Here is a 115,343-nt window from a genome sequence, read left to right on the forward strand (position 1 = left end):
GATACGTTTCCTAGAGTATTCATCTATAGCTGTAATTTGGTAGTATTTAATGCCATTAGTATTAAATAGCAAGCACTCATTAGGTACATATTTAATATCAACTTGAACTTTTTCACCTGGATATGTAACCACATCAGGCTTCCACTTGCTTTTATAATATTGTTTAGATTCCTTTGTCTTAGGCATATGCCTGCGTATTTGACAGCACATCGATCCATAGGAGCGAGTATATCCGCGCTTCTTAGCTTCCGTATATACTTGTGCCAACCCTTCATGCCTAAATTTCGAGTATACACGCTTAATTAGGGATAACTCATCTGTTGTATGTTGATTTGGATGTGAGTGAGGTCTACGGCTCTTTAAGCGTAAGGATTCAATCGTTCTATCATAGCGTTTTACCCAACGTTGTACTTGTTGTCTACTTGTATGATACCGTCTAGCTGCTTCAGCATTGTTTTTATGTTTAATAGCATATTCACAAATTAGTTTACGAAAACGTAATTCTTCAGTTATAATAGATGACATAAGAAGGCCTCTCCTTTGAAATAATGATTCGGTTTAGCAACTTTCATTATAACAGAGAGCCTTCTTATTTTTTTATTTTTTTGTCACAAATGTATTATACCCTTACATTTCGTTAAAAAAGCGATTTTACATCGAAAGACGTCTGCGCCTAGGAGCATCAATATCTTCTATTGCTGCTGATCTGCAACGGTCTAGAACGATTATTTATTATGAAATAAAGCGTGGTACGGTCGACCAGATAAAGAAAGATAAACTAGTCAGCCTATATTTTTCCGAAACAGGACAACTAGCATATGAAAAAGCAGAGCAGGATCCTTTTCTCGTCTAAAAATTAATAACGCTAGGGAATTTCTAGAATGAGCAAAACATAAAATTTAAGGGCTTTATAAATTCTCTATTGATGCTTGTGTAGGTGTAGCATGTAAGGAGAAGCTATTTACATCAGATATGATGGTATGTACAAAAACATTGTATAACTACGTGCATGAAGGTATCTTTCTACCTACCCTTGACCCTCCTTGTATAGTCAAGCGAAAACAAACCAAGTACATGCAACGTACTCGTAAAAGTAATCTGGGGTTAAGCATTGATAATCGTAGCCCAGTCTACTTTGCTCATCCTAATTCACCTTGGCAAAGAGGTACAAATGAACGTCACAATGAACTGTTAATACGATTTATACCAAAGGGCACAGCGTTGAGTGATCTTTCTGTAGAAAGGCTGAAAGTTACACACAACTGAATAAATCAATTACCACGAAAAATCCTTGGATACAAAACACCAGGGGAAATGTTCATGGAAGAAATATCGAAGCTATTATGCTAAGTTTCTTTTAAGATGTTAAATTATTTATATCAAAGTGTTCAATTTCTACTTGCAATTTAAGAAAATTTTCACATTTGACCTACTGTTGCAAGGAACGTCTAAAATCTCAGCCGCAGATTCAACCAGCCATTCATCATTTGACATTTTCAAAAAACTGAATATAGTCTGCCCAACATTAAAGTTTTTTATTACCATATCAACCCCACTATGAACATTCCGATATGCCACTATCTTTAATGGATTGCTCACGGGTTAGACATTTATCAATGTAAGCTATCCTCCTGCCCCTTCTATCATACTCAATTCTATTCTACTATTCTCAATTTCTTTTGTTTTTAACTCAAGAATCTCGTTTAACTTTATATCCATTTCAATTTCCTCTGCTAATCGTTATAATTCAACTTTATACAATAGATTCACATCTTTATTATTATCTTTTGGCTTAATAGTTGATAATATTTTATTTTCCACTTCTGGAGACCAATATATTTTTAACTGTGATTTTGCTCTTGTAATAGCCGTATAGAAAATATTATGTGTTATCATTTCATCAACTTCGTTTGTAATTACTATTTTTACTGAATTATATTCTAACCCTTGAGCTTTATGAATTGATACCGCATATGAAACTTGAAAGGGAACAATTGTTCTTAAATCAAAATCATCCGCATCGGTATTCTTATTTTTATACACACTAAATCTGATTACTGAGTTATTAGCTTCTTCATAAACATCATGTTCTAACAATTCAAATTCTCCATCAATTACATCCATACCATTAATAACTTTATCAAGTTCCACATCAAATTCTATTCTCTCGTCTGCATTACCATCCGAAAAAATCGATACGTTTAAAATTCGTCCCTTCATATTATTATAAATTACAGGACTAAATCTATCTGAGTCATGAAATAATATTGGATCACCAACTTTAAATGTTTGTATTCCCCATAAAACAGATTTAGATCGATTGCTTTCTTGTAAAAATCGATTAATGTTGTTAATTCCATACAATCCATCATAATTCAAACATAAGATAATCTCATCTTTATTAGATGCTTGAAAAACAGAGTCATCTAATTTATTTGAATATTTTTGTTTAGTGAGTAACTCTAATACGTTATCATCCATTTTTCTTACTCTATTCCATAATTCTAGTAATTTAGAATCATTACTTCTATAAGGTTTTGTTAATTCTGATAATGATGTTTCAGGAATAAATTGTCGTGCAATATTAAACCAATTTCCAAATCTTATTGATTCAATCTGGTAAGTATCTCCTACCAAAATCAAAAGTTTAAATGTTGCTTTTTCAAGCAATTTTCTCATGTCTGAATTACTAACTGTACTGCATTCATCAATTATCAAAATATCATATTCAGTCGATATTCTATTATTTAAAATAAATTTTTTTATTGTCATAAACTCACAGTTGGAAGCATTTACTTTTCTTTTTAGATTATCAATCGCTGGATTTGTTTGAGCTAGAAACAATTTATCTTTATCCGAAAAGAAGTATGACACATGATTGATTAATGTTGATTTTCCAGTGCCAGCTGCACCATATAATATTGCAACAGTAGAATTAGCAAACATATTTTTAATTACTTCTTTTTTTTCTTCGCAATCCACTCCATTATTTTCTTCATTAAGCCATGCACTTGCAGAATTTGTATAATTAGAAATCCCTTGTTCAGATAATTTTTCCAATCTATCAATAATAAATCTACAGTCTTTAACATATTTTTGTATGAATATTTGTCCTTTATCTATTTTTAATTCATTACTAGGTCTATGACCATACCACAATTTTTCATTATAATCGTCTATTAATTTTTTTATAGTCTCACCGGATTCATCAATATCTTTTAAACTTGTAAATAAATCACCATTACACTCTGTATTATTTTTCACGCATCTTGCAAGCAACTCTGATTTATGTTCATCTGCTTCAAAACAATTAATCAAAATATTAAATGGAGGATTATGTTTTATTGGAGAAAAAGTGAATGGAATACTATCAAACGGTATTACTCCGTTTTTTAAGAATAAATTTGAAAGCTTTGAGTTTGCTACTGCTTCATATTGATTTTTAATAATAGTATTATTCATAGTAAATAAAAGATATCTAAGAATATTTTTCCCATTACTGTCACTATTGATTATCTCTCTACAAGTATCTAGCACATTAAAAAAATTTGTAACTTTAGCTCTACCTGTTAATTGTTCCTTAATCAAATTATATTCCATTTTCTTTAATGATACAATATCTAAAAGATTCAACTTAGATTTTGTCATAAATGAACAAAGAGCCATTCTCTCTGAATAACCACCTTGGGTTTGCTTTCCTTCAACTAACTTCATGAAATTTTTAAACTCGCATTCTCGAATTGAAATTTGCCATCCAACTATTATTAAAATAGGCATTTTGTGTTCCATTATTTCAATGCTTGTATTAATAAAATTCATTTTAGACGCATAATTTGACTCTATTGGTATTTTTGTAAATGCAATAACTCTATCTGTCTTACTACTATAATCATTAGCCGGTGAAAAAGTCACTTCGTAATAAATGCTTTTATTCATAAAGAAAGGTTTTATCTTATGAATGTAAAATCTATCAGCATTTTCTGAAATTATACACTTATATTTGTCAACTTCATTTGCAATTTTTTGATAATACTCCATGAGTTTAGGATCCATATTTAGTGGAAATTTTTCTAAATTATGAAGTAAATTCAAACTATAGTCTTTACTCATTATAGTTCTTATTATAAAAAGATATTCATAGTATTTCAGCATCAACCTTTCTGAATTTTCTTCAGTAGGCTTATAATGAGACACTACAATTAGCAACATTTTATGAAAATTTTTTAGCAACTTATATTTTCCAGTACTAAAAATATATCTTATAGCGTTTTGAATATTATCGTATGTAACTTCCAAATTTCTACCATTATCATATATTTTAAACATTATATGCTCTACATAATGTCTCAAGTCTGATAATACATCTTGTGATACCGCGCCTCTTGAATCCCTACTTATGTTATCAATATGTCTACAAATAGCATCATCTAAATTATATATTTCCGAATCAATTTTACTTAACAATTAACTCCCCCCCAATCCATATCTAAAACATTTATAATCGCAACTATATCTTCTATTTATTATATCAAATATATCCAAACTATAGTCATACTTTCAAAAAAAGCAGGTAAATTTTACTCTACCTACGCCTTCATCTTAAAACTATCTAAAGTCTTTCAGCAATTCTCTTAACTTGTCCAATATCTTATTTCTTCTCTTTATGAGAGCTGGATGAGATTTTTTCGTATCAGCCAATTAGCGAATAGTTTCATCATTGAAATAAAGTCTATCAATAATTCCTCTTTCTTCATTATTTAATTTTGATAGTGCATCTCGTACTACCTCTATCATCATTTGTATCTGAACAATCTTATCTACATCGAATCCTTCATCAACTATGCTATCTTCAAAATTTCCAGCATGATCAAAAGAAGAAAATAAAAGCAGATGATTTTTTCGATCTATCTTCTTCAAGTAACTCTCGTGATTTTTTCTCGCCAATAGACTTTATAAATCTCTTCACTAACTTTGATCTTCTTTCCTTTTACAAACAAGAAATATTCTTTATTCATTTTTCGTCCTCCTTTTCGTTTCAAAATCTTGTTTGAAAGCAAAAAGGATGACTACAGCATGATGACACACCGAGTCCCATCAAATAAGAAAAATCTATTATTTCAATGCATTTAAAATTCAAGTTTTTTTGATAATTATAAGTATCAAAAAGGTCTATGAATTTTTCTAAATGAATAATGGCTCTATACTAAATGTTGGCGACTGCTCTTATATGAGTAGCCCCAACATTTAGTATAGAGCCTAAAAAAACTACTAAATTTCACAAAAAGCGGATAACTCAATCTGAACTATCCGCCTATTTACTTGGTGATCCAGGAGGGATAGCGGCAAGCTTAGACCTTTAGGAGCCATAGGCGACGCGAAGGTCTTAGCGATAGCATCCCTGCCACACAAAAAGGATCCTACATCAAGTAGAATCCTTAGTACTGGTGATCCAGGAGGGATTCGAACCCCCGACCCACGGCTTAGAAGGCCGTTGCTCTATCCAACTGAGCTACTGAACCATATGTAATTACAATCATATCCAATTACCCATACATAATAAAATAACCCATCACATAGACATTGTCTCTGTATGGGAGCGTATTGAATACAATCACATGTATAAGTGGAGCGGGTGAAGGGAATCGAACCCTCGCAACCAGCTTGGAAGGCTGGGGCTCTACCATTGAGCTACACCCGCACATAAGAAAATGGTCGGAGCAGCAGGATTCGAACCTGCGACCCCCTGGTCCCAAGCCAGGTGCGCTACCAAACTGCGCTATGCCCCGATATCTTCTATCCATAGTAGTGATTCATCTTAACTGTCCTTGGGAAACACTGTTTCACTACCGTTTGCTACTTGCTGTAACAACAAATATATAATATCATATCCATCACATCTATGCAAGTATTTTTTTATAATTTATTTAACTTTTTTCTAACCGTACATGGCAAGCGAAAATGGAACACGGCACTCCCTACTCACTGTACCAAGATTCCATATATAACTAAGAGAAACGGCTGCGTTAGTATTCCAGCGCCCCGTTTCTCTTGCATTTATTCTTTTTCACTTTCAGTAAAGAAAATTTGTATGCTTTGTTTTCCATCCGCATGGACAGAGTCCTTAATATGTACCGTTAGTTGCTCCTCATTTGTTCTACCAACAGAATCTCCATCTTTTACCTGCTTATCAGATGTCAAGATATAATCCGCCACACTTAGGATATAGTTCCAAGCTTTCTCTGGATCCCATGGACAATGAAGTAACTCCACATTTAATTGGTTGAACAGTTCCATACCGCTCGTAGATAAGGAGATAGTGCCATCCTCTTCAAAATCCATATCTACCCATATTATATTCGCCATAGGCAACATATCATCTCGCAAGGTTTCCGTTTCTTCATGAAATTTGTCAGCTTCATATAGCACGCCATTCGTGTACACCGCACTAGCTCCCTCTTGCTCTGTAGCCACTGAAAGTAGCTTGGCTAGCAACATACCTTCTTCCAAAGGATTACCAGGACCTTCTACAATACTGATCGCCACATGGTACGTATGTCGTCTTCCTACCTCTACAGCAGATTCCCAAAGGTAATTTCTCATGCCACCTTGTTCTACCGCCTGTAGTGGCATAGGAAAGGAGAATGGGGCAACTACTACTTTATAGCCATCAATCACTAAGAAATGAGCTTCTTCCATGTCATCTTCTTCTACTGAATCCACATCCACTGTCGCAATAGCAGCTCGAACTTTCATCCCTTCTGGACTGGTAATCGAATCAATATCCCATCTTGCTAGCAAGTCCTTCTTAAATCGATTCACATCAAATGCTGTATCTTCCAGCAAGACCATCCCCATGAAACCACGTTTACCTATCATAGGTCCCATATCGCCTATACTATCTAAGATCCTTTCAGATAAATTCCGCATAGCTTCAAACAAGAGTTGGTTTTCCGCACTTTGTACATCCATGGTATCTACATCCAAACTCATAGTTTTTTCCATAATAGATTGAATCAGATAATCTCCAGATCCATTAGAAGCTTCTTTCATTAGCAATAACAATACATTACTAAAAGATGGCCCTAGCAATGTCAACGTTTTCGTTTCACCGTCAAAGTATAATACTTGTCCTACTGTACCAGATTTGGTTGGGTTAAAGTCAAGGTATAACCTGGATGCACTTTCCCCTTCACCAGTCGCCGCAAACAAGCATAAATCCCAGCTAGCAGGGGTAGCACGCACTTGTGATGGTCTATCCGTAGGACCCTGAATATCTAGTTTTCTTGTACTCAATCCCTCCCGATCAAATGTTAACATTTGACGAGCCGACAATAAATAAAATTGTTTATTATCATGGATAAATAATGGAAATGTTACATGCAAAGAAGTATATTCTTTTTGGTATGTTCCATTTTCCACATTCAGCAAGAAACTAAGCCCTTCTGGTGTCTTAGGATATCGCTTTAATAGGTGCATCCATTCTTGCGGTGATATCCCTTTCCATTCACCTTGAATGACGTTCCATACATCGGGAACTAACCCACGATACACGCGAGATATATCTGACATATACCGTTCATGAATGGTCAACCCTGAATCGATGACATCAATGGTTGCACCTACCCCTAAGTCACTCCTACGAAGATAGGTTTTGATCACTTCCACCGCTAACTCTTTATCTGCTACATAATACACAAATCTTGCCATTCCCTTAGGAATATCGATACATGTTGTACTTACAATACTATTTTCTTCCAATGCCGCTGTAATTTTAGCATCCAATCGTTTGAATTTTTTTGTATCCCCTAAGGAAGCATCCAGCATCACATGTACATGATGCAAATTGCCTAATTCTGCAATGACCTTTCCATTTTGATACAACTTGGCACCATAAGGAATCCCTAATTCATCCAAGGAGATAAGCATTTCCTCTACTAACTCAGAACCTTCATCCATAGAAAACCGAACTACACAATGGTCAATCTCACCATTCTCTTTATATACCGATTCCCCCTCATGAACCTCTCCTACATCCGCCAACTTATGTTCTATCAATATTTCTAAAGAACCTCGACAAGATTCATCAAATTGAGCTGGAATATATAGTTCATATTGCATCCGTTTCTTATTGTCTGCTGTCATATCTCTTAGATCTCCACTTTCAATCACCAATACTTACTACCAGTACAACTCATGTGGTGTCTCTCTGTTACAATTCACTCACTCCAAGAGAGTCACAGAAATCGGCAGGGATTGTAAAATTTCTTTTGCCAATTCACGTGTTGATTCTGTAGTACGAACCATACACAATCCTTCCGCATTCACCGTTGTCATGACCCCTACGTATTCATAGCCTTCTAAAATCCGATTCACATAATTTGTATATGTCCGGTCAATTTGAAAGTACACATACTCTGGATCATACACAATCTCTTGTTCTTGCATCTTGGTCCTCCCCTATGTCGTAAGGAATTATTTTTGTTTCGTTTCACGACGCATCATGGAATATTCCTCCAATGGCGTATCGATGTACAAACGCAATTTCATTTGTGCATGTTTTGCCACATCAATGTCATTGCCATCTTCATCAGTGATACGTGTAATCACATGTTTTACCAATGGTCCATGAGGTTGGCAAAACTCTACTTCTTCCCCTACTTTAAAGTTGTTACGTTGTTCCATGTAGGCATAGCCTTCTTCTGCATTGTATCCTTCTACTAATCCAATGAAATCATGGGTTTGTGTATTGGAAGATTTACCATAGTTTTGCGCTTCTTCCCCTGGTTTTTCCATGGCGAAGGCCTCTGTGTATGGACGGTGAGAGATTTTTTCTAATTCTGCATACCATTCATCACGTACATACCAGTCATCTCCTTCTTCTAGGAATTTATCGATGGCTTCACGGTATACTTTGGATACAGTAGCTGCATAGTGTACAGACTTCATGCGACCTTCAATTTTTAAACTATCTACACCCGCTTTATAGAGCTCAGGGATATATTTTAATAGACATAGATCTTTAGAGTTAAAGATATATGTACCATGTTCATCTTCTTCAATTGGATAGTATTCGCCAGGGCGGTTTTCTTCTACTAAATTATATTTCCAACGGCATGCCTGCGTGCAAGCCCCACGATTTGCATCACGATTTGTCATGTAATTACTCAACAAACAACGACCAGAGTAGGAAATACACATAGCTCCATGTACGAAGGCTTCAATTTCTACATCTGCTTTCTCACGCATGGTTTTGATATCTTCAATGCTGACTTCACGAGCTACTACTACACGAGCAGCCCCTTGTTCTTTCCAGAACTCTGTAGTCAAATAGTTCGTGGTATTTGCTTGTGTACTCACATGCAATTCTAAGCCTGGAGCCACACGCTTTGCCAACAAGAAAATACCCAAGTCCGCTACGATAATTGCATCAACCTTGATACTTTCCAAAAATTGTAAATACTCTTCTAAGCCAGTTAAATCTTCATTATGCGGAATAATGTTACAAGTGACATAGATTTTTTTACCATGGCTGTGTACAAATTCTACAGCCTCTTTCAATTGATCATTGTCAAAGTTAGAGCTAGCTGCGCGTAAGCCAAAGGCACGGCCTGCACAATATACGGCATCTGCACCATAGCGGATAGCCATTTTTAATTTATCCATATTACCAGCAGGAGCTAGTAATTCCATATGTCGTTTAGTCATGAATCTTTCCTTTCCATATACTTACACTCATACCATCTCCCATAGGGTAGATAGTAGTATTATAATATTCTTTTTGTTCTACATAGGTTAAATACGCTTGCAAGCGTTTCACAATTGTTTTAAAGCGACGAGGTGGTTCTTTATCTCCCCGCACATAACCACGGAATAAGACATTATCCGCTAATACCACAGCCCTTTCTGCTAATTGGGGTTCAATAAGTTCCAACTGTTTTAAGTACTGACCTTTAGGGCCATCTAAAAACACTAAATCAAAGGGACCTTCTAGGCCTTCGAGCAATTCTGTAGCATCTCCTTTTAATAGAGTGATTTTCTCTGCATAGTCTGATTGCGAAATGAAATGGCTAGCCATCCCATGGCGTACATCATCTAATTCCATAGTGATAAGCTGTCCCTCTTTGTCCATATGCTTTGCCAGTAACAGCGAAGAGTATCCAATAGCAGTGCCCACTTCTAAGACTCGCTTTGGTTTATATAAACTGATTAAGTCTTCAAAGAGTTCTACTTCTGACTCTCGTAAAATTGGCACATCATGCAAAAGCGCATAAATACGTTGTTCATTTAAAATATCTTTAATTTTCATAAATTTGATCCACTATTTTCAAATGTTCATCATAAGTTTTTGTAAAATGATGATGTCCTTCTTTGTCAGCCACAAAGAATAAATACTCAGTTGGTGGCGCATACAAAACTGCCTCCATAGATTTGATGCCTGGGTTTGCAATAGGTCCTGGTGGTAATCCTTTATGAAGGTATGTATTGTACGGACTTTCCAATTTTGTATCCTCAATACTAATCAAGGGCTTAGGATACCCCAAAATATATTGAATACTAGCGCATGATTCTAAGGGCATACCAGTTTTTAAGCGTTGACGAAAAACTGCGGCAATGATTGGTCTATCTTCATCAAACTTCGCTTCTTTTTCCACCAAGGATGCTAAGGTAATAAATTCAAATATGGTCATTCCTTGCGCTTCAATATCTTGGCGCATTTTTGGTGTTAATTGGCGATTCATTTCGTCCGCCATGATGGCCATCACATCTTCTGCTTTGCTACCTACAGGAATTTCATAGGTGCTAGGGAATAGAAATCCTTCCACTCGATAGGTAACAGGCTTCGTTCCCACCATATACTCATAAGGTGTATAGGTCTTTCCTTTTTCCATGAATGCATACTGAGTATCGATGCCTTGCTCTTCAATGCGCTTACCAATTTCACCAATGGTAAATCCTTCTGGAATGGTAAGTTTCACCGTTTGTAATCTACCTTGTTGGAGCAAGCCAATAATCTCACTTAAACTAGAATGGTGTGGAATCTGATAGTATCCATGTTGTAACTTATCCATGGTTCCCGTTAAGCGTAGAGCACCACGGAACACAGCAGGTGACGTAATCAGTCCTCTTTCATAGAGTACATCCCCAATCTGTGCACCAGTTTGATTCTCACTGATAACAACTGTTTCTACATCTTCCTTTGAACCACCAGTCCAAGGAATATAATATATACCTGCTAAGATTCCAAGCAAAATTACGATTAGAATTGCTACACATCTATAGATATAGTTTGCATATTGTTTCATAGCACACTCCTTTTTCAACGAATACTATATTATACCATTTTAGCAGTATATATAGCAATTTTTCTATATAGTATAGGTCAATCTATCATCGATACACTCACCTAGACCATATATCGTAACGCCTTTAGGTACAATACTTTTTTACCTAGCATGTATGTAATCCATCTTCTCTTATACAGAAAAGGCTGTAACCATACTGTCTTTCGACAGTCTGTTACAGCCTTGACTAACGATTAGTCCATTTCTTCGTATAATTTAATGACTGCATCGAATTCTTCATCAGTAGGAGCTACGTAAACTTGTTCTCCTTCTTCTTCATCAATACGCGCAATAATCACTTCTGGTTCATCATGTTCAGTGTCTTCTTCTGGAGGAAGAGATACTAAAATCGCAAATGCTTTTCCATCATGTTGAATTAGCATTTCTTCTTCATAATACATTTCTTCTCCATTTTCGTCTTCAATGACAATCACAGATACTTCACCTTCATAACCTTGTTCGATCATGGTAACCTCCTTATGAACGACTATCTAAATAGCCTTGTAAAATGACAACTGCTGCCATTTTATCAATGACTTCTTTCCGTTTTTTACGACTTACATCAGCAGCAATTAAAGATTTTTCTGCCATCACTGTAGATAGACGTTCATCCCAAAATACAACTGGCGTGGAGATGACTTCTTGCATCTTTTCCACAAAGGCTTCCGTTTTTTCAGCCCGTTCTCCTTTGGTGCCATTCATATTTTTTGGCATGCCTACCACAATAGTGTCTACCTCATATTCACGGATTAACTCCGCAATGCGCTGAAAGTCTTTTTCATGAGATGTGCGGCGAATAGTTTCGATGCCTTGCGCTGTAATATACAGCGCATCACTGCATGCTACGCCTATGGTCCGACTTCCCACATCTAGTGCCATAATTCGCATTATAATTGTTTCGCTTTCACATATTCTTTCACAAGTTCTTCAATAAGCTCATCTCGTTCAATGCTACGAATATCACTACGAGCATTATTATAACTTGTAATATACGTTGGATCTCCAGAAATGAGATATCCTGTGATTTGACTAATTGGGTTATACCCTTTTTCCGCCAAGGCTTGGAACACATGTTGGAATACTTCTTCTGGTGTCAACGGTGTTGTTTGTACCGGTTTAATCACCATTGTTTTATCTGAAAGATTCATATAATCCCTCCTTATCATGAGTTTTCTAGTGAAAATCTCATCTATGAGTAAACTTATCCAACCATGGATTGGATTGCCTCTTTACCTGCTGCTAAGGCTTGGTCCATCGCTGCTGGATCTTTACCACCAGCTTGTGCCATATCTGGACGACCACCGCCATTACCACCAGCTGCTTGAGCCGCTGCTTTTACGATGTTACCGCAGTGGATACCTTTGCCAACTACGTCCTTTGTAGCCATGCAAACGAAATTCACTTTATCGCCACCAGCTGCACCTAATAATACTACGCCAGAGCCAATTTTATCACGAACCATATCCGCCATGTCACGCAATTCGCCCATATCAGATACTGGTACGGAGGCTACTACTGCTGTTACATCACCTACTGTAAATTGACCTGCTAAGACACCATCAAGGTTACCGCTGTTCAATTCTTTTTTCACTTGATCTAGCTCACGTTCTACAGCTTTTGCATGGTCTAATACTTGTTGTACTTTACCTACTACTTCTTGTGGTTTTCCTTTCACAAGAGAAGCTACTGCTTTTAACGTTTGTTCTTCTTGTTGTGCTAACACAAGTGCTGCTTTACCTGTCACCGCTTCGATACGGCGTACGCCAGAACCAATACCACCTTCGGAAGTGATACGGAATTGACCGATGAAACCAGTATTTTCTACGTGAGAACCGCCACACAATTCGATGGAGAATTCTGGCACAGATACAACTCGTACTTCGGAACCATATTTTTCACCGAACAACGCCATAGCGCCTTTCGCTTTTGCCGCATCAATGGACATAGTTTCTACTTCCAATGTGGAAGCACGAAGAATTTGTTCATTTACCATGTTCGTAATAGTTTGTAATTCTTCTGCTGTTACTGGAGAGAAATGTGTAAAGTCAAAGCGCAAGTAATCAGGCGTTACTAAGGAACCTGCTTGGTTAACATGCGTGCCCAATACGGAGCGCAATGCAGCATGCAATAAATGCGTTGCTGTATGGTTACGAGCCATATGTTGACGACGTTCTACATCTACTTCAAAAGTGACTTCATCATTCACAGAAATGCTACCTTCTACCACTGTACCTACATGGTAGGTAGTGCCTTCTGGTAATTTCTTAGCCGTATGTACTTCTACTTTACCCAATGGGCCTACGATGAAACCAGTGTCACCTAATTGTCCGCCTCCTTCTGCGTGGAATGGAGTCGTTTTTACGATAATAGTTACATCCTGTCCATCTTCAGCACGTTCAATGGCTTTTGCCCCTTCACCGATTAATAATACTGTGGATGCTGTGGCACTTTCATCGTCAGAAATATGTTCACCAGATAAATGGGTAATATCTGGAGTAGCTACTTTTGCGTCTACGTCTTCACGAGCTTCACGAGCACGAGTACGTTGTTCATTCATAGCACTTTCAAAACCAGCTTGGTCGATAGTGAAACCAGCTTCAGAAGCGATTTCTTCTGTCAATTCCCAAGGGAATCCGTAAGTATCATACAATTTGAATACGTCTTGACCTGGTACTGTCGTAGCACCCTCAGCTTTCAATGTATCCAATAATTGGCTCAACATGTCTAGGCCAGATGCCAATGTTTGGTTAAAACGTTCTTCTTCGTTCGCCACCACTCGTTTTACGAAGTCTTGTTTCTCCACGATATTCGTGATAGCTCCGCCCAAGATATCTACAACGATATCTACTAATGGTACCAAAAATGGTCCTTGAATACCTAATAGACGACCATGACGAACAGCACGGCGCAATATACGGCGAAGCACATAGCCACGGCCTTCATTAGATGGTAATACACCATCTGCAATCAATGCCACAATAGCACGAATATGGTCGGCAATAACTTTCAAAGAAACATCTGTATTCGCATCTGTATGATACGTAACACCTGCTTTTTTCGCTGTAGCCTCAATGATTGGGAAAATCAAATCTGTTTCAAAGTTGCTTTCTTTATTTTGTAGTACAGATGCCAAACGCTCTAAACCAGCGCCAGTATCGATGTTTTTCTTAGCCAATGGTTCGTACGTACCTTCTGCGGTACGGTTAAATTGCGTGAACACAAGGTTCCAAATTTCAAGGAAACGATCACAATCACAACCTGGCGCACAGTTTGGATCGTCGCAACCACGTTCCGGTCCTAAGTCGTAGAATATTTCACTATCTGGACCACATGGACCTTCGCCAATTTCCCAGAAATTATCTTCCAAACGACTGATATGGTCTTCTGGTAAGCCAATTTCATTATGCCAAGTGTCATACGCTTCTTGATCATCCGGATATACAGTGACATATAATTTTTCTTTATCTAATTTGATGACTTCTGTTAAGAATTCCCATGCCCAATGGATGGCTTCTTTTTTGAAATAATCACCAAAAGAGAAGTTTCCCAACATTTCAAAGAATGTATGGTGACGTGCTGTACGTCCTACGTTTTCAATATCCCCTGTACGAATTGACTTTTGGCTTGTCGTAATTCGTGTGCAAGGTGGTACTAATTTACCTGTAAAAAATGGTTTCAAAGGCGCCATACCAGCACCGATTAATAACAAAGATGGGTCGTTATCTGGAACAAGAGAATAACTCTCTTGCTTTAAATGTCCTTTACTTTCAAAAAAATTCAAATACGCTTGGCGTAATTCATTTCCTGTCATGGTTTCCCTCCTAAAATTGTCTATTGCCTTTATTATACCACAGATTTTGATGAAAGTATGCATTTAGGTGAGGTCATTGACGTATACACACTATTGCTATATTAGTTATATCGTTGTTTCATCTCCCTAAGCCACATACCTAGATTTTGATTAAAGTTAAGTTTATGAACGTAAGCTTTCCGTCCGAAAGGTTCTATTGCACGCTCAAAGTTAATAGCGTTATCCAGTTCTTCCTTATTCGGAATAATTTTAGGCTCTTTTAAAGAATATTTATCATACACCTTTTTTAAGACCACAAAATTTACTCCATGCTTCATCGCATAGTCATGTATCTCCATATCCCGTTTTTGGTCTTTCCATGCATAAAAGGCATCTAACTTTTCTTGGGAACTTAATTGACTATACTTTTGGTATTCTGTATATATAAATTCTCGCAATAACTTAGCTTCTTCATAATGTCCCAAATTACTAAATTCTTCTATTTTTGCCTCAATTATATCTGGTATTCCCCCATCAACTGTCTTCTTAATAAGGCTTAAGATATACGATGCATCAATATCTTGTACTCCTACTATAGTACTCTCTCCTTCTAATGGTCTGATAGGAACTTCCTCATCCTCATCATGGTCACTAGGGAATAAATTTTTATAAGCACCAACATACCGCTTCCAACTCTCTTCACTAATTCCGAAGGCTTCTGAATTCCATTCATAGGCATAATATTGCTTAACAAACCTCAGTTGTTTTCTAGCATTCTTATAGGCTACTTTGAAAGTTCCCTTCAGCCTATCATCATTACAGAGCGCACCCCATCGTGTAGGGTCTTTTAGCACTGTTTTCAAGGCTATCATAGCTGTATGTAATTGTCGCACGGCCTCATCATAATAGGGCATAATCACAGAACTACTTTCACCACCACTACCATATAACTTTAAAGCCTCATTCACATTATATTCCGAGATTCGAGGAAACTTAAAGTTAATTACACTACCAAAATCTTTGTATTCTCCATAGATTCTATTCGTTCTGGAATAAGCTTGAATTAACTTCTGTAACTCTAATTCTCTATCTACATATAAAGTATTTAAATACTTCGAGTCATACCCAGTCAGCAATCGTTCCGCTACAATAATTAAATCAATGTTTTTAGGATTTCTACCGCTACCTCCTCTAGTCCCTCGTTCTGTGAGATCATCATAATAGACTGATTCATCGTAACTCGCATCATTTATATTAAAACTAATTCCAGCAAAAGTTGCATAATCTTCATAAGCTTTAGCGATGAACTCTTGCTCTTCTAAAAACTCCTTTTGATTTTCTTTTGCAGGACTAAAAGTAACTGCTATATTTAATTCAGCATTCTTTTCCTGTAATTGTTTTTTAAACTCTAAATAATAGGCAATGGCGCGCTTTTTCTCTGCTACAGTTAAGATAGCATTAAATAGTTTTTCATGTGACTGCTTTTTCCAGTTTTGTATGATATCAGATACAACACGAGGAATATGCATTTCATCTTGATAAATCAAAATTTTTCTATCTTTAGCCTCAGTTTCAACTTTTAGTTCATCCCAGTTGTTAACCAATTGTTTTATTTTTTCATGAGAGAATTCTTCCGATTCCAATAGTATCTCTTCAAGGACCTTTTCCCTTAAAGAATCATAAGTTTTAAACTCCCCAGTATTAATATATTCTACGTGAAAGCCCAACACATTATTGTCTGCAATAGCTTCATCTATAGTATATTCATGTAAACAAGGTCCAAATAAGTGCTCTGTTGTTCGTATTCTTTTATTATTATCACCTATTTTACCAAGTACCTTACTTTCATCAAACAGAGGTGTTCCCGTAAAGCCAAAAAACAAACTATTTTTCTTAAAATAGCTCATTATGCTACCCATCATATCTCCCATAGTTGTTCGATGGGCTTCATCAACAATAAATACAAAATGTTTATCCCCCAAGGAATTATCTTGATTCTCTTGCAATAATTTTATTAGGTTGTGTAGCTTAAAGATTGTGGTAACGATGATTTTACTTAATTTTGACTCTAATAATTTTTTTATGTCATCGCTATGCTGTGTTTCATCTACATTGATTCCTTCATACATAGCAAAGGCCTTAAAACGATCTATCGTCCGAGTATCTAGCTCTTTCCTATCCACTAAAAATATAACTTTATCATACCCAGATTGGGTTGATAAAAACTGTGCAGTTTTGAATGCTGTTACTGTTTTACCAGAACCAGTGGTATGCCATATATAGCCACCATTACCTTTATATTTCCCATTAGCTTTATCAATAGCAACCTTCCTAATAGCTTGTAATGCATAGACTTGATAAGGTCTCATCAACATATGTCGTTGATCTTCTGCTAATTTTGCATTATCAATAATAACAAAATCTCCCACCATTTGATGAGCCATGGGAATCATCAAAAAGTTATCTACAATATCTTCCCATGAAGTCATTTTTTCATTGCACTTGCCATATGCGCTTTTTCCATCATATGACCAATTAAACAGAAAGCTTAGATTAAATGCATCTACCGATTTTGGTGTGGCAAAATACTGCGTATTCACTTCACTCATAACAATCATCATTTGAGAAAATGCCATAAAATTATTTACAAATTCATTCTTTGCATAATATCTTTGAAATTGATAGAATGCTTCTTCTATAGATTGATCACTTCGTTTTTGTTCAATATTGATTAATGGCAATCCATTGATGAGTAGAACTATATCAAATCGATGGTCTTCTGTATGTCCCCATACTTCTCTAGCAATTTTGTAACTAGAATCACCGCCACTAACCTCTTCTTTTTTAAAGATTGTCAACGTTATTTTATGGGTTCCTGGTCTATCACTTGCATCACGTATAATCCCATCTATTTTCCCTTTTCCCGCTTCTGCAGAAAGCAGTTTTGCTGCTTCAAAACTATTAGAGATTTGATTAACCCTCGTCATCACTTGTTTGAACTCGTTATCTGTTAAAGGAACACCCTCTAATTTATCTGCATTAAGGCGATTTAACTCTTGTCTCCAATTATTAATTAAATCATCCACCGTCACTCTTCTTTTATTACCATTTAATTCTTCTGGCGCTTCCCACTTGTACTGTTCCATCCGCTTCACAAAATTTTCTTGGAACACCCTTTCCGAACAACTTTTTTCTCTTCGAGCCATAATTATCTCCCTGTTAACATACATTTATACTTTCAATCATAACAATAACAAATTATACCTATTTAACTTCATATTATAGAATAAATATATCTCTAGGCCACTTTTCTAAAAGGAGTTATTATGATTACTCACCATAAAGAAGAACTTTTTTGTGATTATTACGAAAAATGGATTATCACATATAAAGAAGGAGCCATTCGAGAAGTAACTTTAAAAAAATATCACATTACATTATATTGGTTGCGCACTTTAATTCCAACATTACAAGTTTGTGAGATGACACGTACTGCCTATCAACAATTATTAAATGCATTTGCTCAATCTCATGAACGCCAAACAACGATGGACTTTCATCATCAACTGAAAGCTGCTATTCTTGATGCCGTTGACGATGGCTACATTGATCGTGACCCTACAAGAAAAGCAATTATCAAAGGTAAAACACCTCGTCCTAAAAAAATCAAATATCTAAATCAATTCGAATTACATACTTTATTATCAAACCTCAATCTCGAAGATTCATTAAATTGGGACTGGCTTATTTTATTAATTGCGAAAACTGGGATTCGATTTTCAGAAGCACTAGGTATTACGCCAGAAGACTTTGACTTTTCACACCAAACCCTTCACATTAATAAAACTTGGGATTACAAAGAAAATACTGGCTTTCAACCAACAAAAAATGCATCATCCGTTAGAAAAGTCCAATTAGATTGGTATACCATTATGCAATTCTCTGAATTAATTAAGGGGTTACCAACTGATAAACCTATTTTTGTTCATGGACGAGTATTTAATTCAACCGTCAATGATATCCTTGCTCGACACTGCAAACAATTGGAACTTCCTATCATTTCTATTCACGGGTTACGACACACACATGCATCACTTCTCTTATTTGCAGGAGTTTCCATCGCAAGCGTTGCTAGAAGATTAGGTCATGCCAGCATTAATACAACACAAAAAACGTATTTACACATCATCCAAGAACTAGAAAATAGAGATATCGATATTGTAATGCGTTCTCTATCAAGTTTAACCTAGATTATCACTGGCCTAGAGATTTCTTTATCTAACTAAGGTAGTCATCATACATACTATATATGCCACTATATTTCATTATCAAAGTCTTCACTTATGCTGATGAAGGGTGATGGCATCGTCTAATTTCTCAAAAAAACTAGAAATCTCTTTTTGTTCATTAAGCGTCGGAAATACTAAGTTGACTTCCTGTAAATCGGAATTATGCAAATGAACTACTGACTTTCCTTGAGCTCTTTTACTCAATTCTTTTTGCTGTTCTCCATTTGAGATTGTTAATGCTAAAAATGTTGGATTTAATAATTCCTTAACCCTTATTACATTTAAATCACCACCAATAATAATTCCCTGATTTTCAATGACCGCAGCACGAGAAATATCTTCTGCAGTCTCACCGGATGCTGGAACTATTACTTCACCACCTTGACTAATAACAGAATTATCTTTTAGTTCAACAAATGTATCTACTTTATTTATAGTAGTTTCATAATTTGTATAAAGACGACCATATAGAATAATTGGTTGTCCATCTGATACTAGATCTGATTTAGAATAGCCATTACCTTTCGAGAATGTAGCTACTTCCCCCAACTTACGCTGTTCCCAAGCATTTTTCTTTCTAATAAATAACTACATATATTTATCATCTACCATAAGAATTGCGTTTATTATTTATCATAAAGAATAGTAAGAGTTTATATTACTTTTCACCAAGATGAGGAATTTTTATAAATGTAACTCTTTTTATTATAAAATATGCATAAAATAAATATTCATCCTTATGCTGACCTTACACAAATAATTCCCCTAAATATGCTTCTTTCAAATTTTTCAATTTATTTAACTTACGCTGATGAAGGGTGATGAGGTTGTCAAGCTTTTTAAAAAAGTCTCCTATACTATCTTGTTCTTTATACTCAGTATAGGGAATATACAAGTCAGATATTATTTTTTTATTCAATCCGCCTCTTGTCCCATCACCTGATGACTCTTTTCGTAATTCATCATATCGACTATCAAGGTTTTGAAATACAAACTCCGTATTGAATACACTATCTAACTCTATAGCCGCTATTGATTGATTTGTTGTCAAATCTATTCCATTAATAGCAACTGTCCCTCTAGTTTTTCCTTGACCCGCTAATGCAATTAAAATTGAGTTCTTCTTGACCCATCTTGCACTAGATTGTTCTAATCCCAATTTAGAGATCTTATCATCTGTTTTAGAAATCCTTTTTTTATTGATTTCGCCAGATGACATCCATGGTATCTCTTTAGGACTCCAATATTCCAATATTCTTGTGCTAGGAGTCCCCCCTGTAATTATAACTGAGCATTGCCCCAACTTACGCTGTTCCCAATCTTCTTTAAATTCTTTAAATCGTCTTTTAGGCTTACACTGCTTTCCATCAGGAAATAATTCTTCTAGATACGCTTTTTTCAAGTTTTCTAATTTATTTAACTTACGCTGATGAAGGGTGATGAGGTTGTCAACCTGAGTAAAAAACTTTCCAATATTTTTTTGCTCTTCTATATTGGGAACATTGATTTCAGTTTCTAGTATATTCTTATTATAAAGCCGTTTTATTGTGCTACCCTCTAATCCAGCCCACTGAACTCTACTATAAAACTGTAGTAAGAATCCATTATCTAAAGCTCCTTTGTGATTTAACCATACTATATTGGAATCTTGGAAATATGCCTTTTCTCCATGATAGACCACAGTTCTTCCAATACTTCCAGATGCAGAGATCAGTATATCTCCCTCTTTTGGATGTGAATACTTTTGAGTATATTCATTATACAATTCTTCTGAAATATAAGAATCGGCTTTTCCACCGAAAGTACCAATCTTGTAAAACGGTATCTCTCCTTCCGCAGTAGTTTGCTCTTTATATATTCTTTTATCCATTTCTACTTTGGCTACTTCCCCCAACTTACGCTGTTCCCAAGATGGCGTATTTAAAAACTCTTTAAAACGACGTTTCGGTAGTTTTTTTTCATCACTCATTCTATCACCACCAAATCTTGTAATAAAGTTTCTAAACTTTCTTCTAGACGAGCAATTTCTTCATCCATATCATGTAAGGTATCTTCATAACGTTCTCTTAACATGGTAATAACACCTATCTCAGATTGAATCGTATTTTTTAATATCTTTGTAAATACTCCTTCTACACCATCAAACCATTTACAATATACGAGATGTTCAATTTCTTCATTTGTTAATTCGCTAAATTTATTAGATACTAGCATATTTAGTTCTACTTTAGCTTCTTTATATTTTTTATCTATAGATGATTTTTGTTTTAATATTGCCTCAGTTTCTTTTAGCAATACATACTCTTCACTATTTTTTTCATAGTTTTTCAACTCACTTGTTATGTTTTTCTTTACAAACTTCCGTTTTGCTTCTCCTGACACCTCTTTTTCAAGGCATTCATATAGTACGTCATACTCAAACGTTCCTTCCTCTAGGGCTTTATCGATAGCTTCATTTAATATATCTATGTTCATATCCATCTGAGATTTAATAGAAGTTAAACGTTCTCTTTCAGCGCTAAATAATTTTTCAGATAGTAACACATTAGGAATCACTTCTCCTATCCAACCTTCTTGAGCCATATATGTTTTTTTATTCTTTGTTTTTTTCACCATGTTAGGCTTAGTTAATTTTGCACCTTCATAGAATCCTTTTTCTAGTATAAATTCTAAGTCATGCATCAACGTTCCCTTCCATAATTCAGCAATGATTTGATAGCCTTCATAGGGATCTACAACACCTATGCATTTTAGTAACTCTTTCATATCATAAAGCATGGTTTCTTTCACATGTATTAAATTTTTATCGCTGTTAATATGTAATAATTGCTTCCACCATTTTTGAATATATTCTTGTAGGCTATCATGCAAATTATTAAATAAGGCTTGAACCTTTTTATTTTCAAAAATGTCTCGACTTATTTCTTCTGTAGATTTCGTAAAATCAATATAACCATCTCTAATTTCTTTATAAGAACTTTCTAATGTGTCTTTTGCTAATTGATTTAACAATGTTAATCCTTCAAGATTTTTATGTGGGATCCCTCCATATAAATGAGCTTCTACATCTTGCGGAACATCCTTATTCACATCTTCTACATATCTTGGAATATTAAGATTATATTCATTCTTTTTAATTTCATCTATAGTAGTTACATGACTATATCCTGCTATCTCAGTTTTATAGACGTAGGCATCAACAATTTTTGCAATATCTTTTTCTTGCAAAACATTATTCTTCCCTACTTTTACAAAGTTTTTAGATGCATCGATAATTTGTATTGGCTCTCCTAATGTGCGATTTTTCTTCAAGATGATAATACAAACTGGAATTCCTGTATTTGTAAATAAATTTCCTGGTAGTCCAATAATTGCATCTATTTGATTTTTATCTACTAACCGCTTACGAATCTCAGCCTCTGTACCGCCTCTGAACAATACCCCATGCGGCAAAACAATGGCCATCGTACCTTTTTGCCCCAAATGATATAACCCATGCATTAAATAAGCAAAGTCACCTTTTGAGCTAGGTGGTAAAACGCCAAAATCAGCAAATCTAGGGTCATTTACTTTCAAAGGGATATCTTCTCTAGAATTCCATTTTTTATCAGAATACGGTGGATTCATAACAACAATATCGAACTGAACCCCCTCATTAGGTCTTTCAGGATCTTCTGGCCAATCTTGTGCTAAGGTGTTACCGTTTTTGATTGTCATTTTTTCAGGACGAATACCATGTAATAACAGGTTCATACGTGTTAAATTGTATGTCTCAGTGTTAAATTCCTGTCCATAATAGTGCAAATCATCTTGCACCTCACGATTCAAATGTTTACGAACCGTCAACAATAACGAGGCTGACCCTACTGTAGGGTCATAAATAGATGGATTAGATTTATGAAACTCTGTAGACTTTGCCACAATTTGTGCCATGACCTCACTAACTTGTCTTGGTGTATAGAACTCGCCTGCTTTTTTTCCTGCATCCGAGGCAAACATACCTATTAAGTATTCATAAGTATCTCCTAATACATCCCCATTTTGTAGGCTAATCATATCTAAATCAGAAAATAAAGAGATTAAACTCTTAATATTTTTACTTCGCTTATTTAAATCCTCGCCTAACGCTGTATTGCTTACGTCAATAATTGATGATGCAAATAACCCTTTAAAGTCATTTACATCTTTTGTGCCTACAATTAATCTTTCAAATTCACTTAGACTATTGCTTACATCATCCACTTCAAAGGTATTATCTTCAATTTTTTGTAACCAACTTTGGTACAAACAGTTTGGCTGAATTACATAGCCTAAGGTAGTTTTGATATTTTCTATAAATATATCTTTATATTCATCATTTTCAAAACAGGCTGTGTATTCTTCTACTACCTTTTCTTGTGCTACTTCACCCAATTCTGCAAATTTTCTAAAATAGTCTAATGTTCTATCACTTAAAAATTTATAGAACATTAACCCTAACATATAATCTTTATATTTACTTGCATCCATTGAGCCGCGTAATTCATTTGCGCCTTCCCACAATATACGCTTTATTTCTTCCGATGTTTTCATTTTTATACTCCTTACGAAACTATTTCAGTATATATTCAGTATAGCATATAAGCAGCCTTACAGGCTGCTTATGTAAAGTTTATATATATTTGTTACCTACACTTAAACAAATTTACCAAAAACGTAATGACATAGAGTCCAATAGCTGTCAGCACAATGGTCCCCCCTGGTGCAAAGTCCAACCAAAAGGCGCTGCACAGTCCGCCGATGACGGATATTACAGAATAGACGGTAGCAATACCCCAAGTTTCTTTGAAGCCCCGTTTCCATAAATGAGCAGATGCAACAGGAACTATCATCAACGCACTGATCAATAGAATCCCTACTACGGTCATCCCCATGACAACTACAAGGGCTGTTAAGATGGCAAAAATCATATTCACACGATTCACATTGATACCTACAGTGCGAGCAATTTCCTCGTCAAAGGAGGTAAGCATTAAGGAGTGATACACAAATTTCATGATAATACCCACTACGACAGCTACCACACCGATACCATAAATATCTGTCATGGTTACCGTCAAGATACTACCAAATAAAAAGTTCAATAGTCCAGTGCTAGGCATTTTTACCATTGTAGAAAATACGATAGCCAGAGCTAAGCCTGCATAAAAGAATAATGCCATTATCATATCTGCGTATTGTTTTTGGTAGCGACGCACGAGTTCTATGCCCATGGCAGAAAGAACGGTCAATATAACAGCACCTAATGGAGGGTATACTTTCAGTAAAGATGCCCCCGTCACACCAGCAAAGGCAATATGTCCTAATCCATCACCGAGCATAGATTGCCGTTTAATGACAATGAACATACCAATTAGGGGGCACATGAGAGCCACGATGAGGCCCGCTAAAAAGGCACGTTGCATAAATGTATAGGATAAAATATCCATCTTAACCTCCTAAATGCCATGCTAAACGAGAGCCTTGATGACTTTCCATAAAGCCTTTACAAGGTCCATAGTAACAAGCATGTCCATCCACACATAAAATTGTATCTGCTACTTCCATAGCTTCTGTCACATCATGAGTGACCATAATAACAGTGATGTTTTCTTCTTTTAAAGATCGCAACACTTCGTATATTTTTTTGCTTGTTTCAAAGTCGATACCACTGGTTGGCTCATCTAGCAAAATATAGTTCGGTTTCCGTGCTAAGGCCTGTGCTAACATGACACGTTGTTGTTGACCACCGCTGAGTTCTCCAATACGGCGTTTCAAAAAATCTTGCATGCCCACCAATTCCAAAGCATCCAAGATGCGTCCTTTTCTATCTTCCTTCGGTACGTGAAATAAAGCGAGTCCCACTACCTCTTCTACGGTAGCTGGAAATTGGGCTGCATTCTTGTTATAAATTTGTGGCACTAAGTGAATGAGTCCTTTCATTTGTGCTTCTTTCGGACTAATGCCGTCTAAACAAAGATGTCCAGCTGTCGGTTCTAATAGTCCTGCTACCATACGAAGCCAGGTGGTTTTTCCAGATCCATTAGGTCCCACCACCAGTACAAACTCACCTTTGGGAATAGTGATTGTCATATTATGGATAACCGTCTGAGATCCATAGGAAAATTGTACATCTTGTATGTGAATGCCTGCGTGCGTCATAGTTAACTCCTTTATGTTTCTAGTTATCGCATATATGGCAAAAGCTGTAATGACATCATCATTACAGCTTGTGTATTATAGTACGCGTTTTGCCCCTACATAGCGTGGTCCCCAGTAGCTATCATCAATATCTGCTACGGCTACACCACTGCTAGATGTGGCACTGATGAATTGTCCATCGCCGATGTAAATACCAGAATGGGAAATCCCTGGTTCATAGGTTTCAAAGAACACTAAATCACCCGGTTGTAGATTACTTTTCTCTACTTTTTTACCCACTGTGTACTGTTCGTCAGCTTGACGTGGTAAATCGTAACCAATTTTTTGGAATACATAGCGAATATATCCCGAACAATCAAACCCTGCTGGTGTAGTGCCTCCAAATTTATAAGGCACTCCCGTAAACGTATTAGCATAGGTCAAAATCTCTTTCACATTGCCAGATATAGGTTGATGTCCAATCTCTAAGCCTTTATATGTTTTGCCTTTCTTTTTGAAAGTCAGCCCTTGTGGGGCAGAGCTTTTGTCTTTTTTATGCTTTAACGTAGATGTGATAGCTGTGGATTCTCTATTTGGATCAATATGGGCTAATAATTTAGCATCTTTTTCAGAAATTTCTTTTTTCTTTGACACTGTATTAGTTGTGGCTGGCAGTGGTTTACCCATCAACTTTTTATAGGTCACTGCTCCCAATATTCCGTCCACTGTTAATCCATTATCTTTTTGGAACAATCTAACAGCCCACTTTGTGTTTGCATCATATTCGCTAGTTTCCCTAGCTTTATAACCAGCAGCGATGAGTTTCTTTTGAATACCAAGAATTTCATTGCCTGTATCACCATATTGGTAAGCTCCTTGTACACTAGTACCTAAAAAACCTACTAATAGAGCGACTGCCAGGTATTGTTTCTTTTTACTCGTCATAGGACTCCTCTCTTATATACTATTATTTGTCTTGTATGTGACAGTTTATGGCGTCTTTCACCCAATATAACGGTCGTTGTTTGACTTCTTCAAAAATTCGTCCCACATATTCTCCGATGATACCAATGCCTACCAATTGTACGCCACCTAGGAAGAAGATAGCCACCCCTAAGGTAGACCAACCACTGATAACATTGTCAGAGAAGAAGTGAACAAACAATATGTGTCCGATCATAATCAGGCTTAATAGTCCGCATAGCAAGCCGATATATAAGGCTAAACGCAAAGGTACTCTAGAAAATGCTGTAATGCCGTCTAAAGCAAAGCGCATCATTTTTTTTACACTAAATTTAGAAGTCCCTGCAAAGCGTGGGGGTGCCACGAAGTGAAATTCATGTTGTACGAATCCCAAGTCGCCTACAATGCCCCGCAAAAATCTACCATGTTCACGGAAGTTTTTCAATGTTTCTAAGGATTTTCGATTCATCAAACGAAAATCGGAACCACCTTCCACGATAGGAACATTGGCTAATTTATTAAGCACTTTGTAATAGTATTTCGAGGTAAAAGCTTTTGCCCAACTAGCATCTTCTGTGGAATCGCGAATGGTACGTACTACATCTGCACCTGCTTCCCAATGTTTGACTATTTCTGGAATCAATTCTGGTGGATGTTGCATATCTCCATCCATAGTGATTACCGCATCACCTTGGGCGTAATCTAATCCACAGGTCAAGGCTAATTGATGACCGAAGTTTCTTGCCAATAACAGCACTTTTACTTTTGGATCTTGATTACCAATATATCGTAGCATGCCTGCACTATCATCACTGGACCCATCATCGACGAAAATAATTTCATGGTCATAGTCAAGTGTTTGCAATACATCTTTGACTGTAGTATAAAATTTTTGAATATTATCTTCCTCATTAAATACGGGAACAACAATTGACAGTAACATAGCTCCTCCTTATGATCTTTACCTATCTATTTTACAGGATTGAGACTTGTTTTGCAAACTCCATGAAATCAGACATAATAGCTACGCCAGTGAAAGAATGTTGCAAACACGTTTGGTAATTGTGCTCGTGGATACCTCCCAAAGCAATACCTTGTACTTGTGGGTAATGAGTCTGAATTTGTTTCAACAGCTCCTTTCCCCTCTTAACGCCAATGCCAGGGTGTCCTGTTTTGCATGGTGTGGGAAAGATGGGACTGATTAAGACGTACTCCAAATTAGGGATTCCTAGGGAGGCTAACAACTTGATGTCATCTTCGTTGTGGACGGTACTCCACATAGTTATGTCCTGAAAATGTTGTTGCAAGGTAATCCATAGTTCTTCTTGTTCAGATTTCCAATGTCGTATTAGATTAGTGGGCATATGTATTCGTTTCGCTTTTGCCAAAACTACTCCTAATTGTTCTCGATTCGTAATAACCTTGCCATGGTATACCACGGTACTACCTATGGTATCGCAGAGTTGGAGATACTCCTCAAAGGGTAAATCAGTATCACGGCACAGGGTATACAGACTACTGTGATTTCTCATCCAGTTGTCTGGTTCAGCACTATCTGCCCTTGCACCAGGCAATTTAGTACTATGAAGATTCGCTTTTACTGTAGATCTATATGCTCTACGTATATTATACGGTAAACTACTTTCTTCTGTATGATTAATACAATGCTTGCCATACTTTTGTAGTCTTTCTATCCCTCTAGACAGTGCTGCACCATATGTTACTAAACTTATGTCATCTTTCAGTAGCTGGCGATTTGTAATCAACACTAAGGTATCTATAGATGGGTTATTTTTCTTCATAGAGCACATCGATATAATCACTCATCACCACTTGCATTCCTAAGGCTTTCACATCTTCCATGGCTTCTGCTACAGTTCTACTGTCAGCAATTTCAAATTGTGCATCCCCTTCTTCTTGTTTCTTTTCTTCTGAGGAATGTTCACCAATGCCTGTGCTGACACCTGCTGAAAGTTTCGTCGCTGCTAATGGTAGGACCCCGTTACGGAACCTGGCTGTTTCTCTAGTGGAAATCGTAATATTTGCATAGGGTAGGAATAAGCGATATGCCAAGATGACTTGCAATAATTGAGCTTCTCCTACGTCCCCTGCATTGATGGTATCATCATTGACGATAGGCCGCAGGCGTGGACAGGAAATACTAATTTCTCCATGAGGATACGCACGTTGTAGCATATGGGCATGCAAAGCAGTGGCAAAGGCATCTTTTCTGAAATCATCCAATCCCAATAAGGCTGCTAACCCTACTCCACGCATTCCTCCTCGTAAAGCTCGTTCTTGCGTTTCAAGTCGATAGGGAAATACGCTTTTATTTCCTAACAAATGTAATGTTTTATAGTTTTCCCAATTATAGGTTTCTTGGAATACGGTCACATAATCACAACCGCATTCTCGTAGGTACGCATAATCGTCTACATTGGCAGGGTAAATTTCTACGCCTACTACTTTGAAATATTTTTTTGCTAATTCACAGGCACGCCCAATGTAAGAAATAGGGCTATGACGTTCACTTTCCCCAGTCAAAATTAAAATATCCTGTAATCCTGTTTTGGCAATATTTTTTAACTCTTCTTCAATACCTGCTTCATCTAACTTCGCCCGATGGATCTGATTTTTACAGTTGAAGCCACAATACACGCATAGGTTATCGCAATAGTTTGAAATATATAACGGTGTAAATAAATACACAGAATTGCCAAAGTATCGTGTTCGTACGGCCTTTGCTTTTTCCGCTAGTTCTTCCAAAAATGGTTCTGCTGCAGGAGATAATAAAATTTTCAATCCTTCTACATCAATGGTATCTTCTTGCAATACACGGCGCACATCATCTGCTGTGTATCGATCGTATGTATATTGCTCACGTTCTCGCAATACCGTTTCTAAAATGGGACTTTCAATTTGATCCATGTGGGGGCGATACTTCCAACATGGATCATCTATATGGTATCTGGTGGTACTAGACATGGCTATTCCTTTCCTATTATCTCAAAAATCCAGTCAACGGAGATGAAGCGCTACCACCGGTTTCAAGAGTAGGCCCTAATTTTGACAAATATGCCAACCGTCCTGCTTGGATGGCTAAACCAAATGCTTTCGCCATACCTCGAATATGACCCGCAGAAGCTACGGCTGTATTTGCCATGATCGCAGCTACGCCCATTTCCATAGCTTCTGCTGCTTGGGATGGAGCACCAATACCAGCATCTACAATGATAGGCAAATCAATTTCATTCACTAAAATTTTGATAAATTCCTTTGTCTGCAATCCACGATTAGATCCAATTGGCGCCGCTAAAGGCATCACCGCAGCGGCTCCAGCATTCACCAAATCACGAGCCACTTCTAAGTCTGGATACATGTATGGCATAACGATGAATCCTTCTTTTGCTAATATTTCTGTAGCCTTAATGGTCTCCCCATTATGTGGCAATAAATATTTTGAATCTTTCATAATTTCTACTTTTACAAAATCTCCACAACCTGTAGCTCGGGATAATCTTGCTATACGCACCGCTTCTTCAGCATCTCGAGCGCCACTCGTATTAGGGATTAAGATAGTATCCTTTGGGATAGCATCTAGGATATTTTCCACTTCTCCACCTACCGCACGACGTAGGGCTAAGGTAATCATTTCTGCACCCGCTTCTTCTAGGACAGCCTCGATTAAGTCGATAGAAAATTTTCCAGACCCCAAGATAAATCGAGAATGTAATGTATGTCCCCCTAAGGTCCATGTATCTTGTGTTTCCATATCTTTTACTGAACGTGTCATAGGTTCCTCCTTAATCAATATCTTCTCCGTGTAATAATTGAATGACGGCATTTGCCATATGTCCGGCGCACACCATGACACGAGCCGCAGTAATTTTTCCGATAGAATCGATATCACTCACACCATCACCACATAGATACCAACGATGGTGTCTCCGTTCACGGCGGATACCATTACTATCCCCCCAACCTGCCATACCGGAACAGCCAACTAATAAAGGCTCTGCAGGATGGGTCAAAATCACTTCTGTCATCCACGCTTTTGTGACAGCCTTGTCCACTGCTTCTACGACCATGTCATAGCCATCGATTAATTCAGATAATCTTTCTGGTGTAAGGCATTCATTATGAACGATGACTTCACAGTTTGGATTCATCCGATTGAGATGGCCTTTCATAGCCCCTACTTTTAAAACTCCTACATCATTCACCTCATAATATTGACGACCTAAGTTACTTTCATCCACAACGTCGAAGTCTACGATTTCTAACTGACCAATTCCAGCACGGCACAATGCCACTGCCACATGAGAACCAACACCGCCTACACCGATGAGCAGAACTTTTTTATCTTGTAAAGATACCATTTAGCCACCTCCTACAAAGGTTACTACTTCCATTGTGTCTGCAGGACTCACACGAGTCGATTCCCAGTCTGCTTTAGAAAGAATCTTCCCATTATATTCCACTACGATGCGATCCATTCGAAACGCTAAGGCTGCCAGTACTTCTTGCACTGTTTGCCCCTCATAATGATAGGTTGCTCCATTTACTTTCATCATATCCTCCTAACTATAGCGTATGCTATATACCTATTTCAAACTAGTATCATACCAATTATCCGTCATGGCTCCTTCACCACATACTAGTATAAAAAAACAGCACGAAAAACCATACCCGCGGTGGTATGCCCCTTCATGCTGTAGCACTCTATCGTCTCACTATTCTGTTCCACTTGTGCATCCATTTCGATGTACCTCTATTCTGTACCTCTATACGATATACCATCCTATGAAAGACACAAAAAAAGGACATCCTGTTGGATGTCCTCAGTATGACGAATCAAACTTATCCTACGTTGGCATTATCCAAATCAGGTTATGGGTCAAAACTTTCGTTTACTCTCAGCCATTAGGCTCCCCAAAGTTCTCTTTCAGTATACGCTGATACGACTCAATTTGCAAGCCGAAGTATCAACAATTTTTATCGTCTCCGTGCAGACACAGAGGCATAATTTTTAATCACAACGATAGGTGTCATTTGGCTATCATTGCCAAATGGATTATCGATTAAAATTTGCGCAATTTGCTGCGGTTTCAATCCACGACTATGCCCTAAGATAGCCGCTCGTTTTAAATCATTCACGTCCGCTACACAAGCTCCATAGGCTCCTGTGGCTTTCATGATAGCATCGGCTACTGCATGTGGTTGTTTTGGTCCATATACAATGCATTTATCAAACGGAGGCATAGTCCCTGTCACATCATCTGTTAAGGATGCGGTCCGTGCCATTTGATAGAACACGCCAGATTTTTTAAACACTTTAGCTACGGCTCCACAGAGGAAGGCAAACATCATTTTCCATTCCCCTTCTTTATCCATAGCTGCTTGCATACCATACACAGATGCCATAGATCCATCCGGATGAATAAAGCGATTTAAAAATTTAGCTTGCCAAGATACTTTTAAATCTTCTGGTCGTGTAAACTCCCCTTGCGTGATAGCCACGACGGATTCTGCTACGCACACAATATCTTCTGGTCCAATATAAGGGCCTGCAAATTCTACGATAGCCTCAACGATATCATCTTTGTTCGTTAAAATGCGCGTAGGGATTGGTAAAAGTTCTAATTCAGCCATGATATACCTCCTATTTACGCATTGCTACTTCTAACTCTTCTGCAGTTAGAGTAATTCTAGTTTTTGAAATACGGTATGCCTCACGGCCTACTACTTGATGGTAGATATCGATAGGCATGTCCGGGAATCCCACTAAGTCTTTACGAATGTTACCACTATTAGCCGTCATCACTAGACGCAAACGAATGGTACTTCCTTGTCGTTGCTTATAGACTAACGCTTCCCAATAACCATCATGACGTTCTGCCTTTGCATCGGTTAACCACGATTGAATTCGCACATTGTCAAATTGTTCTTGTGGTAATAAATGACGAGGGAACATATCCATGATGGTTCCGTATTGTTTGCCTCTGTTCACGAATGGAATATCCGTAGATAACACTACTTGATCAAAACTAATGTCTTCTACCACAAATGGAGTGCGACGTTTCACCATGATCACAATGTCTTCATTGCCTTGGCGCCATGCAAATATGCGGTAGGCAATATAAATGATAGCAATGATACAGGCTATCCACACTAGGGTATCTATTAATGTGTAAATATACATAATTCCTCCTATAGAGTAATGAGCTTAGCTTCTAAGCTAGTATCCTTGAAAATATCTTGTACGATAGACGTTACTCGATCCGCATGGCTAGTAACACAAACTTGTATAGAGCCTTTCCTACCTGATGTCTGCTCCAAATCTTCTCCGTACAAAATAGCTCCTACAGCATCAGATGTTTCCCACGCAGGGTCTACAAAGCAAATTTGTTCTTTAGCCAACTCACGCAATATGGGTTCTACTAAAGGATAGTGGGTACATCCTAAAATGGCCACTTCCACATTTGCCTCTACCAAAGGCTGTACATATTCTTTTGCACAATGTCGTAAAACTGCATCATCTAAATGACCTTCTTCAATACAGGCCGCCAAATCTTTACAGCCTTGTTCTACCACTTTCACATGAGGTTTTAAGCTATGTACCGCATCCATATGTTTATGACTATTAATAGTCGCGACGGTAGCCATAATGCCTAAAGGTCCTTTACGTTTCTGTTTGACTTTGATACGCAGAGCATCATGAATCCCCTGGGCCATCCCCACAATAGGTACATCAAATTGTTTGGATAGTTTGTCCAAGGCTACCACAGAAAATGTATTGCATGCGATCACTATAAATTTCACTGGTTGGGCCACTAAAAACTCTGCAATTTTCGTAGCAATGCCTTCAATTTCCTCAATCGGCCTATTGCCTACTGGATTGTTTGCACTATCTCCAACATAAATAAAATCTTCTTCCGGAAATTCTTGTGCTAGCACAGATAATACAGACAATCCACCGATTCCAGAGTCGAATACTCCAATAGGTAATTCCTTCTGTATGGGCGTCATTCCCTACTCCTCCTCTGCTACGGCTTTCATGGGTTTAAAAAATACATCTGGCAAGCGAATAATTTTACCTGTTTCTTTAGCAGTAAACACATTTTGTGTTTCCCCTGTGCAGATCAATGCATTATCACTGTCACGGATAATCCGATATGTGAAAGTACATTGAGCCCGCGACAAAGAGGCTACTGTTAATTCCACCCGCAATACATCATCAAAGCGTGCCACTTCCTTATACTCACAGCTCACTTTTGTAATAGGAAAGACGATGCCCTCTTGCATCATGTCCCATAGACTAATACCACAGCGGCGAAAATATTCAATTCTCCCCATTTCAAACCACCGTAAATGATTCGTATGATGGGCAATCTCCATCATATCCGTTTCATAAAATCGGACACGTAAAGATGTAGAAATCATCGTATACTACCTTTCCTATGCAATAAGAGGCTCCAAAGAGCCCCTTTACTGATTAATCAATTGATCCGATAGGCACAAATTTTTGTGCTTTTTCCTTATGGGAAGCCTTAATATAGCGATTCGCTACTTTCATAGCAATTGCTAATACTGCCACATCATCCACCCAGCCAAGACCTGGTACGCTATCTGGGATAAAATCAATAGGCAATATCAAGTATCCTAAAGCGCCTGCAATAACGGCCTTTACAAATGCTGGTGTATCTGCATCACGTAAACAATAATATAACATAACAGCTTTTCGTGCAAACATAATATTACGACCCATGCGATTCACAGTAGACATAAAGGCATCAGATGTAAAGGTTTTTCCATACTTAAGGATTTGTAAGATATTCATAGTTATAACCTCTCTGATTATTGTTTGAACTTGTCTTTTGCTTGTTCTGCTAAGTCAATGGCTTTTTCTTTTGTTTGTTCTGCCAATTCTACTGCTGTTTCCTTCACAACTTCCGCTTTTTCACGAATGTCTTGCACCGCTTCTTGTGCGTGATCAATCGCTTTGGCTGTCAATTCAGAAGCTTTTTCTTCTACTTGCTGTAATGTCGGCTCTACCACCTCTTTTACCTGTTGAAGTTTTGGTTCTACCTTTTCTTTTACTTGTTGTAATTTTGGTTCTACCACTTCTTTTACATCTTGCATAACAGCTGTGGCTTTTTCCACCACTGGTTCTACTTTAGTTTGTAAAGAATCATTTAATGTTTGTCGCACCGTATCTGCTTTTTCATAAGCGGCTTTTGTATATACGCTTGCTTTAGATGCTGATGTACCTGCTACGGCACCAGTTAAAGATAATGCTTCAGTTGCTAAAATTTTAAGTAAAGAGCCTACGCCTTTTGCAGCATGACGAGCATTATCTAGTAATTCTTCATTACCACTTTTCTCTAATGTGTCTTTCACCGTAGCTGCCAAGATGGATACGGCTCCTACTGCTAGATCTTTTACAGCACTTACATTAGCCAACAAATCAGCTCCAACAAAAGAACCTGCAAAGCCTTTGGCACTTGCTAAGTAATCATTACCAGACACCTGTACATCATCTAAGAAATCTACAGTTTCATTACCCAACGGCTTATCCCGAAGTGGTGTATTCGCCAATGTGATAACTGTTTCTTTATTATGTTCATAAATATCTACTAAACGTTGACGATATTCTTCATAGTTCGGACATGCTGGCATACCATCTTCAATCCATTTTGCAGCCATTTTACCAACACCATAGGTAATAGCCGCTGCCACCGGAACGCGAAGAATCACTGTTGGTACGACTGTACATACTAACGCTGCTACAGCACTACCACCAAGACCGACTAAAAATCCAGTCACCCCTTCTTTAGCAGGGCATACACCATATACTTGAGCAATGCGTGATACCATGTACACATCATTAGCCAATAAACCTACATAATTAAATTTTGGTAATGCCGCGATACCAGCTGCACGAGCTGCTGCCCAACGGCAAATCATTTCTACTTCTTCTTGTACATTCGTTGCTTGAGGAAGTGTTGCATTATTGTATTCCAACTGCTCCATATTTGTCTCCTATACTGACCACAAAACATTAAGTGTAAATGTACTTATTACCCTTATTGTATCAAATTTCTCAATGAATTACCAACTTGTTAGTCCACCGTCTACAGTCCAAGCTGCACCCGTCACGAAAGATGCTTTCTCACTAATAAGAAAAGCAATGACTTCGCCTACTTCTCGCGGTTGAGCAATCCGTCCTAATGGATAGTGTAAAGCCATTTCTTCCTTAGCTTTCACAATATCACCCGATGGTTCATTGGCTAATTGTTTTGCCACTAATGAAGTGTCTACATCACCAGGACATACACAATTAACGCGAACACGATGAGGCGCCATTTCTAAGGACAGTGATTTCGTAAAACTCACTACAGCCCCTTTGGATGCTCCGTACACAGTGCACGCCACATTACCTTGTAGTCCTGCATCACTTGATATAGTCACAATACTACCATGCACTTGTTTCAAGTACGGTGCTGCGGCTTGGCATAAAAAGACAGTACCTTTTACATTCGTTCCAAACATCTCATCAAAGTTTTGCTCATCCACATCTTCCAATAGTCGTTCTTCATAATACCCAGCTGCCGTTACTAAGGCATTTAAATTGCCAAACAAACGAATCGTATCTTCCACAATACGACGGCAATTCATAACCTTACTTACATCTCCTTGCACAAATCGTACTTTCGAGGAAATACGGCGCAATTTTACCACCGCTTCTTGTCCATCCCATTCATTGCGGCCGTTAATCACCACACACCAGCCTTGCTTTAACAACAATTCTGCCGTAGCAAAGCCTATGCCCGATGTGCCGCCGCTAATTAATGCTACTTGATTATCACTAAATTTTTGCATAGTTACTCCTACTATATAATCCCCTGTGAAAGTAAATAGTCATAGGACAATTTCATTAACATTGTCAGAGACATAGCGATAAACAAAAATCTCACTAGTCCTGCGCCTTTCACCATGGCTAACTTTGATCCCGCAGTAGCGCCAATAATTTGTCCCGCTGCAACTGCTAAACCATAGCCATAGTTCACTTGATCCATATAGATGAACACCATCAAGGACCCAAAGTTACTCACTGTATTTAGTACTTTGGCATTTCCTGATGCGCCTAAAAAATCATAACCCATAAACAAGAAATAGAATATTAAAAACACCCCTGTGCCAGGTCCAAGAAATCCATCATATAAGCCGATAACAATAGCCACTGCTACATAAGCAAGTAATTTCCATCCTGATTTACGTTCCACTTGTGCTATGGTACCCCAATCTTTTTTGGTAAGCACCACAATGAACACTGCCAACAATAATACAATAATAAGGGGTTTTAAAAATGTGCCTGGCACATAGACTGCTATATAGGCGCCTACCATAGAGATAAGCAGAGTGAATGGCATGATCCATTTCACGAATGTCCAATCTACCAATTTGTTTCTGGCGAAGTTAATCATTGCTGTGCCAGATCCAAAGACACTAGATAATTTATTGGTCCCTAAGCACATAGCCACCGGCATATTCGTCAGCATCAAAGCGGGTAACGAAATCAACCCACCTCCACCTACAATGGAATCAATAAACCCCGCTAGGGCTCCTGCAAAAAATAGTATGATACCTATGAGTAAATCACCTTCCATAGTGTGAGCCCTCCTCTCTTATATACATCACTTTGATGTCTTATTGTATCTTCTAGTCCTCAATACGAGGCAAAATTTTATTATATCCATCGGCACCATAATTTAAGCACCGTTTCACACGGCTTATGGTCGCCGTACTAGCTCCTGTTAATTCTACAATTTGCTCATACCCTGTACCTGCTTTCAATAATCGTGCCACTTCTAAGCGTTGAGAGATAGATTTTAATTCTCCAATGGTACAAATATCTTCAAAAAATTCATAACATTCTTCTAGTGTTTCCAACGACAAGACTGCCCGAAATAACTGGTCATGCATTGGATTCTTAAGTTTTTGATTCAACCTTCTACTCCTTCATAATTCTATTCAGAATGTACTTTATTTCACTACCATTATACCATAGGAAATATCATACATATATCATTAATTCATTGTTCTTGTACAAAAAAATAGAGGTTAGTTGATACTCGTATATCAACTAACCTCTGTTGTATAATTGTTTGCTGATCCTTTTCACTTAGAACGCTGGGATAATAGATCCTTTGAATTCTTCTTGAATGAATTTACGTACTGGTTCAGATTGGTAAATGGACAATAATTTTTTATATGTTTCATTATTTACATCTTCTGTGCGAACAGCAATTACATTAGCATATGGAGAATCTGTGCTTTCCACTACAACAGCATCTTTTTGTGGGTTCAAACCTGCTGGAATTGCATAGTTTGTATTCACTGCTGCTACATCAACATCATTTAGGGAACGAGCAATTTGTGCCGCTTCTAATTCACGAATATCAATGTTTTTAGGATTGCTTGTAATATCTGCTACGGAAGATTTTACAGTGCCACCGTCTTTTAATGTAATCAAACCTGCTTGTTGTAATAATAACAAGGCACGACCACCATTGGTAGGATCGTTAGGAATCGCTACAGTAGCGCCATTTGGTACATCTTTTAAATCTTTATATTTGTTAGAGTAAATTGCCATTGGTAACAAAATAGTTTTGCCGATAGATTGAATTTTCAAGCCTTTATCTTTTACTGTGTTATCCAAGAATGGTTGATGTTGGAAAGAGTTCACATTCAATTCTTTTTGATCTAAGGCAATATTCGGTTGAATATAATCGCTGAACTCAACGATTTCGATGTTCAATCCTTGTTTTGCTGCTTCACCTTTTACAAATTCCATAACTTTTGCATGAGGACCTGCTGTTACACCTACTTTGATCGGTGCATCTGCTGTTGGTTTCGCTTCTTCTTTACCGCATCCTGCTAATAGTAACACTAAAGATGTAATGGCTAATAAGCCGACTAAAATACGCTTCATAGTATCTCCTTTATTTTTTATTCACTTTACGGGATAAATAGTCACCTACACTTTGGATGACTTGTACTAATACAATTAAGATGATGATAGTGGCTAACATCACATCTCCTTGGAAACGTTGGTATCCATAGCGAATCGCAATATCCCCAAGACCGCCACCACCGATAGCACCTGCCATAGCAGAATAGCTAATTAAGTTAACGATTAAGACTGTAATATTATCGATTAATGTTGGTAACGCTTCTGGCAACAACACTTTCCAAATAATCTGCAATGGTGTAGCCCCCATGGATTGAGCTGCCTCGATAACACCTCCATTCACTTCTTTGATCGCTGTTTCTACCAAACGAGCCAAGAATGGAATGGCTGCTAAGGTCAATGGCACGCAAGCTGCAGTCGTACCAATAGATGTACCTGCCACTAATCGAGTAAATGGAATGATGGCTACCATCAAAATGATGAAAGGAATGGAACGTGTGGCATTTACAATAGCACCTAGCACTTTATTCACCGCTTCATTTTGCATGATATGACCACGGCTGGTGATGACTAAAATTACGCCCAAAGGAACCCCTAATAGAACGGCTACTACAGTAGAAATCACCGTCATTTGTACAGTTTCTAAGAAACCTTGTAGCAATAAATTAATGATTTGCTGTGACATAACCGATCACCTCGCTTCCAATTGGTAAATTATGTAAGTAGTCGATAGCCGCTTCTGATTTAGCACGCTCCCCTTTTAATTCTACAATCAAATGACCAAAGCTCATATCTTGAATATAATCTACACCGCCAAACAAGATACTTACATCTGTATCAAATTTACGAATAATGCTTGCCACTACAGGTTCATCTGTTACATTGCCTTTGAAAGTCAATCGTACAATCGGATTGGCTCCTTCTACCCAAGTTTCATTCAATGTTAAATGAGCAATGGCATCTTCTGGCAAGTCATGACGGATGATGGCAGACACGAATTCTTTCGTTGTAGCTTGTTTTGGTTCTGTAAATACATCCACTACAGGACCTTCTTCAATAATCGTACCACCTTCAATAACAGCTACACGATCACAAATCTCTTTAATAACATTCATTTCATGAGTAATCAAGACAATGGTCAAGTTTAATCGACGATTGATATCTTTCAACAAGGCTAAAATAGATTTTGTTGTTTGTGGGTCAAGAGCTGACGTAGCTTCATCGCATAATAACACTTTTGGATTGCTGGCTAAGGCACGGGCAATACCAACACGTTGTTTTTGACCACCGGATAATTGAGACGGATAGTTGTCTAAACGATCCGACAGTTTCACGATGTCTAGAATTGGTAAAATACGTTCTCTAATTTCTTCTTTTGACAATCCTTGCAATTCCAATGGAAATGCTACATTGTCGTACACTGTGCGGGATGAAAGTAAATTAAAGTGTTGGAAAATCATACCAATGTGTTTACGTTCTTCACGTAATTCTACTGTGTTCAACTTCGTTAAATCTACACCGTCCACAATAACGGATCCAGATGTAGGACGTTCCAACATATTGATACAACGAATCAAGGTAGATTTACCGGCCCCAGATTGACCAATAACGCCAAAAATTTCGCCTTCTTCTATAGATACATTAATTTCTTTCAAGGCTTCCACGCGGACAGCACCTTCATAGACTTTTCGAATCTGTTTAAGTTCTATCATGAAATCCTCTCCTTTTCAAACTAAATAAAAAAGAGCCCTCAGTAACCTAAGAGCTCTTGGGTATGCATAAATTGTACAATGTGAGTAGACAGACTGTCAATAATTCCCACTATACTACTTGCCTATCGTCTTTTATAACTTAAATCTATAACTCCATATTTAGAGGTGCTTACTCTTTATAACAAACGTGCTCCCTCCTAGGTAGGGGCCCCTATGTTAACTCACTATATACTTATTATATAATGATGAAATACACTCCCTTACATACAATTCACATACTAGCTAGTCTTGTTTCTGTAGCTTAATACCACCACGTTTTGCAATAAAAGCAGCCAAGAAAATGCCGCAACTACCAGTAATCAGCTGTGGCCAGCCCATGCTGAACAAGATGCCTTTTTGCATTGCTTCAGGAATGCCCGGCATCAACTGGAATAAAGCCAAGAATAGTCCATAAAGAACTACACTCTTTACAATGGCCCCTGTAATTGCTGTCATCCATACACGTTTTGTTCCTAATACCTTTACAGTAATTGCATATGCCATGCTACCAATAGCCACCACAGGTACAAATAAAGGTATGGTCAACATACCTTGTAAAAATGCCATGAGAGGCGTTACACAAGCTACAACGAATCCACTCCACAAACCATAGCGCCAGGTAGCCAATGCCGTACAAGCACCTACGATGGAGCCTACTAAAAATTGCACTAAACCGTGCATAGGAATAATCATGCGAAGAAATCCTTGGCTTAGCAAAGCAATAGCTAAGAGCAAGGCACTTCCTGTTATCGTTTTGACTGACATTATGCTAACCCTTCTTCCATTAAATGTTGTAATTGTTCAGCTAATACTTTTGCAGCTTTACCTGGTTTACCATCACCTACAGGTTCACGATTTAAGGTGGTAATCGGAATAATGCCACCAATGGTATCGGTGAAGAAGATTTCGTCTGCATCTTTTAGGAAAGCTTCATCAAATTCACGCTCAATAATCGTAATTCCTGCTGTTGGTGCTACACGAGTTACCACTAACTGACGGGTGATACCCTTTAAAATATGATGGTTGGCTGGATGCGTATAACACACACCATCTTTCATCACAAATACATTAGATGTAGCCCCTTCTGTAACGATGCCATCACGCACTAAAATAGCTGTATAAGCACCTTTTTTCTCGGCTTTTGTTTGTGCCAAAATATTAGGAATTAAGTTTAGTGTTTTGATGTCTACACGAGCCCACCGTTCATCAGGCAAGGTAATGGCTTTTACACCTTCTTGCAAGGCCCCTAAATCCGTTGTAATCGGTTTAATAAACATATACATTTGCGGTTCTAATTTAGAACGCTCAAACGCATGATGACGTGGTGTTACCCCTCGAGTAATCTGTAAGTAAATATATCCATCAGTAATTTCACTTTGTTCAATCATGATTTCATGCAACTCTTGCAACTCATCAGGAGGCATGCGCACAGGAATGTCCATTTCACGCATCGAACGATACAAGCGATCTTGATGATAGGAAAAGGCAAAAGCGCGACCATTATACACCCGCACTACCTCGTATACACCATCACCAAAACAATATCCTCTATCATCAAGACTAACCACCTTGGCGCCAGACTCTACCATCTCGCCATTAAAATATGTTAATTCTTTCATAGTAACACCTCATAGTATACATACGAATCAAGTATTATCTTCATTATAGTACAGACAAGTATAAAATTCTACACCTTTTACATCAAATCTCCTGTAGAAGCAAACAATCTACCACTAACGCAAACTAAGCAACGCGCAAGTTTGCAAATAACGTCCCTCCACCTGAGGAACGCGTTTACGAGTAGCAGCCTTGTGGCGTTCCTTATTACCTAAATCATACAAACGCAAGAAGACCGTAACATACCCCTGAACAAACATAACCACTGTATAGTTTGAGAAGGGGTGTGTTACGGTCTTCCATTTACCTTATTTAATTACGAACGCCACAGGCTACATAGCAAAACAAGTGACGATACATTATGAAATACCGTTTGAGAGGGGTATGTCGTGCTCTTCCCTTTGCTTATTAAGTTACAAACGCCACAGGCTGCATAGTGTTACAAGAAATGACTTACTTGCCTAATACATAAGCCCGTACTTGTTTCGGCAATGTTTCTAATCCTTTTGTCACTCCAAAAGATAAGATGACTGCGCTCACATACATAAGCACGACTGTCGTTGTTGTATATCCTAATCCGCCGATTTGCAAAACTTTATCTAACAGAATCAACATAAATGGATGCACCAAATAAATACCATAGGACGCATTTCCCAATTCTGTCCAAAAGGTTTCCACTATGTCACTCATAGATGACACGGTGAACGCCCACACAAAAAAGATACAACCCATACCTGTATACACCAATCCTTGTGGACTTAGCTGATGCACTGTATAAATGGCCTCTAATCGAGTATATCCCCACTCTGCCATTACATAGTAATAGGAGCCTAACATAGCCACTAAGGATAAAATAAATCCAACCGTGATGCCGAAACCGTGGGAGTCAATCCATTCCAACATTGTATCAAAGCGTTCTGCTAATATCCCCCCTAATAGGAAAATCCATATATAAAATCCTACAAAATAATTGAGGCGCATGCTAAAGATATACTGCAACCATTCTTGCGAAAATTGTACAGAACCTGCCATATAAGAGGACCAATAATTCACTGCCATTTGCGCAAAAAACAATATAGTCATCAGCACTATGGGGGCTTTCAGTATAGACCGCAGGGCCCATCGCCAAAGTGGCATCAAAGCGTAAAACCAAAGAAGTATAACTAGAAAATACAGATGATACATGCCATTTCCAAAAAGTAGAGTCAACCCTAACACATGTGGCATCAGTCCCCATGCGTTATGAGCTAATACCGCATTGTAGGCCGTATATAGGATAGTCCACACAATATAGGGATAGAGCACCACCTGCGTGCGACGGCGCAAAAAGTCAGAATAAGAAAAATCATCCTCCACCGATGTATGATAGAACAACCCGAAGGCAGACAAGAAGAAAAAGGCAGGCACTGTAAAGCGAGACACAATTTCTAACAGTCCTAATAGATGTATATTAATCGTAGGGTTCGCTAATGCATAGGACCCTACATGGATACCGATCACACCTAACATACATAGTCCCCGCATATAGGTAATGGCCGGTATAGCTGGTTTTCTCATAATTCCTCCAAAAAAGAGGGGCTACGCCCCTCTCTCCTTGTATTGTATTACCTTATTGAGCCTTTTGTTTTGCTTTTGCAGCTGCTGCGTCTGCTTTTGCTTTATTAGCTCTCGCCTCTGCTTCCGCTTTTGCTTTTGCCTCAGCCTCTGCTTTAGCTCTTGCTTCTGCTTCACGGCGTAAACGCAACTCTTTTTGTAACGGAGCTACAGGTTCACGATACACGGTAATATCTGTTTCGAACAATCGTCCCCATGGGAATCGAGCGGATACAGTGCGTGGATCCAATTTTAAATAAGTCGCCGCAAAGTCTTGCACTCGCTCACCCATATAACTTTCCAAAGTTTCATTTAAGGTTCCTGTATATTTCACATTATCTGTACGAATGGAATCTTGCATACGATACACATCTTTACGAATATTTGCTTGGTATGCCCAATTATCCAAATATTGTTGTGTCAACATATTTCGATGACTTTGATCATCCATATGCACTCCTAAAATACCCTGTGCTATGGCATAGCCAATAGTATTACTTGCCGTATTCCATCCATTATAAGCACTAACTTTATACAGTAAATCCCGTTGATACAATCCATAGACCAATGTATTATCCGATCCATTGGAATAGGCAATATCTGCAATACTAACAGGTACTCCTTGATTCATAGCTGCTTGAATATGGTCTAAAAATTCATTGGTACTTCTAGAAATCATAGGGAAGTTTTCAAAAGCTTCTGACTCACCTGTCACTGTACCTAATGGCGTATTTACTGCTAGTAACACAGATGGTTTTCCTTTAGTTTTCATCTTGCCACCTACGGCCACTACATGTTCAGCAATTGTTTTTTCTACTTTTTGGTCCTCATAATGTGGTACTGTCTCACCACCACCACCTAATGGATAAATAACCTCAAATGTCGGTGTCAAGTGATTGCGATCCACATGGTCACGAGCGATTAATAACAATCCTAATTGATCTGCTCCTGGGAAACTACCATATTGCGTAGGGGAAAGTCCTTTACTATATTTTTGTAAATAACGACCTTCCATAGCCGATTGAGATAAACTACTAGTATCGTCATGACCTAATGCAAAATATTTAAATACACCTTTTTTAGTGATATCAATTAATTGACGATTAATTTCCATATTTTTTTGACGACGATGGAACCAGTCCTGTAAAAATTCCACTGGCACCGTAGCTTGCAACATGAACAACTCTTTTTGTTCATCTGCCGTCAATTTTTGACTGTCCAATTTATCTTGTAAAGCAGCAATACGGAAAATAGTCGGGCCATATTGATCATAATAGGCTGGCTCCACACCGCCACCACTAGCACGAGGAGAGCGCATCACCGTACCAAATGCATACATTGGTATATTAGGATATTTTTTGTGCAAATCTTCAATATGATGTACTCGATATTCCAAAGTATGTAAATCTAAATTGTGTTTTCTAGAATCTACAAGGCCTCCATAGATTAAGGAGTCTGTACTTAACACAAGCACATCTGCTTTACTAATATTCTCATCAACCCATTTCCAAATCGCTTCTGCATTTCCTTGAAAGTTACGACCTGAAATGTAATATTGAGGTGGTGTTAACACCGTATATCCTGCATCTTGAGCCGTAGCCACCGTATAAGCCAAACTCACTGGGCGGTCATCTTGTGGTACATAGAGTACTGTCGTAGCCTCTGCAGTGATCGCATGGCTCAATACCGCAGTTGCCACCGCTGTAGCCATAATCGCAAACTTATGTCGCCATTGTTGTTTTCTCATGTTTTATATATCTCCTATTTTATAGTATTCTTTGCTTATTATCTTGATTAGTCATATGTAAATTATCGATGAATCCGATCAATACGCGGCAGATTCCAATGATACTCAATGGCTATCATGCGAATGATAAAAACGATAAGGAATGTCACATAGGATGCCACTATTTGATGTCCTATAGCATACACTACGAAGTAGGCAATCCCACCTAATAAAGCTGGCAAGGCATACACTTCTTCTTTCAACACACTCGGCGTGCGATGTGCTAAAATATCTCGGATAATACCGCCACCCACAGCTGTAATTCCACCTAACACAACGGTGAGCACCAAGTTAGTTGGATCTGTAGCTATCCCAATAGTCGCTCCTGTCACTGTAAACGAAGCCAAACCTAAAGCATCTGCTATCAGATACACTTTCGTCGCACCTTTACCTTCAATATAACGATTCCAGCCATAACGATACATGATAAACATGATCCCAACCGTAATTAACGTGATAGAAATATATAAGCCCGTTTGCAAAGATGTGGGCGGTATGCGTCCTACCATAACATCTCGTACAATCCCACCTCCAATAGCAGTTACCAGCGCCAAAATCAGTATACCAAAAATATCCATACGCCGTTGAATCCCCAAAAGTGCGCCAGAAATCGCAAAGGCAATTGTTCCAATAATGTCAAATAATAACCATAAAAAATCCATACAAAGCCTCCTCATACGGAATTATTGTACCATTCTTTTGAGCAAGATACTAGACATTTTATAAAGCGAAAAGGACGGTTGTATCCGCCCTTTTTTATTACCCTCATGATGAGGAATTTTACACTCTATTCCAGAGTTATATAGTATCTTGCCACAAAATACAATGATATAACAATAAAAGCGTCTATGCAGTGCATAAACGCTTTTAAACCTTGGCGGAGGATTAGGGATACACCCTATAAACCCGCTTATCTCCTAGCTTTTCCACTTTCCACCCCCTACAGGGGGCAAGATAGGGGGCAAAACTACTATGTATAATCACCTCATAAACAAGGCTATCAGCTGTACGGCTTTTAGTCTTGTTTTTCTTTTTTCTGACTATTTACGGCTATGATCTCAAAAAATAACGCTCTTATTTCGCCTGTACGGGGCTTTTCCATAGTCGCCCTATAGTTTATACCTAGACTATTATAACCACACAATAACGGCGAATATTCGCACACATTCAAGCCTAAAATATGGTATACTTTATGTATCCTCATTTCATCATGAAAGGGGGTGACTTTCATGTTTGAGGAGTTTTACACACAAGTAGGCAACTTTCTAGCCCCTGTAATTCAAGGTATCATGATTTATGTTATTTCTCACATATTGATTGAGATCTTCAAAAACAGAAAATAAGAAAGACAAAAAGGACGGCTTGCACCCGTCCTTTTTTGTTACCCTCATGATGAGGAGTTTTACACTTTATGCCACAATTATATACCATCTTGCCACAAAATACAAGAATTGCTTTTATGCATGCATATAAAGGTTATATATAATTGAGTATATACACTCTAATGTAAATCCTATTACATCAATTATACCAATAATAACCAATAATTTATAGCTAAGGCTCATAGCCCTAAACTCTTTGAATCGTTTTTCTTTCATCAAATTTACCTTTTATCCGATTTTTCAATATTACTGTTCTATCTTTTATTTCTTGTAGCTGTATCACAATTTCACCAATTTTCACGATACAACAAGATAACAAGAAAATAGCCATAAATACTTTTTTTGTTTCCTTTTTCATCTGCTACCTCCTACACAAATTCATAAGGGTTAGGAATTACAATATTTTTACAGTTGACCCAATGCGTAAAGATGGGAATATACTTCTTGTTTTTTCTGCTGTTTATCTTCCCTAAAAATATGCATATATCAAGTATATAAGCCCTAGTTTCGATAATGCATATATCAGCTTTAATACTTAGTTTCCCTATTAATTGGTCGCCAAATTGATCAAGAATAGAATACATCTGATCGTGCTTTTTGTATAACAGGTTTAATTCTTCTTTTACTTGTTCTACATCCACTAAGCGATTTGATATATCTTTATGCTTTCCGCCTGTTACATGAATAGGTAGAGCATGATTTTGTGGTGCATATCCTTGATTATATACTTCTAACTCGCCTTGTAAATCATGGATTTTTTGGCCAATACGCCTAAAACCTTTTAATATCAATAGCATTGAATCATACGTATACATCATTACCCCTATCATATACAAGAAAAAGGGGGAATTACTCCCCCTGATCCTTATACAGTCTTTTGTAAATAGATTGCTTTCTTTTTGTTCTCTAGTACAAAAGCGTCATACACAATACGCCCCTCGATTAAATGACCATTGATAAACGGAGGGTTCTCATGAATCATAAAATCTGCTAGCTTAGTAACGCCTACTGTTGCACTAGGATGTACCATAGCAAAACCGAATTTTTCAGGTAAACGGCTAGTTGGTACTTTTATCACCGTTGCACCGTCTAGGTTACTTAATACCCCTTTTAAACGCATATCTTGGCCTACTTCGGTATTTAATACAATATCTTTAGATTGTTTCAAGATAGAGTATGTATCAGGTGTTACCACCAATACACGGCCGTTATCAGGCACTAACGCATTATCTAGTGCATTTGTGGCCTTGATAATTTCAGAAAAGATATTTTCAGGGGTTAAAGTAACAGGCTCAGGCGTTGTACCGGCTCCTTTTAAAATTTGGTCTAGCATGTACGTTTCAATTTCAGGAATGATTACCTGTCGTTGCTGTCTTGCTAATGCAGAACTAGCCTCTAATTGCTGTACGGTTTCGTCTTGGTCTAACTTATCAATAACGAATGTAAAGGATCTATCCTTACGCAATGTAAAGGTTTCTGTTGTTGCTTCTAAGTCAACGATATTGCCATACAAGCTATTAATCTGTAATCGTCCATTATTGACTTGTTTTTCTACTCGTTCGCCTGTTTCTGATTTTGTTCTTGCGTAATCAGTCATTTCTACAGTACCTACTTTGTAGATATTGACTGTTTTTGCTCCGTCAAAATCAAAATCACGGTTAGTTAATAAGTCAATACGTGACTCTTTTGTAAATAATTCGTCTACATATGGTGCGAATTTTGTTGCTAATTGAATAGCCATTGTTGTTACCTCATTTCATAACAAGGTACTACTACAAGCCCATACCCTTTCGTATTGGGTCTTCTGCTAGTGATTGCTTATGTTCGGAATCGCTAAGATAAATTGATCTAGGCTCGCCCGGTGTAACACCTGTTGGCCCTAGTCTTGTATGTGTACCTTGTAATGCTTTCTTTAATGATAAAATACTAGTTTCTAATTCTTCGGTATTACTGAACTTTAAAATATCGTACATTTCCTCACTAAAATGATGTGATTTTAAAAGTTCCGTACCTTTTATACGCAGTTCCTGTTGTCGCAGTTCCTCCGCTTTTGCTTGATAGTCCTTTTCATACCGTTCTTTTTCACGGCCTAAGCGGTCTGATACGATTTTGTTTACTTCATCTTGCGTAAAAGTTTTTTCTTGTTGATCCATGTTTTCCATGTAAAGTACCTCTTTTCTAAAAATAAGAGTAAATAAACACATAACAAAAAGGCGTGAGATAGTGTAAACGGAGGTATACACTTTCCCACGCCATATGCTTACATATATTGAGATACGCCACAAGGTCTTTAACACCAATTTTACAATATATGCGGTACTTGTTATGTTATCTATATTATACCACAAATAGCATAAAATAGCTACTTTTTAGGCTGTAAATACACATCATATGACCCATTTTGATTAGGTCGTACTTTCAATGAATGCATATAGAATTTTTCTCGAATCTGCTTTAGAATTACATCAATTTCTTTCAACTGTTCCTTGTTATCTATCTTCCAATGTAGTTTCATTTATCACCTTTTTTACAATTTAACCACGCTTCAACCACGCTTTAAATCATTTTTTATCTTTTTTTGCTTTCCTTTCGGATAAATCAAAATAATAGCTATCCTCTCTAAATTTTTGCATAGAATGAAAACACCCTAACTCATAACATCTTGACATTAAGTAATTAAATTCATCAATATCACAATCTTTGATACCTTTTTCAAGCAATCTTGCCCTTACTACCGTCAGTAACGCTTCTTTTTCCTTAAATTGCAATTTAAACTCATGTTTCATATAATAAACCTCCATTTAATACGGCTAATTTCAACGCTAAGGGGCTTATAGTGACTCCCTAGTAGATTACACCTAGAAAGCCACTAACTCACCCTATAGGCCTATTTTTTAAAGGCCATCGCAACACATTCCTCTAAATCTGTTAGCAAGTATTCAGTTACAGTCGCTAAAATAACGTGCGTACCTGTAATATCTTGATTGTTGTTACAGTCAATACCAACGTATAATAACTCTCTGATATTTTCGATTTTTGTTGCTAGTTGATTTTCTTTAGTCAAAGGCTTTACATCTTCTGCATTCATTATAAATAAACCTCCTTGTCCCTGTAATATGTGCTATTACAAACCATCAGGCTCAGTATCCCAATCAATTTGCTTTTTTATTTTATGCACTTTTTCATCTTCAATGCTCCACTTATAAGCTAATGCTTGCCAATCTGTTACACCTTGCCACCCTTTCGCTTGATAGTGATAGTAGAATTTAAGAGGATCAATACATAAATCATTTACCTTTACAAATTCTTTCACTTCTTCTAACACGGGTGCGTGTTTTGTTTGTGGTGAGTTATCTCCTAAAATCTCAAGCAGTAATTGGCGTACCTGTTCCCTTGCTTCTTTGTTGTTCCTGATAAAACTTGTAAATTCTTTTAAAACATTTTCTTTCATATAATCCCCTGTTGATTAATGACCACTAAATATAAAGTTATACACATATTCACCCTCTCCTTGGGTATCCTCTCCTCTCTTCTGAATCTCACTCTCTTCTGAATCTCTTCTTATCTAAATCTTTTCTTATCTCTTCTATTCTTATTCTCTTCTATTCTCATCTATTAGTTACATAATGTGACACCCTTGTTACATCTCCGTTACATATTCGTTACATCTCCGTTACATATTCGTTACATGGTCATTGTGTTGCTAATTTCTTATTATATTCTCTTGCTCTAAATGCCTGTTGTCGTTCTGCATTAGTCTCAGGACCAGTTATATCCTTAAACTCTTCTATATTCAACACCTCTTTATTATCTCCAATAGTTGCAAGATTAGTGTTGATCATAAATAATATAGTTTTCTCTACTAGCTCTTTATCTTCGCCAATTGAATCGGCTATTTCCTCGGCTATTGAATCGCCCACTTCCTCATAGTAGATGAATCCATTCCATTTAAGGCTATGTAAAACAATTTTCAAATAAATAACAAGCATTGTTTCACCGTGTTCTTGTTTTCTTAGTTTCCTCATTTTTAAAGATGTGAAATGATTTTCATGTAATCTAACCCATCTATAAACCTGTTTTCCACGTTCTATAGCCTCTTTTATACGTTCCTGTTTGGTTTTCTTTTTCTTCGGTGTAGCCATTTCCTCTACAGCTTGTACTGTTTCCTCTTGATCATCCTGTAAAGATACTTCATTTTCTGCTTGCTGTTCTAACATCTTCGCTTGTTGATTTAATTTTTTTCGTTGTTCTTCTAACTCCTTATAGTGGCTTTCACCTAGTACAGGAATTGTATATTTTTCTTCCATTAATTACCTATTTCCTCCTATAAATATTATGTATTGGCAATATCTAATAAACCATGTAAAATAATAGTATAGTCCCCTGAATCATTGTGTTTGAATTTGCCTGTATAGGCGTTATAGGGCGACATTCGACCGTTGCAGTAATTGGCATTACTGTAGCGGTTTTTTCTGTATCTAGCATTATTGCCCCCTTTCATTTAAAAACTTTTCAAAGTCTACTAGCTTTACAAGCGGTTTTCTTTCACCGCCATCAATAAAGCTATCTTTATACTTGCTAATCTGTTTCATTTCACGCATTCGCCGTGTAACAGTGGTAGCACTCATAGAATAATGTTGAATGATATAAGAGGGCTGTACGTATATAGGCTTATCATGTTTACGATCATATACCGCTAATACAAGCCCCCTATTACTTAATAACTTTTGAATCTCTTCGACTGATTGCATATATTACCCCTTTTTATTACCTATTTGAGCCGTTAAGGCTCTTTTTATATATTCCTAATGGTTTTATATCTAATCTACTGTAATACCTGTCCAAAGGTCTTTACAGTCCTTTTTATTCATGTACACGACTTGACCATTAAAAATACATTTCACTAACTGACCGCTTGTATATACACGATCAACATTAATAACCCCGGTACAAGGTAGTGAGTTCTTTTCTTTCATAGTGTTTACCTCTTGTTTGTTAAATATTTGTTGAATATATGTATAAATGTTGAGAATTTACCTTAATACAGTAGCATTCTATACGCATTCCCCCTTTATAAATATTTAGAAATGTTAATACTTTTTGATCGTCCCTCTTAATGCTGTAGGTGATTATATGAGGTTTGTTAAGCATTAAGAAAAGAATAATTCATCAATAGTTAGTTGTAATCCTAAACGGCTGTTGAGTACGTTTTGGATTGCTTGCATTTCATCAGCTGTAAAGGGTACTTTACCTACTTCTTTTGAACCGTAGCCTTGAGCCGTAGAAACGCCAATTACATTGGCCATATCTTTTTGAGTCATTCCACACATTTTGCGATAGCCAATTAATTTATTGTACTTCTTCACTTTATCACCTCTTTTCATGTGTAAATATATCTTTACAGTTGTAATTATATCATTCCATCTATAACTTGTAAACACCTTTTTACAAATGGAATTATGTGATAAAATAAAACAGAGGTGATTATATGATTTTAAATAATTTTAAAACTATTTTAGGGGCTAAGCGTCTTACAATATCAAAGGTATCAAAAGACACAAAAATATCTAGACCTACACTAACTAGTATTTATTACAATGATAATCAAAGTATTTCTATGAATATACTCAATACTTTATGTATGTATCTAAACTGCTCTACTAGTGAATTTTTTTCATATATTCCATTTGATATTACATTCACTATTAATCCAAACGAAAGCATTACAACAGATTCTGACTTCTTTTACAATGAGGGGGATAAAGAGTTTATCTCACATCTCAGTGTTATTGGCCAAATCGATATAGAAAAAGGGACAAAAACAACAATTCCATTTAAAGGTGATTTCTATAACAGGGGTGGTTATGATATTAACTTAATGATTACACTCTCAACAAATAAAGAATCTTATGATAGTATTGCACCATATATATTTTTAGAACATATAGAAAATGAGATTATCAATGAATTAGACAATTTGTATAATGAGATATCAAACGATATAGATACATTCAGTAAATCTTTTGAAATATCTTCAGTCGATATAGGTTTTCAAGAGTAAAAGCATTAGCCCCTTTCACAATGAAAGGCGGTATCTGTTATGTGGATTGAGGAACACCACACCAAAAAAGGTATCAAGTATAAATACTTTGAACGATATAAAGACCCTGTAACGGGCAATAATAAACGTGTATCCGTGACTATGGAGAGTAACAGCCCTCAAGCTACTAAGTTAGCTACACGGCTTTTACATGAAAAGATTACAAAGGCTATAGATCAGGCACAAGAAAAGGCCACCCGTGAAAATACAGTGTACTTTCAACAAGTGGCCAATGAGTGGCGACAATTTAAGGCGTTATCATGCAAGCTATCCACTGATAGCAATAACCGCCTAACCGTCAATAAATTATGTGAGTATATACAGGATACACCATTACACGATGTAAAGGCAATCACTATAGAGGAATTGGCACATACGATGTACCACGTACAGGGGCTTTCTTACGATTACACATGTAAAGTAATTACCACGGTAAAGAGTATCTATAGATATGCTAAGAAAAAATGCTATATAGAGGATATTAGGCACATTGAGGATATCGAACTCATAAAAAAGCCTATGACTATGCAAGAATTGGATAAAAAACAGTCTAAGTTTTTAGACCGTGAGGAATTAAAAACGGTACTCCTTGCCTTGCATAGTATCAGCCCTCGTATATCCTTACTCATGGAATTTATGAGCCTAACAGGCCTACGAATTGGCGAACTGCTCGCCTTGCGTGTATGTGACTACGATAAAGCCAATAAGAGGGTACACATTAACGGTACTATATCACAATATAGGCAAGGGCAAGCCCCTAGCCGTGGCACTCCTAAGAATATCTATAGTGTACGGTATGTATCCTTGAATGACCGTTGTATTAGTATCATTGAAAAGCTGTTACTAGAGAATAAAAGGCTCGCATGGGATAACAGTTACAACGATCAGGGCTACATATTCACAAATAAAAAAGGCAATCCTTACGAACCCCAATACATCAATAAGATGTTACGCAAGATACATATTGAGGGCAAGCACCTAACCACGCATATTTTTAGGCACACGCATATTAGTATGCTAACAGAATTAGGCGTACCATTAAAAGCTATCATGCAAAGGGTAGGCCATAATGACCCTAAAACCACACTAAGCGTATATAGTCATGTGACCGAATCCATGCAAGATGAAATAATAAAAAAGCTAAATGCTATCTAGTTTTTCACTTTTCGTGTATTTGTCATATTCTATAGAATTTTTAGGCAACAAAAAAAGCCCCCTTATTTTTAGGGGGCTTGATAGGGGGCAAACGGGTAAAAAAAAGTGGTCTATACACTTATAAGCAAGAATCAGAAAAGCCCTGTAGAATTGCATTTTATAGCACTTTTCTATTTCTGTTTATAAGCATATACACCCTTTAAACCTTGGCGGAGAGAGAGGGATTTGAACCCTCGGTACGGTATCACCGCACACATGATTTCCAATCATGCTCCTTAAGCCGCTCGGACACCTCTCCAAGTGAATACTTAACTATTATAAACCACTAAATATATTCCGTCAAGCACTTTTTTCTCCCCTGCAGAGGAACGCAGTTGTGCGTAGTAGCCTTGTGGCTACCCTTACTAGCTAATTTGCATAAACCCTAGAAGAGTGCGACCCCTCCGTGAGGAACACCATGTCGCGTAGAACGTCCCGTGGCACTGTAATTACCTAAATAGCACAAACACTAGAAAAGCGCCGCATGTTCCGAAACAAACCTAACCACTGTATCAGTTTGTGGAGGAATGCCATTAGGTGTAGTAGCCTTGTGGCATTTTTTACACCTAAATCACAAAAATGCAAGAAGAGCACGGTGTACCCCCATCCCGTGAGGAACGCCATGTCGCGTAGAACGTTCCGTGGCACTGTAATTACCTAAATAGCACAAACGCTAGAAAAGCGCCGCATGTTCCGGAACAAACCTAACCACTGTATCAGTTTGTGGAGGAATGTGCGGCGATTTTCCCTTACACTAACAATAAAGAGCCACGGACAGAATAGCAACACAAGAGACGATTTAGCGAGGCAAGTACCCCAAATGCTGCAGCAATATTTTGACTCCAATCAGAATCAATATAACTCCTCCTGCCATTTCGGCTCTTTCACGAAATGCTTTCATCATATGATATCCACTAAATATGCCCACGAGACATACCAAGAAGGTAATCACCCCTATGGTGAGCGATGTAAAATATATATCCACATGCAATAGTGCAATGGTAACCCCTACAGCTAAAGCATCGATGCTAGTGGCAATGGACAACGCTAACATCTCTTTCCAATCCACGGAAGATGTATCCTCTTCCTCATCGCTAAAAGAGGCACGAATCATATTAATACCCAAATAGCCTAAAGTAATGAAAATAACCCAATGGTCCCACTCATCAAAATTCTGCGAAAATTGAGCTCCTACAGCTGCCCCTATGATCGGCATTAAGCACTGGAATGCACCAAACAAGAATGCCAACGTGATTTTTTTCATCTTTGGATCTGCTTTCATCTGCGATGATTTACAAATAGAAACCGCAAAAGCATCCATAGCAAGACCTATCGATAAAATTAATATTTCAAGGTATGACACAAGTCCCTCCTGCAAATAACAATAAAAGTGCTTGGCAATCCCAAGCACTTTTTCTTAAAAACATTACATTTCATATAGAGAACTGTAATTGTTTTTAGTACTAATTTTATTATTATACATCACCTAAGGCTAATAGGGAATAGGCTTCTAATCCCATTGTGGTATCATTTTCAATCTGTATAGTTCGTTGCAACTCTGCACGTAACGATTCCAATACTTGTTTTGTAAAGAATTGCCCCACATCTGGATGCACCACAATGGATACATCCGTTTTTAATCGACCAAATCGATACAATTCCCGCAGACGTCGTAAGATTTGCAAATACACAGTTTCTCCTTTTAGTACATGTCCAGTCCCACCACAACTGGAACAAGTATCAAAGAGGATAGATGGAATACTTTGGCGCTCCCGTTTCCGTGTCAACTCCAACAATCCTAAGGAAGTAATACCACATACGACGGTTTTAATAGGATCCTTTTTCACTAAGTGGTTCATCAACTGTACTAGTTCTTCCATATCCTGTTTAGGCATATCTATAAAATCGCAAATGATGATTCCTCCAAGATTTCGCAATCGCAATTGTCTGGCAATCATATGGGCCGCTTCTTGATTCACTCGTTTTGCCACCTGTCCCACTTGTTCATTCTTACCACTGTAATGAGCAGAGTTTACATCAATCACAGTGAGTGCCTCTGTTTGATCAATCTGTAAGGAGCCACCAGAGGGTAGATCAATGCGATGATTTAAAAGAGCATCAATTTGTTCTTCAATACCATGTGTTTTAAAAATATCTTCCTTCTGATTCCAAAAGCTGACTTCTACAGGCTTACCAAACCGTCCTGCTCCTAATAATTGTTGCAACTCTTCATAAGCAGCTACATCATCCACCATAATAAAACCTACCGTAGGTCCTACATAGTCTCGGATCACACGATACCATAAGTTGGCGTCTCCATAGATTTCCGTTCCATTCTGTGCTACCTTATAGCGCTTTTGCAAGTGTTCCCAAGTCTGATGTAAATAGGCCATATCACGAGCAATTTCTTCTTCACTAGCCCCCATAGCTGCGGTGCGCAAAATAAATCCTACACCTCGCTCTAAATAAGGTTGTGCCATATCTTTCAAAGACTGACGCAACTCTGGGTCTGTAATCTTTTTAGAAATATGAATCTGTTGATCTTGTGGCAATAATACCATATAGTGACCAGCCAAACTAACATCAGTAGTGACACGAGCGCTTTTTCCCAGCATGGCGTCCTTCACAACTTGAACTAATAAGACTTCCCCTACATGTACTTTTTTCTGTTTCCCTTGTTCTTGTAGGTTTAGGTACACATTTTGACCGATGCCAATGTCGAGGAAAGCTGCACTCATGCCAGGTAGAACATTTTTCACTACCCCTTTATACATATGATTTACGCGATTCGATAGCTGTGGTCGTTCATATATAATTTGTTGTAAATCCCCTGTCTCATCCACAATGGCAAGACGGGTTTCCTCTTTCATCACATTGGCATATAATCGATTCATAGTCTCTCCTTATTCCACTTCTAGAGGCGTAATACAAGCCCCATCCGTTTCAATCAAAATCGCTTCACGGTGAATAGAATAACTATCTGTTACGGGCCAACCGTATTGCTCTTTACCCAATTTCCACATATCCCCTGGCTTCATAGTCCCTTCTGGATATACGCCAATAGCCATACGAATTGTTACCATATCTCCGTCTACCGTTGCTACCAAGGGTTCTTTAATGAAATGTTTCACATCAATCATTCTTGTTTTCTTCGGTGTTACTTTTTCATATAATACTTCATTTGCACTATTAAAAGGTTCCAGCAACTGTTCCCAATTTGCGCGTTCTACAGCCGGGCCTGTCACCTCATAGACAGCATAATTGCATATGGCCATCATTTTTTTCACTTTATCCGGCATGAATCGTCCATCCAAGACTTCTAAGCCTTTTGGCGCTGATTGTGAAAGTCGGCTCATCAATTCTTCTAATGACCCTTCTTCTAACACATCCATATCACAATATTCAGCACTAGCCGTAATACCCAAGGCAAGGGCAGAGGAAAAACTAATCTTCATATGTGGATTAAATCCCTCAGAATAAGCCATTTTAATCCCACTACGACGAATCATACGCTCTATGGCGGAGGCATAATCTAAATGGGATAAAAAGCGAAGTTCTTCTCCCTTATGTAAGGCCAAACGTAACTTTCTCAACACGTCCACCCTCCTTATAATCAATAATTGGTGTGCCTAGCTCTGGACAAGCATTACAGCCATTACATGGCTTACGACGGCAATCCCACGTCAACGTGCCTTCTACAGCACGCTCCCATTCACGTTGTAAAAAGGCTTTACTTACGGTGTCATCAATATGTTCCCAAGGCAATGCCTCTTCAAAGCTACGTTCACGGCGAGCATAATAATCTGGATCAATATTCGTATCTTTGAAAGCCTGCATCCAGGTATCGTATTTAAAATACTCTGTCCAGCCATCAAATTTACAGCCATGTTTCCATGCCTCTATGACGGATAGCGCTAATCGTCTATCTCCACGAGCAAAGATAGCCTCTAAATACCCCGTATGTCCATCATGATAATGATAGGAAATATTCCGATTGTTGATAAGAGATTTTAAATATCTCTGTTTACGATGAATTTCCTCTACATCTTGTTGACCATACCATTGGTAAGGGGAGTGTGTTTTCGGTACGAAGAAAGAACAACTCACTGTCACCTTGCCATTGCGTTTGCCTGTAATATCTCGGTGCAAATCTAATACTTTATAAGCTAAGTCAGCAATGCCTGCTACGTCTTCATCGGTTTCCGTCGGTAAGCCCATCATGAAATAAAGTTTTACTGTATTCCATCCAGACTTAAAAGCATTTTCACAGGCTGCCATTAAATCTTCTTCACTAACACCTTTGTTAATCACATCACGCATACGTTGAGAGCCTGCTTCTGGAGCAAAGGTTAAGCCACTTTTACGCACTTGCTGCACTTTTTTTGCAATATCAATAGAAAATGCGTCAATACGCAAAGATGGTAGACTAACACTGACTTGTTTATCTTTAAATTCTTCCATCAGCATATCTACTAATTCTGGCAATTTAGAATAATCTGCAGAACTTAGAGACATTAAAGAAATTTCATTATATCCGGTATTGGCGATAATATCCTTTGCCATTTGTAATAACCGTTCCGGCGTTCTTTCACGAACAGGACGATATAACATACCAGCTTGGCAGAAACGACAGCCTCGCAAACAACCACGGAATAATTCTAATACAGCCCGATCATGGACTACGTCTAAATATGGCACAATAGGTGCTGTCGGATAATAGGAATGTTCCACATCTTCTACGATACGTTTTTTTACAACTGCCGGCGCTTCCTCTGCCAAAATTTTTAATCCTTTAAAATGACCGTCCTCTGTGTATTCTGGCTCATATAAAGCAGGTACATAGGTCCCTTCAATTAAGGCTGCTTTGCGCAAGAATGCCTCTTTACCGCCTGGAAAACCTTTCGCTTTTTCTGTTTTAAATAGTTCTACAAACTCCACAAGCCATTCTTCCGATTCACCGATGGACACGATGTCAAAAAAATCTGCAATAGGCTCAATATTATATACACAAGGTCCCCCTGCTAATAGCAATGGGAAAGACATATCTCGATCTTTGCTATAGAAAGGGATCTCTGCCATATCCAGCATATTCAAGATGTTGGTATAGCTCATTTCATATTGCAATGTAAATCCCAATAGATCAAATTCGCGAATTGGCGTTTTGGTTTCCAAAGAAAATAAAGGAATCTTACGGTCTCGCATTTCCTTTTCCATGTCGTGCCAAGGCGCAAAGACACGCTCAGCCACCACATCTTGACGTTCATTTAACAAACCATATAAAATTTTTATTCCTAAATGGCTCATACTTACTTCATATACATCAGGAAATGCCAAGGCCATTGTCACATCCACTGTACTGTGGTCTTTTACAATGCTATTCCATTCCCCGCCGGTATAACGAGCCGGTTTTTCCACATGTTGTAACCATGATGGATCTAAGTGAATCATACAACCTCACTAGAGGCACAAGCCTCATTTCTAACAATTAAAACATGCGTTTTTTCTGACGCATTACTATATTCAATAATAAACCTATACTCAATAGATTGGTGGTCAAAGCACTAACACCATAACTGATGAAAGGCAATGGGATCCCTGTTACTGGCATAATCCCTGTCGTCATACCTACATTGACTAAGACTTCAAACAAAAACATAGACCCAATACCTGTAGCAATTAGCATACCAAAGGGATCTACTGATCGTTTGGCAATTAAAAAACTACGATATACCACCACTAACAATAATCCTAAGACCACACAACACCCAAGAAGACCCAATTCTTCTCCGACCACGGAGAAAATAAAATCTGTATGGTTTTCTGGCAAAAAGTTCAGTTGACTTTGGGTTCCTTCAAAAAGGCCTTTTCCAAATAGCAAACCTGAACCGATTGCAATTTTAGATTGGATAATATGATATCCGGCTCCAAATGGGTCTACATTGGGATTCAAAAATACCATAATCCGTTGTTTTTGATACTCTTGCAAAACAAACCAACTTAGCGGAGCTAATGCCACCATGGTACCTACCATAATCTGCACTAATCGCATTCGAATACCACTAACAAAAAGCATGCCTGCCAAAATAGCCACATACACTAAGGATGTTCCTAAGTCAGGTTGCTTAAATACTAGTAGTGCCGGAATTCCTAAAAACAAGAATACTGGCAACAGTTCTTTAAAGGAATTTAATTTTTCTACCCGACTTTCCAACATATTGGCAAGGCTAATGATCATCATCAGTTTTGTAAACTCTGATGGTTGGATAGTAATCGGACCAATCTGAATCCAGCGCTGCGCACCCAGTGCTGATGTACCCACGATCATAACAGCCAATAACATGAGGATGGTAGCTGCATAAATCCATTTAGCATAGGGACGCAAACGCTCATAATCTAGCCATTGTAGACCTACAATGGCTATGATATTTAATCCAAAAAATAGTAATTGCTTTGATACCAGTCCCGTTAGTTGTAAACCTTCGCGATTCACATGCGTAGCACTACCAATCACAATGCATCCTATGATGATAAGGCTAATCGTAGACAGCATCAAAATCCAATCCCATTCTCGTATAATTCTCTGCCACATAGTATACTCCTAGTCTACTTTTTGCTCTTTTATAGAAGATGTGCCCGTTTTGGAATCACCTTTTTTCCCGTTCACTGGTGCAACAACCGGTTTAGGAATATGAAAATATTCTTCTAAAATCGGACGTACAATAGAGCCGGCTGAGCTAGCTCCAAAGCCACCTTGCTCCACAAGAGCTACCACAACAATACGGGGTTTGTCATAAGGTGCATAGGCGACGAACCAACCGTGGTCAGTACCAGTAGCATTCTCTGCAGTTCCTGTTTTACCAGCTACTGCTAGGGATAATCCTTTAAAAATTTCCCCTGCTGTACCACCTTCCAACGTTACATCTCTAAGACCATTACGAACAATATCCATAACTGCTTTAGACACTTGTAAAACGCCTAGCTTCTTAGGTCCAAAGATTTCTTCTGGCGTTCCATCTGCATTATCAATGCGGCTCACCACATACGGTTGGTAACGAATCCCTCCATTGGCAATTTCAGACATAACCACTGCCATCTGTATAGGCGTGACCAAGGTAAAAGACTGACCTATAGCAGCATCAAAAGTTTCCCCTAAATACCAATCTTGATTAAATACTTTCCTCTTATATTCTGGACTAGCTAAGTTACCACGACCCTCATCATAGAGCTTAATACCTGTCTTTTCTCCTAATCCAAAGATTTTAGCATATTTATCAATATTTTCTATACCTAAGCGATTACCCATTTCATAGAAATACACATTATCAGATTTGGCTAAGGCTTTATTAAAGTCAAGCCAGCCCAAGGCTTCTCCCTCTGCATTTCGCTTATCAATTAACCAGTGTTTACCACTATCGTAAATCATTTCATTAGGAGTTACTTTTTTTAATTCTAATGCGGCTGCGCCAGTAATAATTTTAAAAGGAGATCCTGGTGGATATTCACCTGTAACTACTTTATTTTCAAAAGGATGGTTCGCATCAGTATTGAGTTGATTCCATTGTTCTGTGGTAATCCCTTTGGCAAACCAATTCGGATTAAATCCTGGGGCACTAACCATCGCCAATACAGCTCCTGTGTTAGGATCTAGGGCCACAACGGCAGCACCCTTTGCAGGAATACCTTGCGATCTAAGAGTAGCTAATTGATCATACACAGCTTTTTCAGCCACTTTTTGCAAATTCAAGTCAATTGTCAAATGAATATTTCGCCCTGGTACTGTATGTTTACGGCCTACTTCTTCAACAGGTCGTCCGCTGGCATCTACCTCTACTTGACGACCACCATCAACACCACGCAAGACAGAGTCATACATTTTCTCAAGGCCCGATCTTCCTAAAATCGTACCCGCTCCAATAGGGCCTCCAGAATTTGTGCCTTCTAATTCTGCTTGCTTTACTTTTGCCAATTCTTCTTCGCTCACTTCTCCTACATAGCCCAATAGTTGAGATGCCATTGTATCATGAGGGTAATAGCGAAGTGGTTCTACATCTACTGTAATACCTGGTAATTCGTGACGATGTTCTTCAATTTTTGTGACCTTATCTAAGGTTACATCACTAGCTAATCTAATTGGTTCATAACCACCTTTATGAGCTTCTATTTTATCTGCTAAGGTTTTCACTGGCACTTGCAAATAAGCAGCCAATTGTTCTAACACTTTTGGATCTGCCTGTTTTCCAGTTGGCAACATAGATACCATATAAGCAGGTCGTGAGCCGACGATAATTTGACCATTTCGATCATACATCAACCCTCTAGTAGCCGTCATAGATAAGATACGTAACCGGTTCCCCTCTGCTTTTCCGCGGTAATAATCACCTTCAATAGCTTGTAAGTAAAATACACGTCCTAATAAAACAGCAAAAACGAGGATGACTATAGTTAACAACACATCAAAGCGTGTAGTTTTTTTCTTTTTATATAGTGCTTTTAACATAGTCTCTCCTTTCTACCACATGTATTCATCTTTCTCTTCCCAGCGCCATACTAGTTTGTGCACTAAGATTCCCACCAAGGCATCAATACCTATCGAAGGAATGCCATGATTCCAAATATAGGTGGTCAATATAATAGGCTCCTGCACAATCCACAATAAGCCTATTTGCACTAGCATCACTAACGCCGCTCCTAGTCCAATCCACCCAGCACTGGCATACCATTGTTCTTCATAAATAGTCAAATGTATAGACCCTAAGGCATAACTCACTGCGGCATAGGATACCACATGTAATCCAAAATAATTACCAATCATCACATCCTGGACAATACCCCCTACAACAGCTAATAGCAGTCCAGAGGAACGCCCTTTCAGTATAGTAACGGCTAAGGCAATATCTAGCAACAAATGAGGTGCCCAAGAGTAGGGAAACCATCTAGGTACGACTAAAGATTGGATAATAATCACACCTACTAACATCAATGTCCAGGCAAATCGCTTCATTGTTGCACCGTCCCTTTAGCACCTTCTACTTGATCTCGTTGCGTGCGAGGAATCAATTTTGGCTCTAATTTTGGCGTTTCTGGTCGCGCTGTAAAGGATTTGGTAATGATGAATACTTCTTCTAAACTTTGAAAGTCTACCGTAGGCTCAATGATTGCATGTTTCACAAAACCTTCTTCATCAGTCACAATATCTTTCACATGACCTAATAATAATCCCTTTGGATACATACCTCCAAACCCTGAAGTTACAATTGTATCGCCTTTTAGCACATCACCATTTAAGGCAATGTTCACCATTTGTGGCTCCATAGGGCGATTCCCATTCCCTTTCAGTATAGATGCAATTCTAGATTCTGGTCGTTGCACGATAACACCAGTAGCAGATCTTGGATCTAATATGCTTTGTACCCGTGCAGAATGTTCATATACATCTGACACAAAGCCTACGACCCCACGAGGAGCAATAACTGCCATATTAGGCTCTACCCCATCTACACTGCCTCTACTAATAGTGAATGTATCCGTCCAAGCCCCTCTATCACGAGTCACTACAGAGGCTGCTAATAAAGCAAATTGGGGTTGTTCTCCTTTAAATTGTAACAATTGGCGTAAACGAATATTCTCTGCTACCAATTCATCATAGGCCACTTGCTTTTGCTCTAATTCTGCATTGCGTTCCTCTATATCAGACATATCTTTCACACGTAGAATACCATCATCAATAATCGCAATCCCCGTATGTATTCCTTCTAAGAAACGACTAGCTCCATAAGTAAATGGGGCCATCAAATTTTCTAGAGTTACTGTTACTACTGGAACTTGTGTTCTTTGTTTCCACACATAACCAAAAATACCTAGTACAGTACAAAGAATGACGATCATAGTCAACCATTTGCGTTCAGATTGTTGCATTAAGATCGCCCCTTTCGTAATTTACTTGCCACTAACAATCGTTCTAAACGTTGTACATCTGCGGCAGCTCTTCCTAAACCAAGTGCCACCGTATCGCCGGGCGTATCTGCAATGCGTACAGGAATGCCTAGCTCCTCTTGGATGTGCCGGTCTAACCCTTCAAGTAAGGACGTACCTCCCGTAAGGAGCATGCCACTTTCCATAATATCTGCCACTAATTCAGGTGGTGTTTTTTCCAAAATACTGCGTATAACAGCCACCATATCTGCAATAGGTTGTCGCAAAATTTCATAGACTTCGCTTTTACGAATGATACAGCGTTTGGTGAGTCCCGTTTCAGAGTGACGACCTACGATAGTGTATTCCCCTTCGATAGATGGAGCGATCGCACAACCAAGAGTTTGCTTAATGTCTTCCACTGTTTCATCGGATACCATAATAGAAAACTCATTACGTATATAATGGTAAATAGCTTCGTTTAATTCATTACCACCAATCCGTGATGTGCGGCTTGCTACTTTACCACCCATCGATAAAATAGCTACATCCGTAGTACTACCGCCAATATCGACAGCCATACTACCACGGGCCTCAAAGATAGGAAGCCCTGCACCAATCGCTGCTGCTACTGGACTTTCCAGCAAATGAGCTTCCCGAGCGCCCGCCTGAATGATGGCATCCGTCATCGCTCTTCGCTCTACATCGGTAATCCCACAAGGTACTGCCATGACGACACGAGATCTGCGAACCGCCTTGGACGCTTTGTTCATAAAATACTTTAACATGGACAACACAATACGATAGTCCACAATAAAGCCCTCTTTCAGAGGACTCATAGGCGCTAATGTTTCCGGATTACGCAATAACAAGCGTTGTGCATCTTCCCCAACGGTGACGATATTCTCTTGCTTTGCATCCGTTGCCACGATGGATGGTTCTGATACAACCACCCCTCGACCTTCCACAAAAATATGCGTATGAAAGGTCCCAATATCTATTCCTAAATCTCTTCCTAATGAAGAAAATAATTTCATCGAATCTCTCCTTATAAAGAATTCCGTATTTTATTAATTGTAACATACTTTAAGGAGATTATAAATAAAAAAGCCAGCAGTTCCTAAGTTCTACTGGCTTTCAGTCTATTTACTTTATTCCCACTCAATGGTTGCTGGTGGTTTACTTGTAATATCGTACACGATACGGTTAATGTGGTTTACTTCGTTCACGATGCGGCGGGAGATAGTATCCAATACGTCATAAGGGATACGTGCCCAATCAGCTGTCATAAAGTCAGTTGTAGTTACACCGCGCAATGCCAATGTGTAATCATAGGTACGGAAGTCACCCATAACACCTACTGTGCGTGTACTTGTTAACACCGCGAAGTATTGATTAATGGAACGATCTAAACCAGCTTTTGCGATTTCATCGCGAAAGATGTAATCCGCGTCACGCAATACGTCCAGTTTATCTTTTGTCACTTCACCCATGACACGAATCGCAAGACCTGGTCCTGGGAATGGTTGACGCCATACTAGGTAATCTGCCAAACCAAGTTCAGCACCTAATTGACGAACTTCGTCTTTGAACAAGTTGCGAAGTGGTTCGATTAAGCCTTTGAAATCTACTACTGCAGGTAAACCACCTACATTGTGGTGAGATTTAATGACTTCTGCTTCACCAGTGCCAGATTCGATTACGTCTGGATAAATGGTACCTTGTGCTAAGTAATCAACGGAACCAATTTTACGTCCTTCATCTTCGAATACACGAATAAATTCTTCACCAATAGCTTTACGTTTCGCTTCTGGATCTTCAAGACCTGCTAATTTTGTTAAGAAACGTTCTTCTGCATCCACACGAATGAAGTGCATACCAGAATCTTTGAACGCCGCTTCTACTTCGTCACCTTCGTTTTTACGCATCAAACCATGGTCAACGAAGATACAAGTTAATTGGTCCCCTACAGCTTTGGAAATTAACGCCGCTGCTACGGAGCTATCCACACCACCAGATAATGCCAATAATACTTTGCCATCACCTACTGTATTGCGAATCTCTTCAATAGCAGTTTTTGCATAGTTTGCCATCGTCCATTGGCCTGTGCATCCACATACTTCATACAAGAAGTTGTGCAACATTTCTTTACCATGTTCTGTATGTAATACTTCTGCATGGTATTGCATAGCATATAAACGACGCTCTTCGTTTTGCATAGCTGCTACAGGGCAATCTTTTGTATGTGCCACGATTTTGAAACCTTCTGGCACTTTTGCCACATAATCTACATGGCTCATCCATACGATTTCTTCTTCTGAAAGTCCTTTAAATAATGGTGAGGACACGTCCACATGAGTTGGAGTTTTACCAAATTCACGTGTTTCCGCAGACGTTACATGACCACCTAATGTATGTGCCATAAATTGCATACCATAGCACATACCCAATACTGGAATGCCAAGTTCAAATACTTCCGCTTCCATTTTAGGAGCATTGTCTTCGTATACGCTAGCAGGACCACCTGTGAAGATGATACCTTTTGGCTGTAATTCTTTAATTTTTTCTAATGCTTTATTGTATGGATATACCTCACAATACACATTATTTTCACGTACACGACGCGCGATCAGTTGGTTATATTGACCACCAAAGTCAACGACAACAACCATCTCTTTTTGTTCCATTCTGTCCTCCCACAATCTTCTGTTTATAACTTCAATATATAAACACTATATATTAAATATTATACCCTATGCACTAAGTTTTGACTAGAATCGGAAGTCACGTTCTCCCTCTTCCATTTGCGCAATATAAGCTTTGGATTTTTCTTTCACTAGATCATTTTTAATAGAGTCTAATTGCACGTCGATAACAGCCGCACCAACAGCTTTTGTTTCCTCATCTGCATAGTCTAGTAAATACTCTTTCAATGTCATCAACGCATTCGGTTGACAACAGTTGGAAATTTGTCCACTCTTAGCCAGTGCCATAAAGCGGTCACCTGTACGTCCTTCACGGTAGCAAGCCGTACAGAAACTTGGTACATATCCTAATTGTAATAACCATTCCACAATTTCATCCAAGGAACGGCGGTCACTCGTATCAAATTGAGCAGAATTTTCTTCTTCTGGTTCTTCTTCTACATAGCCACCGACAGATGTACGAGACCCTCCAGAAATTTGCGAGATACCTAAGGCTAAACCACGCTCACGCATAGCTTGACTTTCACGAGTAGACATAATCATACCTGCATACGGTGCAGACACACGAATCAAAGCTACAATTTTTTCAAAAATATCGTCTGGTACAGCATTACTGAAATCATCTACATCGATATCATCAGCTGGACAAATTCGAGGCACACTGATCGTATGCGGGCCTACACCAAACTTCGCTTCTAAATGTTCTGCATGCATCAACAAGCCTACGAAGTCATATTTGTAGTGTTCCAATCCATAAAGGACGCCAATACCCACGTCATCAATACCTGCCTCCATAGCGCGATCCATAGCCGTTGTATGGTATGCATAATCGCTCTTAGGGCCTGTTGGATGAAGGGCTTCATAGTTTTCTTTATTATATGTTTCTTGGAACAATGTGTACGTACCAATACCTGCCTCATGTAATTTTCGATAATCTTCTACTTCACACGCCGCAATATTGACATTGACACGACGAATTTCTCCATTATCTTTTTTGATGGAGTAAATCGTATCAATACATTCCAAAATATATTCCAGTGGATTTTCCAATGGATGTTCGCCAGATTCAATAACAATCCGTTTATGCCCCATGGCTTCTAAGGCCATCACTTCTTCACGGACTTGATCTTGGTTTAATTTTTTGCGAGTAATGGTTTTATTTTTTGCATGGTATGGGCAGTAGACACAACCATTGATGCAATAGTTTGATAAATATAACGGAGCAAATAATACAATGCGATTACCATAAATCGCTTGTTTAATCTCTTTTGCTAAAGCAAATAATTTTTCCTTATATTCTGGCAAAGGACATTCTAACAGTACCATCGCCTCACGGTGGTTTAATCCTACACGAGTTTTTGCCTTTTCTAATATGGCATCCAATAAAGGACGGTTTTCCTTATTTTCTTCTGCATATTGTAAAGTGGCTAGAATCTCTTCGTGATTAATAAATTCTTCCGCCTTGGAAGAGCGTACATCATACATAGTAAACTCCTTTTCTACTGACTTAGTAGATCTATGATAGCCTACATCTTTCTAGGCTTTGTCCTAACATAAGCGCTATACCGATTTTATTAGATATAGCCTTTCTTTTATTATACTCCACTTATGAATTGATGTATATAAAATTAGTGTACATTATGAAAGCAAATATTAATACTATGTATGCATAAACAGAAATATACATCTATTCATTTGTTCATTTTGAAAGTTTCCTGCCCCATGCAAACAAAAAAGGCCACCAGATATTACTATCTAGTGACCTTTTATATGTGTTATGATTAAGCTTCTACAGGGTATACAGAAACTTTACGGTTATAACGACCAGCACGTTCAAATGCTACACGGCCAGGAACCAATGCAAACAAAGTATCATCTTTGCCGATACCAACGTTAGCGCCTGGATGGAAATGTGTACCACGTTGACGAACTAGGATGTTACCACTTTTTACAGTAGAACCGTCATGGCATTTAACTCCAAGACGTTTGGACTCGGAATCACGACCATTTTTTGTACTGGAAGCACCTTTTTTAGATGCGAATAGTTGTAATTGGATATTGAATAACATGTAGTTCACCTCCTATTGTTCACTCACTCTAACAAAATCACTATATTGATCCGCCACATTCTTGATACCAAGAAGCATCGTTTCTAATATAGTTTGTCCTCTTTCACTAACAGGTTCTGAAAGTAGGATATGTAACTCACCGTCTTCTATTTGGTACTCCATGGATTGCTTAGCCACCTCATGAAGACCTAAGATCGATGTCTGTGAAAGCATGGATATAGCGGCACATACAATATCTTCTCCGTAAGGACCTGCTTCAGCATGTCCTCGAAAATGACATTCTATGATTTGCCCTAATCGATTGCGTTTCACATCAATGTGAGTCATGATACTTACGCCTCGATTTTTTCGATGCGAACTTTAGTGAATGGTTGGCGATGGCCTTGACGACGACGATAGTTGGATTTCGCTTTGTATTTGAAAACCAAGATCTTTTTCGCTTTACCATGTTCAAGTACTGTACCAGTAACTTTTGCACCGTCCACAAGTGGTGTACCAACTTTAACATCACCGTCTTTAACTACAGTTACAACTTCGTCAAAAGAAACAGTTCCTTCAGCTGCTACATCCAATTTTTCAATAGTGATTACATCGCCTTCGGAAACGCGATATTGTTTACCACCAGTTTTAATAATTGCGTACATTATGACACCTCCTTGTATTCGTACTCGCTGAATGCGGTTATCTAGCCGAAGCCAAATATTATTGACCTCTTCATGCGGCTTGCAATAGTTGGGCGTACCCAAACTATGACTCAATTATTATACATGACAAGCACTGTTTATGTCAACGAAAGAAACCTAATTTTTTCTATCTGTATAGACTCAATACTTGCCGTTTTCACCACCTTTACCCACAATACTTTGGCGATAGTAATACACCTATGCCCTAGGGCGAGCGAATCGATAATAGCAAAGAAGTGCTGCCAAGGAACATATCACCATAGTGATTCCCATAGGAATTGCCGTATATGACCCTCCGATCCCCACGATAGGTGACACAACACCTGCAGACATCATGGAGAAAAACCCTAATAAGGCAGATGCACTACCTGCTAGGTGACCGTAATTTGCCATAGCCATAGAAAAGCTAGCCGCCCCGAATAGAGACACGGTCCCTACGGTAAAGAATAAAATTGTGGTCACCACTAAAAATGGCATATTCAGTGCCATCGCGCTTAAGAACAAAGTGGATCCTAGGAAGAGTACAGTTAAACTGCCTTGTAATAATTGGTAATCCTTAATAACATTACTCAAACGAGAGCTAATTATACTGAACAAAATGATACCACAGCTGTTGATGCCAAATACATAACTAAATTGTTGCGCATCCAACCCCAAAATATTCTGATACACAAAGGATGATCCACTAATGTAACAAAAGAAGGCTCCAAAAGCAAACCATTGAATACCACATTGCCCTAAAAAAGCTTTATCTTTTAGTAGCGTCTTATAGTTTTTGATGGCCTCTTGAATGCCCCCTGCTACACGCTGTTCTGTTGGTAAGCTTTCACGGAATAGAATGGACCCCACGAGAAGAAGAATCGCAAAGCCTGCTAAAACGACGAAAATAAATCTCCACGTTTCATATGCCAAAATTTGTCCTCCCACTAATGGAGCGATAACAGGCGCCAAGCCATTGACCATCATCAATGATGCCAGCAACTTAATCAGAGCCGGTCCCGATGCATGGTCACGAGCGATAGCCTTAGAGATAACTACCCCAAAGGAACCCGTCACACCTTGCAAAAATCGACCCAACAAGAGTACTTCAATATTTGGTGTATAAGCGCAAACCATGGTAGCTACTACGCAAAGTAGGTTTCCCACAATGAGTGGTCTCTTGCGACCTAGCACATCGCTGATAGGTCCTGCAAAGAGTTGTCCCACTGCAATACCGATGGTCATAATGCCGATGGTCATTTGAATATTTGATGCCGATGTATCCAGTTCTCCAGGCATAATTGGCAAGGCTGGCAAATACATATCCGTCGCCAATGGCGTTACCGCTGTGAGCAATCCTAAGAATATAATTAAAAACAATGAAACAGACTTACTTTCCTTCATGCTTTTCCTTTCTAACAATCTCCGCATTGCGAAGCAACACTTTTTTTCCTCGCCAAGCCCATGCTTTGTGGCCGTACTTCGCTTTAAACTCTTTATTCGTCATTCCTTCTAATTCCTCCACCTCAATGTAGGATGTAACCTGTTGAAACTCTGGTATAGGCGTCATAGGAACATCTCGATTGTGGGGGCACACCTCCTGGCATACATCACACCCAAAAATGAGAGGTGTTTTACCAATAATTCGTTCTTCTTCCTCTGAAAGTTCCCCTTTACATTGGGTAAGATAACTTTTACAGGTTCGATAATCTAAATGATCTCCTTGTAAGGCCTTACCCGGGCAAGCACGCAAACAAGCACCACATTGCAGACAGCTCTGTGCAAGCGGTACAGAAGGAGACAATTCCAACGTCGTCATAATAGTGCCAATAACAGTATAGGAGCCCCACGTAGGGTTGATAAATGTTTGGTTCCACCCATAAAACCCTAAGCCTGCCAAGTATGCCATATACCGATCCGCTAAAGGTGACGTATCACAATGAATCTCGTATATTTCGTCAGGATAGCGCTCACGCAAAATATCCACCAGTCGTTCCAAATACTGTCGTACCACAACATGATAATCATCGCCCCAACAGTACCTAGCTAAATTCGTCACTCCTTCCCTAGGCATATAATAAGGAAACAAACAGACTATCGCGGACTTCGGTGAAGCAATAGTCGTGGACCCCTGCAATCGTTCTTCAATACTTCCATTCGTAAACGGACAAGGATAGGGCGTATCCAAATGTAACGACGCCTCCACCGGCAATGGCCAAGACGCCACCCCCACCGCAGGAATATTTAATTGTATCGCTAATTCTTCAAGTTCTAAATTTGTCATGCATTCATTATACTATACAATCCATAGGTTTTATATATAAACAGTCACTCATATATCATACCAATTACGAACAAAGACTATGCATTTGGGGAACTTTATTTTAAATTATAGTTTTCTCTGGAAGTACTATCAAAAACTCAAAACCAATCCAGCTCCCTAAAGAATGCAGTTAAGCATAGCAGAACAAGAGACATTGTCATGGCCTATATACTATGCTATAATTAAAACAACAAAAGAAGAGCCATCGACGTCTGCTAGCGTTAGGCTCATCTCAAAAGTGGAAAATTGATTACGCCTAACGTGTAAGGTCTGGGAAACCTTATTCGTTAGGCGTTTTCGTTAGCTATAAAAGCAACGGAGAACTTCTACAATCAACATAGAAAATTGAATCAATAAAGATAACTTTTCATATGTAGTCATAGTATCATCTCCTCCCCTAATAGGAAGAGATGAGCCTAACAACACGCCGTTGACTCTTCTTATTTATTATACTTTAAAATCACACAAAATGTTAATGTTTTATCAATACTACACATACTCCATGAGGAACGCAGTTAAGCGTAGCAGCCTTGTGGCGGGATTAACTGCACACATAACACAAATATAAGAAGAGTGCGACATGTTCCTGAACAAACATTACGCAGTGCCGTTTGAGAAGGAATGTGTCGCACTCTTTCTTTTGCCCTATTCAGTTAAACCCGCCAAAGACTGCATAGCAAAACAAGTGACGTATTGACGTAACCCCCCTAAAAGTTTTATCCTAGAACATATTACTAATTACTTTCATCATTCAACACAGGAGGAACAATATGTCTATAGAACTACGAAAAGTTGCCATTATCGGCACTGGTCATGTGGGCTCCCACGTGGCATTTTCCCTTGCTACACAAGGTGAGGTGGACCAATTATACATGGTGGATATCGACAAAGATAAAGCGATTGCCCAAGCCACCGATATTAATGATGCGGTAAGTTACTTACCACATCGTATAGAAGCTATCCCTTGCGAACCGGAAGACATCGGAGACTGCGATATTCTCGTTATTTCTGCAGGTCCCCTCCCATCTCCAGAACAAGATCGACTAGATACACTAGGGTCCACCGTAGAAGTATTGCGTGAATTCCTTCCTCGTGTAAAAGCATCGGGATTCAACGGTTTCATCGTTAGCATTTCCAATCCTGCTGATGTAGTAGCTGCCTATGTACAAGAATACTTAGACTACCCGAAACATAAAATCATCTCTTCTGGCACATCCTTAGACTCTGCTCGTTTGCAACGATTAGTAGCTGAACAAATCCACGTACATCGTCGCTCTTTATCTTGCTATGCTATGGGTGAGCACGGTGGTAGCGCTATGGTCCCTTGGTCTCACGTCACAGTATCTGGCAAACCTTTAAAAGAACTCCAACAGGAGCTTCCTCACCGCTTCCCAACCTTTGATGAAAATGCCCTAGTAGAACAAATGAAATACGGTGGCTACCTCGTCCTCATTGGAAAAGGATCCACAGAATTTGGCATCGCTGCATCCGTTACAGAAATCATTCGTGCTTACTTCCACGATGAACAAAAAGTATTACCTCTATCATGCAAACTAGAAGGCGAATACGGCGAGCACAATGTCTTTGCCTCCGTCCCTGCCATCATCGGCAAAAATGGCATCGAAGAAATCTTGGAATTGCACCTAACCGCTGACGAACAAAAAGCCTTCCACAACTCTTGCGAACGCATCAGAGAGTACATCAAACTAGCGCATACACTATAACTCTCTGAGGAATGTAGTCATGCGTAGTAGCCCTGTGGCGATCCTTTATGAATACTATATTATAAACCTAAAAGACCGCAATATACCTCCGAAGAAACATTATGAAATACCGTTTCTGAGGAGGTGTATTGCGGTCTTTCCTTTCACTACATCGGATAGAACGCCACGAGCTACATAGCTGAACAAGAGACGACACATTATGAAATACCGTTTGTGAGGAGTATACTGTGCTCTTCCACATCCCCCACCCCTGAGCAAGGCCCTTATGCGTAGTAGCCTTGTAGCGACCCTTACTACCTAAATTACACAAACACAAGAAGAGCACGGTGTGCTCCGAACAAACATTATGAAATGCCGTTTGTGAGGAGTATACCGTGCTCTTCCCTTTCGCTAATAAGATAGAAACGTCATAGGCTGTATAGCAGAACTATTTTGCGAACCATTTGGAGTAAATTTTTTGATATGTTCCATCTTCACGCATTGCTTTCAAAGCTTCATTAACTTTATCACGTAATGCTGTGTTAGATTTATTGAACCCTAATACGAATGGAGGTGCATCTGTGCCTTCTCCTACCAATTTAAGATCTTTGTCTGCACCTTGTTTCAAGTAATACATAGCCACTGCTTGGTCAATGATAGCACCATCAATCGTACCTGCTTGTAATGCCATGAAGATATTGCTATTAGAATCCATTTCTTTTACATCTGTACCAGGGATTGCTTTCGCCATTTCCACAGGTACTGTACCAATTTGAACGCCTACACGTTTATTAGTAAGGTCGTCCATTTTTTTGATATCCGTATTATCTTTACGAACGATAGTGATGAAACCGCCTTCTTTGAAGTATGGCTCAGAGAATGCTAATGCTTTTTCACGTTCTGGAGTTGCATTAATACCAGCTGCAATCATATCGATATTGCCAGATTGTGTAGCAGGAATCAACGCATCGAATCCCATGCTGACAAACTCTAATTTTAAGCCTAACCGTTTGGCTACTTCTTCACTTAAATCTACATCAAAACCAATATATTTATTAGTATTTTCTTCTGCAAATTCAAATGGAGGGAATGTGGTTTCAGAACCAACTTTCAACACCCCTGCTGTTTGTGTTAACTGCACTTCTTTTTTATCACTACCACAACCAGCTAGCAAACCTACACTAAGAACAGCTGTACATAGGATAAGACCTAGTTTTTTCATGCTAATCATAATTACCTCCCAGAATATATTCACTACTTATGATTATTTATACATAAATTATACCACACAATTATTAAATAGCAAGTATTTTTTATAAAGTTTCTCTTTATAAGTATATCACTATTTTTATTTTACTATACAAAAGATATTTACTATAATACCATCAAATACATCAAAGGGAAGTTGAACAAAACATATCAACTTCCCCCTAAGTTCATTATTTTAATACGTAAGATTATAACAGCATAATTATTTCACAATTAGTTACAATTCCTACCTACGATACTAACTACTATTACTTAATATTAGGCATTATAAAAAGTCTTTAATTTTATCTCGTTTCCCACGATTTCGCAGTTTTGTTAAAGCTTTTCCTTCAATTTGACGAATCCGTTCCCGTGTCACATTAAAGAATTGACCAACTTCTTCCAATGTGCGTGGCTTGCCATCTTTTAAACCAAAGCGTAATTCTAACACTTGTTGTTCTCGATCTGTTAAGCAACTAAATACTTCAACAATTTGTTCTCGCAACAAAATAAAGCTAGCCGCATCATCTGGAGCTACCGCATCTTTATCTTCTAAGAAATCTCCTAAATGGGAATCTTCTTCTTCCCCAATTGGCGTTTCTAAAGAGACTGGCTCTTGAGAAATTTTTTGAATTTCTCGAACACGCTCCACTGTAATTCCCATGCCTTCAGCAATTTCTTCTGGACTTGGTTCACGGCCTAAATCTTGTAATAATTGACGCTGAATACGTACCAATTTATTAATCGTTTCTACCATATGTACTGGAATACGAATGGTTCTAGCTTGGTCAGCAATCGCCCTTGTAATGGCTTGGCGAATCCACCATGTGGCATAGGTAGAAAATTTATATCCCTTTGTATAGTCAAATTTATCTACAGCTTTAATAAGCCCCAAATTGCCTTCTTGAATTAAATCCAAGAACAACATTCCACGACCTACATAGCGTTTTGCAATACTTACCACAAGACGCAAGTTAGCATCAATCAATTTCTGTTTCGCGCTACTACCTAAACGAACTTCTTTATAGGTAGCTCCTTCTTGATTACCTGCCTCAATTTGTTGTGCCAAAATGATTTCTTCATCACCAGATAGCAATGGAACACGTCCAATTTCTTTCAAATACATACGCACTGGATCATCAATATTCATCCCCTCAGGAATAGATAAATCAAGATTAATCTCTTTTTCTTCATCATCTTCTTCCGTAGCAATATCGATGTCACTAGTTAAATGTTCCACATCTACATCTACATCAACTTCGACTTCTATATCCTTATCTAATAATTCATCATGTAGATGCAAGTCACTTTCAGAAGCATGTTCATCATCAGGAATGACTTCAATATTCAAATTATTAAATATAGCATACATACTATCAAGCTGCTCTGCTGTTACTTCCATTTGCTCTGAAAGTGCATCAGAAATTTTCTTAGCTGTAATGACGCCTTCTCGTTTCGCATCTTCTAATAAAACCGCGATAATTTCTTGCACTTGCGATTCTTTTTTCTTCTTTGCCACTGTGCTCTTCCTTTCACTACATCAAGACCACTGTTTAATCAATTCTTGTAAATCCTGACACATTCGTAACTCTTCTATAAATCTAGGATCATTAGCTCTACTTAATTGGTCTGCCAATCGACTATGTTCCTTATATTGATTGCGAAGGGATTTTAATCGCACACTTCGAATTAAATTGTGCAATAATTCCTCATTCATTTCACGGTCAATTAAGACCGACCATTTGCCAAACATGTGCCAAGATTCTGCATCTAAAGCTCCTTCTAAAAGGATGTCCGACAATGTTTCACCTCTAGTTACCAAGTCACCAATCTTTTCATAATAGACGCGATACATAGGATGCGATATATCTTCTACTCCTATATATTGGCTCACTAAGGTATAAATAGTATTATCCTTACCTACCCAGTACAGCAATTCTTCTTCATCTGTGAAATGTTCCTTAGGCACATTAAGATCCTGCTGTTTTAATTCTATATTTCCTTGTCGAAGAAACTGCCTAAAGTAAGTAATGATGGTACTCACATCTAACCACAAAGGTAATGCCATAGCTTTTAAATATTCATCACGGCGCACTTGACTTTCATGGCCCGCAATAAAGGGGAACATATCTCCCAAAACAGATCGCTTTCCTTCTACCGAATTAGTATCGTGACGACGTAAGCTTTCATTCAGTAAAAACTCAAAATCTCTTGGCGATGTATCCACCAATTCTTGCCATGCTTCAGGACCATGATTTTTGATAAAATCATCTGGATCCTTTCCATCAGGCATAGATACTACCTTAACAGAAAATTCTGTATTTTGCAATAATTCGATAGCACGCTTAGCCGCTGTACGACCAGCTCCGTCCATATCATAGGCAAGAACAACTTCCTCTGCTTGACGCATTAATAGCCTACCATGGTCTTTCGTATAGGCCGTACCCAACGATGCCACTACATTCGTAATGCCTGCATTATGACAACTCAGTACATCCATATACCCCTCTACAAGGACTGCTTGTTTCTTTTCACGAATGCTACGGTAGGATTGATAAAAGGCAAATAATAAATGTCCTTTATTAAATATTTCCGTTTCTGGGGAGTTCAAATATTTCGGATTACTGTCGTCAAGAACACGACCACCGAAGCCTAACACACGCCCCTTTCCATCCATGATAGGAAACATCACACGTTTTCTAAAATAATCGTATATTTTACCTTGCTCATTTTTACGGCATAGCCCTAACTCTAATAACAAATTAGGGTCCACTCCACGTCCAATAAAGGCACTGTATAACTTATCCCATCCATCTGGAGCAAAACCTAAGCGAAACTTTGTTATAGTCTCCATGGATAGACCTCGTTTTAGTAAATAGTCTAAACCCTGTTTTCCTAACTCTGTTTTTACTAAACAATTATGAAAGAAATTTGTAGCTAGTTCATTCACTTCATACATAGATTCTATACGGGCCATACGTTTTCGTTCTGCTGATGATACGGTCCGCTCTGGCAAAGCAATGTTAGCACGATTAGCTAATCTTTCTATCGCTTCTGGAAACGTTAAATTATCATATTTCATTAAAAAACTGATAACATTCCCCGATTCTCGACAACCAAAACAATAAAAAAAGCCCTTTTCAGGGGTCACACTAAAAGAAGGCGTCTTTTCATTATGAAATGGACAACAACCCCAATAGTTTTTCCCTTTCTTCTTTAATGGAATATGCTCAGAAATGACAGATACAATGTCATTGGCATCTTTGACTTGTTCAATTATATCATCATCGAAAAACTTGCTCATGTCATTCTCCTAAGCTATGTACTACAGTGTATTTACTAAAAAGTATAAATTATATATACGTTCTCTATCTATACTATTCTACACAAACAAAAAAACTCCTACTTACAGATACTTTCTTTTTCTTCACACTATATATGCAATTCATATATAGTGTGAAAAAAAAGAAGTTAGAGCAGCCAAAGGCTGCTCCAACCACTTATGTAGACTATTTTTTCGCGTAATCTACGACTCGTGTTTCACGAATAACCACAACTTTAATTTGTCCTGGATATTCTAATTCATTTTCGATTCGTTTAATGATGTCACGTACCAACAAGTTCGCTTCCACATCATCCACTTTATCTGGTTTTACCATAACGCGAATCTCTCGACCTGCTTGGATAGCAAAGCATTTTTCAACGCCTTCAAAAGATTCAGCGATTTCTTCCAACTTAGATAATCGTTTTAAATAATTTTCTAATGTTTCGCGTCTAGCTCCTGGTCGTGCTGCAGAAATAGCATCTGCTGCCGCTACCAATACAGCCTCTACAGATTTAAACTCTTCATCACCATGATGAGCGCCAATACAATTTTGTACCAATGCGCTTTCATGATATTTTTTAGCAAGATCTACGCCAATTTCCACGTGAGATCCTTCAATTTCATGTGTTAAGGCTTTGCCTAAATCATGTAATAAACCGCCTCGTTTAGCCAGTACTACATCGCAGCCTAATTCCGCTGCCATCATACCTGCTAAATGAGATACTTCTACAGAATGTTTTAGTACATTCTGTCCATAACTAGTACGATATTTTAGTCTACCTAAAATACGAATCACTTCTGGATGTAAGCCATGTACATCTGCTTCAAAAGTAGCTTGTTCGCCCGCTTCTTTTATAGTTGTTTCCACCTCACGGCGTGCTTTTTCAACCATTTCCTCGATACGAGCTGGATGGATACGTCCATCTACAATGAGTTTTTCTAAGGCAATTCGTGCTACTTCGCGACGAATTGGATCAAATCCGGATAAAATAACTGCTTCTGGTGTATCATCAATAATTAAGTCAATACCCGTCAACGTTTCTAAAGCGCGAATATTACGGCCTTCACGACCGATAATACGGCCTTTCATCTCATCATTTGGCAATGTCACCACAGACACTGTAGATTCTGCTACATGGTCAGCTGCACATCGTTGAATGGCCATAGAAATAATTTCTCTGGCATTCTTTTCCGCCTCTTCTTTTGCTTGTTGCTCAAGATCTTTAAGCATCACAGCAGTGTCGTGACGAATCTCTTGTTCTACTTTTGTCAATAAAATTTGTTTTGCTTCATCAAAGGTTAAGCTAGAAATTCGTTCTAACTCTTCCATTTGTTGTTGATGCAATACCTCAATTTTTTCTTCCGCTTTTTCTAGATTGCGTTCCTTGTGGTGCAAGGACTCCTCTTTGCGTTCAATACTGTCTAGTTTTTTGTCTAATTGCTCTTCTTTTTGTAAAATCCGTCGTTCAAGACGTTGTAATTCATTACGTCTATCCCGATTTTCTTTATCAACATCAGCACGCAATTTATGAATTTCTTCTTTTGCTTCCAGTAACGCTTCTTTTTTCTTAGACTCCGCTAAGCGCTCGCCATCAGCAACAATACGTGCAGCTTCTGTTTCCGCTTTGTTTAGCTTACCTTCTGCAATATTGCGACGCAATAAATAGCCTACTCCAAGACCAATTAATACCATGACTACGGCAATAATGCTGTATTCTAAAATCGTGTTCACCTCCCACTTGCATAAAAAAAGGAGAAGTCGATACATCCGCTTCCCCGGTTTCTCGCCCATTTTGCTTTTAAATTTTATTTTGCTTATTATTAAGGCTATTTTAATTTTAGTTCATACACCGTGGAATGTCAAGACAAAGCCCCTACTCTAAGTAGGGGCCCCATTCATAACAAATAGATTGAATTGTACTCACAGCGAATCCACGATTCTTTAGAAAATAAATTATTTTTTTCTTGCTAAACTTATCTTCTTCACCCTCTTCGATGGCTGCTAACCGCTCCTCATCGGATATGTGAAATCGTTGCTCTAATAGCTTTACCGCTACCGACCATTCATCATAGTCATCTAATACATAAGATACAGCAAGACCTCGTTCGCGCATTTTTTCACGAATGTAATAGGTACTATGCTTTTCTGCCTCCATATAGGCACGCAACGCTTCTTCAGACAATTCTTCATCGTCTAAGTACGATAAGGATAGAAGTTTTTCTTCTACATCGTGTATTAACTCACTGGGTACAGACCGTTGAGACAATTTACGCCGTAGCTCTAAGGTGCTTAAGGACCGTGGCCCTAATAAGCGCAAAGCTTGCTCCATAGCTGATGCAAATGTCCATTCCTGCTCTTTCGATATACGAAATGCCATTATTCCATATCCACAGTTTCAGTAGTTGCTACTTCATCCACTTCTTCATCATGACCAAGTACATTCAATGGTTCTGCTGCTAATGTATCACGAATAATAGAATCAATTTCTTGAGCAATTTGAGGGTTTTCTTTCAAGAATACTTTGGCAGCCTCTTTACCTTGACCCATACGCTCTCCATTATAGGAATACCAAGCACCAGATTTTTTGATCACTTCAATATTCGCACCGATGTCAATCAATGTACCTTCGTAGGAAACGCCTTCCCCAAACATCAAATCAAATTCTGCCACTTTGAATGGAGGAGCCACTTTATTTTTCACAACTTTTACTTTTGTACGATTGCCAACATGTTCTTTAGCAGAAGTCAATGCTTCCCCTTTGCGTACATCTAAACGAATCGTAGAGTAGAATTTTAAAGCACGGCCACCTGTAGTTGTTTCTGGGTTACCAAACATAACGCCCACTTTTTCACGCAATTGGTTAATAAAGATAATAACTGTTCTAGTTTTACTGATGGAGCTTGTTAATTTACGTAATGCTTTACTCATTAAACGCGCATGTACCCCAACGTGAGCATCTGTCATTTCACCATCAATCTCTACTTTAGGTGTTAAGGCCGCTACGGAGTCCACAACGATTAAGTCTACTGCCCCAGAGCGAACCAAAGCCTCTGTAATTTCTAAGCCTTGTTCACCATTATCTGGTTGGGAAATCAACAAGCTATTGATATCTACGCCTAATTTTTTCGCATATACAGGGTCTAAGGCATGTTCCGCATCGATGAAGGCAACAACGCCACCATTACGTTGTGCTTCTGCTGCTGCATGTAAAGCCACCGTAGTTTTACCAGAAGATTCTGGTCCATAAATTTCAATAATACGGCCCCGTGGGAACCCACCTACACCAACTGCCAAATCCAAGGCCAATACGCCTGTAGAAATGACTTCAATGTTCATTTTATCCGCTGCTTCGCCCATGCGCATGATCGCGCCTTGACCAAAGTCTTTTTCAATTTGTTTTAAAGCCCCTTCTAAGGCTCTCATACGATCTTCTTGAGATCCACTTTTCATATCAATTGCTGCTTCTTTTGCTTTATCCTTTGCCATTGTTCTACCTTTCTATTAATTCTTTATATACATATTGAATCGCCCGTTCCGCTACACTTTTACGGATACTACTACGATCCCCTATAAATATCTCTTTATGTACAGTAATACCTCGTGGTGTACCAATACCGATATACACAAGACCTACTGGTTTTTCTTGACTGCCACCACCTGGACCTGCTATCCCTGTGGTCGCAATGGCATAGTCTGTACGTAATACACGAAATACACCTTCAACCATTTCCTTAGCCGTTTCTTCACTGACAGCACCATATGTTGCCAATGTCTCTGATGATACACTTAATACTTGTTCTTTCACCGCATTTGCATAGGAAATAATACCACCCTGATAATATCCACTGCTACCGCCTAAGTCAGTCAAGATTTTTCCTACTAGGCCGCCTGTACAAGATTCAGCAGTTCCTATGGTAATCCCCTTTTCGAGGGCAACCTTATGAAATTCTTCCAACACCGATGTATCTAAACTACGGATATCTTCCAAGCGTTCTAATAGGATAGACCTCCATGGACCTAATTTCTCCTGACAGTCTGCTTTTGACTCGCCTTTGGCAGTTAAGCGAATTTCAATGTATCCTGGTTTGATCAATAGTGCTATAGTTGGGTTCTGCTGATTCTGAATCAAGTCTTGCAATAGAGTCTCTAGTTGCATTTCACGATATCCATACACAGCATACCGTTCAGAATAAATCATCCCTTGCTGTCCAAAACGTTGCTCTAAAAAGGGGGTCACACTTTCTATAAAAGTTCCTTGTAATTCTGATGGAGGACCTGGTAACAATACATATACCGTATCATCCTGTTCCACTACTACTGCTGGTGCCACCCCTACTGGATTATGTAGTACTTTTGCCCCTTCTGGCAAATACCGATCTCGGTCAGATTCGTAAGGTTTCACCCGTCCTTGTTTCTCATAAAAAGAATCTACCTCACGACCTGCTTCTTCGTGAAATACCAAAGGTAATCCTAGCGCATCTGCCAAGGATTTTCGAGTTATATCTCCTTGGGTAGCACCTAAGCCTCCAGAACTGATCACAATATCTGCTCGCTCCCCTGCTCGTTGAAATACCTCTTTCATACGCTCAGGATTATCCCCCACCGTCGTTTGATATGACACAGAATAGCCTCGATTGTTCAGTTCTTCGCTGAGCCATTTCACATTTGTATTGACAATATGTCCTAGTAATAATTCTGATCCTGTAGAGATTAATTCTACGATCATGCTATCACCATCCTATACAGTTTCTACTACCACGTCATAAGCGAAACCTTGTGATACTTTTACAGTCACAATATCGCCTTCAGAAAGTCCTGTTACATCTTCTACATACATGTTACCATCTACATCTGGAGCCTGCATTTGCAAACGTCCACGAGCCAAAAATTTTCCCGGCTCTACTTCATCGATGGCTTCAATTAGGCCTTGATGAATCGTTCCCTCTAGATCACGATTATGTTCCTCTGAAACTTGTGCTTGAATCGCCATTAATGTATGGTATCGTTCTTCTTTCACTTCTTCAGGAATTTGGTCATCCATCAGACCTGCTGGTGTGCCATCCTCTTGAGAGTACGTAAATACACCCATGTGATCAAATCGGATATCTTTTACAAAATCTGCCAACTCTTGGAATTGTTCTTCTGTTTCTCCAGGGAACCCTACAATAAGGGATGTGCGCAATGTAATATGCTCACTGCGATTGCGGATTTTATGCAACAAAGCTACAATATTTTCCCGCGTATCCTTACGGTTCATACGTTGTAACACAGTATTGTTAATATGTTGTAGTGGCATATCGATATACTTGCACACCTTTGGTTCTGTCATGATTGTTTCTAGCAATTCATCAGAGAAGTGTTTTGGATACAAGTACAACATGCGAATCCATTCGATGCCTTCAATCTTCGCCAATCGTTTTAACAACTCTGAAAGTAACGGTGTACCATGATTCAAGTCAGCTCCATAATAGGTAGTATCTTGGGCAATTAATACTACTTCTTTCACACCTGCTTCTGCAAGCTGCTGTACTTCTCGTTCAATAGACTCCATAGATCGACTGCGATAGGCCCCACGTACTTTCGGAATGATACAGAATGTACATCCATTATTGCATCCTTCAGAAATTTTTACATATGCACTGTAGTCCGGTGTTGTCATCATCCGTGGCATGCCTTCATCATACATATTTGTCATACTATCCATGATACAAATACGTTGACCTTGTTGAATAGCCTCCACAGCTTCCATGATACGATTCCAAGATCCTGTTCCAATGAGGGCGTCAATTTCTGGAATTTCAGTAAACAATTCTTCTTGGTATTGCTGACTTAAACAGCCTGCTACGATAAGACCTTTACAGTCTCCATATTGTTTATATTGACCAGCCTCTAATATAGTATTGATCGATTCTTCTTTTGCTTTCTCGATAAATGTGCATGTGTTAATAATAATAATTTCTGCTTTTTCTAACTCTTCTGTGATTTCATAGCCATTATCTTGTAAAGCTCCTAGCATCACCTCTGTATCCACCAAATTCTTGGCGCAACCTAAACTAATATAACCTAACAACTTACTCATGGTGTATCCTTTCTAAAACGCACTTGTCGTATCCATTCTTGTAATATCTTATCTTGCTCTTCTTTCACAATCCCTGCATTCCATAACACAAGATGATTGCCCTGTCGGTCTTTATGAGATTCCACCGTTTCTCTGGTTGGCAAATAATACCTATCCCCCTCTTTCAATACAGCTTGTACCCGTTCTGAAAGTAACCAACTCACAAACGCTTCACTTTCACCAACATTACTGGATCCTTTTAGAATCCCTACGCCCATCAAATCATAAGGAGTACCTTCCCTAGGATATAAAATCGTCAAAGGATATTTATGAATCTCATATAATTTGGCATCCGAATAATGTCCTACGCTGACCTGTACATCTCCAATAGCAGCCATGCGCACTGAAGATGGCAAGGCTTTTGCATACTGCACAATACGCGGTCGCAAACTATCAAAATAGGAGATGGCACCACCTAGTCCATAGATAGCACCAAAACTATTCAATAAAGTAGTGGCCGATGCATCGGCTACAAAATCAGTGACCGCTATACGCCATGGGCCCGTATAAGCTAAGGAAAACCAAGTGTTTACATATTTTCCCTGACTACTATAGAAGGTATCGTGTAAGGCTAAGACATAAGGATCATACCATATCCCTACCCATTGCTCATCCGGACCGTGGAATACTGTATCTACCGAATACGTTAAAGTAATTGGCAATCTACGAAAGGCTCCATGCTCAACCCCTTCACTGAGATTGGCTTTTGTAGAAATCACAAGATCCCCTTGTTGCTCTGCTTCTGGCAAAGCTAACCGTGTACCCATTTGATTCTGCGGTATGGGAATAACATGTACTCTTACTTGTGCCTCTCTTTCATAGGCCTGTCCTATAGCCGTCATGACTTCAGGGTCCCCATCTGTATAGATAGTAATTTCTGCTCTTGTAGAAATCACACGTTGATCCACTTGATCTTGTTTCATATCATTAAGCCACAAGCCTACACTAAACATACCTACTACTACTAGTGCATACACCATGAGCAATCGTAACCGTTTCATAGATTCACCTCCTTTACCTATTAGAGATACCTAACCAAAATTCCTTTTTTTCATACCTTTATTTTTTCGATTTCCTATACCAATTTTAGAACCACTATTTGTACGTCCTTCCCCTTGCACAGGCCCTTTTCCTCTACCTGTTGGTTTCACTCCACCCTTAACTGAAGTTCTAGTATTATCAGATTTTGGTGCATTCCGTTTGATACATCGCGGAGGAATCAAGCATAATGGTCCAAAACCGATTAAATCTCTGCGATTTGCTTTGATTAAGGCTTCTTTTACTAATTCATAATTATCTTCTCGTTTATATTGCATCAAGGCTCGTTGCATAGCTTTATCTCTGCCTTTTTTAGCTACATACACAGGCTCACCTGTAAGGGGATTGATTCCTGTGTAATACATGGCAGTCGATAAGCTACCTGGAGTAGGAATAAAATCTTGCACCTGTTCTGGAGTCATATTTTGATCTCGCAAAAATTCTGCCAATTCAATAGCATCTTCTAATGTACAGCCTGGATGCGAACTCATAAAATAAGGCACCAAAAATTGTTGTTTACCTAATTTACGATTCGCCTCATCAAACCAAGATTTAAATTTTAAGAAGTAACTTTTATTGGCTTTCCCCATGATGGTCGTTACATGCTCGGATACATGTTCAGGGGCAACTTTTAATTGACCACTCACGTGATGTTCGCACAATTCTCGAACGAAGTCTTTGTTATTATCGTCCAATACATAGTCATATCGGAGCCCCGATCGAACAAACACTTTTTTTACGCCTTTTACATTACGTACTTTTCGCAAAATGCTCACATAGTCATCATGATTCGTATTTAACTGAGGACATGCTTTGGGCGCAGCACATGTTTTCCCCTTACAAGCGCCTACTTTCAACTGTTTATCGCAAGCAACATGACGGAAATTTGCCGTAGGACCTCCTACATCATGAATATATCCTTTAAATCCATCCATAGTTGTCATACGGTGAGCCTCATCTAAGATCGACTGATGACTACGATTTTGAATAATTCGCCCTTGATGGCTTGTAATAGCACAGAAAGAACAACTACCAAAACAACCACGATGGCTAGTAATACTGAACTGTACTTCTGCTAAGGCAGGTACTCCACCAGCCGCATCATACATAGGATGCCATTTTCTCGTATAGGGTAAACTATAGACATGATCCATTTCTTCCTGTGTTAATGGTAAGGCTGGACTATTCTGTACTATATACCGATTACCATGCCCTTGCGCCACTGTTTTCCCATAGTATGGATCTTGCTCATCAAATTGCATTTTAAAGGCTTTAGCAAAGATTTCTTTGTCTGCTGATATAGCTTCGTAAGATGGGCATTCAATAGCATTCTCTGGCACGGTGTTGGCAACATAACAAATCCCTTTGATGGCAGGTAATCGTTTTTGTAATTGGTCTTTATCTAAGGCTTCGGCGATTTCACGAATTTGCTTTTCTCCCATACCATAGATAAGGACATCTGCCTTACTATCCATCAAAATAGAGCGGCGCACTGTATCGGACCAATAATCATAATGGGCAAATCGTCGCAAACTGGCTTCAATGCCGCCAATAACAACAGGAACCCCTTTAAAAGCCTCTCGCATACGATTCGCATACACCACCGTAGCTCGGTCTGGGCGTCGCCCAGATTCACCACCTGGAGAATACCCATCATCACGGCGATGTTTCTTAGCTGCTGTAAATTTATTGAGCATACTGTCTAAATTACCTGCTGTCACTAAGGATGCCAATCGAGGCTTTCCCAAAACCTTAAAGGCATTCACATCGTTCCAGTCTGGCTGAGCTATGATACCGACTCGATATCCATAGGACTCTAATAATCTACCAATTACAGTAGGCGCGAAGGAAGGATGATCCACATAGGCATCTCCGCTGATAATGACAAAATCAAGTTCAGCCCACCCTCGTTCGTCCATTTCTGCTTTTGTAGTAATTAAATATTGTTCTTTCATTGTATTCCTTATACTGTATTACACGAAAAATAGCCAACCTAAAAATAGAATAATCAGCAGCAAAATACCACCTACTACAAATCGTTCTATCATCATCGTTTTTTGTCGCTTTGCCTTGCGACTTTCATAGGTTAACCGTTGTTTCGGCGCCTCAATCAATTCCTGTTCTCGAAAGGCATCAGCCTTCTCTTGTTCTTTTGATACCATTCTGCGTTTGGGAATCGTCAAGGATTCACCCATTCTATTTTTAAAAGTATCCACCAATCGACGACTATCTAAGCCCAGTAGTTCACTATAGTTTTTAATGAACCCTTTGGTGTACACACTACCTGGAATACGACTAAACTCATCATGCTCCAAGGCGTGTAGGTAAGCTACTTTTATATGTAATACATCTTCAATTTGTTCTAATGTTAAACCGCGTCGTTGACGCTCACGTCTAAGTTCCTCGCCAATCGATGCCATAGAACCTCCTATACATATAGGTGCCATCTACATAACGCAAATGGCACACTACTCTAATCTACTGTAAAATTTGGGAAATATAGTTCTCTAATTTGATCTTCTCCCATTAAAATATCGCGACCTTTACTACTATTCGTAGGAGGACCAATAATTTTCATATCTTGCATGGTATCAATTAAACGACCGGCTCTAGAAAAACCAACTCGCAATCTACGTTGCAAAATAGAGGCTGACGCACTACGTTGTTCTAGTACAATTTGTACAGCTCGTTCCAACAATTCATCTTGTTCCTCATCACTGCCAACGGCATCAGAACTTTCAGCACCTTTATCTGTTTCTGCCATCATCACTTCATCATATTCTGGCTGACCTTGTCCTTTGACAAAAGCAATCAATTCTTCCACTTCTTCATCAGAAATGAAGGCCCCTTGGATACGAATTGGTTTATTCGCTCCTATAGGATTAAATAACATATCCCCACGACCTAATAGGCGTTCTGCTCCTGCTTGGTCCAGAATAGTGCGAGAATCAATTTGAGTAGCCACTGTGAAAGCAATACGACTCGGCACATTGGCTTTAATTTTGCCTGTAATCACATCCACCGATGGACGTTGCGTTGCCAATACCATATGAATCCCTGCGGCACGTGCTTTTGCTGCTAATCGGTCAATGGATTCTTCCACATCTGGATTAGTCATCATCAAATCAGCTAACTCATCGATAATAATTAAAATGAGAGGCATCGATTTGGTTGGATTTTGCTTATTATAGCTAGCCACATTACGCACGCCTGCTGTGGCTAATGTCATATAGCGGGCATCCATTTCACGAACTGCCCATCGTAATACAGCAGCTGCTTTATTCATATCTGTTACCACTGGCAACATCAAGTGTGGAATACCATTATACACGGATAACTCTACCATTTTAGGGTCCACCAAAATCAGTTTCACTTCATCTGGCTTACGACTAAACAAGATGCTAGAGATCAATGTATTGACACAAACAGATTTACCAGACCCCGTGGATCCAGCCACCAATAGATGTGGCATTTTAGCCAAGTCCGTAATAACCGGCATGTCTGCAATATCTTTACCAAGTCCTACCGGAATACCACCACTCGCTTGTTGGAACTCTTCACAGTCCAATACATCTCGTAAATGAACTGCAGACACATTTTTATTAGGAATTTCAATGCCTACTGCAGACTTTCCTGGTATAGGTGCTTCCATACGAATATCAACGGCTGCCAAGCTCATTTTTAAATCATCTTGTAAACCCATAATTCGGCTTACTTTTGTCCCTTTCGCAGGTTCTAATTCATAACGTGTTACCGTTGGACCTTGAGTGGCATTCACCACTTTTGCTGTAATACCAAAATTATCTAATGTTTCTTCTAGTAAGACTGCATTATGAGCCACTTCTTCAGTGGTCACAGGATTGGATTTTCCCTGTGAAAGCATCGTCAACGGAGGATATTGATAAGGCTTTTCTATCGTCCTAGGACGCGCCACACCATCCGTGTTCACAGCTACTGCTGCAATATCTTCTTTCGTAGTTTCAATGGTTGGTACTTCTACCAAGGATCCTACATAATTAGTAGTTTGCAAAAATGATGGAGGTTTTATAGGTTCTAAATTTATAGACTCTTCTGGTACATAAGACTCTTCGTCCACATCTGTGGTCTCCCTATCTTCCCCTATATCCTGCAAAGAAGCATCGTCTGTGATAGGTTCCTCTGCTCGATCTACCACTGGAGAATCCTCTAGTACCTCCACCATAGAAGTACTAGTCACTATCTCATCTTCAAGTAGTTCTGGCTCTAGAATATGGTTATGTGTAGTATCATATTCTTCCATTTCAGTAAAATCTGCTTCCATCTGTGCATTGGAAGCGATTACTTCTTCCTCTGGTGTGGGGTTTACCGTTTCTTCTAGGTTTGATACCTGTGTTCTCTGAACTTCCTCAATTGCTTTTTCAGTAGATTCAGCACCAGTTTTTTCGGCAATTACATCAACATCAGTTTCCAATTCTATATCTAACGTATCCTCTTCTATTTTAGGATACCTAGTGTCTTTTTCACGATCATAGGCCTTACGACGTTCTTCACGCCATTCATGTACTTGTTCACGAATGGCACTAGCTGTTTCTGTTGCTTTTTCTTGCGCTATTTCAAGCCCCACACTAGCCTTATCCTTCGCTTTATGCAAGCCTTCACGGAGGGATAATTTGGTAATCCCCAATACACAAGCAAGGCCAAGAATGGATGTCACTAAAATGCCGCCAATATTCCCTAATAAATTTCTTAAAAAGACTCCTAATAAACCACCTAGTACACCGCCATTATTTGCTAATGTTGTAGTTCCTAATTCATCTCCATTATCGACATTCCACAGTACCAGTTGCACTAATACAACTAGTAATAACGCTGTATATAGCAATCCTTTTCTTGTAATTGATGCCAATGCCCCTTTATAAAGCCAGCACCAGCCATTGTATAGAACCCATATAGCTACAACCCAACCACCTAGGCCAAAACCATAAGAGAAAATACCACTGATAATACTTCCTAAGGCTCCCAGTTCAATGCCGGCCATACCTACAAGTGCTAATATAGCAAAACACATGAGAAGTAAGCCTTTCACCTCAGTGCGAATTCCCTTAGGCTCTGCTTTAGTTCCCCTAGTGCTACCTCGTTTATCTTCTTTAAGAGGCGTAGAACGTTTCGATTGTATCTTTTGTCCCCTTCTTGGGGCCTTACCTTTCTTTTCCTCTGCCATCTTCCACTCCAAAACTCTGTTTCTATCATATACCTTAGCACTTTATTATACCATTTTCACCTATGAAAGTATATCGAATATTCTCAAAGCTGAGCCTTCTCACAAGAAAATAACCTTATCCTTTACGTGTTTTCCAAGCTTTCACAATTTCCCCTTCACAACCCCGTTCTAAAGGGGTATAGAATGTCTCACCTACTAAGGTATCTGGTAAATACTGTTGCTCCACATAACCATTGGGATAATCCTGTGCATAGCGATAGCCAACTCCATGTCCTAATTGTTTAGCCCCTCCATAATGAGCATCTCGTAAATGTTTCGGCACCTCACCTTGCTCCTTATGGCGCACCGTATGGATAGCTGCATCAATTCCTAGGTAGGCACTATTGCTCTTAGGTGCTAAAGCTACATATACAGCAGCCTCTGATAATATAATGCGCGCCTCTGGTAGGCCCACCATATGGGATGCTTGAGCCGCTGCATTTGCCACTACCAAGGCTTGTGGATCTGCTAGTCCTACATCTTCTGCCGCACAAATAACGATGCGTCTAGCAATAAATACAGGATCCTCTCCTGCCTCAATCATACGAGCTAAATAATATAGCACCGCATCTGGATCAGATCCACGCATACTTTTAATGAAAGCAGAAATTACATCATAGTGATTATTCCCCTTCTTATCATACCGATACACTCGTCGACCAAGTACTTTTTCTATAATTTCTATAGTAATTTCTCCACCAGATCGAACCATAGCTCCCACTTGCTCCAAAATATTTAGAGCCATACGGGCATCTCCATCTACAAAGCGGCCTATATCCTCTAATAGATCGTCTGTCACAATCAGCGCTTTCTTACCTAGACCATACTCTTCATCTGTTAAAGCACGACGTAAGATAGCCACTAATGCCGTAGCATCTAATCGCTCTAGAGTAAGCAAGCGCAATCGAGATAAAAGAGGTCGATTCACTTCAAAGAAAGGATTCTCTGTGGTGGCACCAATTAAAATGATTTGACCACTTTCCACTGAAGGCAACAATACATCTTGCTGACTTTTATTGAAGCGATGAATTTCATCTAAGAATAAAATTGTCCTCTGGTGTAAAGATGTACGAATACGCATCGCTTCTTCAATAGTGCTTCGAAGTTCACCAATCCCCACATTGGTCGCATTAAGCATAACAAAACGACTACTAGTTAGCTCCGAAATGATTTTGGCTAACGTAGTCTTACCTGTTCCAGATGGCCCATATAGCAATAAAGAGGGTACCTTATCTTCTTCAATCATAGAGCGAAGAAATGTTCCAGGCCCTACTACTTGTTCTTGTCCAAAGAAATGGTCCAATGAACGTGGTCGCATGCGGACCGCCAAGGGTTCAAATGGATCTACTGGTTCCATATTCTCAAACAAATTCATCCTTACACCTCCCTATATTTACCATCATATATTGATAACTACTACCGTGCATGCAGTAGTACATATATATACTTATACATAGTTGATGCCCGAGCTTCCTTCTTAGTAGCCGTATAGAACAATTCCTGTATAGTTTACAAAATCACGTTGAGCAACAAACTTGTAGAAACCTGATGTTACAACAAATATTATCTGTACATTATTATACATGCATCCAGTTATATAGTCTATATGTTCTTATTAATGCAAAAAAAATAAACCACCATAAGGCGGTTATAAAGGCCCCACTATGCCGTATCCATACCGTGTTTTGATCCTGCAAGGGCAGGTGGGTTTCCTCCTTGTAAGATTACAGTCCTCGTAGAGGCAGAGCGCCCTTACAAGAGTGAGAATCCCTAAGTTAAAATGTTGGCTCAAAACTGCGATATAACACGCACATAGCAGGAATTTCTTTACTCATAGTATAACAGAAAGGAACGGTCATTTCAAGAAGAAATACACCGTCCCTTTCCTTAAAAGTATATCAATTTTCTATTGGACAAATTCAATTATACTAATTTTTCTTTTGCCACATCTGTTTTGATATGTAATTCACGCAATTGTTTTGGCGCTACCTCAGATGGAGCTTGGCTCATCAAATCAGATGCACTTTGTGTTTTAGGGAATGCAATCACGTCACGGATGGATTGACGTTTCGCCATCAACATCACCAAACGGTCTAAACCGAAAGCACAACCACCATGTGGAGGAGCACCGTATTCAAAGGCATCTAACATAAAGCCAAATTTAGAACGACTTTCTTCTGTGCTTAAGCCGATCGCATTGAATACTTTTTCTTGTACATCAGATTGGTAAATACGGATGGAACCACCACCGATTTCCACACCATTCAATACCATGTCGTAAGCGATGGCTTTCACAGCACCTGGATCTGTGGCTAACAAGTCCATATCCTCTTCACGTGGAGATGTGAACGGATGATGCATTGCCACAAAGCGTTTATCTTCTTCGTCGTATTCAAACATAGGGAAATCAGTTACCCACAAGAAGGCCAATTTGTTTTCATCAATTAATCCACGGCGTTTACCCATTTCAAGACGTAATTCGCCAAGAGCTTTCGCAACTACAGCTGGTTTATCCGCAATCATTAATACCAAGTCACCTGGGTCTGCGTTCATTTTTGCACCAATGTTACGAACAGTATCTTCACCTAAGAATTTCATAATTTGAGATTTAATCGTGCCGTCTTCATTGAAGCAAGCCCAAGCCAAACCTTTGGCACCGTAGATGCCTACGAAGTTTGTCAAATCATCTAATTCACGACGAGGAATGCCAGCATAGCCTTTTACGACGATACCTTTTACTTGACCACCGTTGTCGATAACGGAGCGGAATACTTTGAACTCAGTATCTTGCACACAGTCAGTTACATCTGTAAACTTCATATCAAAACGGATATCCGGTTTATCAGAACCATATTGATTCATTGCATCATCCCAAGTCATACGAGGCATTGGTAATGGAATTTCCACATCTTGTGCCGCTTTAAATACATGGGCAATCATTTGCTCTTGCATGTTCAAGATTTGCTCTTGGTTCATGAAGCTCATTTCGATGTCCAATTGTGTAAATTCAGGTTGACGGTCTGCACGTAAATCTTCATCACGGAAACAACGAGCAATTTGGAAATATCTTTCATAGCCAGCAACCATCAAAATTTGTTTGAAAATTTGTGGAGATTGTGGCAATGCATAGAATGTACCAGGATTTACACGAGATGGAACTAAGTAGTCACGAGCTCCTTCTGGTGTACTTTTTGTCAACATTGGTGTTTCAATTTCCAAGAAACCATTGTTGTCAAAGAAATCGCGCATCGCTTTTGTCACTTTATGACGCAAGATCAAGTTTGCTTGCATTTCTGGACGGCGAAGATCTAAATAGCGATATTTTAAACGAATATTTTCATCTACATCGATATTGTCTTGAATATAGAATGGAGGTGTTTTCGCTGCATTCAATACACGTAACTCTTCACAATACATTTCATATTTACCAGTTGGTAAATTAGGATTCACAGCCGCTGCATCACGTTCTGTAATTGTACCGCGTACACACAATACATATTCATTACGTACATCTTCTGCTTTATGGAAGGATTCCATATTATGATCAGGAGATGCCACGATTTGCACAACCCCAGAGCGGTCACGTAAATCAATAAAAATCAATCCACCATGATCACGACGGCGCTCTACCCAACCGCAAAGAACCACTTCTGTTCCTACTTGTTCTGCACCGATAGTTCCACAATGATGTGTACGGTGTAAACCTTTCATAGTTTCCATTCTAATTTCCTTTCACTAACTCAGTTATACGGTTTGTAATCTCAGCTAAGGATACTGTTTCTTGTTCAGATGTATCCATATATTTTAAGATGACCTTACCTTCAGCTAATTCATTATCACCAATTATAATAACATATTTTGCGTTAATTTTGTTAGCATACTTCATTTGGCTCTTCATAGATTTACCAGAACCTTCCATTTCTGCTTTTACATAGGCATTACGCAAGGTATTTGTAATTCTGAAAGCCTCTTTTTGTGCCATTTCTCCTAATGCCACTACGAAGACAGAGTCTTCTTGTTCTCGTTCTGGCAACAAACCTTGTTTTTCTAGAGCCAACAATAACCGTTCCATACCCATCGCAAAGCCTACCGCAGGTGTATGTGGTCCATCTAGTTCTTCTACTAGACCATCATAACGACCACCACCAGCAACAGCACTTTGAGACCCCAATGGAGTGTACTGTACTTCAAAAGCAGTTTTCGTGTAATAGTCTAAACCGCGAACCAAGCGTGGATTTAAACTGAATTTCTCGCCAGCTGCTGTTAAGTATTCTTTCACATGATGGAAATGATCTTGACACTCTTCACATAAATTATCACTTAACTCCGGAACCCCTACTGCCAATTGTTGGCACTTTTCTTCTTTACAATCAAGGATACGCAATGGATTCTTGTATAAGCGGCTTTGACACAGTTCACATAGTTCTTCTTTTTTTGGTTCAAAGAAAGCAATTAATTTTTCTCTATACGCAGGGCGACACGTTGGACAACCTACAGAGTTTACTTCTACATTCAAATCTTTTAAACCTAGGTCACGCAATAATTGCAACACCAAAGAAATACATTCCGCATCAGCACTTGGAGCTTGTGTACCCAATAATTCTACCCCAAATTGATGGAATTGACGATAGCGACCAGCTTGCGGCTTATCGTGACGGAACATAGGGCCAATATAGAACCACTTTGTAATCGATTCTTGTCCATAAATTTTATTTTCTAAATAAGCCCGTACTGCAGATGCCGTTCCTTCTGGACGCAATGTATAGGATTGATCTTTTTTATCTCCTGTAGGAAAGGAATACATTTCTTTTTGTACGATATCTGTAGTTTCCCCAATACCGCGTAAAAATAAGCCTGTTTCTTCAAACATAGGCGTACGAACTTCTTCAAATCCATAGGTCTTACATAATCGACGAATGGTATTTTCAATATAGTACCAATTTCCAAGAACACTCGGCAATAAATCTTGTGTCCCTCTTGGTTTTTGAATAGCCACTAGCTGTCCCTCCAATGTTCATTACTTAGTAAATCGCGTTTCTCTAATAGTCGTTGTATATCTTGAATATACGTATCTACATCTTTCGGCATGTATTGTTTTTGTTGCCTAAAATCAGCACCATCTATCCATTTAGAGACACTACCTGGTCCTATGGAAAGTATGGACTGACGTTCTTCTATCATTTGTATATTATAAATGCTTTCATAGTTTGGCAAGGTGTAGCCAATGTTCTCCATTTGCCCCACCATGTATTGTTGACGATACATATAGTATGGTATATATCCTAATTGCAATAATGCTTCATGGGTTTCATCTAACATAGTTTGGACCATATCCTCAGAAGGAATCTCTTTGGCAAAGCTACTCCCATATAAAGGACTACCTTTTTTCAACGCTAATGTATGGACAGTTACATTATGAGGACGTAACTGCTCAATGTATTGCACATTCTCTTCCATATTTTTTACTGTTTGACGTGGTAATCCTGCAATAAAATCCATATTGATAGAACAATTTGTGTGACTCTCCACATACTCATAGATAGATAAAAATTCTGCAACGCTATGACCACGGCCAATGATACGCAACAAATCATCCTGCATCGTTTGGGGGTTCAAGCTAATCCTAGTAACACCCGCATCTACAATAGATTGAACCTTATTAGCATTCAATGAGTCAGGACGCCCCGCTTCTACAGTAAATTCACGGCCCTTTGGAATCACATCTCCCAATGCATGCACAATATGGTGAAAGTCTCCATCTCCTAAACTTGTTGGAGTTCCTCCACCCATGTATAACGATTGTACCTCTAAACTATGTGTTTTAACAAGTCTTTTCATATGTTCTATATCACGATGATAGACATCCACAAAGTCTTGTACCTTTCCATAGTTTTGAATCAGTCCATACGGAAAGGAACAATAGGTACAATGAGTTTCACAGAAAGGAATACCACTATACAAACTAATCTCCTTAGGAGATTGTTGTACATGTGCTACATACGGGCGTTCCAGTACTGCCACCTGCTCTAATAATTTCCACTTCACATGGCTAATACTATGGGTACTTTCCAGTTCTTGCCGAACCTTCTCTAAATCACCTAAGGAGTCCCATAGTTTATGGGTCAACTTTGTAGGCCGTACGCCTACTAAAGTGCCCCATAAACTAGTCCTCACACCCATTATACGTCTAAGCTCTGATAAGACTTCTCTGCCTATCAGTTTCCGACCTTCCACAGTATCTTTTCCAGAAATAGACCATATATGAAGATAGTCTGCATATAACTCTGATGGTCTCTGTATACCAGTCTCCAATAGCTCTTCTTGTACTCTAGTATGGCAAAACAACTGTACTACCAACTGTGTACCATCAGTTTCTGCCTCTAGTTCACTGGTAATATCACCAGATTGTACTAACACACTCGGAGCAGACTCATTTTGCCTATACTCGTTAAGAAATGGATCTTGTATATAAGAACCAACGCTAGATTTTCTAATATCCGATACATATATAATAAAGTCAGGGTTGTCTTTCGATGAAAACAATCCCACTGCACCACATTGATGAGCTATGACAGAACCTAACTCCATAGGTCCTTCATAGCTATATGTATTATGCATGTTCTTTTTCAGATTCTGCTTGTTTTGCCTTTTCATGACATTCGCCACAGAAACCGTATACTTTTAATTGATGGTCTGTGGTATGGAAGTTCAATTTTTTAGCGATAATGGATTCTAATGTTTCCAACATATCATCTTCAAATTCTTTGACGCAGCCACACTTAACACAAATCAAATGATGATGGAAATGAGATAATTCATCGCTATTTAATTCATAGCGATTACGACCATCACCAAAATCCAAACGTTTTACTAAGTCTAACTCAGTGAATAAGTCCAATGTACGGTAAATCGTAGCTAAACCAATATCTGGATTGTTCTTTTTCACTAAAATATACACATCTTCTGCACTTAAGTGCTTTTCTTCTGCTTCAATGAACGTTTGTAAGATAATTTGACGTTGTGTTGTTAATTTATATTTTTTATCTTTAATACGCTCTTTTAATTTTTCCATTGTTGCTTGTACTTCCATTGCTTTATCCATGATGTTCCTCTTTCTGTAAACTATAATATTTATTAAAATACCACAACCGTTTTGCTATAATTTGTGCTACAGCTGTCAATGGTACGGCAGTCATCATACCGATCATCCCAAAGAAATAGCCTCCCACAAAAATGGCTGTAATAATAACTAATGGGGGAAGATTAATAACATGCCCCATAATCTTAGGCATAATTATTTGTCCATCTAGCACTTGCAAGATCCCATATGTAATGGCAACTTTTACGGCTAGAGGACCACTAATAACAGCGGCTAAAATAATGGCTGGCGCTGCACTAATAAATGGTCCAATAATAGGAATCCACTCCGCGATACCCGCTAATACTGCTAATACAAGAGGATACGGCAAATCGTAGCAATAGCATACGATAAATGTAAGGCAAAACATATTACTTGCTAATAGTAATTGTCCCCGTAAATATCCTCCTAAAGTACGAATAATATCATTTACTACGTCTTCCAAATGAGCTGAAGTAGGGCTAGAAAAAATATTTAATATAGCCCGTTTAATACTACGTCCATCTTTCAGTAAATAAAATGTTAAAATCGGTACTAACAATAATTGTAATAAGGTACTAGCAAAGGACACGATAGCAAGCACACCACGTTGTGCTAAATCCACTCCATAATTACCAATCGTAACTAAAGTTGAGTTAATCACACCTTCAAATTGATGTGGTATGATACTTTCACCATCGATACCTTGTAATCCTTTTACCACTTCTACAAATTGGTCTAATACATATGGTAAGTTAATTAATAATTTTGTTAATTCACTAATTACTGGTACCATCACATATCGAACCAACACGGTAGATACGAGCGCCACTACCACGAAAGATGGAATAATAGCTAACCATCGTGGGCATTGTTTCCAATACTTTCGAATATATTGTTGCGTCATATTTACCCAAGGCCATAAGAGCAAGGTTAAAATAATAGCAATCACTAAGGGAATCACTACCGGTAATGCAATCGTTAGACCTATACTCGCTAAAATCAGTAAAATACAGCGTAGCCAATATTGTATAGATTTATCTCCCATCCTATCACCTACCGTACAAATGGATTAAATTGCTTTTCATCGCCAATTGTTGTTTCTGGTCCATGTCCAGGATAGACCTTTGTATCTTCTGGCAATGTATATAGCTTTTCTTTAATCCCCTTACTTAATACGTCAAAATCTCCATTAGGAAAATCCGTCCTGCCTATTGACCCTTGGAACAAGGTATCCCCTGCCAGTAAAGTTCCCTCTGTGTAATAACATACTCCACCTGGTGTATGACCTGGTGTTTCAATCACAGTAAAGGTAGTGTCACCTAAGGAAATCGTATCGCCCTCTTTTACATAGCGTACATCATCTACTTCTGCTGTAATATAGCGACCAGAATGAGCACTCAAATTCACCGTTGGATTCGTCAAACATTCCGCATCGCCTTCGTGAATATATACTGGCACATGGTACGCATCCACCAACGTTTTTACAGCCCCAATATGATCACTGTGCCCATGAGTTAATAGAATACCTTGCACCTTAAATTCGTGACTATCTAGAATTTCTTTTAACTTTTCTCCTTCGTCACCTGGATCAGTTACAAGGCACGTATTATCTGCTTCATTATGCACAATGTAACAATTCGTTCCATACGCCCCTAAGGGCATATAATATAACTTCATTTCTTAACTCCATTAAAACTCTTTACTACTTTCTAATAGAATCGTCACAGGTCCATCATTGACCAATGCTACTTGCATATGAGCTTGAAATTGACCTGTACTCACGATTAAGCCTTTTCCTTTGAAAGCCTCTACTAGATCCAAATATAAGCGCTCTGCCATCTCTGGTGGTGCTGCTTTCATAAAGTTCGGTCGACGACCCTTACGCGCATCTCCGTAGAGGGTGAATTGCGAAACTACGCACACTTCACCACCTACATCTAGCACAGATAGATTCATTTTATCTTCTTCATCTTCAAAGATGCGTAGATGGCTTACCTTTTCACAAATATAGTGTACATCCTCTATTGTATCCGTATCTGTTACACCTACTAGTACTAAAAGACCTTGCTTCGTACTACCAATAACAGACCCATCTACGGTAACCGAAGAAGAACTCACACGTTGTACAACGGCTCTCATGCTTTCCCTCCTCGATGGACTGAATATACATCTTTCACTCGGCGCAATTTCGTCATCACATAATCGAGTTGTGACAAATCTTTAATATCTAACATTAAATGAATGGTTACATCTTTTGCATCGTCAGTTTTTGCATTAATATTGGAAATGTTAATTTTCATTTCTGACAAGACTGCCATCACTTCCATTAATAAACCACTGCGATCATAGGCATGCACAGACACACTCACTTGGAATTGATCCTGTGTAGCTCCTTCCCAATCAACCTCAATCATACGATTCAAATCATCTGGGGTATGACCAATATTGGTACAATCTGCACGATGTACAGAAACGCCTCGACCTCTCGTAATATAGCCAATAATGTCGTCTCCTGGTACAGGATTACAGCAACGAGCCATACGAACCATCACACCAGCTTCACCTTTTACAAGAACACCACTGCTACTTTTCTTAGATTTTCCTTGATGTACTTTAAGACGGTCGATGACAGCCATCGTATCTTTTCGCTGCTCTTCCTTAGCCACTTCCTGCTTATGAATATCCACTAATCTGAGTAATACTGTATTCACTGAAAGTCCACCAAAGCCAACGGCAGAGTACAGCTCAGCTTCGCCGCCAGCATTCAAAGATTTTCCAATCTTTTCTAGGCGACCATTTTTTGTTAAGTCCTTCCAATCATAGCCTAAGCGTTTCGCTTCTTTTTCTAATAGTTCTCTACCTTTGACGATATTTTCTTCTTTATTTTCACGCTTAAACCAGTTTCGAATCTTCGTCTTACTTTCTGTAGAGCCGACAATATTTAACCAGTCTAACCGTGGTTTCCCATTTTTAGAAGTGACGATTTCAACGATGTCACCATTTTGCAATTCATAATCCAAAGGAACAATCTTGCCATTAATTTTGGCTCCTACACATTTATTCCCCACATCGGTATGAACACGATACGCAAAATCCAGTGGCACTGTGCCTTTCGGTAACTTCATAACGTCGCCTTTTGGGGTAAAGACGAATACTTCCCCTGTAAAGACATCCAGTTTCAAAGCGTTAAGCAATTCTTTCGGATCGCTTGCATCTTGCCACTCAAGAACATGACGAATCCAGCCTACCTTTGCATCAAAATCAGCTTCTGCTTTCCCTTTATTACCTTCCTTATATCGCCAATGGGCGGCTACACCATATTCAGACACACGATGCATATCCCAAGTACGAATTTGAATTTCTACAGGCTGACCTTTTGTACCGATAACTGTGGTATGCAAGGATTGATACATATTCGACTTCGGCATCGCAATGTAATCTTTAAAGCGATACGGCAAAGGTTTCCATAAACTATGTACTGTACCTAGCACGGCATAACAATCTGGAATCGTATCTACGATGACTCGAACGGCATACAAATCATAAATTTGAGATAAATCTCGATTGTCCTTTTTCATTTTCTTATAAATACTATAAAAGTGTTTGGGACGACCTTTTACATCTGCTTTAATATGAGCATGTTCCAAAGCATCTTTCAAAGTATTCATAGTATCATTTACAATATCCTCACGAGCTTGTCGTTTTTCACTCATCTGTTGTACTAGGTCATAATATTTTTCTGGTTCTAAATAACGGAACGATAAGTCCTCTAGTTCCCATTTAATATTAAAAATACCTAAGCGATGTGCCAATGGCGCAAAAATTTCTAATGTTTCTTGGGCTATGCGTTGTTGTTTATCAGGACGCATATGCTTTAAAGTACGCATATTGTGTAAGCGGTCCCCTAGCTTGATAACTACTACGCGCACATCTTTTGCCATGGCTAAAATCATCTTCCGATAATTTTCAATTTGCTGTTCTTCTTTCGTTTGATACTGAAATTGATTTAGTTTTGTAACCCCATCTACCAAGAATGCCACTTCTGGTCCAAATTGTTCTTCTATTTCCTCTAAGCTTATCTCTGTATCTTCCACTACATCATGTAATAAAGCAGATACCAAGGTAGATCGATCAATTTGTAGTTCGCTCAATATGGTGGCAACCCCTAAAGGGTGCAAGATATACGGTTCTCCAGAAGCCCGTTTTTGCGATGCATGCGCTTTATCTGCCAGTGCAAACGCACGCTCTATGACTGGCCAGTCTTCTTCTGGTAAATAGGACCGAACACGGTCCATAAATTGTCCATATTCTCGTTCTTTATTAAATGTATGCTCCTGAGGGGTACTTATAGTACTTACCATTATGATCCCTCCTGACTATAAGTCATAAACGTCAACGATGTGTGAAGTTCCAACTTTTGTTGCACATTCACCCAGCGATATACATGACGTCCATCATCCAATGCTTCCTCTTTTAGAATGCCTAAATCTTTAAATACATCTAAAGCAAGGATTGCTTCTCGCGAAGTCATTTCTTGTGGCTTACACTCTAACGCTTCTCGCTCCACTATATACTTTGGTGCTGTGGGAGACCGGAAAATATGTTTTACCACAGTATACATCTTGCGTAAGCTATCTACTTCTAGTCGTTCTCTTTGTTGTGAAAGTGGTTCCAAGTCTTGCACAATGAGTTGTGGCGTCACCACGCCTTGCCATTCATTTTTTTGCAAAGAAAATGCTACTTTTACAGGGTCATCTGCAAAGATTTCCTGCATATAATGTGCCCCTTGCCAAGCCACCGCATCAATGGGGCCCTGTTGACCTTGCAAGATAATTTTACAATGATTTTTTTGAAATCCCATAGGGTACAGATTCTGCACACGAATCTTAGGAAGTGCAAACACAGGCGTACTATTCCCCATACCATAAGGCTCTAAAGTAGCTATTTGATCAATTAACTCAATGCTAATATCATCGCTATGCATAGCACCATCAACGGTGACAATGGGAATATAATCTTCTTCTGTTAATTGTTTACGGCAAAACTCACTAGCTTTTTCACGTAAGGCATCAATATGCTCTGCTTGTACACTAAATCCTGCTGCCTGTGCATGTCCACCAAACTGTATTAATGTATCTCCTGCATAGGTTAACATATCATACATATTACAATGATCAATACTACGACAGGAGCCTTTACCAATTCCATCATGAATACTAATCACCATAGTCGGTTTATAAAAGGCTTCTACCAAACGGGACGCAACGATACCGATAACTCCAGGATGCCAGCCTTCGCCTGCCACTACAATACATTGATCCGCCAAACTTCCTTGTGCTAATACCGATTGATACGCTTCTTCAAAAATAGCTCGTTCAATCTGTTGTCGCTCCGTATTTGTTTCTTGCAACTCTTCTGCAATTTCCATGGCCTCAACTAGGTCTGTGGTAATCAGTAATTCTACAGCTCGTGTCGCATGCGTCACCCGTCCTGCTGCATTTAATCTTGGCGCTAAGGTAAACCCAATATGGCCTGCAGATAGTACTTTTCCTTCTAAACCAGCCACTTGCACTAAGGCTTGAATCCCTACATTGGGAGACTCTGTCATCTTACGCAAACCTTCACGAACGATAATCCGATTTTCTCCCACTAAGGGAACTACATCAGCTACCGTTCCCAAGGCTACAATATCTAAGTCTTCTCGATATTCTTCACCAGTACGACGCTTCCATAAAGCTTGGCAGACTTTGAATGCCACACCTACGCCAGATAAGTTTTTATCTGTATAGGGACACTCTGGCTGTTTATGGTTAACCACCGCTGTAGCCCTTGGTATTTGCGGCGGTGATGTATGATGGTCTGTAATAATCATAGACACGCGATCTCTCACAGCTTCTACAATATCATAGGAACTAATACCGCAATCTACCGAAATAATTAAATCTGTTTTTTGAGCAATCAAATATTCCAAAGCTTCTAAGTTGAGACCATATCCTTCACTTTGTCGCTCTGGAATATAATAAGTTACATTCGCTCCTAATCGCGAAAAAAATCGGTACATTAGTGATGTAGCCGTAATACCATCTACATCATAATCTCCGTAAATGACAATGGACCCATTCATGGCTAAGACTCTTTCGATTTCTTCCACAGCCTGTGCCATTCCTTTTAACATAAAAGGATCTAATAAATCATCCATTGTGCTATATAAGAATGTTCGACCTTCTTCTACAGTGGTAATCCCACGGTTTGCCAATAAATGAGAAACAATAGGATGCACTGCTAATCCAGAGGTCAATTGAGATTCTATTTCTTTTTGATGTTCGGCAATTTTCCAACGTTTGCCTTTTCGTTTATCTATTTTCATACGTACCTCTTGGAGGGATATTTCTTTCATTATCATTATCATTATTATACATGAAAGTCCAAGCATTTTCAATAAGTATCATTATTAAAAATATAATAATTTACTTTTATTATTACATCTTATGACAAAAGTAGTGTTTATAATTAAATTTCTTCACTCTTCAATTATCAATTTCAAACTCTAAAACCCCACCATAACAAATGTGAGGGCTCTTCGTATATGAGCATCCCACACATTTAGCATAAAACCAAAAAAGGTTGTACCCAAATGCACATACAGCATTTCAGTACAACCTAATGTAAAACCTGTCCTAATTCTAATTATGCAGAATATGACATCCATCACTTCTATGAAGCCATATACTACCATCATTACAAAGAAATCATCTACTCATGCACTACGATGACTACACTGGAAGTATTTCCCTATCTACATCATCTTAGATGATTCCAAATAACTTCATGCTTAAGTTACCAAAGAAGAAATGGAAGATATAATTCAATACGGAAATATAAAATCCTACTTTCCACCAGGTCACTTGTGGCACGTAGTGACTGCCAAAGAAGATTGGCGTTACCCCAGAGCTATAATGTGTCAACGTACAGCCGGGGCTATTCATCAAGCCAAACATTAAAATCGCATAAGGAATTGGTGCTCCCAAGGCAATTAAGATAGACGCAAAGGCAGAAAATAAGGCTGTAATACGAGCGGTACCACTGGCGAAGAAATACTGCGAGTATACAAAGACTAACGAAATAATCAATGCCGCCCACTCCCAAGACATACCACCTAACATAGTGCTGACGAATTTTGCAAAGACAGCTACAACGCCTAATTTACCAAGCAATCCAGCCATACCTACTAGAGTACCCATCCAGATTAAAATATCCCAACCTGTGGTTTCTTTCAAAATATCATCCCATGTAAGACATTCGCTAATGACACAGGCTAGTACGGCCATAATCGCAATGACCGTCGCATGTAAACCCGTAATTGTCGTAGTAGACCAGAGTAGAATTGCCCCCACAAAGATAGCTGCTACCTTTTTTTCCATCGTCGTGATCGGACCTAGTTTATCTAACTCTTCACGAGCCATAGCTGGAGCTTCTGGTGTTTCTTTGATTTCAGGTGGGTAAATCTTATAAATAAACCAAGGCATGATAACCATACTGAGCAAACCAGGCAAAGCTCCTGCTAAAAACCACTCCCACCATGTCACAGTGTAGCCAAATAATTTTGCTCCTAAAGATGTAATCAACAAGTTACCACTACAAGCGGTCAAGAATACAGTCACTGTACAGGCATTTACTGTGTGAGCCGTAGTCATTAGGTAGGCTCCCATGCGACGTGCCGTTTCTCCTGGTCTCGAATCAAAGGCCATAGAAATATTTTGCACGATAGGATAGATAATACCACCTCCACGAGCAGTATTAGATGGAGTAGCCGGAGAAATAATTAAATCTGTCATCGCCAAGGCATAGGCTAAACGCAAGGTACTCGTACCGAACCAATGAATTAAGGTATACGCAATGCGTCGCCCTAATCCAGAGTTAATAATTCCTCTAGAAAAGAAGATAGCCGACACGATAAGCCATACATTAGGCTCTGCATAGCCTAATAACGCTTCATTCATCTTAATCGAACTAGTAGCGACTGCCGCCGCAGATCCCATAAATGCCATTACCCCAGTGGGATATGGTCGTAGTATAAAGCCCACAATAGTAGCTGTAAAGATAGCTAATAAATGCCATCCTTGATCTGAAATTTCTGGCGTATGTGGCAAATACCATATGATCAGTGCCACAGCTACCACTCCCAATAGTCTTAGTAGTTTATCCATGTAGTATCCTTCCTTTCTCTATTAACACAGATCCTCCAGAGGTAACAAAAAACCCAGCACCATAAGGGTACTGGGTTCTGTAATCGCCAAATTAACGTTTGGAGAATTGAGATGCTTTACGAGCTTTTTTAAGACCGTATTTTTTACGTTCTTTCATACGTGGGTCACGAGTCAAGAAGCCAGCCTTTTTAAGACCTTGACGAAGTTCGCCATCAACTTCTAGTAATGCACGAGACACACCGTGACGAATTGCACCAGCTTGACCGGATGGGCCACCACCAGCTACAGTTGCCACAACGTCGTATTGTTCTAAAGTGTTTGTTAATACCAATGGTTGTTTAACAATCAACTCAAGAGTTTGACGACCAAAATATTCATTTAATTCGCGTTTGTTTACAGTGATTTTACCTGTACCCGGTACCAGACGAACTCTAGCAACGGAAGATTTTCTACGACCAGTGCCGTAGTATTGTGCTACTGCCATTATATGTTCCTCCTCCCGGTATTAACGGATATCTAATTCCAAAACTTCTGGTTTTTGAGCAGCATGTGGATGCTCTGCACCAGCGTATACATTCAATTTACGGTATTGTTGTGCACCCAATTTATTTTTTGGAAGCATACCTTTAACTGCCATTTCGATTACACGTTCAGGATGTTTTTCCAACATCATAGCAAGTGTAGTGAAACGGGATCCGCCTGGATAACCAGAATGACGGAAATATTCTTTTTGTAATAATTTTTTACCTGTTACACGAACTTTTTCTGCGTTCACAACGATAACGTGGTCACCAGTGTCTGCATGTGGTGTAAAAGTTGGTTTATGTTTGCCCCGAAGAACTTTAGCAACTTCGGCAGCAAGACGTCCTAAAGTTTTACCTTCAGCGTCAACAACATACCATTTGCGTTCAATATTGTTCGCATTGGCCATAAATGTAGTTTTCATGCTGCTTTCCTCCTAATAACAAGAATGTATTAACAGAAGCAATTGCCACCTTCCGGGGCTAGTGGAAGTCCGTACAAATTGCTTACCGAAATATTATACTCAAAATACAATGGATATGTCAAGGATTATCGCAAAGATTTCTTCAACAACCAATCGATATCTGTCTTCTCTGGAGTCACAACAAATTGGTGTTCTCCAAATTTTTCAAATCCATAGCGTTTATAAAAATGTTGGGCTTTATAATTTTTCTCCCAAACGCCTAACCATGTCCAAGAAAAATTACCAGATTCAGCGATGCGCAAAGCTTTTTCAAACAAGGCTTTACCCACGCCTTGTCCATGGTACTCTTTGAGCACATATAGGCGCTGTACTTCAAAGGCATTCTCTAATTTACGCTCTGTTTGTGCGTCGCCCCAGTTTATTTTCAAATACCCCGCCAACACATCATCTACGTAAGCTAGATATGTTTCACTCTCGTCATGGTCCAACTCACGTTTCAATACATCATGGTTATAAGCCTCATCAAAGAAAGCCTGTAATTCCTCTTCCGTATTGTCATGACTGAAAGTTTCTCTAAATGTGTCTGCACACAAGTTAGACAACGCTGGAATATCTGTCTCTTGAGCTCTCACAACGGCGACAACAGAACCCATTGGTTCACGAGATTCCCCTAGAATGCGCACCTCCGGTTCCAACTGCACCCCATGAGCTGCATGAATCCGTTTTTGTACCTCATGAATTACACCTAGCACATCATTGGCTGTAGCGCCTCCACGATTGACCACAAATCCAGCATGCTTCATAGATACCTCTGCAGGCCCTACGGATAACCCTTTCAAACCTGTTTGGTCAATCAAAGTTCCTGCATAATATCCCGGTGGGCGCTTGAAGGTAGATCCTGCGCTGGCATGTTCCAATGGTTGTTTAGACTCTCGTTTTTCAGTAAGATCATCCATCCGTCCTTGGATATCCTCAGGATTTCCTTCCTGTAATTCCATAGTCACACGAACGATGATTTCATGGTTCTCATGAAAGCGGCTATGACGATAGGCAAACTGCAATTCTTCTCGGTTATAGTGGTGCAAGTGTCCCTGCATATCTACAGCATCTACACTGGTTACTACTTGATCCATCTCTCCATCATAGGCACCTGCATTCATGAATACAGCACCACCTAAACTACCAGGAATGCCGATGGCAAATTCTAAGCCGCTCAAACTTTCACGTTGAGCATATTCAGATACTTCTTTCAAAGTATACCCAGCGCTCATAGTAATGGTTGTACCGTTGCGGTGTTGCTCCTCTTGCAATTCTTTCAAGCAAAGAACGACGCCACGCATACCACCATCTTGAATCAACACATTAGATCCTAGGCCTAGCACAAAAGGTTCTATGTTATGAGCATGTAATACACGCATGCAATCCTGCAATTCTTGTATAGAACGAGGTAGTACAAGTAGATCCGCAGGTCCTCCAATTTGAAAGGTCGTGAAAGGTGCTAACAGCGCATCCCTTTGAATACGATCCGTTGGAACCACCTGTTGCAATGCTTCCCATACAGCACTCATATTAGTTTGCCTTTTCTAAAATTTTCATACCTTCAGTGATTGGTTCGCTAATGATTCGATAAATATCATTCGCCACTTGTGTCCAACGTGCATGCGCTGTTAAGTACGCATTCGCACCAGAATTAGCTTGTACCATCGGCAATAAGCCTTCTAATTTTTTCAATAACTCTTCCGCTTCAGGAGCATCTGCAATTTTTGCATATTCCAGTTGCATTTGTAAAGACATAAATTCTTCTACCATGCCTTTTGCTGCTTGGTCGTCTTTAATTGCCTCTTGGGCTGCCATCATCTCTTTATGTTCTTCGCTGTCACGCATTGCTTTTTGTAATTCATATGCTAAATCGTAATTCATAATTTCTCCTCCATCCTATTAGGATTTCATTCTTATATTCTTTCATATATTGTGTATGCTATACAGTCTATATTATCTAATCTTTGGTCATTCTATGAAAGTTTATGATATTTCACTATATATAGGCTATACCATATGATTAGACTTACTATATTTAGTATTTTCTATAGACCAATACCTACTATCAAGAGGTTACACCTCGATAGATACACCTGGTCCAACGGCCTGCAAATCTGGGAAATCCAGTTGGCGCATAGCTTCATAGGCAATAATTGCCACCGCATTCGATAAATTCAAAGACCGCGCTTCATCAATCATCGGAATACGAATGCATGTGTCTGGATTGGCTGCCACAATTTCTTCTGGCAAACCTTTTGTTTCTTTACCAAACACGAGCATATCTCCAATTTCATATTGCACTTCTGCGTGGGTATGGGCGGCCTTTGTCGTAGCATACCAAAAACGCCGATCTTTATATTGTTCATACACTTCATCCAAGGACTTATGTATTTTTACATCTACTAGATGCCAATAATCAAGACCTGCTCGTTTTAAATATTTATCTTCAATGGAAAACCCCAAAGGTTCCACCAAATGTAGTGTCATATGATTTGCTGCACAAAGACGTGCAATATTGCCTGTATTACCAGGAATTTCCGGTTCTACTAATACAATTTCCATGATTCACCTACTATCTTATCGCTTAAAATGTCCGCTTTTACCACCTTGTTTTTCCACAAGATACACAGGACCAATGGTCATACTTTTATCGACGGCCTTTACCATATCATAGACAGTTAATAGACCCACTTGGACCGCTGTTAACGCTTCCATTTCCACTCCTGTAGGACCCGTAGTTTTCACTGTGCTACGAATGCACACAGCTTGCTTCTCTTCTACCAAGGAACAGTCTACACTCACCTTCGTCAACGCCAATGGATGGCATAACGGAATAAGGTTAGACGTTTGTTTCGCTCCCATGATGGCTGCCAATTGTGCCACTGCTAACACATCACCTTTTTTGACATTCCCGCTAGCCACAATACTAAAAGCTTCCTCACTGAGCGTAATAAACCCTTCTGCTACAGCTACGCGCTCTGTATGATCCTTTTGGGACACATCCACCATATGCGCATTACCGCCTTCATCAAAATGTGTTAATTTCATAGATACCTCCATGTGAATTTCATTATACCATAGAGAAGGGATTGACGTCAGTAATCTATGTTAGAGAAAAGAGTCTACACAAAAAGGATTGCCACATTAGCATATGCTAGTGACAATCCTTTCAGATAGAAATATTTCATATTCTCTGCTATCAAGATTCGTACGCCAATGAAACATTCCCATTATTTCTTGTAATTTTTATTTGTTCAAGGAACTGTTTATTTTTCATATTCCTTATATTACAGCTCGATAGTTTGACCTGGATCCACCACAAGTCCAGCTTGTTTATGCTTTGCTTCTAACAACGCCACAAAGGTTGCTGGCTCTTTATCAATCACAGGCCATGTTTTGTAATGAATTGGGATGGTTGTATTTGCTTGAATCCAAGATGCTGCTGTCACCGCATCTTCCACACCCATCGTAAAATTATCACCAATTGGCAACAAAGCATAGTCGATTTCACCATGGCGACTGATTAATTTCATATCGCTGAACAATGCCGTATCCCCAGCAAAGTACACACGTTTACCAAAAAACTCAATGATTACACCTGCCGCATGACCACCTGGCACACCAGACCCATGAAAAGCTGGTGTTAAACGGATGGAACCAAATGGGAAATTAAACTTTCCACCTAAATGCATCGCATGGCTACGAGCCCCTGCTTCAGCCGCTTTTCGAGCTACCTCTGCAGTAGAGATTACAAGGGCATCATTCTTCTTGGCAATCATATCGGTATCACCATAATGATCATCATGACCGTGGGATACAAAAATATATTGACACTCTATATCCTCTGCCTTTGCCACATCCCATGTATTGCCTGTAAAGAACGGATCACATACCAACGTTACATCACCATTGCTCAAAGCAAACGTAGCATGACCATAATACGTTAACGTTACATTACTCATAAGAATACCTCCCTCAGATTATCTTAGTCCAACAATATTTGTTAAGTAAATTATATCATTCATAGAAAGCTGGTCGCAAGATAAGTAGATTTATTTTATACTCACATATTCTAAAAACAAAGGAGTTGATTAATTTATCAACTCCCCTTCAATAATATATCCCTTATTAAGTTACAATTAATAGTCAAACCACATTAATATTACACTTACAATCATAATTAACATAATTTTTAATCCAGCTTTATCCTGCAAAGCAATAGGCAACCTATGTCCAAAAAAAGTTTTTGCAAATGCATACGCTCCGCCAATTAAAAACAAAGTTCCAGCTATATCCTTCATTATTATTCCTCCAAATTACAATTTGTTTAATAACTCTACTTTTTTCATTTCAAACTCATCTTCACTAATTAAACCGAGTTCTTTTAATTCCCCTAACTTTTTTATACTTTCAATAATATCAACTGATTGATTCCCAGTATGTGATGCTTGCCTATGATCAGTTACTACAACTGTATTATTTTTCTTTTCTGCATTTCTTTTCATTATAATTGTTAGAACCGATGCACATTCTTCTAAGGCTTTATAAATACCTTTATATTCATAAGATGACCTAGCCTGTGGCGGTACACCTGAATGTTCTCCAATAAAATTGATATACCTTTGAGAGGCATCTATGCTGTTTAATACAATTTTAATTTGTAGCATTTCACATTTTCTATTATCAGTTCTTGATGGTAACATTGCACCAATAATTCCACCTGCTTCACCAAAAAGCAATCCACCTACTGCAGCTCCAACTAAACTACTACCCACACCAGTTTGATTACCATTATCTATAATTGCAAAATCCACTATATTATCAAAAGACACTAAATAATCTGTAATTGTATCACTAAAGAACCCCGTATCTAATAAAGGTATATTAATAAGTTGCCTTTTTTCATCTACTTCAATATATACATTATTCGTTCTTCCTGGTGCTACACGGTGTACTCTATGTGTCACGGTAAAATTTTCAGGCAAAACCCAATTTTTCTTTTTATATAAAGCTAATAGCTCATCGTACTCTAAATCCTCAATTTCCATATTAGTAAGATTTCTACTCTTAAAGCATATAGGACAAAGATATTTTTCCGATTTCTTCATCATTCCTTTTTGCAATTTCCCATTAAAGTCAGCTACAATTGACTTATCACATGAAATGCATTTATAAGTTTTCATACTGGCTACCTATTTATTTAACTATGGATTTAAAGTAATATATTGATCTTTCGTACGGCTTAAAGCACTTCCTCCGATAACAAACTGCAAAGCTTTACTATTAGCTACATCTTGCGGCACATCAAAATAAAGTTTTTTCGTATGTTCAACACCTGGATTGACTAAATCTAAATAATCTTGGTTCGCATGGTCAATTCTATATGAGTACGCATAAGAACTTTTTCCTGCCACCATTCCAATTTCATTCCCCTCTATTTTGGCTGGATTATTACTAATGTTTTTATATTTTAAAGTAACAACCACATATACACCTTGTGGTTTTTGATGTTCAACGCCATACTCATCTATCCATTGTGGCAAAATTTCTCGATTTAATACCACAAACTCAAATTCTTTAGTTTTAACTACTTCCCCTATCTTATGTGTATTCTCAGATTTTGTTTCCGTTTCAGCTTTTTTAGTTTCTTTTTCACTCTCTTTTTTTGTTTCTACTTTTGTAGTTGTTACACTTTCCTTTGGTTTTGTAGCAGGAGTGTCGCCGGAAAGCCATATACCAACGCACATAACCACTAGTGAAGTTCCTAAAATTTTTAATCTAGGTTTAGTAGTAAAAAATGGTGCCACCATTTTAGGTTTGAATAACCCCACTAAAAGCCAAATAATTGCCCCAAAAAACAAAAACATAGCCATTATCATTTCCTCCTTTTATGATAACTCATCCTCTTTTACAACGTCATAAATACGTTTCATAGCACAATTATACAAAATGTCCCCCCCGTCAACATTTACAGTAATATATTCTTTATACAAGGACATCTCACTTGTTCTATATAATAAAAAACTAAAAACGACCACCCCTCACATTCTCTGTAAGAAGTAGTCGCTTCGCTATGTATTATCCAGTTGTAAAGTGCTATACTAAACTTAGAGCAATTAATGTTGCCCCTAGGGGCGATATGCGTTTGGCTCATCTCTTAGTAGACTTCGGATTTACTTGTTAAATCCCCCCTCGAAAGGAGGTGAGTGCCATGACTGTATTTGAAGCTTTAATGATCGTATTAACTTCATGTACCTTAGTGGTACTTTTAATCACATGTATTGTTATGATCATAGCATTGATCAAGTAATATATAAGTTTAAAGGCCTAACGTATATGTAGAGTATTCGCCGTACTCTGCACGTTAGGCCTCATCTTACATCCCGAGATGAGCTTGACGCTGTTAGACATCAATTGCTCTTCTTATGTATATAGTAAAACATTGCACTGCAAAAGTCAACATCCCTAGGCCGCCACCTAGGGATGTTTGCTATATATTCATGTTACAAAATCTAGCTATATAGTAGTTACGCTTCCGCCCACTCTGTATGGAATGTGCCTTCTTTGTCTGTACGTTCGTATGTATGAGCACCGAAGAAGTCACGTTGTCCTTGGATTAGATTTGCTGGCAATACACCACGACGATAGGAATCGAAGTAATCTAAGGATGCACTGAAAGCAGGTGTTGGGATACCGTAACGTTTCGCAGCAATGATCGCTTCACGCCATTTTGCTTGGTGTGTTTGCAATGCTTCTGCAAAGAATGGATCCAACATCAAGTTATTCAAATCTGGGTTATTTGTGAATGCTTTTTTAATATCTTCTAAGAATGCTGCACGGATAATGCAACCGCCACGCCACAACAATGCCATGTCACCGAAGTTAATATTCCAATTATATTCTTTTGCCGCTGCTTTAATCAATGCAAAACCTTGTGCATAGGAGCAAATTTTAGACGCATATAAGGCAGAATGGATAGCAGCTACTAATGCTTCTTTATCGCCTTCAAAAACTTCTGTTGGGCCTGCTAATACTGGTTCTGCCAACACACGCTCAGATTTGTACGCAGACATAGCACGAGCAAACACGGCTTCTGCGATGGTTGGAATTGGCACACCAAGGTCTAAACCTTCTTGGCTAGTCCATTTACCAGTACCTTTTTGACCAGCTTTGTCCAAGATTTTTTCTACTAATGGAGTTCCATCAGTATCTTTTACTTTCATAATTTTAGCAGTGATTTCAATAAGGTAGGAATCTAATAATCCTGTGTTCCATTTTGCAAATACATCGCCAATTTCATCATCGCTCATGCGAAGTAATTCTTTCATCATGAAGTAGGCTTCGGAAATTAATTGCATATCGCCGTATTCGATACCATTGTGCACCATTTTTACATAGTGACCTGCACCGTCATCACCTACATATGTGCAGCAAGGACCGTCTGCCACTTGGGCTGCAATGGATGTAAAGATAGGAGCCAATTCATTGTAGGAAGCTTCGTTACCACCTGGCATCAAGCTTGGACCATTTAAAGCCCCTTCTTCACCACCAGATACGCCAACTCCTAAGAAACGGAAACCTTTGGATTCTAAGTATTTTGTACGACGAATCGTATCTGGGTAATGGGAGTTACCGCCATCGATTAATGTATCGCCTTGGTCTAAATATGGTAAAAAGGCTTCAATCATATCGTCTACAGGTTGACCTGCTTTCACTAAGAACATGATTTTACGAGGTTTTTCTAACATTGCTACAAACTCTTCTGGAGTATGTGCTCCGCCGATTGTTCCTTCGTGGCTATAGTTGGTTACAAAATCGTCTGTTTTTTGTGGTGTACGGTTGTACACTGCAATGCTGAATCCATGACGGGCAATGTTGCGGGCCAAGTTTTGTCCCATAACAGCCAAACCAACTAGACCAAATTGATATAATTTTTCACTCATCGTCATACCTCTTTCTTGATTGACTATCGTGTGTGAGCTTGTTCTTCTTTCAAACGAGCCAACATCACTGATGAACTAAACATAATAATACCTGCAATGACGGTAGCCAAGGCTAGGTTTTCTCCGAAGACGATAAATCCCCAGAAGGAGTTAAAGAATACCCCTACATATTGCATAAATTGTGCCACTACTGCATTGGTTGCCACAAACGCACCAGTTAGGAAGAATTGCGCCACTACGGAAATGGCTCCGATAATCCCTAAATACAGTGCTTGTGTTGCATTAGGCCATACAAAATCTGGTATCATCACGATACCGCCTACTAGCATGGTGGTGACTAAAAAATAAAACATGATTTCATAGGAACTGTGACCACCCTTTAAGCTAATGGTGCGAATCGTTGTATAGGCCGCCGCCGATAAGGCTGCTCCTGCAATGGCAATAAAAGAATACCAATGCAATCCCGATAAATTCCAAGGTTGAATCATATACACAACGGCTAAGAAGATCAATCCTAACCATTTAGCAGATCCATCAGGCAATTTTTCTTTCAACACAAAGTTGCTAAAAATCAGGACGAATATACCTGATAGTTGAAATAGTATGGATGCATCTGCCATCGTCATATAGACTAATGCAATGAAATTACTTAAATTTCCTAATCCACCGAAGATACCACGCAAGGTTAATAGCCCTCGATGTTCCGTGGAAAAGGAAATTCCTTTTTGTCGCATCACTATGAGTACGGCAATTGTTCCTATGAGCCCTCTGAAAAATGTCACCTCTGCCGCCGGCATACCATCGC

Annotated in this window: 112 protein-coding genes, 4 tRNA genes, 1 other RNA gene, 2 pseudogenes and 1 riboswitch (2 of these 120 running past the window's edge); of the genes and pseudogenes, 6 read left to right on the forward strand and 113 right to left on the reverse strand. The window is 38.8% G+C overall.

From position 1 onward, the window contains the following. On the reverse strand, positions 1–525 hold the 5' portion of the coding sequence (locus tag EO113_RS08235; RefSeq protein WP_240633659.1) for a helix-turn-helix domain-containing protein. It extends 12 nt beyond the left edge of the window; only the first 525 of its 537 coding nucleotides appear in the window; it begins with the start codon at positions 523–525; the stop codon falls past the left edge of the window. Positions 526–685: 160 nt separating this feature from the next. On the opposite strand from EO113_RS08235, the gene EO113_RS08310 reads away from it, so the two are divergent. Continuing rightward, on the forward strand, positions 686–853 hold the full coding sequence (locus tag EO113_RS08310) for a hypothetical protein (RefSeq protein WP_370466857.1): 168 nt from the start codon (positions 686–688) through the stop codon (positions 851–853). Positions 854–1,740: 887 nt separating this feature from the next. On the opposite strand, the gene EO113_RS03695 is transcribed toward EO113_RS08310, so the two are convergent. The 15 genes and pseudogenes from EO113_RS03695 to EO113_RS03765 form a co-directional block, all read right to left on the reverse strand. Next, complete coding sequence (locus EO113_RS03695) at positions 1,741–4,464, reverse strand: ATP-dependent RecD-like DNA helicase (RefSeq protein WP_127135584.1); 2,724 nt, start codon at positions 4,462–4,464, stop codon at positions 1,741–1,743. Positions 4,465–4,605: 141 nt separating this feature from the next. Next, positions 4,606–5,015: pseudogene (locus EO113_RS08195) on the reverse strand (sigma-70 family RNA polymerase sigma factor). Positions 5,016–5,442: 427 nt separating this feature from the next. Continuing rightward, a tRNA-Arg gene (locus tag EO113_RS03705) sits at positions 5,443–5,519 on the reverse strand. A 105-nt stretch (positions 5,520–5,624) separates the two neighbouring features. Further along, positions 5,625–5,698, reverse strand: a tRNA-Gly gene (locus EO113_RS03710). Between the two features lie 11 nt (positions 5,699–5,709). Next, a tRNA-Pro gene (locus tag EO113_RS03715) sits at positions 5,710–5,786 on the reverse strand. Between the two features lie 268 nt (positions 5,787–6,054). Beyond that, positions 6,055–8,142: a DUF4261 domain-containing protein gene (locus EO113_RS03720; protein WP_127135585.1), complete on the reverse strand. Its 2,088-nt coding sequence runs from the start codon at positions 8,140–8,142 to the stop codon at positions 6,055–6,057. A 78-nt stretch (positions 8,143–8,220) separates the two neighbouring features. Further along, entirely contained in the window at positions 8,221–8,445 is a 225-nt protein-coding gene (locus EO113_RS03725; protein WP_127135586.1) for a DUF4911 domain-containing protein, read from the reverse strand. Positions 8,446–8,472: 27 nt separating this feature from the next. Beyond that, positions 8,473–9,705: a U32 family peptidase gene (locus tag EO113_RS03730; protein ID WP_009352930.1), complete on the reverse strand. Its 1,233-nt coding sequence runs from the start codon at positions 9,703–9,705 to the stop codon at positions 8,473–8,475. Continuing rightward, entirely contained in the window at positions 9,698–10,306 is a 609-nt protein-coding gene (locus EO113_RS03735; RefSeq protein WP_127135587.1) for an O-methyltransferase, read from the reverse strand. The genes EO113_RS03730 and EO113_RS03735 overlap by 8 nt, the downstream gene beginning before the upstream one ends. Beyond that, a complete protein-coding gene (gene mltG, locus EO113_RS03740) occupies positions 10,296–11,303 on the reverse strand; it encodes an endolytic transglycosylase MltG (RefSeq protein ID WP_009352937.1) in 1,008 nt (335 codons plus the stop codon). Before mltG ends, EO113_RS03735 begins: the two co-directional genes overlap by 11 nt. A gap of 233 nt (positions 11,304–11,536) precedes the next feature. Beyond that, positions 11,537–11,809, reverse strand: a complete 273-nt coding sequence (locus EO113_RS03745; RefSeq protein WP_009352989.1) for a DUF1292 domain-containing protein — start codon at positions 11,807–11,809, stop codon at positions 11,537–11,539. 10 nt (positions 11,810–11,819) lie between these two features. Beyond that, the gene (gene ruvX, locus EO113_RS03750) at positions 11,820–12,230 is read right to left on the reverse strand and encodes a Holliday junction resolvase RuvX (RefSeq protein ID WP_126939628.1); all 411 of its coding nucleotides are present in this window, start codon (positions 12,228–12,230) and stop codon (positions 11,820–11,822) included. Next, positions 12,230–12,490: an IreB family regulatory phosphoprotein gene (locus EO113_RS03755; protein ID WP_009352873.1), complete on the reverse strand. Its 261-nt coding sequence runs from the start codon at positions 12,488–12,490 to the stop codon at positions 12,230–12,232. Before EO113_RS03755 ends, ruvX begins: the two co-directional genes overlap by 1 nt. Positions 12,491–12,543: 53 nt before the next feature. Further along, positions 12,544–15,153: an alanine--tRNA ligase gene (gene alaS / locus EO113_RS03760; RefSeq protein WP_127135588.1), complete on the reverse strand. Its 2,610-nt coding sequence runs from the start codon at positions 15,151–15,153 to the stop codon at positions 12,544–12,546. A gap of 101 nt (positions 15,154–15,254) precedes the next feature. Further along, on the reverse strand, positions 15,255–18,338 hold the full coding sequence (locus tag EO113_RS03765; RefSeq protein WP_127135589.1) for a type I restriction endonuclease subunit R: 3,084 nt from the start codon (positions 18,336–18,338) through the stop codon (positions 15,255–15,257). 120 nt (positions 18,339–18,458) lie between these two features. Between EO113_RS03765 and EO113_RS03770 the strand changes: the two genes are divergently transcribed. Beyond that, a complete protein-coding gene (locus EO113_RS03770; protein ID WP_127135590.1) occupies positions 18,459–19,382 on the forward strand; it encodes a site-specific integrase in 924 nt (307 codons plus the stop codon). A gap of 87 nt (positions 19,383–19,469) precedes the next feature. Here EO113_RS03770 and EO113_RS03775 read toward each other — a convergent pair whose 3' ends face one another. The 42 genes from EO113_RS03775 to EO113_RS03960 form a co-directional block, all read right to left on the reverse strand. Then, the gene (locus EO113_RS03775; RefSeq protein WP_127135591.1) at positions 19,470–20,003 is read right to left on the reverse strand and encodes a restriction endonuclease subunit S; all 534 of its coding nucleotides are present in this window, start codon (positions 20,001–20,003) and stop codon (positions 19,470–19,472) included. Between the two features lie 166 nt (positions 20,004–20,169). Next, complete coding sequence (locus EO113_RS03780; RefSeq protein WP_127135592.1) at positions 20,170–21,390, reverse strand: restriction endonuclease subunit S; 1,221 nt, start codon at positions 21,388–21,390, stop codon at positions 20,170–20,172. Further along, positions 21,387–23,993 carry a type I restriction-modification system subunit M gene (locus tag EO113_RS03785; protein ID WP_127135593.1) on the reverse strand — a complete coding sequence of 869 codons (2,607 nt, stop codon included), beginning with the start codon at positions 23,991–23,993 and terminating at the stop codon, positions 21,387–21,389. Before EO113_RS03785 ends, EO113_RS03780 begins: the two co-directional genes overlap by 4 nt. 92 nt (positions 23,994–24,085) lie before the next feature. Continuing rightward, positions 24,086–24,889, reverse strand: coding sequence for a metal ABC transporter permease (locus tag EO113_RS03790; protein ID WP_009352826.1), 804 nt, complete (start codon positions 24,887–24,889; stop codon positions 24,086–24,088). Between the two features lies 1 nt (position 24,890). Then, complete coding sequence (locus tag EO113_RS03795) at positions 24,891–25,601, reverse strand: metal ABC transporter ATP-binding protein (RefSeq protein ID WP_009352919.1); 711 nt, start codon at positions 25,599–25,601, stop codon at positions 24,891–24,893. A gap of 75 nt (positions 25,602–25,676) precedes the next feature. Then, the gene (locus EO113_RS03800; RefSeq protein WP_127135594.1) at positions 25,677–26,525 is read right to left on the reverse strand and encodes an NlpC/P60 family protein; all 849 of its coding nucleotides are present in this window, start codon (positions 26,523–26,525) and stop codon (positions 25,677–25,679) included. Positions 26,526–26,547: 22 nt separating this feature from the next. Beyond that, positions 26,548–27,486, reverse strand: a complete 939-nt coding sequence (locus EO113_RS03805) for a glycosyltransferase family 2 protein (protein ID WP_127135595.1) — start codon at positions 27,484–27,486, stop codon at positions 26,548–26,550. Positions 27,487–27,517: 31 nt separating this feature from the next. Then, entirely contained in the window at positions 27,518–28,345 is an 828-nt protein-coding gene (locus EO113_RS03810) for a thiamine phosphate synthase (RefSeq protein ID WP_164726314.1), read from the reverse strand. Continuing rightward, positions 28,332–29,471 carry a 2-iminoacetate synthase ThiH gene (gene thiH / locus EO113_RS03815; RefSeq protein WP_206168566.1) on the reverse strand — a complete coding sequence of 380 codons (1,140 nt, stop codon included), beginning with the start codon at positions 29,469–29,471 and terminating at the stop codon, positions 28,332–28,334. The genes EO113_RS03810 and thiH overlap by 14 nt, the downstream gene beginning before the upstream one ends. Positions 29,472–29,544: 73 nt before the next feature. Further along, complete coding sequence (locus EO113_RS03820; RefSeq protein WP_009352895.1) at positions 29,545–30,336, reverse strand: thiazole synthase; 792 nt, start codon at positions 30,334–30,336, stop codon at positions 29,545–29,547. A gap of 10 nt (positions 30,337–30,346) precedes the next feature. After that, entirely contained in the window at positions 30,347–30,922 is a 576-nt protein-coding gene (gene thiF / locus EO113_RS03825) for a sulfur carrier protein ThiS adenylyltransferase ThiF (protein ID WP_127135598.1), read from the reverse strand. After that, positions 30,923–31,114 carry a sulfur carrier protein ThiS gene (gene thiS, locus EO113_RS03830; RefSeq protein ID WP_009352953.1) on the reverse strand — a complete coding sequence of 64 codons (192 nt, stop codon included), beginning with the start codon at positions 31,112–31,114 and terminating at the stop codon, positions 30,923–30,925. Between the two features lie 274 nt (positions 31,115–31,388). Continuing rightward, positions 31,389–31,488, reverse strand: a riboswitch (TPP riboswitch). A 50-nt stretch (positions 31,489–31,538) separates the two neighbouring features. Beyond that, a complete protein-coding gene (locus tag EO113_RS03835; protein WP_009352865.1) occupies positions 31,539–32,195 on the reverse strand; it encodes a coenzyme F420-0:L-glutamate ligase in 657 nt (218 codons plus the stop codon). A gap of 10 nt (positions 32,196–32,205) precedes the next feature. Further along, positions 32,206–32,745: a hypothetical protein gene (locus EO113_RS03840; protein WP_009352952.1), complete on the reverse strand. Its 540-nt coding sequence runs from the start codon at positions 32,743–32,745 to the stop codon at positions 32,206–32,208. 8 nt (positions 32,746–32,753) lie between these two features. Next, positions 32,754–33,572, reverse strand: coding sequence for a glutamate racemase (gene murI, locus EO113_RS03845; protein WP_127062332.1), 819 nt, complete (start codon positions 33,570–33,572; stop codon positions 32,754–32,756). Between the two features lie 3 nt (positions 33,573–33,575). Then, entirely contained in the window at positions 33,576–33,986 is a 411-nt protein-coding gene (locus EO113_RS03850) for a thioesterase family protein (RefSeq protein ID WP_127135599.1), read from the reverse strand. A 52-nt stretch (positions 33,987–34,038) separates the two neighbouring features. Beyond that, the gene (locus tag EO113_RS03855) at positions 34,039–34,383 is read right to left on the reverse strand and encodes a YkvA family protein (RefSeq protein WP_127062338.1); all 345 of its coding nucleotides are present in this window, start codon (positions 34,381–34,383) and stop codon (positions 34,039–34,041) included. Between the two features lie 17 nt (positions 34,384–34,400). Further along, a complete protein-coding gene (locus EO113_RS03860; RefSeq protein WP_127135600.1) occupies positions 34,401–35,576 on the reverse strand; it encodes a hypothetical protein in 1,176 nt (391 codons plus the stop codon). 78 nt (positions 35,577–35,654) lie between these two features. Continuing rightward, a complete protein-coding gene (locus EO113_RS03865) occupies positions 35,655–36,425 on the reverse strand; it encodes an SDR family NAD(P)-dependent oxidoreductase (protein ID WP_009352933.1) in 771 nt (256 codons plus the stop codon). An 11-nt stretch (positions 36,426–36,436) separates the two neighbouring features. After that, positions 36,437–37,213: a TSUP family transporter gene (locus EO113_RS03870; protein WP_127135601.1), complete on the reverse strand. Its 777-nt coding sequence runs from the start codon at positions 37,211–37,213 to the stop codon at positions 36,437–36,439. A 52-nt stretch (positions 37,214–37,265) separates the two neighbouring features. Next, on the reverse strand, positions 37,266–37,529 hold the full coding sequence (locus tag EO113_RS03875) for a YerC/YecD family TrpR-related protein (protein WP_127010328.1): 264 nt from the start codon (positions 37,527–37,529) through the stop codon (positions 37,266–37,268). A gap of 199 nt (positions 37,530–37,728) precedes the next feature. Further along, positions 37,729–38,538: a MetQ/NlpA family ABC transporter substrate-binding protein gene (locus EO113_RS03880; RefSeq protein WP_127135602.1), complete on the reverse strand. Its 810-nt coding sequence runs from the start codon at positions 38,536–38,538 to the stop codon at positions 37,729–37,731. Between the two features lie 10 nt (positions 38,539–38,548). Beyond that, the gene (locus tag EO113_RS03885) at positions 38,549–39,202 is read right to left on the reverse strand and encodes a methionine ABC transporter permease (protein ID WP_126940530.1); all 654 of its coding nucleotides are present in this window, start codon (positions 39,200–39,202) and stop codon (positions 38,549–38,551) included. Next, positions 39,183–40,229 (reverse strand): methionine ABC transporter ATP-binding protein, encoded by a 1,047-nt coding sequence (locus tag EO113_RS03890; RefSeq protein WP_127135603.1) that lies wholly within the window; start codon positions 40,227–40,229, stop codon positions 39,183–39,185. The genes EO113_RS03885 and EO113_RS03890 overlap by 20 nt, the downstream gene beginning before the upstream one ends. Before the next feature lie 282 nt (positions 40,230–40,511). Further along, the gene (locus tag EO113_RS03895; protein ID WP_009352874.1) at positions 40,512–41,033 is read right to left on the reverse strand and encodes an ECF transporter S component; all 522 of its coding nucleotides are present in this window, start codon (positions 41,031–41,033) and stop codon (positions 40,512–40,514) included. Then, complete coding sequence (gene dat, locus EO113_RS03900) at positions 41,033–41,887, reverse strand: D-amino-acid transaminase (protein WP_009352893.1); 855 nt, start codon at positions 41,885–41,887, stop codon at positions 41,033–41,035. Before dat ends, EO113_RS03895 begins: the two co-directional genes overlap by 1 nt. A gap of 114 nt (positions 41,888–42,001) precedes the next feature. Next, a complete protein-coding gene (locus tag EO113_RS08125) occupies positions 42,002–42,151 on the reverse strand; it encodes a hypothetical protein (RefSeq protein ID WP_164726315.1) in 150 nt (49 codons plus the stop codon). 187 nt (positions 42,152–42,338) lie between these two features. Continuing rightward, positions 42,339–43,442, reverse strand: a complete 1,104-nt coding sequence (locus EO113_RS03905; RefSeq protein ID WP_062401340.1) for an acyltransferase — start codon at positions 43,440–43,442, stop codon at positions 42,339–42,341. A gap of 52 nt (positions 43,443–43,494) precedes the next feature. After that, positions 43,495–45,225 (reverse strand): DUF4127 family protein, encoded by a 1,731-nt coding sequence (locus EO113_RS03910; RefSeq protein WP_206168648.1) that lies wholly within the window; start codon positions 45,223–45,225, stop codon positions 43,495–43,497. Between the two features lie 62 nt (positions 45,226–45,287). Next, the gene (locus EO113_RS03915; RefSeq protein ID WP_009352969.1) at positions 45,288–45,926 is read right to left on the reverse strand and encodes a trimeric intracellular cation channel family protein; all 639 of its coding nucleotides are present in this window, start codon (positions 45,924–45,926) and stop codon (positions 45,288–45,290) included. A 907-nt stretch (positions 45,927–46,833) separates the two neighbouring features. Further along, positions 46,834–47,004 (reverse strand): hypothetical protein, encoded by a 171-nt coding sequence (locus tag EO113_RS08130; RefSeq protein WP_164726316.1) that lies wholly within the window; start codon positions 47,002–47,004, stop codon positions 46,834–46,836. A gap of 10 nt (positions 47,005–47,014) precedes the next feature. Beyond that, positions 47,015–47,476: a hypothetical protein gene (locus tag EO113_RS03920; protein ID WP_164726317.1), complete on the reverse strand. Its 462-nt coding sequence runs from the start codon at positions 47,474–47,476 to the stop codon at positions 47,015–47,017. A gap of 35 nt (positions 47,477–47,511) precedes the next feature. Next, on the reverse strand, positions 47,512–48,387 hold the full coding sequence (locus EO113_RS03925; RefSeq protein ID WP_127068085.1) for a hypothetical protein: 876 nt from the start codon (positions 48,385–48,387) through the stop codon (positions 47,512–47,514). Between the two features lie 31 nt (positions 48,388–48,418). Next, a complete protein-coding gene (locus EO113_RS03930; protein WP_164726318.1) occupies positions 48,419–48,799 on the reverse strand; it encodes a hypothetical protein in 381 nt (126 codons plus the stop codon). Between the two features lie 209 nt (positions 48,800–49,008). Beyond that, on the reverse strand, positions 49,009–49,161 hold the full coding sequence (locus EO113_RS08135) for a hypothetical protein (RefSeq protein ID WP_164723829.1): 153 nt from the start codon (positions 49,159–49,161) through the stop codon (positions 49,009–49,011). Positions 49,162–49,207: 46 nt separating this feature from the next. Beyond that, positions 49,208–49,432 (reverse strand): hypothetical protein, encoded by a 225-nt coding sequence (locus EO113_RS03935; RefSeq protein ID WP_127135606.1) that lies wholly within the window; start codon positions 49,430–49,432, stop codon positions 49,208–49,210. A gap of 101 nt (positions 49,433–49,533) precedes the next feature. Beyond that, on the reverse strand, positions 49,534–49,734 hold the full coding sequence (locus EO113_RS03940; RefSeq protein WP_127135607.1) for a hypothetical protein: 201 nt from the start codon (positions 49,732–49,734) through the stop codon (positions 49,534–49,536). Between the two features lie 36 nt (positions 49,735–49,770). Further along, entirely contained in the window at positions 49,771–50,097 is a 327-nt protein-coding gene (locus EO113_RS03945; protein WP_127135608.1) for a hypothetical protein, read from the reverse strand. A gap of 241 nt (positions 50,098–50,338) precedes the next feature. Next, positions 50,339–50,953, reverse strand: a complete 615-nt coding sequence (locus tag EO113_RS03950) for a phage replisome organizer N-terminal domain-containing protein (RefSeq protein ID WP_127135609.1) — start codon at positions 50,951–50,953, stop codon at positions 50,339–50,341. A gap of 177 nt (positions 50,954–51,130) precedes the next feature. Continuing rightward, positions 51,131–51,397, reverse strand: coding sequence for a hypothetical protein (locus tag EO113_RS03955; RefSeq protein ID WP_127135610.1), 267 nt, complete (start codon positions 51,395–51,397; stop codon positions 51,131–51,133). Positions 51,398–51,466: 69 nt separating this feature from the next. After that, positions 51,467–51,622 carry a hypothetical protein gene (locus tag EO113_RS08140; protein WP_164726319.1) on the reverse strand — a complete coding sequence of 52 codons (156 nt, stop codon included), beginning with the start codon at positions 51,620–51,622 and terminating at the stop codon, positions 51,467–51,469. Between the two features lie 174 nt (positions 51,623–51,796). Continuing rightward, on the reverse strand, positions 51,797–52,012 hold the full coding sequence (locus EO113_RS03960; protein WP_127135611.1) for a helix-turn-helix transcriptional regulator: 216 nt from the start codon (positions 52,010–52,012) through the stop codon (positions 51,797–51,799). Between the two features lie 122 nt (positions 52,013–52,134). On the opposite strand from EO113_RS03960, the gene EO113_RS03965 reads away from it, so the two are divergent. Beyond that, on the forward strand, positions 52,135–52,707 hold the full coding sequence (locus EO113_RS03965) for a helix-turn-helix transcriptional regulator (protein WP_127135612.1): 573 nt from the start codon (positions 52,135–52,137) through the stop codon (positions 52,705–52,707). 39 nt (positions 52,708–52,746) lie between these two features. Further along, a complete protein-coding gene (locus tag EO113_RS03970) occupies positions 52,747–53,901 on the forward strand; it encodes a site-specific integrase (protein ID WP_127135613.1) in 1,155 nt (384 codons plus the stop codon). A gap of 207 nt (positions 53,902–54,108) precedes the next feature. Here EO113_RS03970 and EO113_RS03975 read toward each other — a convergent pair. The 18 genes from EO113_RS03975 to EO113_RS08315 form a co-directional block, all read right to left on the reverse strand. Next, positions 54,109–54,199, reverse strand: a tRNA-Ser gene (locus EO113_RS03975). Positions 54,200–54,739: 540 nt separating this feature from the next. After that, a complete protein-coding gene (locus EO113_RS03980; protein ID WP_127062345.1) occupies positions 54,740–55,303 on the reverse strand; it encodes a manganese efflux pump MntP family protein in 564 nt (187 codons plus the stop codon). Positions 55,304–55,415: 112 nt separating this feature from the next. Continuing rightward, positions 55,416–56,834 carry an Rne/Rng family ribonuclease gene (locus EO113_RS03985; RefSeq protein ID WP_127062348.1) on the reverse strand — a complete coding sequence of 473 codons (1,419 nt, stop codon included), beginning with the start codon at positions 56,832–56,834 and terminating at the stop codon, positions 55,416–55,418. 9 nt (positions 56,835–56,843) lie between these two features. After that, a complete protein-coding gene (locus tag EO113_RS03990; protein WP_127135688.1) occupies positions 56,844–57,533 on the reverse strand; it encodes a TIGR03936 family radical SAM-associated protein in 690 nt (229 codons plus the stop codon). Further along, positions 57,505–59,388: a TIGR03960 family B12-binding radical SAM protein gene (locus EO113_RS03995; protein WP_127135614.1), complete on the reverse strand. Its 1,884-nt coding sequence runs from the start codon at positions 59,386–59,388 to the stop codon at positions 57,505–57,507. The genes EO113_RS03990 and EO113_RS03995 overlap by 29 nt, the downstream gene beginning before the upstream one ends. A gap of 37 nt (positions 59,389–59,425) precedes the next feature. Continuing rightward, a complete protein-coding gene (rodA, locus tag EO113_RS04000; RefSeq protein WP_009352948.1) occupies positions 59,426–60,529 on the reverse strand; it encodes a rod shape-determining protein RodA in 1,104 nt (367 codons plus the stop codon). Between the two features lie 9 nt (positions 60,530–60,538). Continuing rightward, complete coding sequence (mrdA, locus tag EO113_RS04005; protein ID WP_127062352.1) at positions 60,539–62,437, reverse strand: penicillin-binding protein 2; 1,899 nt, start codon at positions 62,435–62,437, stop codon at positions 60,539–60,541. Between the two features lie 12 nt (positions 62,438–62,449). Further along, positions 62,450–62,941, reverse strand: a complete 492-nt coding sequence (gene mreD / locus EO113_RS04010; RefSeq protein WP_009352847.1) for a rod shape-determining protein MreD — start codon at positions 62,939–62,941, stop codon at positions 62,450–62,452. Further along, positions 62,938–63,855 (reverse strand): rod shape-determining protein MreC, encoded by a 918-nt coding sequence (gene mreC / locus EO113_RS04015; RefSeq protein ID WP_127135615.1) that lies wholly within the window; start codon positions 63,853–63,855, stop codon positions 62,938–62,940. Before mreC ends, mreD begins: the two co-directional genes overlap by 4 nt. Continuing rightward, the gene (locus EO113_RS04020) at positions 63,855–64,889 is read right to left on the reverse strand and encodes a rod shape-determining protein (protein ID WP_126940539.1); all 1,035 of its coding nucleotides are present in this window, start codon (positions 64,887–64,889) and stop codon (positions 63,855–63,857) included. The genes mreC and EO113_RS04020 overlap by 1 nt, the downstream gene beginning before the upstream one ends. Positions 64,890–65,003: 114 nt before the next feature. Beyond that, the gene (guaA, locus tag EO113_RS04025; RefSeq protein ID WP_062401247.1) at positions 65,004–66,539 is read right to left on the reverse strand and encodes a glutamine-hydrolyzing GMP synthase; all 1,536 of its coding nucleotides are present in this window, start codon (positions 66,537–66,539) and stop codon (positions 65,004–65,006) included. Between the two features lie 84 nt (positions 66,540–66,623). After that, positions 66,624–68,042, reverse strand: a complete 1,419-nt coding sequence (gene hydG / locus EO113_RS04030) for a [FeFe] hydrogenase H-cluster radical SAM maturase HydG (protein ID WP_062401249.1) — start codon at positions 68,040–68,042, stop codon at positions 66,624–66,626. A gap of 296 nt (positions 68,043–68,338) precedes the next feature. After that, entirely contained in the window at positions 68,339–68,626 is a 288-nt protein-coding gene (rpmA, locus tag EO113_RS04035) for a 50S ribosomal protein L27 (RefSeq protein ID WP_009353004.1), read from the reverse strand. 12 nt (positions 68,627–68,638) lie between these two features. Beyond that, a complete protein-coding gene (locus EO113_RS04040) occupies positions 68,639–68,953 on the reverse strand; it encodes a ribosomal-processing cysteine protease Prp (RefSeq protein WP_127135616.1) in 315 nt (104 codons plus the stop codon). Positions 68,954–68,958: 5 nt separating this feature from the next. Next, complete coding sequence (gene rplU, locus EO113_RS04045; RefSeq protein WP_009352881.1) at positions 68,959–69,270, reverse strand: 50S ribosomal protein L21; 312 nt, start codon at positions 69,268–69,270, stop codon at positions 68,959–68,961. A gap of 237 nt (positions 69,271–69,507) precedes the next feature. Next, a complete protein-coding gene (locus EO113_RS04050; protein WP_127135617.1) occupies positions 69,508–70,692 on the reverse strand; it encodes a multidrug effflux MFS transporter in 1,185 nt (394 codons plus the stop codon). Next, entirely contained in the window at positions 70,679–71,572 is an 894-nt protein-coding gene (locus tag EO113_RS04055; protein ID WP_127135618.1) for an epoxyqueuosine reductase, read from the reverse strand. The genes EO113_RS04050 and EO113_RS04055 overlap by 14 nt, the downstream gene beginning before the upstream one ends. A 339-nt stretch (positions 71,573–71,911) precedes the next feature. Next, on the reverse strand, positions 71,912–71,992 hold the full coding sequence (locus EO113_RS08315; RefSeq protein WP_369688071.1) for a putative holin-like toxin: 81 nt from the start codon (positions 71,990–71,992) through the stop codon (positions 71,912–71,914). A 395-nt stretch (positions 71,993–72,387) separates the two neighbouring features. On the opposite strand from EO113_RS08315, the gene EO113_RS04060 reads away from it, so the two are divergent. Further along, positions 72,388–73,335 (forward strand): L-lactate dehydrogenase, encoded by a 948-nt coding sequence (locus tag EO113_RS04060; RefSeq protein WP_127135689.1) that lies wholly within the window; start codon positions 72,388–72,390, stop codon positions 73,333–73,335. A gap of 427 nt (positions 73,336–73,762) precedes the next feature. On the opposite strand, the gene EO113_RS04065 is transcribed toward EO113_RS04060, so the two are convergent. From EO113_RS04065 to EO113_RS04225, 35 genes and pseudogenes are all read right to left on the reverse strand, one after another. Then, positions 73,763–74,545, reverse strand: a complete 783-nt coding sequence (locus EO113_RS04065) for a basic amino acid ABC transporter substrate-binding protein (RefSeq protein ID WP_127135619.1) — start codon at positions 74,543–74,545, stop codon at positions 73,763–73,765. Positions 74,546–74,848: 303 nt separating this feature from the next. Continuing rightward, complete coding sequence (gene rpoD, locus EO113_RS04070; protein WP_009352990.1) at positions 74,849–76,081, reverse strand: RNA polymerase sigma factor RpoD; 1,233 nt, start codon at positions 76,079–76,081, stop codon at positions 74,849–74,851. A 21-nt stretch (positions 76,082–76,102) separates the two neighbouring features. Next, positions 76,103–77,866, reverse strand: a complete 1,764-nt coding sequence (dnaG, locus tag EO113_RS04075; protein ID WP_127135620.1) for a DNA primase — start codon at positions 77,864–77,866, stop codon at positions 76,103–76,105. Positions 77,867–78,071: 205 nt separating this feature from the next. Next, complete coding sequence (rny, locus tag EO113_RS04080; RefSeq protein WP_369813333.1) at positions 78,072–79,655, reverse strand: ribonuclease Y; 1,584 nt, start codon at positions 79,653–79,655, stop codon at positions 78,072–78,074. 106 nt (positions 79,656–79,761) lie between these two features. Then, positions 79,762–80,265 carry a regulatory protein RecX gene (locus EO113_RS04085; RefSeq protein ID WP_127135621.1) on the reverse strand — a complete coding sequence of 168 codons (504 nt, stop codon included), beginning with the start codon at positions 80,263–80,265 and terminating at the stop codon, positions 79,762–79,764. Next, entirely contained in the window at positions 80,265–81,374 is a 1,110-nt protein-coding gene (gene recA, locus EO113_RS04090) for a recombinase RecA (protein ID WP_009352815.1), read from the reverse strand. The genes EO113_RS04085 and recA overlap by 1 nt, the downstream gene beginning before the upstream one ends. Positions 81,375–81,378: 4 nt before the next feature. After that, the gene (locus tag EO113_RS04095) at positions 81,379–82,614 is read right to left on the reverse strand and encodes a competence/damage-inducible protein A (RefSeq protein ID WP_127135622.1); all 1,236 of its coding nucleotides are present in this window, start codon (positions 82,612–82,614) and stop codon (positions 81,379–81,381) included. A 12-nt stretch (positions 82,615–82,626) separates the two neighbouring features. Then, a complete protein-coding gene (rimO, locus tag EO113_RS04100) occupies positions 82,627–83,967 on the reverse strand; it encodes a 30S ribosomal protein S12 methylthiotransferase RimO (RefSeq protein ID WP_127135623.1) in 1,341 nt (446 codons plus the stop codon). Next, entirely contained in the window at positions 83,964–85,007 is a 1,044-nt protein-coding gene (locus EO113_RS04105; protein WP_127135624.1) for an ABC transporter substrate-binding protein, read from the reverse strand. Before EO113_RS04105 ends, rimO begins: the two co-directional genes overlap by 4 nt. Before the next feature lie 30 nt (positions 85,008–85,037). After that, complete coding sequence (locus EO113_RS04110; RefSeq protein ID WP_127135625.1) at positions 85,038–86,999, reverse strand: YgiQ family radical SAM protein; 1,962 nt, start codon at positions 86,997–86,999, stop codon at positions 85,038–85,040. Between the two features lie 18 nt (positions 87,000–87,017). Next, entirely contained in the window at positions 87,018–87,464 is a 447-nt protein-coding gene (locus tag EO113_RS04115; RefSeq protein WP_062400958.1) for a helix-turn-helix transcriptional regulator, read from the reverse strand. A 53-nt stretch (positions 87,465–87,517) separates the two neighbouring features. Next, a complete protein-coding gene (locus EO113_RS04120; RefSeq protein WP_127135626.1) occupies positions 87,518–90,244 on the reverse strand; it encodes a DNA translocase FtsK in 2,727 nt (908 codons plus the stop codon). 115 nt (positions 90,245–90,359) lie between these two features. Then, positions 90,360–91,658, reverse strand: coding sequence for a replication-associated recombination protein A (locus EO113_RS04125; RefSeq protein ID WP_127135627.1), 1,299 nt, complete (start codon positions 91,656–91,658; stop codon positions 90,360–90,362). 277 nt (positions 91,659–91,935) lie between these two features. After that, positions 91,936–92,108, reverse strand: a non-coding RNA gene (gene ssrS, locus EO113_RS04130) — 6S RNA. A gap of 98 nt (positions 92,109–92,206) precedes the next feature. Next, positions 92,207–94,003, reverse strand: coding sequence for an aspartate--tRNA ligase (gene aspS / locus EO113_RS04135; protein WP_127135628.1), 1,797 nt, complete (start codon positions 94,001–94,003; stop codon positions 92,207–92,209). A 1-nt stretch (position 94,004) separates the two neighbouring features. Beyond that, positions 94,005–95,279 (reverse strand): histidine--tRNA ligase, encoded by a 1,275-nt coding sequence (gene hisS, locus EO113_RS04140; protein WP_127135629.1) that lies wholly within the window; start codon positions 95,277–95,279, stop codon positions 94,005–94,007. Further along, positions 95,279–96,901: a coproporphyrinogen dehydrogenase HemZ gene (hemZ, locus tag EO113_RS04145; RefSeq protein ID WP_240633661.1), complete on the reverse strand. Its 1,623-nt coding sequence runs from the start codon at positions 96,899–96,901 to the stop codon at positions 95,279–95,281. The genes hisS and hemZ overlap by 1 nt, the downstream gene beginning before the upstream one ends. After that, positions 96,894–97,385 carry a Fur family transcriptional regulator gene (locus EO113_RS04150; RefSeq protein WP_009352981.1) on the reverse strand — a complete coding sequence of 164 codons (492 nt, stop codon included), beginning with the start codon at positions 97,383–97,385 and terminating at the stop codon, positions 96,894–96,896. The genes hemZ and EO113_RS04150 overlap by 8 nt, the downstream gene beginning before the upstream one ends. Further along, the gene (locus EO113_RS04155; protein WP_126940559.1) at positions 97,378–98,448 is read right to left on the reverse strand and encodes an AI-2E family transporter; all 1,071 of its coding nucleotides are present in this window, start codon (positions 98,446–98,448) and stop codon (positions 97,378–97,380) included. The genes EO113_RS04150 and EO113_RS04155 overlap by 8 nt, the downstream gene beginning before the upstream one ends. A gap of 8 nt (positions 98,449–98,456) precedes the next feature. Beyond that, positions 98,457–99,080 (reverse strand): MBL fold metallo-hydrolase, encoded by a 624-nt coding sequence (locus tag EO113_RS04160; RefSeq protein WP_127010219.1) that lies wholly within the window; start codon positions 99,078–99,080, stop codon positions 98,457–98,459. A gap of 12 nt (positions 99,081–99,092) precedes the next feature. After that, the gene (gene dtd / locus EO113_RS04165; protein WP_127010220.1) at positions 99,093–99,542 is read right to left on the reverse strand and encodes a D-aminoacyl-tRNA deacylase; all 450 of its coding nucleotides are present in this window, start codon (positions 99,540–99,542) and stop codon (positions 99,093–99,095) included. Further along, the gene (locus EO113_RS04170; protein ID WP_369813337.1) at positions 99,539–101,698 is read right to left on the reverse strand and encodes a bifunctional (p)ppGpp synthetase/guanosine-3',5'-bis(diphosphate) 3'-pyrophosphohydrolase; all 2,160 of its coding nucleotides are present in this window, start codon (positions 101,696–101,698) and stop codon (positions 99,539–99,541) included. Before EO113_RS04170 ends, dtd begins: the two co-directional genes overlap by 4 nt. A 65-nt stretch (positions 101,699–101,763) precedes the next feature. After that, the gene (recJ, locus tag EO113_RS04175; protein ID WP_127135630.1) at positions 101,764–103,770 is read right to left on the reverse strand and encodes a single-stranded-DNA-specific exonuclease RecJ; all 2,007 of its coding nucleotides are present in this window, start codon (positions 103,768–103,770) and stop codon (positions 101,764–101,766) included. 439 nt (positions 103,771–104,209) lie between these two features. Then, positions 104,210–105,610: a DASS family sodium-coupled anion symporter gene (locus EO113_RS04180; RefSeq protein WP_126940562.1), complete on the reverse strand. Its 1,401-nt coding sequence runs from the start codon at positions 105,608–105,610 to the stop codon at positions 104,210–104,212. A gap of 91 nt (positions 105,611–105,701) precedes the next feature. Continuing rightward, positions 105,702–106,094, reverse strand: coding sequence for a 30S ribosomal protein S9 (rpsI, locus tag EO113_RS04185; RefSeq protein ID WP_009352806.1), 393 nt, complete (start codon positions 106,092–106,094; stop codon positions 105,702–105,704). A gap of 21 nt (positions 106,095–106,115) precedes the next feature. Continuing rightward, positions 106,116–106,556 (reverse strand): 50S ribosomal protein L13, encoded by a 441-nt coding sequence (rplM, locus tag EO113_RS04190; protein WP_009352918.1) that lies wholly within the window; start codon positions 106,554–106,556, stop codon positions 106,116–106,118. A gap of 125 nt (positions 106,557–106,681) precedes the next feature. After that, a complete protein-coding gene (locus EO113_RS08240) occupies positions 106,682–107,209 on the reverse strand; it encodes an N-acetyltransferase (RefSeq protein WP_240633668.1) in 528 nt (175 codons plus the stop codon). A gap of 12 nt (positions 107,210–107,221) precedes the next feature. Further along, positions 107,222–108,124: pseudogene (gene murB / locus EO113_RS08245) on the reverse strand (UDP-N-acetylmuramate dehydrogenase); the annotation flags it as partial. 1 nt (position 108,125) lies between these two features. Then, positions 108,126–108,476 (reverse strand): YlbF family regulator, encoded by a 351-nt coding sequence (locus EO113_RS04200; protein WP_009352993.1) that lies wholly within the window; start codon positions 108,474–108,476, stop codon positions 108,126–108,128. A gap of 192 nt (positions 108,477–108,668) precedes the next feature. Beyond that, positions 108,669–109,157 (reverse strand): tRNA (uridine(34)/cytosine(34)/5-carboxymethylaminomethyluridine(34)-2'-O)-methyltransferase TrmL, encoded by a 489-nt coding sequence (trmL, locus tag EO113_RS04205; RefSeq protein ID WP_009352837.1) that lies wholly within the window; start codon positions 109,155–109,157, stop codon positions 108,669–108,671. Between the two features lie 15 nt (positions 109,158–109,172). Then, a complete protein-coding gene (moaC, locus tag EO113_RS04210; protein ID WP_062400980.1) occupies positions 109,173–109,643 on the reverse strand; it encodes a cyclic pyranopterin monophosphate synthase MoaC in 471 nt (156 codons plus the stop codon). Positions 109,644–109,882: 239 nt separating this feature from the next. Further along, positions 109,883–110,557 (reverse strand): metal-dependent hydrolase, encoded by a 675-nt coding sequence (locus EO113_RS04215; protein WP_062400982.1) that lies wholly within the window; start codon positions 110,555–110,557, stop codon positions 109,883–109,885. Positions 110,558–110,734: 177 nt separating this feature from the next. Then, complete coding sequence (locus EO113_RS08145; RefSeq protein WP_164726321.1) at positions 110,735–110,896, reverse strand: hypothetical protein; 162 nt, start codon at positions 110,894–110,896, stop codon at positions 110,735–110,737. Positions 110,897–110,911: 15 nt separating this feature from the next. Further along, the gene (locus EO113_RS04220; protein ID WP_127135632.1) at positions 110,912–111,778 is read right to left on the reverse strand and encodes an SHOCT domain-containing protein; all 867 of its coding nucleotides are present in this window, start codon (positions 111,776–111,778) and stop codon (positions 110,912–110,914) included. A 21-nt stretch (positions 111,779–111,799) separates the two neighbouring features. Then, positions 111,800–112,468 carry a DUF4352 domain-containing protein gene (locus EO113_RS04225; RefSeq protein WP_164726322.1) on the reverse strand — a complete coding sequence of 223 codons (669 nt, stop codon included), beginning with the start codon at positions 112,466–112,468 and terminating at the stop codon, positions 111,800–111,802. A gap of 338 nt (positions 112,469–112,806) precedes the next feature. Between EO113_RS04225 and EO113_RS08250 the strand changes: the two genes are divergently transcribed. Further along, positions 112,807–112,905: a putative holin-like toxin gene (locus EO113_RS08250; protein ID WP_240633662.1), complete on the forward strand. Its 99-nt coding sequence runs from the start codon at positions 112,807–112,809 to the stop codon at positions 112,903–112,905. Between the two features lie 217 nt (positions 112,906–113,122). Here EO113_RS08250 and gnd read toward each other — a convergent pair whose 3' ends face one another. Together gnd and EO113_RS04235 are read right to left on the reverse strand one after the other, a co-directional pair. Beyond that, on the reverse strand, positions 113,123–114,538 hold the full coding sequence (gene gnd / locus EO113_RS04230; RefSeq protein WP_127010223.1) for a decarboxylating NADP(+)-dependent phosphogluconate dehydrogenase: 1,416 nt from the start codon (positions 114,536–114,538) through the stop codon (positions 113,123–113,125). 23 nt (positions 114,539–114,561) lie between these two features. After that, a protein-coding gene (locus tag EO113_RS04235; protein ID WP_240633663.1) for a DMT family transporter crosses the window boundary here: on the reverse strand, positions 114,562–115,343 show its 3' portion. Its footprint extends 49 nt past the window's final position; the window shows 782 of its 831 coding nt (coding positions 50–831); its start codon lies beyond the right edge, outside the window; its stop codon occupies positions 114,562–114,564.

The organism is Veillonella sp. 3913 (genome assembly GCF_003992235.1).
Classification (GTDB): domain Bacteria; phylum Bacillota; class Negativicutes; order Veillonellales; family Veillonellaceae; genus F0422.

Excerpts from the sequence above, each read along its gene's own strand:
- EO113_RS03965 (WP_127135612.1), top strand. The coding sequence starts at position 52,135 with ATGATTTTAAATAATTTTAAAACTATTTTAGGGGCTAAGCGTCTTACA.
- EO113_RS03720 (WP_127135585.1), bottom strand. The coding sequence starts at position 8,142 with ATGACAGCAGACAATAAGAAACGGATGCAATATGAACTATATATTCCA.
- EO113_RS03910 (WP_206168648.1), bottom strand. The coding sequence starts at position 45,225 with ATGAGAAAACAACAATGGCGACATAAGTTTGCGATTATGGCTACAGCG.
- EO113_RS03985 (WP_127062348.1), bottom strand. The coding sequence starts at position 56,834 with ATGAATCGATTATATGCCAATGTGATGAAAGAGGAAACCCGTCTTGCC.
- rodA (WP_009352948.1), bottom strand. The coding sequence starts at position 60,529 with ATGTGGCAGAGAATTATACGAGAATGGGATTGGATTTTGATGCTGTCT.
- EO113_RS08315 (WP_369688071.1), bottom strand. The coding sequence starts at position 71,992 with ATGACTACATATGAAAAGTTATCTTTATTGATTCAATTTTCTATGTTG.
- EO113_RS08240 (WP_240633668.1), bottom strand. The coding sequence starts at position 107,209 with ATGGGTTCTGTTGTCGCCGTTGTGAGAGCTCAAGAGACAGATATTCCA.
- EO113_RS03735 (WP_127135587.1), bottom strand. The coding sequence starts at position 10,306 with ATGAAAATTAAAGATATTTTAAATGAACAACGTATTTATGCGCTTTTG.
- rpmA (WP_009353004.1), bottom strand. The coding sequence starts at position 68,626 with ATGTTATTCAATATCCAATTACAACTATTCGCATCTAAAAAAGGTGCT.
- EO113_RS03885 (WP_126940530.1), bottom strand. The coding sequence starts at position 39,202 with ATGTCACAGCAAATCATTAATTTATTGCTACAAGGTTTCTTAGAAACT.
- EO113_RS03765 (WP_127135589.1), bottom strand. The coding sequence starts at position 18,338 with ATGGCTCGAAGAGAAAAAAGTTGTTCGGAAAGGGTGTTCCAAGAAAAT.
- ruvX (WP_126939628.1), bottom strand. The coding sequence starts at position 12,230 with ATGCGAATTATGGCACTAGATGTGGGAAGTCGGACCATAGGCGTAGCA.
- EO113_RS03790 (WP_009352826.1), bottom strand. The coding sequence starts at position 24,889 with ATGGATATTTTATCCTATACATTTATGCAACGTGCCTTTTTAGCGGGC.
- EO113_RS03785 (WP_127135593.1), bottom strand. The coding sequence starts at position 23,993 with ATGAAAACATCGGAAGAAATAAAGCGTATATTGTGGGAAGGCGCAAAT.
- EO113_RS03875 (WP_127010328.1), bottom strand. The coding sequence starts at position 37,529 with ATGCATGACCAGTTATTTCGGGCAGTCTTGTCGTTGGAAACACTAGAA.
- EO113_RS04215 (WP_062400982.1), bottom strand. The coding sequence starts at position 110,557 with ATGAGTAATGTAACGTTAACGTATTATGGTCATGCTACGTTTGCTTTG.
- EO113_RS04225 (WP_164726322.1), bottom strand. The coding sequence starts at position 112,468 with ATGGCTATGTTTTTGTTTTTTGGGGCAATTATTTGGCTTTTAGTGGGG.
- EO113_RS04160 (WP_127010219.1), bottom strand. The coding sequence starts at position 99,080 with ATGAAGTTATATTATATGCCCTTAGGGGCGTATGGAACGAATTGTTAC.
- EO113_RS04105 (WP_127135624.1), bottom strand. The coding sequence starts at position 85,007 with ATGAAACGGTTACGATTGCTCATGGTGTATGCACTAGTAGTAGTAGGT.
- EO113_RS04220 (WP_127135632.1), bottom strand. The coding sequence starts at position 111,778 with ATGAAAACTTATAAATGCATTTCATGTGATAAGTCAATTGTAGCTGAC.
- EO113_RS03780 (WP_127135592.1), bottom strand. The coding sequence starts at position 21,390 with ATGAGTGATGAAAAAAAACTACCGAAACGTCGTTTTAAAGAGTTTTTA.
- EO113_RS04085 (WP_127135621.1), bottom strand. The coding sequence starts at position 80,265 with ATGGCATTTCGTATATCGAAAGAGCAGGAATGGACATTTGCATCAGCT.
- mreC (WP_127135615.1), bottom strand. The coding sequence starts at position 63,855 with ATGCAACAATCTGAACGCAAATGGTTGACTATGATCGTCATTCTTTGT.
- recJ (WP_127135630.1), bottom strand. The coding sequence starts at position 103,770 with ATGAAAATAGATAAACGAAAAGGCAAACGTTGGAAAATTGCCGAACAT.
- rny (WP_369813333.1), bottom strand. The coding sequence starts at position 79,655 with ATGTATCGACTTCTCCTTTTTTTATGCAAGTGGGAGGTGAACACGATT.
- EO113_RS03860 (WP_127135600.1), bottom strand. The coding sequence starts at position 35,576 with ATGGAGCAGTTGGAATACAATAATGCAACACTTCCTCAAGCAACGAAT.
- EO113_RS03800 (WP_127135594.1), bottom strand. The coding sequence starts at position 26,525 with ATGACGAGTAAAAAGAAACAATACCTGGCAGTCGCTCTATTAGTAGGT.
- EO113_RS04055 (WP_127135618.1), bottom strand. The coding sequence starts at position 71,572 with ATGACAAATTTAGAACTTGAAGAATTAGCGATACAATTAAATATTCCT.
- EO113_RS08140 (WP_164726319.1), bottom strand. The coding sequence starts at position 51,622 with ATGAAAGAAAAGAACTCACTACCTTGTACCGGGGTTATTAATGTTGAT.
- dtd (WP_127010220.1), bottom strand. The coding sequence starts at position 99,542 with ATGAGAGCCGTTGTACAACGTGTGAGTTCTTCTTCGGTTACCGTAGAT.
- EO113_RS03920 (WP_164726317.1), bottom strand. The coding sequence starts at position 47,476 with ATGATAGGGGTAATGATGTATACGTATGATTCAATGCTATTGATATTA.
- EO113_RS03935 (WP_127135606.1), bottom strand. The coding sequence starts at position 49,432 with ATGAAACATGAGTTTAAATTGCAATTTAAGGAAAAAGAAGCGTTACTG.
- dnaG (WP_127135620.1), bottom strand. The coding sequence starts at position 77,866 with ATGAGCAAGTTTTTCGATGATGATATAATTGAACAAGTCAAAGATGCC.
- EO113_RS03890 (WP_127135603.1), bottom strand. The coding sequence starts at position 40,229 with ATGATAGAACTTAAACAGATTCGAAAAGTCTATGAAGGTGCTGTCCGC.
- EO113_RS04115 (WP_062400958.1), bottom strand. The coding sequence starts at position 87,464 with ATGGCATCGATTGGCGAGGAACTTAGACGTGAGCGTCAACGACGCGGT.
- EO113_RS04170 (WP_369813337.1), bottom strand. The coding sequence starts at position 101,698 with ATGGACCGTGTTCGGTCCTATTTACCAGAAGAAGACTGGCCAGTCATA.
- EO113_RS04050 (WP_127135617.1), bottom strand. The coding sequence starts at position 70,692 with ATGAAGGAAAGTAAGTCTGTTTCATTGTTTTTAATTATATTCTTAGGA.
- mltG (WP_009352937.1), bottom strand. The coding sequence starts at position 11,303 with ATGAAACAATATGCAAACTATATCTATAGATGTGTAGCAATTCTAATC.
- hemZ (WP_240633661.1), bottom strand. The coding sequence starts at position 96,901 with ATGCATAATACATATAGCTATGAAGGACCTATGGAGTTAGGTTCTGTC.
- EO113_RS03970 (WP_127135613.1), top strand. The coding sequence starts at position 52,747 with ATGTGGATTGAGGAACACCACACCAAAAAAGGTATCAAGTATAAATAC.
- EO113_RS04200 (WP_009352993.1), bottom strand. The coding sequence starts at position 108,476 with ATGAATTACGATTTAGCATATGAATTACAAAAAGCAATGCGTGACAGC.
- EO113_RS03955 (WP_127135610.1), bottom strand. The coding sequence starts at position 51,397 with ATGCAATCAGTCGAAGAGATTCAAAAGTTATTAAGTAATAGGGGGCTT.
- EO113_RS03930 (WP_164726318.1), bottom strand. The coding sequence starts at position 48,799 with ATGGATCAACAAGAAAAAACTTTTACGCAAGATGAAGTAAACAAAATC.
- EO113_RS03855 (WP_127062338.1), bottom strand. The coding sequence starts at position 34,383 with ATGAATATCTTACAAATCCTTAAGTATGGAAAAACCTTTACATCTGAT.
- EO113_RS08135 (WP_164723829.1), bottom strand. The coding sequence starts at position 49,161 with ATGAAACTACATTGGAAGATAGATAACAAGGAACAGTTGAAAGAAATT.
- EO113_RS04125 (WP_127135627.1), bottom strand. The coding sequence starts at position 91,658 with ATGAATTTGTTTGAGAATATGGAACCAGTAGATCCATTTGAACCCTTG.
- EO113_RS03895 (WP_009352874.1), bottom strand. The coding sequence starts at position 41,033 with ATGTCAGTCAAAACGATAACAGGAAGTGCCTTGCTCTTAGCTATTGCT.
- mrdA (WP_127062352.1), bottom strand. The coding sequence starts at position 62,437 with ATGTTAAAAGCACTATATAAAAAGAAAAAAACTACACGCTTTGATGTG.
- EO113_RS03850 (WP_127135599.1), bottom strand. The coding sequence starts at position 33,986 with ATGATTTCTACATCTTTACGTGTCCGATTTTATGAAACGGATATGATG.
- EO113_RS03945 (WP_127135608.1), bottom strand. The coding sequence starts at position 50,097 with ATGAAAGAAAATGTTTTAAAAGAATTTACAAGTTTTATCAGGAACAAC.
- EO113_RS03870 (WP_127135601.1), bottom strand. The coding sequence starts at position 37,213 with ATGGAAGGTGATTTACTCATAGGTATCATACTATTTTTTGCAGGAGCC.
- EO113_RS03770 (WP_127135590.1), top strand. The coding sequence starts at position 18,459 with ATGATTACTCACCATAAAGAAGAACTTTTTTGTGATTATTACGAAAAA.
- guaA (WP_062401247.1), bottom strand. The coding sequence starts at position 66,539 with ATGGAACAAAAAGAGATGGTTGTTGTCGTTGACTTTGGTGGTCAATAT.
- EO113_RS04095 (WP_127135622.1), bottom strand. The coding sequence starts at position 82,614 with ATGATCGTAGAATTAATCTCTACAGGATCAGAATTATTACTAGGACAT.
- recA (WP_009352815.1), bottom strand. The coding sequence starts at position 81,374 with ATGGCAAAGGATAAAGCAAAAGAAGCAGCAATTGATATGAAAAGTGGA.
- alaS (WP_127135588.1), bottom strand. The coding sequence starts at position 15,153 with ATGACAGGAAATGAATTACGCCAAGCGTATTTGAATTTTTTTGAAAGT.
- rpsI (WP_009352806.1), bottom strand. The coding sequence starts at position 106,094 with ATGGCAGTAGCACAATACTACGGCACTGGTCGTAGAAAATCTTCCGTT.
- EO113_RS04110 (WP_127135625.1), bottom strand. The coding sequence starts at position 86,999 with ATGAAAGAACAATATTTAATTACTACAAAAGCAGAAATGGACGAACGA.
- rimO (WP_127135623.1), bottom strand. The coding sequence starts at position 83,967 with ATGAGTAAGTTGTTAGGTTATATTAGTTTAGGTTGCGCCAAGAATTTG.
- EO113_RS04120 (WP_127135626.1), bottom strand. The coding sequence starts at position 90,244 with ATGGCAGAGGAAAAGAAAGGTAAGGCCCCAAGAAGGGGACAAAAGATA.
- EO113_RS03940 (WP_127135607.1), bottom strand. The coding sequence starts at position 49,734 with ATGAATGCAGAAGATGTAAAGCCTTTGACTAAAGAAAATCAACTAGCA.
- rplM (WP_009352918.1), bottom strand. The coding sequence starts at position 106,556 with ATGAAAACTACATTTATGGCCAATGCGAACAATATTGAACGCAAATGG.
- moaC (WP_062400980.1), bottom strand. The coding sequence starts at position 109,643 with ATGAAATTAACACATTTTGATGAAGGCGGTAATGCGCATATGGTGGAT.
- EO113_RS04065 (WP_127135619.1), bottom strand. The coding sequence starts at position 74,545 with ATGATTAGCATGAAAAAACTAGGTCTTATCCTATGTACAGCTGTTCTT.
- EO113_RS03795 (WP_009352919.1), bottom strand. The coding sequence starts at position 25,601 with ATGACGCACGCAGGCATTCACATACAAGATGTACAATTTTCCTATGGA.
- EO113_RS04180 (WP_126940562.1), bottom strand. The coding sequence starts at position 105,610 with ATGGATAAACTACTAAGACTATTGGGAGTGGTAGCTGTGGCACTGATC.
- EO113_RS03950 (WP_127135609.1), bottom strand. The coding sequence starts at position 50,953 with ATGGAAGAAAAATATACAATTCCTGTACTAGGTGAAAGCCACTATAAG.
- thiS (WP_009352953.1), bottom strand. The coding sequence starts at position 31,114 with ATGAAAGTAAATGGAGCAACCTATCATTATGAGGGGCAAACAGTGCAA.
- hydG (WP_062401249.1), bottom strand. The coding sequence starts at position 68,042 with ATGTATGATGTACGCTCTTCCAAGGCGGAAGAATTTATTAATCACGAA.
- EO113_RS04020 (WP_126940539.1), bottom strand. The coding sequence starts at position 64,889 with ATGAAATTATTTTCTTCATTAGGAAGAGATTTAGGAATAGATATTGGG.
- EO113_RS03835 (WP_009352865.1), bottom strand. The coding sequence starts at position 32,195 with ATGGCTGAATTAGAACTTTTACCAATCCCTACGCGCATTTTAACGAAC.
- EO113_RS03745 (WP_009352989.1), bottom strand. The coding sequence starts at position 11,809 with ATGATCGAACAAGGTTATGAAGGTGAAGTATCTGTGATTGTCATTGAA.
- EO113_RS03755 (WP_009352873.1), bottom strand. The coding sequence starts at position 12,490 with ATGAATCTTTCAGATAAAACAATGGTGATTAAACCGGTACAAACAACA.
- EO113_RS03810 (WP_164726314.1), bottom strand. The coding sequence starts at position 28,345 with ATGAAGAAAAATAACCCATCTATAGATACCTTAGTGTTGATTACAAAT.
- EO113_RS03840 (WP_009352952.1), bottom strand. The coding sequence starts at position 32,745 with ATGTATATTTACACATTAATAGATACCCTAGTGTGGATAGCCTGTATC.
- EO113_RS03725 (WP_127135586.1), bottom strand. The coding sequence starts at position 8,445 with ATGCAAGAACAAGAGATTGTGTATGATCCAGAGTATGTGTACTTTCAA.
- EO113_RS04040 (WP_127135616.1), bottom strand. The coding sequence starts at position 68,953 with ATGACTCACATTGATGTGAAACGCAATCGATTAGGGCAAATCATAGAA.
- EO113_RS03820 (WP_009352895.1), bottom strand. The coding sequence starts at position 30,336 with ATGACACGTTCAGTAAAAGATATGGAAACACAAGATACATGGACCTTA.
- EO113_RS03905 (WP_062401340.1), bottom strand. The coding sequence starts at position 43,442 with ATGAGAAAACCAGCTATACCGGCCATTACCTATATGCGGGGACTATGT.
- EO113_RS08250 (WP_240633662.1), top strand. The coding sequence starts at position 112,807 with ATGACTGTATTTGAAGCTTTAATGATCGTATTAACTTCATGTACCTTA.
- EO113_RS03805 (WP_127135595.1), bottom strand. The coding sequence starts at position 27,486 with ATGTTACTGTCAATTGTTGTTCCCGTATTTAATGAGGAAGATAATATT.
- trmL (WP_009352837.1), bottom strand. The coding sequence starts at position 109,157 with ATGGAAATTGTATTAGTAGAACCGGAAATTCCTGGTAATACAGGCAAT.
- thiH (WP_206168566.1), bottom strand. The coding sequence starts at position 29,471 with ATGGATCAAATTGAAAGTCCCATTTTAGAAACGGTATTGCGAGAACGT.
- EO113_RS03730 (WP_009352930.1), bottom strand. The coding sequence starts at position 9,705 with ATGACTAAACGACATATGGAATTACTAGCTCCTGCTGGTAATATGGAT.
- murI (WP_127062332.1), bottom strand. The coding sequence starts at position 33,572 with ATGACGCCCATACAGAAGGAATTACCTATTGGAGTATTCGACTCTGGA.
- EO113_RS03925 (WP_127068085.1), bottom strand. The coding sequence starts at position 48,387 with ATGGCTATTCAATTAGCAACAAAATTCGCACCATATGTAGACGAATTA.
- EO113_RS03880 (WP_127135602.1), bottom strand. The coding sequence starts at position 38,538 with ATGAAGCGTATTTTAGTCGGCTTATTAGCCATTACATCTTTAGTGTTA.
- EO113_RS04155 (WP_126940559.1), bottom strand. The coding sequence starts at position 98,448 with ATGGGAGATAAATCTATACAATATTGGCTACGCTGTATTTTACTGATT.
- gnd (WP_127010223.1), bottom strand. The coding sequence starts at position 114,538 with ATGAGTGAAAAATTATATCAATTTGGTCTAGTTGGTTTGGCTGTTATG.
- EO113_RS03995 (WP_127135614.1), bottom strand. The coding sequence starts at position 59,388 with ATGATTCACTTAGATCCATCATGGTTACAACATGTGGAAAAACCGGCT.
- EO113_RS08145 (WP_164726321.1), bottom strand. The coding sequence starts at position 110,896 with ATGAAGGATATAGCTGGAACTTTGTTTTTAATTGGCGGAGCGTATGCA.
- EO113_RS08130 (WP_164726316.1), bottom strand. The coding sequence starts at position 47,004 with ATGAAAAAGGAAACAAAAAAAGTATTTATGGCTATTTTCTTGTTATCT.
- EO113_RS03865 (WP_009352933.1), bottom strand. The coding sequence starts at position 36,425 with ATGCAAAAATTTAGTGATAATCAAGTAGCATTAATTAGCGGCGGCACA.
- dat (WP_009352893.1), bottom strand. The coding sequence starts at position 41,887 with ATGAAAGAATTAACATATTTTAATGGCGAGATGGTAGAGTCTGGCGCC.
- rplU (WP_009352881.1), bottom strand. The coding sequence starts at position 69,270 with ATGTACGCAATTATTAAAACTGGTGGTAAACAATATCGCGTTTCCGAA.
- EO113_RS03915 (WP_009352969.1), bottom strand. The coding sequence starts at position 45,926 with ATGGATTTTTTATGGTTATTATTTGACATTATTGGAACAATTGCCTTT.
- mreD (WP_009352847.1), bottom strand. The coding sequence starts at position 62,941 with ATGAAGCGATTTGCCTGGACATTGATGTTAGTAGGTGTGATTATTATC.
- thiF (WP_127135598.1), bottom strand. The coding sequence starts at position 30,922 with ATGGTATCTTTACAAGATAAAAAAGTTCTGCTCATCGGTGTAGGCGGT.
- aspS (WP_127135628.1), bottom strand. The coding sequence starts at position 94,003 with ATGGAAACTATGAAAGGTTTACACCGTACACATCATTGTGGAACTATC.
- EO113_RS04150 (WP_009352981.1), bottom strand. The coding sequence starts at position 97,385 with ATGGATAAAGCAATGGAAGTACAAGCAACAATGGAAAAATTAAAAGAG.